Source organism: Shinella sp. 1A1 (assembly GCF_055379515.1).
This window is the reverse complement of sequence record NZ_AP039671.1, coordinates 1,996,218-2,105,926: the sequence shown is the minus strand read 5'-3', so window position 1 is coordinate 2,105,926 and position 109,709 is coordinate 1,996,218. Positions and strand designations below refer to the sequence as shown.

The window sequence follows — 109,709 nt, the reverse complement described above, 5'->3', positions numbered from 1 at the left end:
GCTTCGTCTCGAGCGCGCGCGGGCACATGTTGAAGGTCGCGGGGTCGATATCGACGAAATCGACATCCGCGCCGCAATAGAGCGCGCAGTTGGCCGAAGCCACGAAGGTGATCGGCGAGGTCCAGAGCAGATCGCCGGGGCCGAGCTCCAAGGCAAGACAGGCGATATGCAGGGCGGAGGTGGCGGAATTGACGGCCACGCCGAAGGCGGCGCCGCAATAGTCCGTCAGTGCCGTCTCGAACCGTTCGACCGCCGGGCCCTGCGTGAGGAAATCCGACTGGAGGGTTTCGATGACCGCGTCTATGTCGGCCTGCGATATGTCCTGGCGGCCGTAGGGTATCATCAGATCGCCCCGATCTTGGCCTGGTTGTCGCGGATCCACGCCTGAAGGGCCTCGATGCTCATCCATTCCCTGTTGTTGTCGGAGGTGTAGCTGAAGCCTTCGGGAACGCGCACGCCGTCCTTGATGCGCTCGCCGGTCGTGTGCCAGTTGTGGATTGCCGGCAGGATCTTGAAGTGCTCGGGATATTCGTAGGTGTAGTAGGCGTCTTCCTCGCTGATCATCTGCTCGTGCAGCTTTTCACCGGGACGGATGCCGACAATCTTGTGGCTGGCTTCGGGCGCGACTGCGCGGGCAAGATCCGAGACCTTCATCGACGGGATCTTCTTGACGTAGATTTCGCCGCCGGCCATGTCGTCGAAGGCGTGCCACACCAGTTCGACGCCCTGCTCCAGGCTGATCATGAAGCGGGTCATGCGATCGTCGGTGATCGGCAGTTCGCCCTTGTCGCGGATCGACAGGAAGAACGGGATCACCGAGCCGCGCGACCCCATGACATTGCCGTAGCGCACGACCGCGAAGCGCGTGTCATGGCCGCCGGCATAGGAATTACCGGCGACGAAGAGCTTGTCGGATGCAAGCTTGGTGGCGCCGTAGAGATTGACCGGGCTCGACGCCTTGTCGGTGGAAAGGGCGACCACGCGGCGGATCTTCCGGTCGATGCAGGCGTCGATCAGGTTCATCGCGCCGTTGATGTTCGTCTTGACGCATTCGAACGGGTTGTACTCGGCGGTCGGCACGATCTTGGTGGCAGCTGCGTGAACGACGAACTCGATGCCGTCCAGCGCCCGGTACAGCCGCTCCTTGTCCCGCACGTCGCCGATGAAGAAGCGCACGCGCGGATCGTTCTGGAACTTCTTGGCCATGTCCCACTGCTTCATCTCATCGCGGGAGTAGATGACGATACGCTTAGGATTGTACTTGGCGAGGGTCATCGGGACGAAGGCGTTTCCGAAGGAACCCGTGCCACCCGTTACGAGAATGGATTTGCCTTCAAGCATGATTACGCACCTGTCTTGGCCCTGCGGGCATTGTTCGATGGGTTTTCTATTGAGGTTTCATGACCGCAAGGTCAAGAACCTGTTTTGCCCAAGGCCGGAGAACGAAGTCCATTCAGCGGGCAACAGGCAACTCGGCCAGCATGAAATGCTCGATGGCCTCCGCGGCGTTCACCAAATTCGCATCGAGTTTGCCGAACTGTGTCAGAATCGCGTTGTCGGGGATATCCGATGTGCGATCGAGCGCTGCAATGAAGGCTTCCGCATCCTCGATGCCGGCGATCTGAGGAAGGTGGCTGAAGAGCGGTGTCTCCTCGGCGAAGACTGCCGCAGGTTTTCCTCGATACAGGCAATCCAGCACGGTGGTGGAAACCGGCGATATCATGCCGTCGACCACATCCAGTGCATCATGGATGGTGAAGCCTTTCATCGCGCCTTGATACTGATGAGAAAACAGGATGTTGGCGTGCTTTTTTCGTAGCTTCTGATCGTGCGAGCGGTGATTTCGGCGTACTTTTCCGCGGTGCGAACGAATGATGATTCCGAGATCAGGATGGCGGCTTAGAAGAGTGTCGATCATGTCGTAGAAATGATCGATATGATCCTTGTTGAAGCGGCCTAAACCCCAACGGAATGACTGGCACACCAGAAGACGCTTGTCGAAACGCCTCATCCATTCCGTAAGTTCGGTGGAAAAGGCTTTCTGCGGAAGGATGTGCTGTTTCGTGAAGCCGACAGGAACGACACGTTCGGCGGTTGCGTCCTCGAACAGTTGCCGGTTCTCTCCCAAGGTCTCCCAGAACAGGAGCAGGTCGGAGTAGTAGCGCATGGGCTCTGCTGTCCAGCGCGCATTGATGCCACGCTGATACGCGCCGTGCTGAAGAAAGATCGAGGGCTTGTTTACGCGCACGACATGCTTGCTGCGAAGCTTGCGCGTCGTCGTGTCCCAGAAGGGGTCGGCGATTCCCAATACTGCGTCGGCATTGCGCATCGGTTCGCCAAAGAGGAACTTCATGCGCAGCTTGGACGCAGCCACGGGATGATGCCCGTACTGGCGAAAGGTCGCTTCCAGCCGGGGTTCCTTGCGCAAGAGCTTGCTATAAATGATGGTCTGTACATCGATCTTGCCGCGCGCGGCGAGCACGGCAAGAACTGGATACAAACTTTCAAAATCGGGCATTCCATTGATATAGGTAAGCAGCACGGGCTTGCGCGCCATTCGGAATGTCTCCGCCTCGTCGACTAAAAGCGTTTCAACCCCAGCTGACGGCGAGGATTTCGTAGGCCTTGGAGCCGCCGGGGGCGTTGACTTCGATCGAGTCGCCGACTTCCTTGCCGATGAGGGCGCGGGCGATGGGGGAGGAGATCGAGATGCGGCCCTGCTTCACGTCGGCTTCCTGGTCGCCGACGATCTGGTAGATCTTTTCTTCCTCGGTGTCCTCGTCGACGAGCTTGACCCTGGCGCCGAACTTGATCTTGGAGCCGGACATCTTGGAAAGGTCGATGACCTCGGCGCGTGCGACGAAGTCTTCCAGCTCCGTGATGCGGCCTTCGTTGTGGCTCTGGGCTTCCTTGGCGGCGTGGTACTCGGCGTTTTCCGACAGGTCGCCATGGGCGCGGGCTTCGGCGATCGCCTCGATGATTCGCGGACGCTCTTCCTGCTGACGCCAGCGCAGCTCTTCCTGCAGCTTGACGAAACCGTCCTGAGTCATCGGTACCTTTTCAACCATTTTATTCCCGTCCTTCAGACCGCGCCGCCCGGCTTCCCAGCCATGCGGACGCAAAAGAAAACGGTCTCCGGAGAAGAATCCCCGGAACCGTCGGAAGCGTTTGAACGGCCCTTATAGCAGATTGCGCCCCGCGAAAGCCAGTTTTTTCGCCGCCGCTTCCGCGCTGCCCACAGCGGCCGGAACAATCGCCCGGTGCTGCCGTTAGCGCTCTATCGCGGGAGGCGTGCATGGCAATCGACGGGACGGTTCATCTGGAAGGCAGGATCAATGCGCACCGGCGCCTGTTGGTCGAACTCATCTCGGTTATCGCCGCCATGCCCGAGGCGCGCGACGCGCTCGTCGCCATGGCCCGCGACAGCGAAACGGTTCGCGACCACGAGGAGGATCCCGGCATCGAGCCGGATGCCGCCTTCGCCGCCCAGCAGATCGCCGACGATGAAATCCGCGCGATCCTGAAGGCCGCGATGGCGCGCCTCGAAACCAGATCATGAGGAACGGACGATGGGTGTGATCGAGAAGATTTCCGGCTATTTCAAGCAGCTTGCCGGCGAGGCATCCGGCAACCAGGCGATGCATGACGAAGGACGGCGGGAGGCGGCGGGCGTAAGTCACCCGGATGTCGAGGCAATGCACGCCGAACCGCGCACGCCCCCCGGTGCGGAAAGCGCCGCGCCGGCGGAGAGCGGGGTGGAGAGGGCCGTCCATGCGGATGCGGCGCCGCAGTTCGTGATCTCGCGGGCCGGCGCGAGCAATGACGGCGTTTCCAGTGCCAAGCCGCGGGTCATCACCGGCAGCGACGACGCCACGGCGCATCGCACGCCGCCCGGCATGGCGGAGCCGGCCCGTGACTGGTCGGCGGACTTCGACGAGACCGCGCCGCGGCGGGATACCGGCGCGCCGGCTGTCGACTATTCCGATATGGAGCAACTGAAGCTCTTCCGCCTCGTTCCCATAGCGGCGGCAGGCGACCAGAACTGGGACCTCGCGCCGAACCAGGGCGAGGTGGTGGTGCGCGCCCGCTCCAGCGGCGATGCGCGGGTCGTCGCGGCCGAGACGGAGCTCGATTATCTGGAGATCGACGCGTTGCCGGGCGACGGCAATTCCACGACCTCGTCCAGCGCCTTCCGCAGCGAGAAGCTCTACACGGTCATCGACGAGACGGACCCTGCCTATCCGGTCGAAGGGCCGCGCGGGGTCGTGGCCGGGAAGGTCCGTGTCGACAATATCCGACCCACCGAACTTTGAGGAGAGAGCGATGAGTCCGAGCCAGTCTGCCCGCACGGCAGAAAAGCAGCGCGACATCCAGGAAGAGGTGGCCAAGGCCGACCGCAAGGGCAGGAGCGAAAAGCCGGGCGCCATGCAGGCCGGTGCGCGGCCCTATCCCGCGCCGCCCTTTCCCGAGCAGCACCAACTGAAGCCCGGCAGGGAGGCCACGCTCGCTCCGCCGCCGATGTACGACGCTCCCTTCTACAAGGGTTCGGAAAAGCTCAAGGACAAGGTGGCGCTCATCACCGGCGGGGATTCCGGCATCGGCCGGGCGGTCGCCGTGCTCTTTGCGCGCGAGGGCGCGGATGTCGCCATCGTGCATCTTGCGGAAGGAAAGGATGCGCGGGAGACGATCGCGGCCGTGGAGGCGGAAGGCCGGCGCTGCATCGCCTTTGCCGGCGACGTCAAGGACAAGGCGTTCTGCGTGCAGACGGTGAAATGCGTGGTGCGGGACCTCGGGCGGCTCGATATCCTCGTGAACAATGCCGCCTTCCAGGTGCATACGAAGGATATCGCCGACCTTTCGGAAGAGCATTTCGACGAGACGCTGAAGACCAATCTCTACGGTTATTTCTTCATGGCGCAGGCTGCGGTGCCGCACATGAAGACGGGGTCGGCGATCGTCAATACCGGCTCGGTCACGGGGCTGGAGGGTTCGAAGGACCTCCTCGACTATTCGATGACCAAGGGCGGTATCCATGCCTTCACGCGCTCGCTCGCCGGCCAGCTCGTGCCGCGCGGCATCCGCGTCAATGCCGTGGCGCCGGGGCCGGTCTGGACGCCGCTGAATCCCTCCGACAAGGCGGCCGAGGACGTGGCGAAATTCGGCGCACAGACGCCGATGAAGCGGCCCGCCCAGCCGGAGGAGCTGGCACCCGCCTATGTCTTCCTCGCCTCGCCGCAATGCTCCAGCTACATCACGGGAGAAGTGCTCCCGATCATCGGCGGCTATTGAAAACGAAAAAAGCCGGGCAGATTGCCCGGCTTTCCGTTCCTCAGGAGATCGGCCTCAGAAATAGGCCTGAAGCGGACGTACTTCGAGCTGGCCCTGCTTGAGGGCCTTGATCGCCTGGGCGGCGGCTTCGGCGCCGGCCATGGTCGTGTAGTAGGGCACCTTCTGCATCAGGGCGGCGCGGCGCAGCGACTTCGAGTCCGAGATCGCCTTGCTGCTGTCCGTCGTGTTGATGACGAGGCTGACCTGGCGGTTGCGGATGGCGTCCTCCACATGCGGGCGGCCTTCCTGCACCTTGTTGACCTTGATCGCCTCGATGCCCTTTTCGGCGAGGAAGCGGGCCGTGCCGGAGGTGGCCATGACCTTGAAGCCGATATCGGTGAGGAGGCGCACGGCCGTCAGCACCCGCTCCTTGTCCTCGTCACGCACGGAAACGAAGACCGTGCCTTCGCGCGGCAGGTCGACGCCGGCGCCGAGCTGCGACTTGGCGAAGGCCAGTGCGAAGTCGGTGTCGAGGCCGATGACCTCGCCGGTCGAGCGCATTTCCGGGCCGAGCAGCGTATCGACGCCCGGGAAGCGGGCGAAGGGGAACACGGCTTCCTTGACGGCGATATGCTTGAGGTTGCGCGGGTCCGGCTTCTCGCCATAGGCGGCAATCGCCGCATCGAGGCCTTCGCCGGCCATGACGCGGGCGGCGATCTTGGCGATCGGCGCGCCGATGGTCTTGGCGACGAAGGGCACCGTGCGCGAGGCGCGCGGGTTGACTTCCAGCACGTAGATCGTGCCGTCCTTGATGGCGTATTGCACGTTCATCAGGCCGCCGACGTTCAGCGCCTTGGCGAGGGCCTTGGTCTGGCGTTCCAGTTCGTCGACGATCTCGCTGGAAAGCGTGTGGACCGGCAGCGAGCAGGCCGAGTCGCCCGAGTGAATGCCGGCTTCCTCGATATGCTCCATGATGCCGGAGACGAAGACGTCCTTGCCGTCGCAGAGCGCGTCCACGTCGACCTCGACCGCGTTCGACAGGTAGCTGTCGAAGAGCAGCGGGTTCTTGCCGAGCAGGGTGTTGATCTGGCCGGTCTTGTCGTTCGGGTAGCGCTGCTTGATGTCCTCGGGAACGAGTTCCGGCACCGTATCGAGCAGATAGGTCTGGAGCTGGCCTTCCGAATGGATGATCTGCATGGCGCGGCCGCCGAGCACGTAGGACGGGCGCACGACCAGCGGGAAGCCGATCTCGGCCGCGACGAGGCGGGCCTGTTCGACGGAATAGGCAATGCCGTTGTTCGGCTGGGCGAGGTCGAGCTTCTGGAGGAGCTTCTGGAAGCGGTCGCGGTCTTCCGCAAGGTCGATCATGTCGGGCGCGGTGCCGAGGATCGGGATGCCGTTCTTCTCCAGCGCTTCGGCGAGCTTCAGCGGGGTCTGGCCGCCGAACTGCACGATGACGCCGACGACTTCGCCGTTGGTCTGCTCGGCCTTCAGGATCTCGATGACGTCTTCTGCCGTCAGCGGCTCGAAATAGAGGCGGTCCGACGTGTCGTAGTCGGTCGAGACGGTTTCCGGGTTGCAGTTGACCATGATGGCTTCATAGCCGGCGTCCTTCAGAGCGAAGGCGGCATGGCAGCAGCAATAATCGAACTCGATGCCCTGACCGATGCGGTTCGGGCCGCCGCCGAGGATGACGACCTTCTTGCGATCCGAAATGCCGGCTTCCGAGCGCGTCGCGCCGGCAAAGGGCGTCTCGTAGGTCGAGTACATATAGGCGGTGGGCGAGGCGAATTCGGCGGCGCAGGTGTCGATGCGCTTGAAGACCGGGCGCACGTTCAGGCCGTTGCGCAGTTCCGCCACTTCCTTCGGGCGCTTGCCGGAGAGGGTGGCGAGGCGCGCGTCGGAGAAGCCCATGGCCTTCAGCATGCGCAGGTTCTCGGCATCCTGCGGCAAGCCGTGCTCGCGGATGCGGGCCTCCATGTCGACGATGGCCTTGAACTGTTCGAGGAACCACGGGTCGATCTTCGAGCCTTCGTGGACTTCCTCCGGCGTCAGGCCCATGCGCAGCGCCTGGGCGACCATGCGCAGGCGGTCCGGCGTCGGGGTGGAGATGGCGGCGCGGATGGCATTGTTGTCGTTGCCGTCGCCAAGGCCGGGAATCTCGATCTCGTCGAGGCCGGTGAGGCCCGTTTCGAGGCCGCGCAGGGCCTTCTGGAGCGATTCGGCGAAGGTGCGGCCGATGGCCATGACCTCGCCGACCGACTTCATGGCGGTGGTCAGCGTCGGCTCGGCGCCGGGGAACTTCTCGAAGGCGAAGCGCGGGATCTTCGTCACGACATAGTCGATGGACGGCTCGAAGGAGGCCGGGGTCGCGCCGCCGGTGATGTCGTTCTCCAGCTCGTCGAGCGTGTAGCCGATGGCGAGCTTGGCGGCGATCTTGGCGATGGGGAAGCCGGTGGCCTTCGATGCCAACGCGGAGGAGCGCGAGACACGCGGGTTCATCTCGATGACGACGAGGCGGCCGTTTTCCGGGTTGACGGCGAACTGCACGTTGGAGCCGCCGGTCTCGACGCCGATCTCGCGCAGCACCGCGATCGAGGCGTTGCGCATGATCTGGTATTCCTTGTCCGTCAGGGTCAAGGCCGGGGCGACGGTGATCGAGTCGCCCGTATGCACGCCCATCGGGTCGATGTTCTCGATGGAGCAGATGATGATGCAGTTGTCCGCCTTGTCGCGGACGACTTCCATCTCGTATTCCTTCCAGCCGAGGACGGATTCCTCGATGAGCACTTCCGTGGTCGGGGAGGCGTCGAGGCCGGAATTGACGATCTCGAAGAATTCCGAGCGGTTGTAGGCGATGCCGCCGCCGGTGCCGCCCAGCGTGAAGGACGGGCGGATGATGGCGGGTAGGCCGATGACGTCGAGCGCCTGCGCGCCGATGGCCATGGCGTGGCTCATGTAGCGCTGCTTGCGGTCGGTCTCGCCGAGGTTCCACTGGTTCTCCAGCTCGTCCAGCGCCTTGTCGAGCGCGTCGCCCGAAAGCTCGGCCTTCAGCTTGGCGCGCTCGGCCTCGTGGAGCTTGCGGTCCTTGTCCTTGATCTCGGTGGCGTTGGCCAGCATCGACTTCGGCGTTTCGAGGCCGATCTTGGCCATGGCCTCGCGGAAGAGCGCGCGGTCCTCGGCCTTGTCGATGGCTTCCGGCTTGGCGCCGATCATCTCGACATTATAGCGGTCGAGAACGCCCATGCGCTTGAGAGAGAGCGCGGTGTTGAGCGCGGTCTGGCCGCCCATGGTCGGCAGCAGCGCGTCCGGGCGCTCCTTGGCGATGATTTTCGCCACGACTTCCGGGGTGATCGGCTCGACGTAAGTCGCGTCGGCGAGGCCCGGATCGGTCATGATCGTCGCCGGGTTGGAGTTGACGAGGATGACGCGGTAGCCTTCCTCCTTCAGCGCCTTGCAGGCCTGGGTGCCGGAATAGTCGAATTCGCAGGCCTGACCGATGACGATCGGCCCCGCGCCGATGATGAGGATCGATTTCAAATCTTGGCGCTTGGGCATCTCTCTATCCGTTCTTCCGCGTGCGCGAAAAACCGGCCATGGTGATGGGTTCACCGGCCGGGCGCGCATCTATGGTCGTTCAAAGGCTAGAAGCGGCTTATAGGCAAAGGAAGGGGCGAGCGGAACCCCGAAAATCGCCGAATCGACAGGAAAAGTGCGGGGACTTTGCGCTGCCGATCCGGGGTGTCGAGGGCGTGGCGAGGATAGGGCCTATTCGCCAGCCAGAATGCCCGGCAATTCCTGCAGGATGCCGTCCCGCGCGCGCAGGCTGGTGCGCGGCTCCTGCTTCTTCTCGTCCTGCATCAGCCGGGCGAAGACGACGGTGCGGTCCTCACGGCGTGCCCAGCCGACATACCAGCCCCATGGACGGGCATAATCGAAATTGCCGTCGGTCTTTCGGGGATAGGCCATGCCCGTCTTGCCCTGCGCCCGCCAGCCGTCGGCGATGTCGCGTCCCTCGACGATCTCCATCGCCGCATCCATCGCCTCGGCGGAGACGGGCAGCTCATGGTTCACCAGCTTGCGCAGGAATTCCACCTGCTCGCGCGGGGAGATCTTCAGCGAGGAGGCGATCCAGGCGCGCTCGAGGCCATTGTCCTTGCCGGGATCGCCGGTCATGTCGGCATTGCCGTAGCCGAAGGCTTCCGCATAGTCGCGCAGCCGCTCGTAGCCGAGGAATTCGGTGATGCGCTGGGAATACCAGACGACGGAATATTCCAGCCAGCGCTTAGGCGTCGTCGGCTGGCGCCAGTTGTCGCCGCCCCAGTCAGGATAGCCCTTGATGAAGGGCAGCGCCGGCTCCTCGGCGTTTTCGAGGAAGCCGGAATCATAGCCCATCACCGCGAGCGGCACCTTGAAGGTGGAGGCGGGGGTGACGCGCGTCTTGCAGTCGCCCTTTTCCAGGATGATCTCGCCGTTTTCCGCATCAGCGACGATGCTACAAATAATGCGGGCCTCGGCGGGCATGGCGAAGCCGGCGGCCAGCAGGATGCCGGCCGCGAAGGGACGCAGGTCCATCACGTTTTCCTCTATTTCCGAATGACTTGTGCATCATGGATAGCAATGCTTTCATGGCCTGACAAAAGATGAATACTGGTCTTAGCCATTAGGAAAATTGGGGCATTGCCATGGTTCGGCCTTATCTTCCGCTGAACGCCTTCCGCGCCTTCGAGGCCTCCGCCCGCCATCTTTCCTTCACGCGCGCCGCCATCGAGCTGAATGTCACGCAGGCGGCCGTCAGCCATCAGGTGAAGAGCCTCGAGGAGCAGATGGGCGTCGTGCTGTTCAAGCGCCTGCCGCGCGGGCTGATGATCACGGCGGAAGGGGAAAGCCTCCTGCCGGTGCTGCGCGACAGCTTCGACCGCATGGCGGATGCGGTGGAGCGCTTTCGCGGCGGGCATGTGCGGGAGATATTGACGGTGGGCGCGGTCGGCACCTTCGCCGTCGGCTGGCTGCTGCCGCGCCTTGCCGGTTTCCGCGAGCGCCATCCCTTCGTGGAGGTGCGGCTTTCGACCAACAACAACCGTGTGGACCTTGCCGCCGAAGGGCTCGATTTCGCCATTCGCTTCGGGGCCGGCGCGTGGCACGGGACGGATGCCGTGCGCCTCTTCGATGCGCCGCTTTCCGTGCTCGCCATACCCGCCGTCGCGCGCGACCTCAACGAGCCCGCCGACCTGCTCGGGCTGACGCTGCTGCGCTCCTACCGGCGCGACGAGTGGACGCGCTGGTTCGAGGCCGCCGGGCTGCCGCGCACGCCGCCGCCGCAGAACGCCATCGTCTTCGACACCTCGCTCGCCATGATGGAGGCGGTGCTGCAGGGCGCGGGCGTCGGCCTTGCGCCGCCGCTGATGTTCTCGCGGCTCCTGGCCGCCGGGGCTGTCGTCCAGCCCTTCCGCACCAGCGTCGCGCTCGGCAGCTACTGGCTGACCCGCCTGCAATCGCGCAGCCTCACCCCCGCCATGTCCGCCTTCGCCGCGTGGCTGGCGGAAACGGTGGCGGAGGAGGGGCTGGCCTGAGCCCGGTCAGGTGAGGTTGCGGCGGCGCTCCAGCTCGGCGTCGGTCGGCGTTTCGAATTCGAAGGAGCCGCTGGCGACATCGCCGGCGCGGGCATAGCGGCTCATGACGATGCCGGTATCGCTGGTGCGCGAATCGATCAGCGTCAGGGCGCGCGGGAAGGAGGCGTCGCCGAAGAGCCGCTTGCCCTTGCCGAGGATGACCGGGAAGACGGAGACGTGGATCTCGTCGACGAGGTCGTTCTCGAACAGCGCTTTCAGGAATTCGGTGGAGCCCTGCGTCAGGAGGTCCGGCCCGTCGCCGTCCTTCAGCTTGCGCACGGCCGCGATGGTGTCCGGGCCGAGCACATGGCTGTTCTGCCATGTGGGTTTGAAATCCGGGTTGCGGGTCGCGACATATTTATCGATACGGTCGAAGAGCGGGCCGATCGGGTCGTCCTTGTCGACATAGGGCCAGTGGGCCGCGAAGATGTCGTAGGTCTTGCGGCCGAGCAGCAGGTCGAAGGGTTTTGCAAAAAGCTCGCCGATGAAGGCGCCCATCTTCTCGTCGAACATCGGGGCGGCCCAGCCGCCGAATTTGAAGCCGCCGATGGGGTCTTCGTCCGGCCCGCCCGGCGCCTGCATGACGCCGTCGAGGCTGGTGAATGCACCGACTATGATCTTTCGCATGAGACTTCTCCTGGCACGGTTGATTGACGGATACCTAGGGACGAACGGCGGGACGGCGAGCCGACAGGCGCTCGAAAAAAATCAGCCCCAGCGGGTGCGCACCGCCTCCGTCCGGCTGCGGCTCACCGGAATCTCACTGCCGTCCTTCAGGAGGATCGCCAGCTTGCCGTCGGAGCGCAGCAGCCTTTCGACATGCATATCGGCGACGAAATGCGAGCGGTGCACCTGCAAGCCCGGCGTGCCGCCGACTTCCTCCACGGCATCGGAAAAGCGCAGCAGGATCAGTTCCCGCCCGCGGCTGGTCGTCACCTCGGTATAGTGATCGGCGACGGTCATGTGCAGGATCGGGCCGCGGTTCTCCGGCCTGAGGCGGCGCAGCAGCGGCACATCTGCCCGTTCCTCCTCGCTCGGCGGGACGGAGGACAGCGCCTCAGCCTGCCGGCTGCTCATTGTCAGGTAGGTGAGGGCGCAGAAGAGGGCGGAGAGGAGGAGGCCGGTCGCGATGCTTGCGGCAAGGTCGGCGACCGTCGGCGTGCCGCCGAAGGTCGCGAGGCTGATCGCATTCGTCGCAAGCCCGACCGGCACGCCGGCGACCAGCGTGCCGAGCGCCATGCGGCGGCCAAGGCTCGGGATGCGGTCCCGCAGCAGCGTGTTGACGAGCACGATGGCGGTGACGGCTATGGCCCAGGCGACGGCGTGCAGCACGAGCCAGAAGCCGAGGCGGGGGATGGCGGCCAGCCGCTCCGCGGTGCCGTAGGGACCCGTCACCCAGAAGATCAGCACCACCGCGCCGAAGGTCGCCCAGAACCGCGGCGCGCGCAGGAAGACCTGCAGTTCACGAAGCGCGGATTGCAGCAAGGGGCGTTCCACGAAGTTTTCCGTCCGTTCGGGCCAAAGCGTTTGAAGCGGCCCGATCATTGGCGGAAGACGGGGCCGAATTCAACCGTCCCCGGAGCCCGCCATGACCTTCGAGCCGCTTGCCAACGCGCCCTTCGCCGTCCAGTTCCACGTCGCGACCGTGCTGCCGGCGGCCGTGCTCGGCGCCGTCCTCCTCGCCCGCCCGAAGGGCACGCCGGCTCATCGGCTGCTCGGAAAAGTCTGGCTTTTCCTGATGGTTGCGACGAGTTTCTCGACCTTCTTCATCCATGGAATCAACACATTCCACGGCTTCAGCCCGATCCATCTCCTCTCGCTCTATGTCATCCTCGCCAGCGTGCCGGCCGTGATGGCGGCGCGGCGCGGCAATATCCGCGCGCACCGCGCCCAGGTCGCCGGCATGTATTTCGGCGGCATCGTCGTCGCGGGTCTCTTCACCCTCGTTCCGCACCGGGTGATGGGGGCGATGATCTTCGACGGGACGTCTGGCCTTGCAAGCGGGCTTGCTGCCGCCGCCGTCAGTTTCCTGCTCGTCGCGGCGGGGGCGCTCGCGGTGCGCGAAGCCGGCTGGAGAGGGCTTCTCCGGCGGCGCTGAGGGGCCGCTTTTCGTTTTGCAAGGCGCCCCGGCAGGCCCTATAAGTCGTTGCTGAGGAACGAATTCATGCGATGAACGTTCGTCGGCAATTCAATGCGGGGAAATGCGCCATGGAATGGAAAGGTCGTCGCCAGTCGGGCAATATCGAGGACCAGCGCGGAGCCGGTCCCTCGATGGGAGGCAGCAATCCCTTCGGCCGGGGCGGCGGGTTCCGCATTCCGATGGGCGGTGGCGGCCGGTCCGGCGGCGGCATGAGCATCGGCACCATCATCTTCCTCGTCGTCATCTATTTCGTCTTCAAGGCGATGGGCATCGATCTCCTGCAGGTCATGGGCAATGGCGGGCAGGTCAGCATGCCGGGCTTCGAACAGACGGAGAGCGCCAGCAGCCGTTCCTCGCCGCAGGAGGAAGAGACCAAGGAATTCATGGCGACGGTGCTCGCCGAGACCGAAGACACCTGGAACGGCATCTTCAAGGCAGCCGGCGAGACATACGAGGAGCCCAAGATGGTGCTCTTCTCCGGCTCCGTCAAATCCGCCTGCGGCTTCGCCTCGGCGGCGTCCGGGCCGTTCTATTGCCCGGGCGACCACAAGGTCTATCTCGACATGAGCTTCTTCGACGAGCTCGCCAACAAGTTCGACGCGGCCGGTGACTTCGCCCAGGCCTATGTCGTGGCGCATGAGGTGGGCCACCACGTCCAGAACCTCACCGGCATCCTGCCGCGCTTCAACCAGCAGCGCCAGCGCATGAGCGAGGCGGAGGCGAACCAGATGTCCGTGCGCGTCGAGCTGCAGGCCGACTGCTATGCCGGCATCTGGGGCAAGTACACGCAGCAGAAGGGCCTTCTGGAAAGCGGCGACCTCGATGAGGCGCTGAACGCCGCCACCCAGATCGGCGACGACACGCTGCAGAAGCGCATGCAGGGCTATGTCGTGCCGGAAAGCTTCAACCACGGCACTTCCGAGCAGCGCCGCCGCTGGTTCAAGCGCGGCTTCGACAGCGGCCGTCTGGATGCCTGCAACACCTTCCAGGGTGAGCCCTGATATTACACGGACTTCTCTGAAAAGCCCTCCGGCTTGCCTGCCGGGGGGCTTTGCCTTTTCGGACCGAACGGGCCGTTATCATCGACGAATCCGATCATAAGCATCAAAACTTTTGAGATGTTCATGGATTGTTTCGCTGAAAGAAGTGAAATAGAACTCCCCGCCTGACATTTTTGCCCCCGGGGCGCCGTTCATTCTTTCGAGGTCACATCCATGATCGATGCCAGGTCTACCCGGCGCGGGCTCTTCCTCGTCTTCATGATCATGTTCCTCGACGTGATCGGCATCGCCATCATCATGCCGGTGCTGCCGACCTATCTGCGCGAGCTGACGGGCGACGACATCAGCCAGGCGGCCATCGACGGCGGCTGGCTGCTGCTCGTCTATGCCGGCATGCAGTTCCTGTTCGCGCCGCTCATCGGCAATCTCTCGGACCGTTTCGGCCGGCGGCCGGTGCTGCTGGCCTGCATCCTGACCTTCGCCATCGACAACCTCATCTGTGCGCTGGCGGCAAGCTACTGGATGCTCTTCGTCGGGCGGGTGCTGGCGGGCATCAGCGGCGCGAGCTTCAGCACGGCCGCCGCCTATATCGCGGACGTGTCGAACGACGAGACCCGCTCGAAGAATTTCGGGCTGATGGGCATCGCCTTCGGCACCGGCTTCGTCATCGGTCCGGTGATCGGCGGGCTTCTCGGCGAGTTCGGGCCGCGCATTCCCTTCTACGGCGCGGCCGCGCTCGCCTTCCTCAATTTCGTCGGCGCCTGGATGCTGCTGCCGGAGAGCCTGGCGGCGCACAATCGACGTTCCTTCGAGCTTGCCCGCGCCAATCCGCTCGGCGCGCTCATGCAGATGCGCAACTATCCCGGCGTGCTCTGGGTCGGCGTCGTCTTCCTCTGTTACGGGCTGGCGCATGCCGTCTATCCGGCGGTCTGGTCCTTCGTCGGTTCCTATCGCTACGGCTGGAGCGAGGGGCAGATCGGCCTGTCGCTCGGCATCTTCGGCATCGGCGGCGCGGTCGTCATGGGCTTCGTCCTGCCGCGCATCGTGCCGAAGCTCGGTGAGTACCGCACGGCCGTCCTCGGCCTCGTCTTCTCGGTCGTCGCGCTTTCCGGCTATGCCGCGGCGTGGCAGGGCTGGATGGTCTATGTCGTCATCGCCCTGACGGCGCTGGAGGCGCTGGCCGATCCGCCGCTGCGCTCCATCGCGTCCGCCCGCGTGCCGGCCTCGGCGCAGGGCGAGCTGCAAGGCGCGCTGACCAGCGTTTCCTCGATCACGACCATCATCGGACCGCTGATCTTCACGCAGGTCTTCAGCCATTTCACCGCCCCGTCCGCGCCCGTCGCCTTCGCCGGTGCGCCGTTCGCGGTGGCGGCGCTCGTCCTCCTTGCCGGTCTGGCGATCTTCCTCGTCAAGCTGAAAGGGGCCGGTGTCGGCCCGAGCGGGAATTTTGCCCCGGAAAGTGCTTGAAGCGCTTTCAAACGTGACATTTCGACGAAATTTTCGTCCGGAAACGGCCCCGGAGCGCCGTTTCCGCGCATTTTTGATGACGTCATCAAATCTATTCGATTGATCGCGACCGGAACTTGTGATCGGAAGCGAGGCGAAAGTGAGAACTATCATGCACATGGCAACGCATCGCGAGGACAACGGCTGGGGGCGGCATTTCCGGGCGACCCTGACGCTCGGCGTGCCGCTGATCGGCGCCCAGCTCGCCCAGCTCGGCATCCATACGACGGACGTGGTGATCCTCGGCCGGCTTGGCGCGGCGCATCTGGCGGCCATCGTGCTGTCCAGCCAGTTCTTCTTCACGATCTTCATGCTCGGCTCGGGCTTCGCCAATGCCGTCATGCCCATGGTGGCGCAGGCCTATGGTCGGGGCGACACGGTTTCCGTGCGCCGTTCGGTGCGCATGGGCATGTGGGTGGCGCTCTTCTATGCGGCGCTGATGATCCCGCTCTTCTACAATGCGGAAAACATCCTGCTCTTTGCCGGCCAGAAGCCGGAGGTCGCCGCGCTTGCCGGCAGCTACCTGAAGATCGCGCAATGGGGGCTCGGCCCGGCGCTGCTCTTCATGACGCTGCGCGGCCTCGTCAGCGCGCATGGGCGGGCGGGTATCGTGCTCTATGTCACGATCGTCATCCTCTCCGTCAACGCCTTCTTCGCCTATGCGCTGGTGCTCGGCCATTTCGGCTTTCCGGCCCTCGGCATGGAGGGGGCGGCCATCGTTTCCTTCGGCGTGAACGTGCTGAGCTTCGTGCTCATCACCGCCTATATCCAGGCCCAGCCGGACATGCGCCGCTACGAGCTTTTCGTGCGCTTCTGGCGGCCGGACTGGGGCGCTCTGCGCGAAGTCGTCTATCTCGGCCTGCCGATCGGCCTCACCATGCTGGCGGAAGTCAGCCTCTTCACCGGCGCCTCGCTGCTGATGGGCAATATCGGCACGCTGGAGCTTGCCGCGCACGGCATCGCACTCCAGCTCGCCTCCGTCGCCTTCATGGTTCCGCTCGGCCTTGCGCAGGCGGGCACGGTGCGCGTCGGCGTGGCGCACGGGCGCGGCGACCATCTCGGCGTCGTGCGCGCGGCCTGGGCGGTGCTCGTTATCGCGGCGACCATTGCCGTTGGTGGCGGCCTGCTCTTCGCGCTCATCCCGACGAAGCTCGCCTCGATCTTCCTCGACAAGGCGGGTACGGATTCGGCCGCGGTTCTCGCCATCGCCGGCCCCTTCGTGGTGGTCGCGGGCCTCTTCCAGCTCGTCGACGGCCTGCAGGCGATCGCCGCCGGCCTGCTGCGCGGCCTGAAGGACACGCGCATCCCGATGCTGCTGGCGCTGATCTCCTACTGGCCGGTCGGCTTCTTTGCCGCCTGGCTCTTCGCCTTCCCGGCGGGCTTCGGCGGCATCGGCATCTGGTTCGGCTTCCTTGCCGGCCTCTCCACCGCATCCATTCTGCTCAACCTGCGCTTCTACCGGCTGGTGAGGCAGAGGGGCGCCTGACGCCCGAGAGTGGCGATAAGAAAAGCCCGCCGGATCGCTCCGGCGGGCTTTTCACGTCGATGGTGGGCGGATTGCCTGCTTACGCGCGTTCCGGGATGGCTTCCTCGCCCTTCTTCTCGCGCACCAGGTTGATGAAGCGGCGGAAGAGGTAGTGGCTGTCCTGCGGGCCGGGGGAGGCTTCCGGGTGGTGCTGCACGGAGAAGACCGGCTTGCCGGTCAGGCGCAGGCCGCAATTCGTGCCGTCGAACAGGGAAACGTGGGTCTCCTCGACGCCTTCGGGCAGGGTTGAGGAGGCGACGGCGAAGCCATGGTTCATCGAGACGATCTCGACCTTGCCGGTCGTGTGGTCCTTCACCGGATGGTTCGCGCCGTGGTGGCCCTGGTGCATCTTCTCGGTCGTCGCGCCGACGGCAAGGCCGAGCATCTGGTGGCCGAGGCAGATGCCGAAGACCGGAATGCCCGTCTCGATCAGCGTCTTGATCACCGGCACGGCATATTCGCCGGTTGCCGCCGGGTCGCCCGGGCCGTTGGAAAGGAAGATGCCGTCCGGCTTCAGCGCCAGCACGTCGTCGGCGCTGGAGGTGGCCGGCATGACCGTGACCTTGCAGCCGAGGCCGGTGAAGAGGCGCAGGATGTTGCGCTTCACGCCGTAGTCGAGCGCGACGATGTGATACTTCACGTCGCCGTCGGCAAGGTCCTCGTAGCCTTCGTTCCACACCCACGGCTTCTGGCTCCAGCGCGAGGACTGGCCGGAGGAGGCGGGCTTGGCGAGGTCGAGGCCGACGAGGCCGCCCCAGGCCCTGGCTTCGGCCTTCAGCGTCTCGATGTCGAAGACGCCGTTCGGGTCGTGGGCGATCACCGCGTTCGGCGCGCCGTTCTCGCGGATCCAGGCGGTCAGCGCGCGGGTGTCGATGCCGGAAAGGCCGATGATGCCGCGGGCCTTCAGCCAGGCGTCGAGGTGCTTTGCGGCGCGGTAGTTCGACGGCTCGGTGATGTCGGCCTTGAAGATCGTGCCGACCGCGCCGTGGCGGGCGGCCGGCGTCAGGTCCTCGATGTCCTCGTCATTGGCGCCGACATTGCCGATATGCGGGAAGGTGAAGGTGACGATCTGGCCGAGATAGGAGGGGTCGGTCAGGATTTCCTGGTAGCCCGTCAGCGCTGTGTTGAAGCAGACTTCCGCGGTCACCTTGCCGGTGGCGCCGATGCCCTTGCCTTCGATCACGGTGCCATCGGCAAGGACGATGAGGGCGGTGGGCTTTTCAGTGGTCCATGCGGGGGTCGAGGTCATAGTCATCCCGTTTCCGGTGTCGGGCGCCGGCTTGAAAGCCGAGGGAACGGACACCATTTAAGGTCGCAGGCAAAGGCGCGCGGAAACCCGCGTTGGTTCGCCCTGATTGCCGATTTTCGTGCAGGTGCCGGAAAATAGACAAAGCAGGGGACGGGGTCAACCGTTGCCTGTGGATTGCGCGGAATTATAAAGCGTTTGAAATCAATCGCTTGCGTAATCCGTTTGCCGGCGGACCCTCCGCCGGTCTATGAGCATGCACAATCGAACGACGATAGAGGCCGAGCCGCGCATCCCGCGCCGGCAGCCTCCCATGGAGAAAATGATGCGCGATACCATCGCAAACGCCTTGAAGGATGCACTCAAGGCAAGAGACGCCTGCCGTGTTTCCACGCTGCGCCTGATCCAGGCCACGCTGAAGGATCGCGACATCGCCAACCGCGGCGCCGGCAAGGGGCCGGTGGAAAATGACGAGCTGCTGCAGATCCTCGCCAAGATGATCAAGCAGCGCGAGGAATCCGCCAAGATCTTTGCCGAAAACGGCCGTCCGGAACTTGCCGCCCAGGAGCGCGAGGAAATCACCGTGATCCAGGGCTTCATGCCCGAGCAGCTTTCCGACGAGAAGGTGAGGGAGCTGATTTCCGGCGTGATCGCCGAGATCGGCGCGCAGGGCCTGCGCGACATGGGCAAGGTCATGGCCGTGCTCAAGGAGCGCCACCCCGGCCAGATGGATTTCGCCAAGGCCTCCGGCGTGGTGAAGGACCTGCTGAAGTAAATTGCGGTCCTTGCGGTATCATGAAGGCGGCCGGTGGCCGCCTTTTTCGTTTCCGGTCGTGCAGCTTGCGGGAACCAAAAGGAAGGCGCACAGTTGAGCTCGCAGCAATAGGAGCGTGACGATGCGTCGTCGAACGTCACCGCCCGCCCCGGCGAAGTGCAAGTGATGCCGCCGGATTGTCTAGCGTCGAGGTTCCCGGTGGCCGTTCCACGAAACGGAGGCCGAACCCATGCGTGCGACGTTTCTTCTTTCCCTCGCAGCCATCGCCCTTGCCGGGCCGGTCCTCGCGCACGATGCGCCGAGCGGCTGGCAGTACGAGCAATATTGTTGCAATGGCAGCAACCACAATGGCGACTGCCAGATGATCCCGGCGACCGCCGTGCGCATCGTCCACGGGGACTATCAGGTGACGCTGGCGCCGGGCGACCATCGCCTCGCCACCCGCCGCCATATCTTTCTCCTGCCGCAGGGCACCGCCCGCCGCTCGCAGGATGGAGAATATCATCTCTGCCTCTACCCGACCGAGGATACGCCCCGCTGCTTCTACGCGCCCGACATGGGATTTTGAGCCTGAGCCTGTGAATTGCCGTGGCGCCGGGCGGTAATGCTGGCGGTGGGCCCCGCGCATGGTTATATGGACCTCGACCGAGGTATCCATGCGCTTTTCCAACGCCTTCCTAGACGAGATCCGCGACCGCGTCCCCATTTCGGACGTGATCGGCCGACGCGTGACCTGGGATCGCAGGAAGACCAATGTCTCGCGCGGGGACTATTGGGCCTGCTGCCCGTTCCATGGCGAGAAATCGCCGTCCTTCCACTGCGAGGACCGCAAGGGCCGCTACCATTGCTTCGGCTGCGGCGTCTCGGGCGATCACTTCCGCTTCCTCACCGATCTCGACGGCCTGTCCTTCCCTGAGGCGGTCCAGCAGATCGCCGATCTTGCGGGCGTCGCCATGCCCCAGCCGGACCCGCAGGCCGAGCAGCGCGAGAAGGAGCGCATGGGCCTCGTCGAGGTCATGGAGATGGCGACCCGCTTCTTCGAGGACCAGCTCCAGACGCCCGCCGGAGCGAAGGCGCGCGCCTATCTGCGCGACCGTGGGCTGACCGGCCGCACCATCGAGACCTTCCGCCTCGGCTATGCGCCGGAGAGCCGCAACGCGCTGAAGGAGTTTCTGGCGGGCAAGGGCGTGCCGAAGGAGGCGATCGAGGCCTGTGGCCTCGTCGTGCACGGGCCGGAAATCCCCGTCTCCTACGACCGGTTCCGCGACCGCATCATGTTCCCCATCCTCTCGGTGCGGGAAAAGGTCATCGCCTTCGGCGGCCGCGCCATGTCGCCGGACGCGCCGGCGAAATACCTCAATTCCAACGAGACGGAGCTCTTCCACAAGGGGAGCGTGCTCTACAACCATGCCCGCGCCCGGAAGGGGGCTCAAGGCGCTGACGGCGCCGGCACGATCATCGCCGTCGAAGGCTATATGGACGTGATCGCGCTCTACCAGGCGGGCATCGAGAACGCCGTCGCCCCGCTCGGCACGGCGCTTACCGAGAACCAGCTCGATCTGCTCTGGAAGATGACGCCGCAGCCGGTGCTCTGCTTCGACGGCGACGGGGCTGGCATCCGCGCGGCGAACCGGGCGGCCGATCTCGCGCTGCCCTTCATCAAGCCGGGCCGCACGGTGCGCTTCGCGCTGCTGCCCGACGGCAAGGACCCGGACGATCTCGTGCGCCACGAGGGCCGCGCACCCTTCGACAAGGTGCTGGCGAACGCCCGCCCGCTCGCCGACATGATCTGGAATCGCGAGGTCCAGGGCTCCACGCTGGACACGCCGGAAAGCCGCGCCGAGCTGGAATCGCGCCTGCGCCAGATCACCGCGGGCATCGCCGACGAGGACGTGCGCCGCCACTACCAGCAGGACATGCGCGAGCGGCTGAACGCCTTCTTCCGCCCCGCCCAGCGGCAGGGCGGCGGCAGCTTTTCCGGCAACCGGCAGGGCAGGGGCGGCGGTCGCGGTGGGCCGCAGGGCAATATGGTCCCCTCCGGCATTTCCGACCGGCTCGCACGCTCGGCGCTTGTGCGCGGCGCGCAGGAGTTGCCGGCCCTGCGCGAAAGCGTGCTGGCGCTCACCGTCGTCAACCATCCGGGCCTTCTCTTCAGCGACTATGACGAGATCGCCATCATCGAATACGAAAACCGCGACCTCCAGCGCCTCTGGTCGGCCCTCATCGGCATTGCCGGTTCCGTCGGCGCGCGGCTCGACCGCGCCCGGCTGGTCGAGGAGCTGGAAGCCGCCGGCTTCGACACCCTGCTCAAGGGCCTCGACCAGCAGATCCGCAACTCGCGCCTGTGGACCGCGACGGAAGACGCCGCGCCAGAGGATGCCCGCGAAGGCTATCTCCAGGCGCTCGCCCTCCATAAGCGCACCCGCGCGCTCCTCTGGCAGCGCCGTGAACTGGAACGCGAACTCGCCGTCTCGACGGATGAGGGCGACGACGAGCGCGTGCCGCAGATTCTGCGCGCGCTTCAGGAGGTGCAAATGGAGACCGTCCGGATGGAGAACCAGGAAGCCATCATCGAAGGCTTCGGCGTGCTCTCCGGCCGGGTGAAGGGGCCGGCGGGGAAGTAGGTATGAGAAGAATGCCGCAGGCCGCATCGACTGGCGCGCAGCGCCGTCACAGGCAAGCGGCCGCTATAGTCTTGTTGTTGGCGGTGGTGTTTGCTCTGTCAGGCTGGAGGCTGCTCGGCCTTTATAACTGGTCCTGGAATCAAAAACTCGAACTCAGGGTGATGACGCCCGATGGTGAAGTAAGCGGCAGTTCCGTGATGCGAGCCTCGTACGGCTTCCGGCCTGAATGGTGGGGGTGGGGTGATCGTGGGCGCAGCATTATTGGCCACTCCGGCGAAGCGGCGTTTGTCGAGGTTGCTCCGGGCAGGTATCTCTTCGCGATAATGAGCCAAAACGACCCCGAGATGGCCTATGAGACATTTATCGGGCCGATCACGACGTCGCGCGAGGAAAGGATCGAGGGATTCGATCGTCTCTATCGCATGCGGGAAACCCGCGCATTGCCGCGCGAACTCTATCCGACACTCGTGACTTTTCAGGATATCAACGATCCGGCAAGCGTCGAAAGAGTCAATCCAGATAATTTGGAGGCGAGTTTTGGGCCGGGATATGCGTTGTATGGTGTAAATATATCAATTACCGGAGATCCAGTAACCAAAAGAAAAATAAACAATGTTCTTTCTTGGATTGAACATTACTATGATCGTTTGCTTGATGGAAAAAGATTACAGTCTTTGAAACGGGACGCTCCTTTTGCAAATTCCCTAGCGTCCGGCTCCTTCAATACGGAGAGTGAATGATGGGAGTAAACAAGGGTTTTCTGGAAACACGCCAGCTAGTTTGCTGTACAAGAGAGCACCACTAGAATTTCGGGTCTCGATGCTGGCGGGCAGTGGTAGGAGAGTCCTTCGGATCGGCCCTTTCCGCTTGGCTTCGGCCTTCTAGCGTGGTCGCCACTATATCCCATGCGTCGTGAGTGCTCCCTTTTGGTCTGTACAGCTTTCTTGCAACCTACCCTTGAAATCCGAACAAAACAAGAACATTGTGCGTGAAGGCGAAAGTCGTCGGTCGGGTGGTTGCCGATGGTCCCGTGCTTGGCCAGAATGGAGGGAGAAAGTGCAGGTCATGATTCAGGCAAATCCCTCCGGTTCCTTCTCCGCCCTGTTCGATGCTGAGGTCGCCGATCCGCTCGACGTGCTCAAGCGCGTCTATGGCTACGACGCCTTCCGCGGCAAGCAGCAGGCGGTGGTGGAGCATGTGACGGCGGGGGGCGACGCCGTGGTGCTGTTTCCGACCGGGGCGGGCAAGTCGCTGTGCTTCCAGATTCCCGCGCTCTGCCGCCAGGGCGTCGGCATCGTCATCTCGCCGCTGATCGCGCTGATGCGCGACCAGGTGGAGGCGCTGAAGCAGCTCGGCGTGAAGGCGGCGGCGCTGAATTCCTCGCTGACGCGGGACGAGTTCTTCGCCGTGCGCGACGCCATGCGCAGCGGCGAACTCGACCTACTCTATGTGACGCCCGAGCGCATCGTTACGGATGGCTTTGCCGATCTCGTGGCGGAGGCCCGCATCGCGCTCTTCGCAATCGACGAGGCACATTGCGTCTCGCAATGGGGGCACGACTTCCGGCCGGAATACCGCACGCTCGGCCTGCTCGGCGAGCGCTATCCCGGCGTGCCGCGCATTGCGCTGACAGCGACGGCCGATCCGCATACGCGCGAGGACATCATCGAGCGCCTCGGGCTCGAGGATGCCGAGGTCTTCACCACCAGCTTCGACCGGCCGAACATCTCCTACGAGATCGCCGAGCGCGACCAGGCGCGCCAACAGCTCTTGCGTTTCCTGTCGCGCCACGAAGGAGAGAGCGGCATCGTCTATTGCCTGTCGCGCGCCAAGGTGGAGGACACGGCCGCGTGGCTGAACACGCAGGGCATTCGCGCGCTGCCTTACCATGCCGGGTTCGACCGGACGGTGCGCGATGCCAACCAGGATGCTTTTCTCAAGGAAGAAAACCTCTGCCTCGTCGCCACCGTCGCCTTCGGCATGGGTATCGACAAGCCGGATGTGCGCTACGTCGCCCATCTCGACCTGCCGGGCTCGGTGGAGGCCTATTACCAGGAGACCGGGCGCGCGGGACGCGACGGCCTGCCCTCCGAGGTCTGGATGGCCTATGGCATGGCCGACGTCGTGCAGCGGCGCAGGATGATCGACGAGGGCGGGGCGGCCGAGGAGGTGAAGCGCATCGAACGCGCCAAGCTGACGGCGCTGCTCGCCATCTGCGAGACGGCAAGCTGCCGGCGCAAGGCCATCCTCGCGCATTTCGGCGAGGCCCATCCCGGCCATTGCGGCCATTGCGACACCTGCCGCAATCCGGTCGAGACCTGGGACGGCACGGAGGCCGCGATCAAGGCGCTCGCGGCGGTCTATCGCACGGGCGAGCGCTTCGGCGCGGGGCACGTCATCGATGTGCTGATGGGCACGGCCAACGAGAAGACGGAGCGCTTCGGCCATACGGACATGCCGGTCTTCGGCGCGGGCAAGGATATCGCGCCGCGCATCTGGCAATCGATCTTCAGGCAATTGCTGGCCATGGGCCTCATCAGCGTCGACCATTCCGCCTATGGCGCGCTGAAGCTGGAGCCTGAGGCGCGCGCCGTCTTCCGCCACGAGCGGGAGGTGCTGTTCCGCAAGGACCGGCCGCAGGCCGGGCGCAAGGCGAGGGCGGGCGGCTCGCCCGCCGCCCGCGAGCGCGACAACCTTTCGGGTTCCGACCGGGAGCTCTTCGAACTGTTGCGGGCCGAGCGCCTTGCCATCGCCAAGGATCTCGACGTGCCGCCCTATGTCGTCTTCCCGGATACGACGCTGATCGCGCTTGCGCGGGAACGGCCGGCCGATCTCGAGGAGCTTCTCGACATTCCCGGCATCGGCGTTTCCAAGCGCGACCGCTTCGGCGAGGCTTTCCTCGCCGTCATCGAGGATTTTGCGGGCTAGTTTTTGCGGGGCCTGTCGGAACGTTCGGTCCCCCGTCGTCCTTGTTGATGGTCAGCAGGAGGACGTTTCGATGAAAGTCACGCAGCATCTCTGGTTCGAGAAGGACATGGAGGCCGCCATCGGTTTCTATGCCTCGCTCATTCCCGGCTCTTCCGTTCACTGGGTCACGCCTATCATGGCCGATACGCCGAGCGGGCCGGCCGGCAGCGTGAAGATCGCTAGCTTCACGCTCGGCGACCAGCGCTACATGGCCATCGAGGCCGGGCCGCTCGATCCCTTCAACCACAGCTTCTCCATCATGGTGGAATGCGAGACGCAGGGCGATCTCGACCGACTGTGGGACGCGCTGAAGGAGGGCGGCTCGGTGGAGCAGTGTGGCTGGCTGAAGGATCGCTGGGGCCTTTCCTGGCAGATCGCGCCGACGCGGCTCGGCGAATTGATGAGCGATCCCGATCCGGACAAGGTGCGCCGCGTCACTGCGGCGATGCTGAAGATGGTCAAGCTGGATATCGCACCGCTGGAGGCGGCTGCGGCGGGGTAGGTGGGGGCTTGCCCCTCATCCCGCTGCCGCGACCTTCTCCCCGCAGGCGGGGAGAAGGGAAGGATGCCGAGGTTTCCCGGGTCCGCCGGCGTGAGAGGATCGGGAGGGCGTGGCTGCCTGATCCTTTCGGCATCGACCAGTACACATCCATGCCCGCGGCAGGGCTGTCGCATATGGAATTCGGCATTGCCGCTCTTCCCTTCTCCCCTCGGGGAGAAGGTGACCCGAAGGATCGGATGAGGGGTATCTGGAATAAAGCCGTTGATTTTGCCTGCCTTCGGCATCCCCTTCATCCGCCTGCCGGCACCTTCTCCCCGCTGGGGAGAAGGGAGATGGGGAAACGGCTTCCCTTCAAAAATCGACAGCCCTCCCGCTTGCGGGGAATGAACTTGCCCCCGACGGTAATGATTGAGGAAACCGGTGCGTCATATCTCCTTCGCCCCGTTTACGGGGAGAAGGTGGCCGGCAGGCCGGATGAGGGGCTTCGTCTACATCCGCACCGTCATTCCGCCATCCACCACCAGCACATGGCCGTTGACGAAGGAGGCGGCGTCGCTGGCGAGGAAGAGGGCGGCGCCGGCGATCTCGTCGGGGCGCGCCCAGCGCTGCACGGGAATGCGCTGGCGCACGAAGGGCGTCAGCTCGTCGTTGGCGGCCATCGCGGCATTGGTTTCCGTCGCGAACCAGCCGGGCGCGATGGCGTTGCTGGTGATGCCGAAGGGGCCGTATTCCACCGCCATGCCGCGCATCAGGCCGGTGAGACCGTGCTTGGCGGCGGGATAGATGCCGTCGTTCGGCAGCGCGACATGGCCGTTGATCGAGGTGACCGAGATGAGGCGGCCATGGCCGTGACGCTTCATGATCGCGGCCGTATCGCGCGAAAGGCTGGCGGCGGCGGCGAGGTCGGTGAGGAGCAGCGCGTCGATGGCCGCATCCTCCATTTCGGAGAGCGGCCGGCGGTCGCGCGCGCCGACATTGTTGACCAGCACGTCCAGCCGCCCGTGCCGGCGCTCGATTTCGGCGAGCGTTTCGCGCTGGGCGTTGCGGTCGGCGATGTCGAAGGCGACGGCGGAGGCGCTGCCGCCCGCAGCAACGATTGCTTCCACCGCCTCGTCGAGCGTCGCGGCTGTCCGGCCCGTCAGCACGACATGCGCGCCGGCCTCGGCCAAGCCCTTCGCGATTTCGAAGCCGAGGCCGCGGCCGGCGCCGGTGACGAGGGCCACGCGGCCCTTCTGGGAAAACCTGTCCAATATCGTCATCGTCGCTTCCTTTCGTGGCGCCACCGGACAGAGGCGGGGCCTTCCTGTCAACCCCGGCTGGCGCGATGGCGGGGTTTGTCCTTTGCCGAAAAGGCGCTATGTCCGCGGCGGAAAGGATTTCGCCATGGCCCAGAACATCTACGACCAGCCCGCCTTCTTCGAGGGCTATTCCAGCCTTCCCCGCTCGGTCCACGGGCTTGCGGGCGCGGCGGAATGGGAATCGGTGCGCGCGCTGCTGCCCGATCTTGCGGGCCGCCGCGTCGTCGATCTCGGCTGCGGCTTCGGCTGGTTCGCGCGCCATGCCGCCGCGGAGGGGGCGAAAAGCGTGCTCGCCCTCGATCTTTCGGAAAACATGCTGGCGCGCGCGAAGGCGGAAACGCAATCGCCGGCCGTGCGCTACGAGATCGCCGATCTCGACCGGCTCGAATTGCCGAAGGACACCTTCGACTTCGCCTATTCCTCGCTCGCCTTCCATTATATCGCGGATTTCGACCGGCTGGTGCGCACGATCCATGCGGCGCTGGTGCCGGGTTCGTCCTTCGTCTTCACCATCGAGCACCCGCTCTACATGGCACCCTCGGCGCCGAACTGGGCAGAGGTCGATGGCCGCACGGTCTGGCCGGTGGATGGCTACCTTATCGAAGGCCCGCGCACGACGGACTGGCTCGCCAAGGGTGTCGTCAAGCATCACCGCACCCTCGGCACGACGCTGAATGCACTCATCGCCGCGGGGTTCGTCATCCGTCATGTCGAGGAGTGGAAGCCGAGCGAAGCGCAGCTTGCCGCGCATCCCGAATGGCAGGTGGAGCTCAATCGGCCGATGTTCCTGCTGATTGCCTGCGAGCGGCCCTGAAAACAGGGCGGCGGCCCTTTACGCCGGCTGCGGCTGCGCTAGAACTATGCCGTGGAGCCATTCGCCGGCGCTACGATAACAAGACAAGCCGGCGCTTATCGGAAGGGAAGCCGAGCCCATGACGCAACCGACCTTGCCGCTTAACGGAGCCTGCCGTTGCGGGCGGGTGAAAATCCGCATCAGCGCGCCGCCGCTCCTGACCATGGCCTGCCATTGCACCGGCTGCCAGCGCATGTCGGCCAGCGCCTATTCGCTGAGCGCGGCGATCCCCTCGGAGGGTTTTGCCGTCACGGCGGGCGAGCCGGTCGTCGCCGGCGCCAGCCGCGAGGCGGGGCATCACTTCTGTCCCGATTGCATGACCTGGATGTTCACGCGGCCGGCGGGCATGGATTTCTTCGTCAATGTCCGGCCGACCATGTTCGACGATACCGGCTGGTTCCAGCCCTTCATCGAAACCTATACCAGCGAGAAGCTCGCCTTCGCCGCGACCGGCGCCGTGCACAGCTACGAGAAATTTCCGCCGATGGAGGATTACGAGACGCTCGTCGCCGCCTATGCGGCGCGCGCGGCGTGAGCTGCCGCCCTTCGATCCGACCGTCCCTTCCAGCCGTGAGTGCGCGTCCATGACCTCTGCCTTTATCACCCATCTGCAATCCGAAATCGCCGGCCTCAAGTCCGCCGGTCTCTACAAGTCCGAGCGCGTCATCACCTCCAAGCAGGCGGGCGAGATCACTGTGACCTCGGGCGAGCGCGTGCTGAACTTCTGCGCCAACAACTATCTCGGCCTCGCCGACAACGAGGAACTGGCGGAGGCCGGCAAGAAGGCGCTCGACCGCTACGGCTACGGCATGGCCTCCGTGCGCTTCATCTGCGGCACGCAGGAGGAGCACAAGCAACTGGAGGCGCGCATCTCAGCCTTCCTCGGGCTGGAGGATACGATCCTCTATTCCTCCTGCTTCGATGCCAATGGCGGCCTGTTCGAGACGCTGCTTTCAGAGGAGGACGCCATCATCTCCGATGCGCTGAACCATGCCTCGATCATCGACGGCGTGCGGCTCTCCAAGGCGAAGCGCTTCCGCTATGCCAACAACGACATGGCGGCTCTAGAAGAGGAATTGAAGAAGGCGGAAGGCAGCCGCTTCAAGATGATCGCCACGGACGGCGTCTTCTCGATGGACGGCATCATCGCCAATCTCGAGGGGGTCTGCGACCTTGCGGAAAAGTACGGTGCGATGGTCATGGTGGACGACAGCCATGCGGTCGGCTTCGTCGGCAGGCACGGCCGGGGCTCGGCGGAGCATTGTGGCGTGGAAGGCCGGGTCGATATCATCACCGGCACGCTCGGCAAGGCGCTCGGTGGCGCTTCGGGCGGCTATACGTCGGGCAGGCGGGAAGTGGTCGAATGGCTGCGCCAGCGCTCGCGGCCCTATCTCTTCTCCAACACGCTCGCCCCGGTCATCGCGGCCGCCTCGCTGAAGGTCTTCGATCTCATCGACAATGGCGATGCGCTCAGGAAACGGCTCTGTGCCAATGCCGATCTCTTCCGCGCGGAGATGACGAAGCTCGGCTTCACGCTTGCGGGCGAGGGGCATCCGATCATCCCCGTCATGCTGGGCGATGCGAGCCTTGCGCAGGAGATGGCGAGCCGCATGCTGGAAAAGGGCGTCTATGTCATCGGCTTCTCCTTCCCCGTCGTGCCACGCGGGCAGGCGCGCATTCGCACCCAGATGTCGGCCGCGCACAGCGAGGCGGATGTTCGCAAGGCGATTGACGTCTTCGCCGAGGTCGGACGCGAACTGGGCGTCATTTGAACTACCTTCTGAATCCCTTGCGGAGATTTCGTCATGTCGAACATGATGCGTGCGCTGGTTAAAGCAAAGCCTGAAGTCGGCCTCTGGATGGAGACCGTGCCGGTGCCGGAGGTCGGCCCGAACGACGTGCTGATCCGGGTGAAGAAGTCCGCCATCTGCGGCACGGACGTGCATATCTGGAACTGGGACCACTGGGCGCAGAAGACCATTCCGGTGCCCATGGTCGTCGGCCATGAATTCGTCGGCGAGATCGCCGAGGTCGGCTCGGCGGTCACGAAGTATCATGTCGGGGAAAGGGTCTCGGGCGAGGGGCATATTGTCTGCGGCAAGTGCCGCAACTGCCGCGCCGGGCGCGGGCATCTCTGCCACTATACCAAAGGCGTCGGCGTCAACCGGCCGGGCTCCTTCGGGGAGTTCGTCTGCATTCCCGAGCACAATGTCGTGCCGATCCCGGACGACGTGCCGGACGAGGTGGCGGCGATCTTCGATCCGTTCGGCAATGCCGTGCACACGGCGCTTTCCTTCGATCTCGTCGGCGAGGACGTGCTCGTCACCGGGGCAGGCCCCATCGGCATCATGGGGGCGATGGTGGCCAAGCGCTCCGGTGCGCGCAAGGTCGTCATCACCGACATCAACCCCGTCCGTCTCGACCTCGCCCGCAAGGTCGGCATCGATCATGTGGTCGACGCCTCGAAGGAGGACCTCGCTACTGTCATGACGGAGATCGGCATGACGGAAGGCTTCGACGTCGGCCTCGAAATGTCGGGCGCCCCGCCGGCCTTCCGCTCGATGATCGACACGATGAACAATGGCGGCAAGATCGCCATTCTCGGCATCGCGCCGGACGGCTTCGGCATCGACTGGAACAAGGTGATCTTCAAGATGCTGACGCTGAAGGGCATCTACGGGCGCGAGATGTTCGAGACCTGGTACAAGATGATCGCCTTCGTGCAGGGCGGGCTCGACCTTTCGCCGATCATCACCCACCGCATCAAGATCGACGAGTTCCGGGACGGCTTCGAGGCGATGCGCTCGGGCAATTCCGGCAAGGTTGTCATGGACTGGTACTGATGCATGCCGCGCAAAAGTGTGTAGCGGTTTTGCGGCAACGGCATGCGTCTGAACAAAAGGAGGACTGCGTATGAAGTACGAGGGAAGCTGCCATTGCGGCAATGTCGCCTTCGAGGTGGAGGGCGAGTTCACCTCCGCGCTCGACTGCAACTGTTCCATGTGCCGGCGGCGCGGCGGGCTTCTGGCCTTCGTGCCGCGCGAGAACCTGCGGCTGACGGTGCCGGAGGAAAACGTCTCGACCTACACGTTCAACCGCCATGTCATCCAGCATCATTTCTGCGCCAGTTGCGGCATCGCGCCCTATGGCGAGGGGAGCGATCCGAAGGGCAACAGGATGGCGGCGGTGAACCTGCGCTGCATCCCCGCGGTCGATCTTGAAACATTGAGGATCGACAAGGTGGACGGGCGCTCGTTCTGAGGCGGGTGATTCGGTCGGGGGTGCCGGGCGCGTGCCCTTGTCTTTCCGGGATTTGCCCCTACATGAGGCTCAATCGCCCGGATCCGCCGACTTTCCTGTCCGCGAACCCGAATCGGAACCTTTTCCGGCTTTTTTACCGGAAAAGCTTGACGTAACCGAAAATTCTGGGAATCACCATGGTTGGCTGAGAAGGAATGGGTACGGCGGATCGGGAAGTCATGTCAATTATGTTGCTCAGGCAACATTCCCACGATCCCGCGGGCCGGGATGTGGTTAATCGGGATTTAATTGTCAATCCGTTAGGTCAGGGACGCTGATTCGCGTTTGCGCATGCCGAAGGGCGATCGGCTGCGGAACCCCGACCGCTTGGAAACTGATGCTCAGGAAAGCGACGAAATAATATGGCGACAAAGGTCAAAGAGAACGAGGAAGTCGAAAACGAACGCGAAGGCGCATCCGACGGCCCTCTTCTCGATCTTTCCGATGATGCCGTCAAGAAGATGATCAAGGCCGCCAAGAAGCGCGGCTATGTCACGATGGATGAGCTGAACTCCGTCCTGCCGTCCGAGGAAGTCACCTCGGAGCAGATCGAGGACACGATGGCCATGCTTTCGGACATGGGCATCAACGTCATCGAGGACGAGGACGCCGAAGAGGCGGCCCAGACCGACGACGAAGGCGGCGACGACGACAACGAGAGCGAAGGCGGGGAGCTTGCCGCTTCCGGCGGCACCGCGCTTGCGACCGCCAAGAAGAAGGAGCCGACGGACCGTACGGACGACCCGGTGCGCATGTATCTGCGCGAGATGGGCTCCGTCGAACTCCTGTCGCGCGAAGGCGAAATCGCCATCGCGAAGCGCATCGAAGCCGGCCGCGAGACGATGATCGCCGGCCTCTGTGAGAGCCCGCTGACGTTCCAGGCCATCATCATCTGGCGGGATGAACTCAACGAAGGCCAGACGCTGCTGCGCGAGATCATCGATCTCGAGACGACCTATTCCGGTCCCGAGGCGAAGGCTGCCCCGCAGTTCCAGAGCCCGGAAAAGATCGAGGCCGACCGCAAGGCGGCCGAGGAGAAGGAAAAGAACCGCAAGCCGCGGGCCGCCAACGACGACGACATCACCAATGTCGGCGGCGAAGGTCTGCCGCCGGAGGAAGAGGAAGAGGACGACGACGAGTCGAACCTCTCGCTCGCCGCCATGGAAGCGGAACTGCGCCCGCAGGTCATGGAAACGCTCGACACGATCGCCGAGACCTACAAGAAGCTGCGCAAGCTGCAGGACCAGCAGGTGGAAGCCCGCCTGCAGGCGACCGGTACGCTCTCGCCCGCCCAGGAGCGCCGCTACAAGGAGCTCAAGGACGAGCTGATCACGGCCGTCAAGTCGCTGTCGCTCAACCAGAACCGCGTCGACAGCCTCGTCGAGCAGCTCTACGACATCTCCAAGCGCCTGATGCAGAACGAGGGCCGCCTGCTGCGCCTTGCCGAAAGCTACGGCGTCAAGCGTGACTCGTTCCTCGAACAGTATTCCGGCGCGGAACTCGATCCGAACTGGATGAAGTCGATCGCCAATCTGGCCGCCCGCGGCTGGAAGGAGTTCGCCAAGAACGAGAACACGACGATCCGCGACATCCGTCAGGAGATCCAGAAGCTCGCCACGGAAACCGGCATTTCCATCGCCGAATTCCGCCGCATCGTCTCGATGGTGCAGAAGGGCGAGCGCGAGGCGCGTATCGCCAAGAAGGAGATGGTGGAAGCCAACCTCCGTCTCGTGATCTCGATCGCCAAGAAGTACACGAACCGCGGCCTCCAGTTCCTCGATCTCATCCAGGAAGGCAATATCGGCCTCATGAAGGCGGTCGACAAGTTCGAGTATCGCCGCGGCTACAAGTTCTCCACCTACGCGACGTGGTGGATCCGGCAGGCGATCACCCGCTCGATCGCCGACCAGGCCCGCACGATCCGCATCCCGGTGCACATGATCGAGACGATCAACAAGATCGTCCGTACCTCGCGCCAGATGCTGCACGAGATCGGCCGCGAGCCGACCCCGGAAGAACTGGCCGAAAAGCTCGCCATGCCGCTCGAGAAGGTCCGCAAGGTCCTGAAGATCGCCAAGGAGCCGATCTCGCTGGAAACGCCTGTCGGTGACGAAGAAGACAGCCACCTCGGCGATTTCATCGAGGACAAGAACGCGCTTCTGCCGATCGACGCCGCCATCCAGGCGAACCTGCGCGAGACGACGACCCGCGTGCTGGCCTCGCTGACGCCGCGCGAAGAGCGCGTCCTGCGCATGCGCTTCGGCATCGGCATGAACACGGACCACACGCTGGAAGAAGTCGGCCAGCAGTTCTCGGTGACCCGCGAACGTATCCGCCAGATCGAGGCGAAGGCGCTGCGCAAGCTCAAGCACCCGAGCCGCAGCCGCAAGCTGCGCTCGTTCCTCGACAGCTGAGGCGGCGAAGAAACCGAAAAGCCCCGCGACCGAGAGGTTGCGGGGCTTTTTGTTTGTGGGATGTGTCTGCCCCTCATCCGGCTGCCGCCACCTTCTCCCCGCAGGCGGGGAGAAGGGAAGGATGCCTGGGTTTCCTCAAACAAACACGGTCATGTGACTGGAAAAGGGTGCCGCATCTCCCTTCTCCCCGCTTGCGGGGAGAAGGTGGCGGCAGCCGGATGAGGGGCAATCCGCCCCCGCTACCTTACCACCCGCCGCAGCTCTGCAACTGCCGCGCATAGTTGCCGGCCATGGTCGACGCCCGCTTGGCGCCGGCCTTCGCCGTCGCGCTCCAGTTGCCGCGCTGGTAGCCGGTATGGCCGTGGTAATAGGCGATGTAGAGCCGGTACGTGTCGTTGAGCGCGATGCCGTTCCGGCGGTTGCTCTCCGTGTGATACCAGCCGATGAAGCGGATGGCGTCGCGGAAATCGGTGCGGCTCGCGGACCAGCGGCCCGTCTCGCGCTTGTAGCGCGCCCAGGTGCCGTCGAGCGCCTGCGAGAAGCCGAGCGCCGTCGACTGGCGCTTCCAGGGAATGAAGCCGAAGAGCTTGGTGCGCGGCGGGCGGGCGTTGTGCCGGAAACCGGACTCCGCATAGACCGTCGCCATCAGCACGGGGACGGGCACGCCATATTCGCGCTCTACACTATAGGCGGCTTTCCGCCAGTTATCGAAGTAGCCGTCGCGCTGCTCGAAGATGGCGCAGGCATTCTGCGTCTGTCTGGGGACGGACGCACATCCGGCGAGCAGCAGGAGGACGACGATCAATACGCAACGCATCGTGGATCCTCAAAATTTCCGGGTGTTTATAAATGGTAAATCTTAACAATCCGTTTTGATTCAATTGCGGTGTATCCTTATGCCGGGTGCGCCCAAACCGCCCGGCAAAGGTGCAATTGCATTATTTTGTTGCGCTTTTTGCCCTGCTGGCCTAATCAATCCACAGCACGCCGGGCCTTCGCGCACGATTGTTCCGGAGCGTGAAAGTACCCCGTCCTGCTATCGGACACGGCCTGCGCCGTCCGGGCGCAGAATGGCTTGCGACCGGGCCCCTTGGCGGCCCCAGTTGAGGAGAGAACCATGAAGAAGCAGATTTTCGCCGGAGCCTTCCTTGCGGCCTCCGTCGCCTTTGCGCCGCTTGCCCATGCCGATATCGTCATCGGCCTCATCGCCCCGCTCACCGGCCCCGTCGCCGCCTATGGCGACCAGGTGAAGAACGGCGCGGAAGCGGCCGTCGACCAGATCAACAAGAACGGCGGCATCCTCGGCGAAAAGGTCGTGCTGAAGCTGACGGACGATGCTGGCGAGCCCAAGCAGGGCGTTTCGGCCGCCAACCAGATCGTCGGCGAAGGCATTCATTTCGTCGTCGGCCCGGTCACCTCCGGCGTTGCCATCCCGGCTTCCGACGTGCTGGCCGAGAACGGCATCCTGATGGTCACCCCGACCGCGACCGCGCCGGACCTCACCGCGCGTGGCCTCACCAACGTGCTGCGCACCTGCGGCCGTGACGATCAGCAGGCCGAAGTCGCCGCCGCCTATGTGCTGGCCAAGATGAAGGACAAGAAGGTCGCCATCGTCCATGACAAGGGCGCCTACGGCAAGGGCCTGGCAGACGCCTTCAAGGCGGCGCTCAACAAGGGCGGCGTCAACGAGGTGCTCTACGATTCCATCACGCCCGGCGACAAGGACTTCAGCGCGCTGGTCACGCGCCTCAAGTCCGAGGGCGTCGAAGTCATCTACTTCGGCGGCTACCATCCGGAAGGCGGCCTGCTCGCCCGCCAGCTGAAGGACATGTCCGTCAGCGCCACGATCATCGGCGGCGAAGGCCTCTCCAACAGCGAATACTGGGCGATCGGCAACGACGCTTCGGCCGGCACGCTCTTCACCAACGCGTCCGACGCGCTGAAGAGCCCCGACTCGCAGGCGGCCGTCGCCGTTCTCAAGGAAAAGGGCGTCCCGCCGGAAGCCTTCACGCTCAATGCCTATGCCGCCGTCGAAGTTCTGAAGGCCGGCATCGAGAAGGCCGGCAGCGCTGAAGACCCGGTTGCCGTCGCCACGGCCCTGAAGTCCGGCGAAGCCATCCCGACCGCCATCGGCAAGCTGACCTACGGCGAGACCGGCGACCTCACCTCGCAGAGCTTCTCGCTCTTCAAGTGGGAAGACGGCAAGATCGTCGACGCCGAATAAGGTTGTCGTCATTCGAATGCGGACGCCGGGGTTTTGCCCCGGCGTTTTCGTTTTTGGGGGGGCTGCCCCTCATCCCGCTGCCGCGACCTTCTCCCAGCAAGCGGGGCGAAGGCGAATTCTGGGCCGGTTTCCTGCAAATCGGACCGATGAGGGAAGAATGCAACGGTCCTACATGTCTCTTCTCCCCGCTTGCGGGGAGAAGGTGCCAGCAGGCGGATGAGGGCCGTCCCCTTACCGCCCCGCCCGGAACTTCTCCTTCAGCCGCGCGATGTCCGCCGCGCTCCAGTCCGTCACGTCCGTCACCGCGATCCACGGGTCGATATAGTGCTCGCCCGCATAGACATGCCCGAGCCCCATGGGTGTCGTCGTCGCCATCGCCATGTCGAGCGTCAGTTGCAGGAAGGTGACGACGGGGTACCACTGGAAGTTCGGAGAGACGTCCGGTCCGCGCGGCACGGCCATCCAGGCGGGTTGCCGGTAGAAGGAATAGGGATCGTAGAAGACGATCGGATCGCTGGCATATTGCAGATAGACGATGCGCATCGGTCCCCAGTGGTCGCCCGCCTCGGGCAGGGCGTTGCGCTGGCTGGTGAAGCGCACATAGGAGCCGTCGCGGAAGCGCGGCAGCCAGGCGGGCGTGCCCGGATTGCGCTCGGCCGTCATCTTGCGCCAGATGCGGCTGGGGAAGGGCGGCCCGGCCCAGAGCGCGCCCTGGTAGGGATCGCCGATCACCTCGAAGAGTTCCGCCGACTGCTCGGAGGAGAGGGCGCCGAGGCTGAGGCCGTAGAGGTAGAGCTTCGGCCGATGCGCCTTCGGCAGGGCGGTCCAGTGCCCATAGACGGCGCGGAAGAGGGCGCGCGCCGCCTCCGCTCCGTAATCGGGCTCTGCCAGCAGCGAGAGCCAGCTTGCGAGATAGGAATACTGGATGGCGACGCTCGCGATATCGCCGTGATGCAGGTATTCGACCGTGTCGATGCCCTCGGGATCGACCCAGCCGGTGCCCGTCGGCATGACGATGAGAAGGGTCGAGCGTTCGAAACCGCCGACGCGGATAAGCTCGTCGAGCGCGATCTTCGCCCGCGCCTCCGCCGTTTCGGCGGCGTTGAGCCCGGCATAGACCCGCAGCGGCTCCATGGCCGGCTTGCCGGTGAAGGCGACGATGTCGGCGGATGACGGCCCGCTCGCCACGAAGGCCCGACCCATGCGGCCGAGCTCGTCCCAGCGCACCAGCGAGGCGGCACTGCCCGACTTCATGGGATCGGTCGGTTCCGCTGTGTCCGGCTCGATCACCTGGTCGAGATGCCGGAAGGAGGAATCGGCCGTGTGCAGCACGAAGCGCAGGAGAAGCCCGTCCGCCAGCGTCCAGAACAGCGTCGCGGCGAGCGCCGTGCCGATGACATAGGAAAGGCGGCGCGGGGCCGCGCGGCGCGATGTCCGGGCGAAGAGCCGGACCAGGAACGCGAAGAGCCGCCCGAGGCCGAACACCACGAGGAAGACGAGGAGCGCGATGAGGCCGACATAGAAGGGATGGGCGGTCTCGATCGGCGGCAGGTGCATCAGCGTGCGGATGGAGTTCTGCCACTCCGCCGTGCGCCAGAGGAAGACGAGCACGACGATGCCGGAAAGGCCGCCCGCCATAATCATGATCCACCGCCGGAGGCGGTCCTTCGGCTCCGGCAGTTCCAGCCAGAACCACAGCGCGGAAAAGAGCGCGCCAAGCCCGTAGCCGCAGGCCATGGCGATGCCCGAGAGCATGCCCTGGGTGAGGTAGGTGCGCGGCAGGAGACTCGGCGTCAGCGACGCGGCGAAGAAAAGCGTGCCCAGCACGAGGCCGGTGGCGGAGAGGGAAAGGACGACCCGCCAGAACCAATCCCGCACGACAATCTCCCTTCCGCTTCAACGCCTTCGGGGTGCAAACCTCGCATGGCGGCCGAAGCGGCGCAAGCTGCCGCAGGCCGCCGGTGAAATAACCTCCCCCTTGTCGGATCGCGGAACTGACACACGTCCTTGTCATGTCCCAACAAGGAGGAAGCGGACATGGCCTATGTTGACGGGTTTCTGCTGGCGGTGCCGAAGGCCAATCTGGAGGCCTACAAGGCGATGGCGCGCACGGCGGGCGCGGTTTGGAAGGAATACGGCGCGATAGACTATGTGGAATGTATCGGGGACGACGTTCCCTATGGCGAGCTCACCTCATTTCCCCGCGCCGTGCTGGCGAGCGACGACGAGGTCGTGATCTTTTCCTGGATCACCTATGAATCGCGCGCGCGCCGCGACGAGGTCCTCGCCAAGGTCATGGCCGATGCCCGCCTGCAGGGCGACGACTGGAAGGACGTCTTCGACGGCAAGCGGATGATCTATGGCGGTTTCGAGGCCTTCGTCGAGTTGTGAGCGACGGGCGGTTGCGCTATCACGCGGGCTACCGGAAGAAAGGACTTGCCATGAAGGACCTCTATTACGCGATCGTCGGCACCACGACCGACACCAATGCCGGCCTCGTGCGCTTCATGGGCGTCATCCTCGCCTTCATCGTGATCGCTGGCACGGTGTTCTGGGCGATCGGCTGAGGCGGGCGGCGCCGTGGCGCAGGCCGTCATCTCGGTTTCGACCCGCGGGCAGGGGCTCTACGAGTTCACCCGCGAGGCCGAGGCCTTCGTGCGCAAGGCAGGCATGGAAACGGGCCTGCTGACCGTCTTCGTCCGCCATACATCCTGCTCGCTGCTCATCCAGGAAAATGCCGACCCGGATGTACGGCGCGACCTCGATCAATTCTTCCGCCGCCTCGTGCCGCCGTCCGACGATCCCGCCATGGGCTGGATCGTGCATACGCTGGAAGGGCCGGACGACATGCCGGCCCATATCAAAGCGGCGCTGACGCAGGTTTCGATCGGCATTCCTGTCATGGCCGGCCGGCCGGCGCTCGGCACCTGGCAGGGCCTCTATCTCTTCGAGCATCGCGACCGGCCGCACCGGCGGGAGATCGTGCTGCATCTCGGCTCTTGACGGAACCCGTTCGCGCGATGGAACGTTTCCCTGCCGCTGGAAAGAGGAGACATCCATGGCTGACAGGGAAAGCATCAGGGATACGGTCGTCGAGGCGCTGAATGCCCGCGATTTCGCCGCGCTCGCCGGCAGGGTGGACGAGGACGTCGCCATTTCCGGCATCGGCGAGGGCAGCGACAATGGCCGTGAGGCATTGCGGGAGCGGCTTGCCCGGCATTTCGAAGCCTTCGACGAAAGTTATGGCGATGCGCTGACGATGAGCGACGCCTCGGGCAACACGATCGCCATCCGCCTGACGGCCCGCGGCAGGGCCGCCGGCGGGGTTGCCTATTCGAAGGAAAAGATCCTGCTTCTGGAACTGGAGGAGGGGCTCATCACGCGCTTTGCGCTCTTTTCCACCGCGGAAAGTTGAACGCAGGCTGAACGACGAATTCGGTCTGCGTTCAGATCAGCCGCCATATGGTTTCCCCAATCGCCGGACAGAACAATCCGGTCGGAACGAACAGGAGATCCTTCCATGACGACCATTTTCAAAAAGACGCTTCTTGCCGCGGTCCTTGGCCTCGGCGCGCTGACCGCCTCCGTTCCGGCCGCCTCCGCTGCGGGCCTGAGCGTCACGGTCGAGCCGGCCGGCTACCGCAACGGCTTCCTGCAGGTCCAGGACTATGACGGCGGCTGGGATCGCGAGGACTATCGCCGTGATCGCGGCGATCGCTGGGATCGCGACCGCCGCCCTGACCGCCGCCATGGCGACTGGGGTCGCCGCGGCCGTTGCTCGCCGGAGCTGGCGATTGCCAAGGCGCGTGATTTCGGCCTGCGCCGTGCCCGCATCGTCGACATGTCGCCGCGCCGCGTCGTGGTCGAAGGCTTCCGCCGCGGCGACTATCGCCGCATCATCTTCGCGAACGAGCGTGGTTGCCCGGCCATGTAACGCCAAGGAGCAGGCGGGCGACCGCCCGCAGGCTCGCGACGGAAACCGTCCATCTCGTCACCCCCGGCCGATGGACGGCTACCCTCCCGGTTCCGCCGGGAGGGTTTTTGCGTTGGCGTGCCGTGCCGGGGCCAAGGCTTCCCGCCGCAAATGAAAAAGGGCCGGTTTCCCGGCCCTTTCGCTTGTCTGCGTCCCGCCCGGCTTACTTGCCGAGCGCGAAGGTCACGTTGACCACGACGGAATAGCTGTTCTCGCCGGTCGCCATCGGCACGGAGCCGGCATAGTCCTTGGCGACGGCGCGCATCATCGGCATGGGCTCGGCGCGGTAGCTCGTTTCCGAGATTTCCAGTACGCGGCCGAGATCGACGCCGGCGGCGGCCGTCAGTTCCTTCGCCTTGGCGATGGCGTTTTCGACGGCCTTCTTGCGCGCGGCGCTGACGGCGGTGTCGGGCTTGTCGTTGGTGAAGCGGATGCCGCCGCCCTGGTTGGCGCCGAGCGTCACCGCCTTGTCGAGGATCTCGCCGAGCTTGGAGAGGTCGCGCACGCGCAGGGTCAGCGTGTTGGTGACCTGGAAGCCGGTCAGGACCGGCGGCGGGTTCTCGCCCGTGGAGCTCTGCGTGTACTGGTATTGCGGGTTGATCGCAAAGCCCGAGGTCTGCAGGTCGCGCTCCTCGATGCCGGCTTCCTTCAGCGCGGCGAGGATTTCGGCCATGGCCTTGTTGTTGGCGTCGAGCGCCTCGCGGGCGGTCTTGGCATCCTTGACGACACCGAGGTCGATCAGCGCCATGTCGGGAGCCATTTCGGACGAACCCTCGCCGGTGACGACGATGGTCGATTCGCGCGGTTTCGCGGCTTCCTCGGCCCGTGCGGCGGCCGGAACGGCAGCGGCCAGTGCGAGCGAGAGGGCGACGAGGCTGGCGCCGGTGCGGCGGCCCAAGCTTCCGTGGAACATGTTGGAATGTCTCCTGATGGTTGTGTCCCTTGCCGCGTTCTTCGCCCGTGATTGTGTAGAGAATACGGCAGCGCTTGTGAGAATGGCCGATTTCGTCTAGACGCTTTCCCACCGTCGGCTGCCATTGACCGACGGCCCCGGCCATCCGGCCGGAACGGGCCTGTAGCTCAATGGTTAGAGCCGGCGGCTCATAACCGCTTGGTTGGGGGTTCGAGTCCCTCCGGGCCCACCATTTTCCTTCATTATCAGCCGTTTGAATGCGGGTTTGCCGGCAAGGTGGTCTTCTTGCGCAATCCGACATGCCGCGTCGCTGTTTCGATTGCTTTCTGTTGAACAATCATAATAATGTTATTCAACAAGGTTGGAGTAGACGCCCGGAAGGTGTCTGTGGAGGAGGATGTCATGAAGCCCAGTCCGATTACGGCGGCTCCCGCGGATGCGGCGGCGCGCAAGGCGGTGAAGCCGGTGGTGTGTTATCCGGTGGAGAGCCTGCCGCGGCCGGATCTTTCGGCCTATCGCGCGCTGCGCGACGACCTGGTGCTGGTCGAGACCATCGTCGTTCCGCCGCGCGAGGCGGCGACGTGGTCGGTGCCGGCGGGGCATTTCTGCCGTATCGTCTGCAGCGAGGGGCCGCAGGTCGGCGACCTCAACCTCTTCAATGCCAATGATCTGAAGGAACGGCTCTATACCGGCAAGACGCGGGCGCTGAACGGCACCCATGTCGGGCTCGGCGACCAGCTCTTCTCCAACTTCCCCTATCTGCGCCCCATCGCCACCATCACCCACGACACGCTGGACTGGTACGGCTTCGACGAATTCGGCGGCGCGGTGCATGACGTGATCGGCACGCGCTGCGATCCCTATACGCACAATCTGCTCAGCCATGGCGGCCAGTACCACCATTGCTGCCATTCCAACCTGACGCGCGCCTTCGCGCAGAAGACCGGCATGGCGCCGCGCGAGGCGGAAGGCTACGTGCACGACGTGCTGAACGTCTTCATGTGCACCGGCTTTACGCGCGACACCGGGCAGTATTTCATGAAGGCAAGCCCGGTGCGGCCGGGCGACTATCTGGAATTCTTCGCGGAGATCGATCTTCTCGGCTGCATGTCGGCCTGCCCGGGCGGGGATTGCTCGTCGGAGCACTCCTCCGACACGGCGGCCTGCCATCCGATGGTGGTCGAGGTCTACAAGGCAAAGGGCCTGTCGAAGGGCTGGGCGCCGCCGCCGGTCAACGGCTACGACGGCACCCACGGTCTCTAGCGCGGATCTCGGCGCGGGCGGCGGACGGCGCGGACCATGCCGCCTTGCCCGTCGCCGCAGAAGAAGCGGTCCGCGCCGTCGGATTCCAGGCCCGACACGCCGATGCCCCTGGGCATGACGATCCTGTCGAGTACCGCGCCCGTCGCGGGATCGATGTGGCGTAGGTCGCTTTCGTCGCCCTCCCAGGTGCCGTGCCAGAGCTCGCCGTCCACCCAGGTGACGCCCGTCACCATGCGGTTGCTCCGGACGACGCGGATGACCGCGCCGGTTTCCGGGTCGATCTGGTGGATCTGCTTGCCGCGATATTCCCCGACCCACAGCGAGCCCTCCGCCCAAGTAAGGCCGGAATCGCCGCCGTTGCCGGGGGCGGGGATGGTCGCCAGCACCGCGCCGGAGGCCGGGTCGATCTTGTGGATCCTGTCCTCGGAAATCTGGAAGAGGTGGCGGCCGTCATAGGCGGTGCCGGCATGGGCGGCCATCTCGATGGCGCCCAGCATGCGGCCGTCCTCGGGGTCGATCGCCCTGATGGCGTCGCCGGCGGCGAACCAGACGGCCTTGCCGTCGAACGTGACGCCGCCGACCTGCTCCACGCCGGAATAGGGGCCGTATTCGCGGATGATCTCTGCCTCGGTCGTACTCATCGTGATCTCCTTCGGGTCTGTCGATGATCCCATCCTAGCTGCCGGGCAGCGGACCTGGGAGTAACAAGAGTGTCGAGAAAGCGCCCGGCGTCGGCGTCAGCCAGCGCTGGGCCCGCCCGCGGCCGACGGGCTCCACCTTGCCGGCGGCGGCCAGCTGCTCCAGCGCGCGCTGCACGGTGCGGGCGCTGGAGCCGAGCGCGATGGCGAGCGCCGAGCTCGACCACGCCTCGCCATCGGCAAAGAGCGCCAGCACGTCCGCATGGGGTTCGTCCCGCGGCGGGGCGAGCACGACGACGTCCCGGTTCTCGCGCGGGGTCAGCAGGAAGCCGGTCGGGGTGGCGGCGATATCCGCGAAGGGGGTGATCTCGGCGCGCAGGCGGCCCATTTCCACGCGCAAGCGGGCGCGATGCGACTCATCGGCGTGCCGAGCGCGGAAGGCGCGTAGCAGCAGGGCCTCCCGGCTCGCATCGTCGGGAAATGCCTCGGCGAGCGTGCGCAGTAGGGAAAAGAGGATGGGGCGTGTGGCGAGCGGGATGGCCGTCTCCCCGCAGCGGACCACATGGCGGCAGGCATCGACGACGAGCGCCTCCGTCGCGAACAGGGCTTCCACGGCATCGGGCAGGAGCGGGCGCGCCTCGCCCCCGGCGATGAGGCGGGCCGCGGGCTGGCGAAGCACCGCAGCGGCATCCTCGACCTCGCGGATGAGCGCAGGGATGCCGGCCTGCCGGGCGGCGTCGATGGCGCGGGAGAAGGCCTCGCGGGCGATGCCGACGCGCAGCCGCCGGAGCGCGATGCCGGCGGCGGCCAGTTCGTGCGTGGCGCGCAGCGGCGGGGGCAGGGCGGCGGCATCCCGCTTCGCCAGCAGGGCGGTGGCTTCGTCGAGCCGGCCGATCAGCAGCAGGCGGCGGATGGCGAGCGTTTCGGCATGGGCGGCGTTGAGGCGGTCGCCATGCGCCTGAAGCGTCGCGCCGGCGGCGGCAAGCGCCTTGACCGGCCAGGCGAGGTCGCGCGCGGCAAGGGCGACTTCCGCCTCGGCGACGATGCAGCGCGCCCGCGCCACGGCCTCGCGCGGGCCGAAGGCGCGGGCGGCGCTCTTCAACAGGGCCTTCGCCCGGTCGAGATCGCCGAGCTGGGCCATGGCGATGCCGCGGAGCGCCAGCGCGGGGGCATCGTCGCGCAGCGCCACGCGATTCAGTGCGGCGAGCGGATCGCCCCCGGCCAGTGCCCGCGCGGCGGCAATGATCATCGAGTCCATACGATTCCCGTCACATTTGTCACTCCCGCTGCGGGGTTGCCGGCGCCTAGTCTTGCCGTGTCGATCCGGAGGAAAGGCGTTTTGTCGGCCGGGTTCAAGCCCATCCGGCGGAAAATGCCGCCGCTAGGCACCTTGCGGACGGGCATCTTCGGCATCATCGTGAAATTCTTCGCGCGCGATGTCGGAAAAGCCCGCCGGCCGGCGTCTTTCGTCCGGGTGGACGAAACGATGCGGCGGGGCCATGCCCGCCGGTCGGTCCAGAAGGAGATGACCATGATCCATACGCATTATCGCTGGGTGATCGTCGCGGCGGGCGGCCTGCTCGGCTGCATCGCCATCGGCGCCATGTTCTCGCTGCCCGTCTTCCTGCTGCCGATCTCGAAGGATACCGGCTGGTCGGTGACGGGCGTTTCCACCGCCATGACCATCGGCTTCCTCGCCATGGCCTTCGCCAGCATGTTCTGGGGCGGGCTCTCCGACCGCTGGGGGCCGCGGCCCGTGGTGCTGACGGGCTCTGTGCTGCTGGCGGCCAGCCTTGCGGCGACGAGCGTCGCCACCTCGCTCGTCGCCTTCCAGTTCACCTTCGGGCTGGTCGTGGGGCTGGCGGCGGCCGCCGTCTTCGCGCCGATGATGGCCTGCGTCACCGGCTGGTTCGATACGCATCGCAGCCTTGCCGTCTCGCTGGTCTCGGCGGGCATGGGCATGGCGCCGATGACCATGTCGCCCTTCGCGGCCTGGCTCGTTTCCATGCATAGCTGGCGCACCTCCATGCAGATCATCGCTCTGGTCGTCGCCGTGGTGATGATCCCCGTCTCGCTTCTGATCCGCCGACCGCCGGCGCTGGAAGTGGAGGCCGGGGCACCCGCCTCAGACGCGCCGCAGGAGGGCATGACGACGGGTGAGGTGCTGCGCTCGCCGCAATTCATCATCCTGTGCCTGACGAACTTCTTCTGCTGCGCCACCCATTCCGGGCCGATCTTCCATACGGTGAGCTATGCCATCACCTGCGGCATCCCGATGATCGCGGCGGTGACGATCTACAGCGTCGAGGGGCTGGCCGGCCTTGGGGGGCGTGTCGTCTTCGGCCTTCTCGGCGACCGGTTCGGCGCCAAGCATGTCCTCGTCGCGGGGCTGTTCGCGCAGGCCTTCGGGGCGCTCGGCTATATCTTCACGGGCGGGCTTTTCTCGTTCTACCTCGTCGCCGGCATCTTCGGCTTCATCTATGCGGGCGTCATGCCGCTCTATGCGGTGATCGCGCGCGAAAACTTCCCGCTGCGCCTGATGGGGACGGTGATCGGCGGAACGGCCATGGCCGGCAGCCTCGGCATGGCGCTGGGGCCGGTCGCGGGCGGGATGATCTACGATACCTTCGCCAGCTACACCTGGCTCTATGTCGGCTCCTGGGGCATCGGCCTCGGCGCTTTCCTGATCGCCATGACGTTCCGGCCGGCGGCGAAGACGCGCGAGGCGCTGGCGGCGGCGTGAGCTGGAATGAAAAAACCGCCGCGGATGCGGCGGGTTCGACGGGCGAAAGGTTGTTCACGAGACTGCGCGCCTAGGCGGCGCCTGCGGGGTCGCCGATCGGCATGAGGGCGGGGTTGGTCGCCTGCTCGCGCCGGATCTCGCTTTCTTCGTTGTCCGGCTCGTCGTCCGCGGTCTTGCCGGCGTCGCGCAGCTTTTCGCGCGAGGGATCGGCATTCGTCTCACCGGCGGCGTCGCGGTCGTGGTCTGGGTCGTCCTTCGCCGGCATGTAGCCGCGGGGGCGGGTGGCTTCCGGGCCTTCCCAGCGGGGCGACTGGTTCGTGGTGCCGGGCGGGCCGGGTTGTGGTTTGTCGATCGTCATGATCGCCTCCTTCAGAAGTTCAGGAACTGCGCGGGGTTCCGGCGGGCGCGCATGAGAAGGTCGAGCTCCCTCTTGGAGGGGCCGAACTTGTCGAAGAGACGCTGGGCCTCCTCCCGCGTCAGCTCATAGGCCGCGCGGAACGATTCCACCGTATAGCGTTCTCCCGACAGCCTTCGATGGTCGGGAAAGAGCTTGGATTGGTCGGGCATCTGCAATCACGCCTAATCGTCATTGACGGTGAGGGAACCGGCAAGGGCGGCGATTGTTCCGTGGCGGAAATGGAAAGGTTGGGGAGGATCGGTTCCAGGCGCCGACGCTTCTTGCGGGTAATGCGCGAACAGAGACGGGGCCGGAGCATTCGCGCTTCCGACCCCGCTTCCGGGAGAAATCCGAGATAGGCCTCAAGGCCGCGCGCAACCGTATCCAGTGGACCAGTGGTCACAAGAGATGTCCGACGCCGATTGTATACGTCGCTGCCCGATCAATCCTATTTTCCAGCGGCCGCGCCGGCCACCGACAAGAGGCTTGCGACCGAAATTCCTGAAGGAAACGGCGCGGATACGTGATTGATGTCGATCATACATGGCTTCATGCCCATTGTACATGAGCAATTTGCTTGGATTGTCGACATGGTGAAGCGCGAAGTGTTGATGATATTATTTTTGCATTGTACACAATCATTGCGGTCTGAAGGATCGCGACGGAGTGGCGGCTGCTGGAGGGCGGCATGCCTTCTGCATCCAACAAACACCCATGGGAGGGGAAGCATGAAACAGGCACTTCTTTCGATTTGCGCCGCCGCGCTCGGTCTTGCGATCGCCGGCCAGGCCTCGGCCGCCGGCACGCTGGAAACCGTCAAGGCGCGCGGCAAGCTCATCTGCGGCGTTTCGCTGACGGTGCCGGGTTTTGCGGCACCCGACGACAAGGGCCGCATGCAGGGTTTTGACGTCGATATCTGCCGCTCGATCGCCGCGGCCGTCTTCGGCGATGGCGAAAAGGTCGATTTCGTCCCGACCAACATCAACACGCGCTTCCAGGCGCTGCAGTCCGGCGAGATCGACGTGCTTTCGCGCCAGACGACGCACACCTTCTCCCGCGACGCTTCGCTCGGCCTCGATTTCGGCCCGACGGTCTTCTATGACGGCCAGGGCCTGATGGTGCCGAAGTCGCTCGGCGTCACCAGCGCCAAGGAGCTGACGGAAGCCGCCATCTGCACCCTGCCGGGCACCACGACCGCGCAGAACATTTCCGACTTCTTCGCCGCCATCAAGGGCAAGTTCGAGCTCGTCGTCTTCGAAAGCCCGGACGAGAACCGCGCAGCCTTCTATTCCGGCCGCTGCGAGGCGATCACGTCCGACCGTTCGGACCTTGCCTCGATCCGCGCCGTCGCCAACAACCCGGACGACTACATCGTCCTGCCGGAAACGATCTCCAAGGAGCCGCTCGCGCCGGCCTTCCGCCAGAACGACTCCAACTGGGGCGATATCGTTTCCTGGTCCGTCTGGCTGCTGATGGCCGCCGAGGAAAAGGGCATCACCCAGGCGAATGTCGACGAGAAGCTGAAGAGCGAGGACCCGGACGTACAGCGCATGCTGGGCGCCACCGAGGAACTCGGCAAGATGCTCGGCCTCGACAACAAGTGGGGCTACAACATCATCAAGAGCGTCGGCAATTACGGCGAAGTCTTCGAGCGCAATGTGGGCGAGGGCACCAAGCTCGGCCTGACGCGCGGCCCGAACGCGCTCTGGAATGCCGGCGGCCTGATCTACTCGCCGCCGATCCGTTGATCGCTTCCTAGGGCGATCCTCCGGGGCGCGCGCATGGCGGTGCGTGCGTCCCCCTCTTTCCTGATATCGGCGGCGAGGTTTCATGGCTTTCCTGCATGACATGCGCTTTCGCGCCTATTTTTACCAGGCCGTCGCGATCGGCTTCGTGGCCCTCGTCGGCTGGACCCTGTTTTCCACGGCGAGCGCCAATCTCGCCAAGCAGAACATCGCGACGGGCTTCGACTTCCTGACGCGGCCGGCCGGCTTCGTCATCACCGAAGCGGCCATCGCCTTCGAACCCACCGACACGGTCGGCCGCGCCATCCTCGTCGGCATCGCCAATACGGTGAAGGTCTCGCTGCTCGCCGCAATCTTCGGCACCATGCTCGGCCTTGCCGTCGGTATCGCGCGCATGTCGCGAAACCCGCTGCTGGCGCGCCTCGCGCTCGTCTATGTCGAGCTTCTGCGCAACGTGCCGCTGCTGCTCTATCTCTTCCTCTGGTATTCGCTGATCATCCTCATCCTGCCACCGGTCAAGCAGGCGCTGAACCTCCTGCCGGGCGTCTATCTCTCCAATAGCGGTCTCGTCGTGCCGGCGGCGCTTGTCGAAAGCGGCGGCCTTGCGCTTCTCGCCTGCCTCGTCGGCGGCGCGGTCGCGGCCTTCGTCATCCGCAATGCCGCGACGAAGAGCCGTGTCGCAACCGGCCAGTCGAACCATGGTGGCCTCATCGCGCTTGCCGCGCTTGTCGGTCCTGCGCTGCTGCTCTGGCTTGCCGGCGGCGTCTCTATCGACTGGGATTTCCCGACGGCGGGAAAGTTCCGCCTGACGGGCGGGCTGCATGTGCGACCGGAATTCGTGGCGCTGCTCTTCGGCCTTGCGCTCAGCGTCTCTGCAAACGTCGCGGAAATCGTGCGCGCCGGCATCCAGGCGGTCAACAAGGGGCAGTGGGAGGCTTCCGCCGCGCTCGGGTTGCCGCGCGGCAAGACCATGCGGCTCGTCGTGCTGCCGCAGGCGCTGCGCATCATCATCCCGCCGCTCACCAATACCTATCTCACCGTCTTCAAGAACAGTTCGCTGGCCATCGCCATCGGCTACCCGGACCTCGTCACCGTCTCCAACATCGTGATGAACCAGACCGGGCAGGCCATGGAGACGATCGCGATCTTCATGGGCGTCTATCTTGCCCTCTCGATCGCCATCTCGCTTCTGATGAACTGGTACAATGCGCATGTCGCGCTGAAGGAGCGTTGATATGACCGACGTTCAGGCCCTCGTCCTCGCCCCACCGCAATCAGCCCCCGCCGCCGCGCGTGGTGGAAAGCTCTCCGCCTATTTCGGCACTCCCGGCAACACGCTGATCAGCGTCGTCTCTATCGCGGCCATCGTCTTCATCGCCAAGCTCGCCTTCGGCTGGCTGGTGATCGATGCGGTGTTTTCCGGCGACGGCGCTGTGTGCAAGGCGGCGAGCGGGGCCTGCTGGCCCTTCGTGGCGCAGAAGCTGCGCTACATGCTCTTCGGCTTCTATCCCTATGACGAGCAGTGGCGGCCGATGCTGGCGCTGCTCCTGCTCTTCGGCGCCTGCCTTTTCTCCATGATGCCGCGCTTCTGGAGCCGCAAGCTGCTCCTCGCCTGGATCGTCGTCATCCTGCCGGCGCTCTATATCCTGATGGCAGGCGGCGTCTTCGGCCTGACGCCGGTGCCGACGACGAGCTGGGGCGGCCTGCCGCTTTCCTTCACGCTCTCCTTCGTCGGGCTGACGCTCGCCTTGCCGCTCGGCATCGTGCTGGCGCTCGCCCGCGCTTCGAACCTGCCGGCGATCCGCGTGCTTGCGGTCGGCTTCATCGAGATCGTGCGCGGCGTGCCGCTGATCAGCATTCTCTTCATGGCGACGGTCATGCTGCCGCTCTTCATGCCCGAGGGCACGACCATCGACAAACTGCTGCGCGCGCAGGTGGCGATCATCCTCTTCGCCTCGGCCTATATCGCCGAGATCGTGCGCGGCGGCCTGCAGGACGTGCCGGCCGGGCAATATGAGGCGGGCAAGTCGCTCGGCCTGCACTACTGGCAGATCATGCGCAAGATCGTGCTGCCGCAGGCGCTGAAGAAGGTCATTCCGCCGATGGTCGGCCTCTTCATCGGCTTCTTCCAGGATACGACGCTCGTCACCATCGTCGGCCTCGTCGATTTCCTCGATACCGTCCGCTCCGCCATCCGCGATCCGGAATGGCAGGGCATCGCGGTGCTGGAAGGCTATCTCGTCGCCGCCGCCGTCTATTTCACCTTCAGTGCCCTGATGGGCGCCTACAGCCGCTTCCTCGAAGTGCATTTCAGGACGACCCATGCCTAACGTCACCGTCATCCGCAATGCCCGCACCGTCGTCGCCTATGACGAGGGGACCGGCGGCCACGCCTATATGCAGGACGTCGACGTCGCCTTCGACGAGACCGGCTTCGTCCATGTCGGCGGCCGCTATGACGGGCCTTTCGCGGCGGAAATTTCCGGGCGCGACCGCATGGTCCTGCCGGGCTTCGTCAACGTGCATTGCCATTCCGGCGAGGAGCCGATCTCCAAGAGCTTCTTCGAGGATCAGGGAACCGCCGCCCTCTGGGGGCAGGCGATGTACGAATATTCGACGCTTATCGAGATCAGCGACGACGCGGTGAAGGCCGCGCTCACCGTCATGCTCGGCGACCTCCTGCGCAGCGGCGTCACCACCTTCGTCGATATCGCCGGCCCGCATGAATGCTGGCTGCCGACATTGGCTGAAAGCGGTGCGCGCGCCTATGTCGCCCCCGGCTTCCGTGAAGCGCAGTGGCATGTGGAAGACAGCCACCGCCTCGATTTCCGTTGGGATTCCGTCCGTGGCCGCGAGGCCTTCGCCCGTGCGCTCGAAACCGTCGATGCGGCTGAGGCCCATCCTTCCGGCCGCCTCGGCGGCATCGTCGCCCCGGCGCAGGTCGAGACCTGCTCGCCCGAACTGCTGCAGGAAGCGGCGGAGGCCGCGCGCAGCCGCAAGGTGCCGATCACCATCCACGCTGCCCAGACCATGGCCGAGCACGAGGAGCTGCTGCGCCGCCATGGTCTCACCGCCGTGCACTATCTCGAAAAGCTCGGTGTCCTCGGTCCGGATCTCATCCTCGGCCATTGCATCTTCATCGACAGCCACCGCTGGACGCGCCAGCGCACCGCGGACGATCTCGGCCGCCTTGCGGCAAGCGGCACCAGCGTCGCCCATTGCCCCGTCACCTTCGCGCGTAGCGGCATGATCCTGCAATCGGTCGGCCGGTATCGTCGCGACGGGGTCAACGTGGCGCTCGGCACGGACAGCTATCCCTTCAACATGCTGGAAGAGATGCGCACCGCGCTGATCAACGCCCGCATCGCCGCCGGCACGGTCTTCGACGTCTCGACCGCCGATATTCTCGACGTCGCGACGCTGGCTGGCGCGAAAGCCCTCGGCCGCAGCGATATCGGCCGAATCGCGAAGGGCGCGAAGGCGGATTTCTCGATTGTCGACCTGAAACACCCCGGCATGCAGCCGGTCTATGACCCGCTGCGCAACCTGCTGCATTGCGCCGCCGAGCGCGCGGTCGCGGCCGTCTATGTCGATGGCGCCTGCGTCATGGAAAACGACCGGCCGACGCTTGTCGATTATGACGGCGCTCTTGCGGAATTGCAGGCGGTGCAGGATTTCGCGGTGCGCCATTTCCAGGCGAACGACCCGCGCGGCCGATCCGCCGCCGCGCTCGCGCCGCTTTCTCTGCCGGTGCTGCCGCATCCGTGATGCTGCGGATCGCCAAGGGGGGAGGGAAGTCCTATGATGATCCTCCCGAACCCTGACCTGGCCGCACCGCGCATGCATCGACGACTGATCTTTCTCCGCTCCTCAGCCGCTTTTGCCGGCGGCTGGCTGTTGTTGCTGGCGGCTTTCGGCGTCTATTCCGCGACGAGCCATTGGCAGGCCTTTGAACAGGAAGTCTCGGAAAGCGGCCGTGCCTTGCAGCGGGCCATCTCCCAGCGCGTCGCCCAGCACGATGCGCACCTGACCAGCCTCAGCGCCCTCGGCCTCGCGCAGGCGCAGCCATCGGAAGATTTCGACCTCGTCGCCAAGTCGATCCTGCGCTTCTACCCTCGCATCGTCGCCATCGACCTCGTACGTCTTCCGTCAGGCACGTCGCCCGACGTCGTCAGTTCGGCGACATCAGGCGATGGCTCGACCGTCGATCCCGCGCAGGTCTCCCGGGCCGTGGAAATGCTCACCCCCGGCAAGGCGGCCTATGGCGCGGATGCCAAGCCCGGCCATTACCGGGTGATGAAGCGCATGAACGAGACGATGGCCGTCAGCCTTGATATCGATGGCGCAAAGCTGGTCGAGGGCGAGGAACTGCCGCGCTGGGCGACGCTGCGCCTCTCGACGGCCGAGGGGCCGCTGCTGGAAACCGGTGCTAGGCAGCCCGACGCCGCAGGTTTTCTTGCCCGCACGGTCAGTTTTGACGCGTCGATCGCCAGCGCCACCCAGCCGCTGCGGCTTTCCCTGCAGCGCCATGTCACGCTCGCGCAACTCTTGCCGCCGCTGCCCTTCGCGCTTTTCGCCGCCCTCTCGCTTGCGGGCCTCGTGCTGGTGCGCTCGCTGCTGAAGCACCGGCAGGATGCTGCATTGGCGCGGGAGGCGGCGGAGGCCGCGTCCCAGCGCGAGGCGCTGCGCCAGCACGAGACGAAGCTCGCCCATGCGCTGCGCATCAACAGCATGGGCGAGATGGCCTCCGGCATCGCCCATGAACTCACCCAGCCGCTGACGGCGCTACTCAGCCAGAGCCAGGCCGGCAGGCGCATCGCCGCTGCGAACGGCCTGACGGATACGCCCATCGACACCGTGCTTGCCGCCAATGTGCTGCAGGCCAAGCGCGCCGCCGATATCCTCGTGCGCCTGCGCGCCTATGTCGGCAAGAGCGCGCTGGAAGCCGGCGTGCACGATCTCGGCCGCCATGTCGCCGATATCGTCGCCCTCTCGCGCATCGACCTCGACCGGCGCGGCATTACGCTCGATATCGAGATACCGGAGGTCCCGGCGCTGGCGCGGATCGATCCCGTGGAGATCGAGCAGGTCATCCACAACCTTATCCGCAACGCCGCCGATGCCGTCGAGCAGGCGGGCAGGGCGGATGGCCGGGTGCTGGTCGCGCTGAAGCCGGCGGGAGCAAGCTACGAGATCACCGTCTCGGATAACGGCACCGGCATCCCGCCGGATATCCTGCCGCGCCTCTTCGAACCGTTCTTCTCCAGCAAGCCTGACGGCATGGGCCTCGGGCTCAGCCTTTGCGAAAGCATCGTCGAGCGCTTCGACGGCAGCATTTCGGCCGGAAACGGGGCGACGGGCGGTGCGATCTTCACCGTGCGCCTGCCGGCGGCACAGGATATGCAGAAACGAGAGGAAGCAGCGGAATGACGATGGCGCCGGTCTATCTGGTCGATGACGACGAGGGGGTGCGCAGCGCCCTGTCGCTTCTGCTCGGCACCTACGGCGTCCGCATCGAGACGTTCGGCGACCCCACCGCCTTTCTCGCCCGCGCGCCGAAATTGAAGCCGGGCGTGCTGCTGCTCGACCTGCGCATGCCCGCCATCACCGGCCTGCAACTGCACGAAAAGCTCGCCGCCATCGGCTGCGACTGGCCCACCATCATCTGCACCGGCCATGGCGACGTGCATGCCTGCCGCCGCGCTTTCAAGGCGGGCGTCGTCGATTTCCTCACCAAGCCCATCGACGAGCAGGTGCTGATCGAGGCCCTGCAACAGGCCTCCGGCGCGCTGGACGTGCATGCGGAGAAGGCGGAAGCGGTGAAGCTGGTGGCGCAGCTTACCGATCGCGAGCGCGAGGTGCTGGACATGGTCGGGCGCGGCTGGTCGACGAAGGAGATTGCCGACAGCCTGCAACTCTCACCCCGCACGGTCGATACGCACCGCGCCAACATCGCCCAGAAGCTCGGCACGACCTCGGTCGCCGAGTTCGCGCGCCTCGCGCTGATCGGGCAGGCTCCGTAGTCCTACGGACCCCGCTCCGTCCGTCCACCGATACCGCAAGACGCGGAAATCTCCGAAAAGAGGGTCGTTGCCGCCGATGAGACCGGGCGGCCCCAGATGGAGATCAACATGAAGAAGTTCGTTGCTACCGCCTTCGCCGCTCTCGCCTTCGCCGGCGCCGCCAATGCCGACGTGCTCACCGAGCGCAACATGCCGCTCGACATCGCCGTCGAAGCCGCTCAGGCTGCCGTCAATGCCTGCGCCGCCAAGAAGTTCAACGTGACGGCCGCCGTCCTCGACCGCGCCGGCATCACCCGCGCCGTGCTGCGCGCAGACCGCGCCGGCCCGCATACCGTCGACAGCGCGATCCGCAAGGCTTTCACCGCCGCTTCCATGCGCACGCCGACCCAGAAGATCGCCGAGAATGTCGGCAAGAACCCGGCTGCCGCGCAACTCGTTTCCATCGAGGGCTTCCTCGTCCTCGCCGGCGGCGTTCCGGTGAAGGCGGGTGAGGAAACCATCGGCGCCATCGGCGTCGGCGGCGCGCCGAGCGGCGATATCGACGACGAATGCGCCCGCGCCGGCATCGAGGCCGTCAGCGCCAAGCTGAAGTAAGGATTGCGCGTTCCATGATCGACCCCGGCGCCGGAAGGCGCCGGGGTCTTTCTGTTTGAAGCTCCTCCAACGGAGGAGGGTGGGGCGCCGGGGTTTGTCCTTTGCCGGGAAAGGCATAGACTGCCCGAAATCACGGGGAGAATGCCGCATGCGCCCAACGATTCCCGTTCTTGCCGCCTGCCTGCTTCTTGCCGCGGCCTCGCAGTCCGCTGCGCGGGACGGCGCCTATGTCGCTTGCGACAATGGCCTGCGCTGCTTCAAGGCGCCATGCCCTTCCACGGCGGTGCGCGATCTTGCGACCGGCAAGCTGTGGAAGGGGACGTTTCCCGATATCGGCAGGCTTTCGGCGAGCGATCAGCAGCGTATCCGCGAGACGGATGCGCTCTACTATGGCCGTCTCGTGCTGCGCGGCCATATCGTGCGGCAGGCAAAGGGCCCTTCCGTGCTCGTCGTGACCGGCATCGAGCGGAAGGCGAGGCCGGCGGAGCGCCGGCACTGCCCGGAGGGATAGGGGCGACCTGCAAACGGCGCCTTTTTGCGCTTCCGGTGGATAGACCTAATCGCGATCCGGCGCGCCGAGCGGGAAGAACTTCCGGTAGGGCCTGCCTTCATCGACCGCACGGGCGAAGGCGGGGCGTTCGAGCAGCCGCCGGCGATAGGCGTGCACGTTGCGAAAGCCCGGATCGATGGCATGGGTCCAGTCGGCGTAGAAGAGGAAGGGGCCGGCGCCGCAATCGGCGAGCGTGAAGGCCTTGCCCGCGGCCCATTCTCGGCCTTCCATGTGCCGGTCGAGCCAGGCATAGGCGCGCTCCAGCATCCGCCGCGCCTCCTCGACGCCGTAGGGGTCGCGGTTCGGCTCGGAGCGGATGGCGTCGAAGACGATCTTCTGCTGCGGCGTCGAGATGTAATTGTCGAAGAAGCGGTCGAGCATGCGCACCTCGATCGCCGCGTCAGGATCGTCCGGGATGAGCTTCACGGCCCCCGGATAGCGCAGTCCCAGATATTCGATGACGATGGTCGCCTCGACGATCGTGCGGTCGCCGTCGACGAGGATGGGGAACCGCTTGATCGGCCAGCGCGCCTCGAAATCGGCAAGCGTTTCCGGCTGGGCATGGTCGAGCATGCGATACTCGAAATCCGTGCCGTTTTCATAAAGCGCCGTCAGCGCCTTCTGGCAGTAGCTTGAAAAGGGATGGGCATAGAGAACCGGCTTCATGGCAACCTCCCGTTTGCCATGCCTTTGTCGCAAATCCGATTGCACTTTGCAATCGGATTTTCAAGGCGCAGCAGTTTCCCGACCTCGGGCGGGACCTGCATGGTTCCGGACCGTCAGTCGCTCCGCCAAGCGAAAGCCCTCTGCAGGTCTTCGCTGTGCGATCTTGCGAACTGGGTCTGGGCGAGCGGGATGGCCAGGACCAAAAAGACCAGGGCGCCGACGAACAACGCGCCGGGATAAAGCAGTCTGGGTTTCACGTATCACCTCGCATTCCAGCACCGGTTTATCCGGTGAAAAGCTGACATCGGGCTGAACGCGGCCGGATCGTTCAGGCGGCTGTCAGCTTGGCGGGGCAGGGGGAAACAAAAATGGCGGACCGTGCGCGGCCTTGCCCGATTTGACGTGAAAGGACCATTCATGCGCGAAGGAACCGGCCGCTTCTCCCTCTGGCGGCCCGAACTTGGCAGCGTTACCGTCAGCATCCTGACGGCGCTTTATCTTCTGGCGCTCACGAACTGGAGCTTCTGGTCGAAGGGCTGGTCCTATCTTGAGGGCCGTCCCACCACCTTCGCGTCCATCGCCCTTGGGGTCGCCTGCCTTTACATCGCGCTCTGCGTCGCCGTGTCGCTGAAATATGTGATGAAGCCGCTCTTCATCGCGCTCATCCTCGCAAGCGCCGCGGGCGCCTGGTTCATGGACCGCTTCGGCGTCGTCATCGACATCGAGATGATCCGCAACGCGGCAGAGACGAACAGCGCGGAAGCCGGCCATCTCATCACGCCCGGCTTCGTCATCCACATGCTGGCCTATGGCGTGTTGCCCTCGCTCCTTCTGATCTGGGTGAAGGTCCGCCACCGCACCTTCTTCGGCAAGGTGCGAGGCAACCTTGCCGTCATCGTGCCGGCGCTTGTCGTCGCGCTCGTCGCGGGGCTCTCTCACGCCCGCGTCTATGCCGCCGCCGTCAGGGCGCATCACGACTGGTTCGAGACGCTCAATCCCATCGTGCCGCTCGTTACCGCCGTCCAGTTCGCGGCCGGCCAGTCCGGCGACCTGAATGTGGTGGCCGCGCCGCTCGGCGAGGATGCACGTGTCAGCGACGCGCCGCTTGGCCAGCGCAAGCCGCGCCTCATGATCGTCGTTGCCGGCGAGACCGCACGCGCCGACAATTTCTCGCTCGGCGGCTATGAGCGCGATACCAATCCCGAACTGGCCAGGAAGGATATCCTCTACTTCCCCGACACGACGAGCTGCGGCACGGCGACCGCCGTCTCGCTGCCCTGCATGTTCTCCGTCTATACCCGCTCCGACTACACACACCGCAAGGGGCTCGCGACGCAGAACCTGCTCGACGTGCTCTCCCATGCCGGCGTCGATGTCGAATGGTGGGACAACAATACCGGCGACAAGGAAATCGCCAAGCGCGTGAAGGAGCAGTCGCTGATCAAGAACGGCAATCCGGCCTATTGCTCGGGCGGCGAGTGCCAGGATCAGGTGCTGATCGATGCGCTGGACGGCTGGATCGGCTCGGTGAACCGGGACACGGTGCTGGTGCTGCACCAGATCGGCAGCCACGGTCCGGCCTATTACCAGCGCTATCCCGAGGCGTTCCGCCACTTCCAGCCGGAATGCCGCAGCGCCGAGTTCTCCGACTGCACGAAGGAGGAGATCGTCAACGCCTATGACAATACGATCGCCTATACCGACCACATCCTTGCAAGCGTGATCGACCGGCTGCAGAAGCAGGAGGACCGCCTCGACGTCTCCATGCTCTACATGTCCGACCATGGCGAATCGCTTGGAGAGCTGGGCCTCTACCTGCACGGCGCGCCCTACATGATCGCGCCGAGCCATCAGACCCATGTGCCCTTCGTGCTCTGGCTCGGCAAGGACGAGAAGGCGGCCTATTCCGCTGCCTGCCTCGAAGGCAAGACCAGGGAGCCGCAATCGCACGACAACCTCTTCCACACCGTGCTCGGCATGATGCGGATCGATACCACGGTGCGCGATCCGTCCCTCGACATCGTCTCCGGCTGCCGCGAGGGTGCTACGTCCTGAACGATGGGCATGGCAAGACGGCTCCTGCCCATGTATCGTCCGGATTCGGAAGGCGGCGGCGGTCAATGCGCCGCCGCGATGCGGAGTGCCGGGCGATTGAGAGTTCTGCTGATCGAGGACGACGCCGTTCTGGGCGAGGCGGTGCGTGATTATGTGGCCGGGCTCGGTCATGCCGTCGACTGGATGCAGACGCTGGACGACGGCCGCACGGCGACTGACACGGTTGCCTACGACCTCATTCTGCTCGACCTGCGCCTGCCGGACGGCAGCGGGATTTCGCTGCTGACGGACCTGCGCCGGGCCGGTGCCATCACGCCCGTCATCATCCTCACCGCACACGACCAGATCTCCGACCGCATCGAGGGGCTGAACAGCGGGGCGGACGATTATCTCGTCAAGCCCTTCAACCTCGGCGAGCTCAATGCGCGCATGCTTGCCGTCGCCCGGCGTTATGCCGGCACGGCCGTTCCCTTGGTGGAGGCCGGGCCGCTGACGATCCAGCTTGCCGATCGCCGGGTGCTGCGCGAGGGCGAGCCGGTCGATCTTTCCAGCCGGGAATGGGCGGTGCTGGCGCGGCTTGCCGCCCGGCCCGACGCCATCGTCTCCAAGGGGCAGATCGAGGAGGCGCTCTATGCCTTCGGCTCGGAAATCGAAAGCAACACGGTGGAGGTCTATGTGAGCCGGCTGCGCAAGAAGCTCGGCAAGGGCTGCGTGGAGACCCTGCGCGGCATCGGCTACAGGCTCGGCCGATGAGAGGCGGGCCGATGAGAGGGGGAAGGAGCCTTGCCGGCCAGCTCATGCTGTGGATCACGGCGACGATCACGCTGCTCTGGCTCGTCGCCGTCGGCTTCGGCGCCTTCGTCATGCATGACGAGTTCGGCGAGATTTTCGACAGCGCCCTGCAGGAGACCGCCGAGCGCCTCGTGCCGCTGGTGGTCGATGACCTGAGGCATCGCGACGAGCCGAACGCCCCGTTGCGCATCGAGGCGACGCGCGGCCCTTCCGAGGAGGAGTACCTGACCTATCAGGTGCGCGACGAGACGGGCAGGGTGCTGCTGCATTCGCACACCGCGCCCGTCGATCCCTTCGGCGCGCCGCTCAAGGTGGGATTCTGGGAAGGGCGCAAGGGCCGCATCTACACGGCTGCGACACTGGACGAGACGATCTTCGTGCAGGTGCAGGATTCGGCGAAGGAGCGGCGGGAGGCGACGCGGGAAGGTTCGCTCGCCCTGCTCCTGCCCGTGCTGCTCATCGTTCCCCTCACCATCACGGCCGTCTGGTTCATCGTGCGCCGTGTTCTGGCGCCGGTCGAAACGTTGCGCGCGGCGATCGGCGAGAAGGATGGCGGCAATCTCGCCGCCATCGAAGCGGTGGGTCTGCCGCAGGAGCTGCGGCCGATCCTCCGCTCGGTCAATCTCCTGCTTGCCCGCCTGCGCGCGGTCCTTGCGGCCGAGCGCGAATTCACCTCCAACAGCGCCCATGAGCTGCGCACGCCGATCGCCGGCGCGCTGGCGCAGACGCAACTCCTTCTTTCCGAGCTGACTGACGTGCCGGAACGCGCGCGCGCCCAGCAGATCGAAGCCTCGCTGCAGAAGTTGACCAAGCTTACGGAAAAGCTGCTGCAGCTCGCCCGCGCCGAGGCGGGCATCGGCATGACGGAAAACACCTTCGACGTCGCCGATGTCGCCCGCGTCGTCGTCACCGATTTCCAGCGCGCCTCGGCCGATGCCGGGCGCATCCGCCTCGCAAGCGACCTTGCCGGTCCGGTCCTGCACGAGGGCGAGGCGGACGCTTTCGCCATCGTGCTGCGCAATCTCATCGAAAATGCGCTGCTGCACGGGCGGGCCGATGCGCCGGTCGACATCCACCTCACCAGGGCGGGCGATGTGCGCATCCGCAACGGCGCCCCACGCATGAGCGATGAGGAGCTTGCCGCCGTGCGCAAGCGCTTTGCCCGTGGCAGGACCCTTGCGGCCGGTTCCGGCCTCGGCCTGTCCATCGCCGAGCGGCTCCTGGGGCAGATGCAGGCGAGCCTCGTCCTGACCTCGCCCATCCCCGGCATGCCCGACGGCTTCCAGGCCGAGATCGTGTTTCCCACACGGAGCTGAGGGGGGGGCGGCAGCAGGCCTGACCCATTTCCGGACAGCCCGGTTTTCCGGTGTTTCCCGCTTGCAACAGTCGGGCGGTTCCGGCTATTTTTTTGTATTAGCATGTGAGAAAGTTGTGGCTTTATGCCCAATATTGTGGTTTTATGTGGTCATAATCAAAAACTGGTGGGGAACATGGGTCGCAAACCGGAGGAATATGCGCGGCTTCTGGCCAGCGCACTTTGCAAGTTGCATGCAGCAGAATCTCGCGGCGGGTCGCCGCTTCTTTCAGAAAACAGCGTTCGCGTAATCAGCCAGACCATAGCCGCGGCGATGGACGAGGCACGGAATGTCCACATCCATGATGAGCTGACGGCGATGAACGAGCGCCGCGAGCGTGTCCTGCTTCACTCCTGATCGTAAGCTTATGGCGCGGGTTTGTACTGCGTATTGCGCCAATGACATGTCATGATCACGGAGCTGCCGCCCGAAGCCGCGTATTCTGGCTTCGGGCGGTCTATTCATGTCCTGAGGTGACTTTCCCGGTGCGGGGCGATAGGTCCTCATAAGGCCTGTGGCATCGATTCTGAGGAGGAACCCGACATGACGCAATGGGGCAGCACCGGCAAGGGCAGGATCGCACTCGTGACGGGCGGCGGAACAGGCATCGGCCTTGCAATCGCGCGCGCCCTCAGCGCCGAAGACTATGCCGTCGTCATTACCGGGCGCCGGCTTGCCGTGCTGGAAACGGCGGCGGGGGAGATCGCTGCGGCGACGGGCAATCCCGTGCGGGGCATCGCCTGCGATGTCGGCGATCCCTTGCAGGTGGCGGCCGTCTTTGCCGAGGTGAAGCAGGAATTCGGCCGGCTCGACGTTCTCGTCAACAATGCCGGCTCCAATGTCTCGCCGGCATTGCTGGAGGACATTCCCTTCGAGGAATGGTCGAGCATCCTCGCCGCGAACCTCACCGGCGCGTTTCTCTGCACCCAGCAGGCCTTCCGCATCATGAAGGACCAGAGCCCGCGCGGCGGGCGCATCATCAACAACGGCTCGATTTCCGCGACCGCGCCGCGCCCCAATTCCGCGCCCTATACCGCGACGAAGCACGCCATCACCGGCCTCACCAAGTCGACCGCGCTCGACGGGCGCAAATACGATATCGCCTGCGGCCAGATCGACATCGGCAACGCGGCGACCGACATGACCTCCCGCATGAATGCCGGCGTGCTGCAGGCCAACGGCGAAATCGCCTCCGAGCCGACCATGTCGGTCAGCCACGTCGCCGACGCGGTCGTCTACATGGCCAGCCTGCCGCTCGACGCCAACGTGCTGACCATGACGGTGATGGCGACCAACATGCCTTTCGTCGGGCGGGGGTAGGGCGCGTATCGGTCCGGGCCCGGCGGTGGCGCGCGTTTCAGGATTACTGCGACAGGATTGTTGAAATCCAGGGGTGAGCGGTGCAGTCCGTGAGCCCGCGATAGAGGATGCCCTCCCACCCGAAGGCGCTGGCGGCCTGCACCACCGCCTCCGAATCGTCGAAGAAGAGGGGCGGTTCGTCCTGGGGCCCGAGGATTTCCGCGGCGCGCTCGAAGAAGGCGCGCGTGGGCTTCAGCGCGCCGAACCGGGCCGCGTGAAACATATCGTCGAACAGGTTCTCGAAGCCGTGCCTGTTCCAGAGATGGAACGCGCGCAGGTGTTCCTGGTTGGTCGCGACATAGAGGCGGGCGCGTCCCGTCCGCCGGAGGCGACGGACGACATCCAGCAATTGCCGGTTCAGGTGACTGTCGCGATCCAGCCAGTAGCTGGCGACGACGAAGGGTGAGCCAAGAAAGCCCAGTTGCGGAAGGACCTCTTCGAGGGCCGAAAGCAGCGCCTTGCGGCCCGTCAGGACCTCTCTCTCGAAGGCCTGCTTGATGAAGAGATCGCGGAATGCCGCCGGATCGATGCCGAGATCGGCAAGCAGGTGCTCGTCCCATCGGCGGCGGCGCTCCGTCTGCCCCGTATAGCCATGGACGAGGACGCCATCCACATCGAAGAGCACCGATCTCAAGACAATCCCCTTTCAGCTTGATGGACTAACGTCGCGGCTCGCCGCCTGCGGCATAGACCGTCTTCTGCTGGAACTTGAAGACATGGCCGCAGCGGCAGCGGATCATGTGCTTGTCGGGATATTTCGAGGGCCGTTCGGTGAGGAAGCCGCGCGGCAGGGAATCGACGGTGAAATCCGGGTGAGCGCGGGTCGGCATGTCGTCCTCGGAGACTTCCGCATAGCCGGCATTGCCGCACATGGCGCATTCCAGTTTGCGCGAATAGCGGTCGCGGGCGGCCATGGGGAGCTCCTTCGTCGGTTAGGGTTCGCCGTTAATAGGCATCGGTCCGGCCGGTTTCAAGGATTCGATGCGGCCAGCAAAGCCTGAAGGGCGGTGATGATGCGGCGGTGCTGGTGGGCGTGGCGGGTGCGCACGTTGACGGCGGCGTAGACCGGCTGGGCGATTGGCTCGGCGCCTTCCACCCGGCTTGCCGCGCCGGCCTGCACCAGCCGCGCGGCGTCGGCCGCCGTCACGAAGGCCGAGCCGCCGAGCTTCTGCATCAGCGCGAGGATGGCTGTCGTCTCGCCGCTGGCGATGGGGGCGGTGGAAAGGCCGGGATAGGCCTGCCGGTGCAGCCGGTCGAAGGCGGGGGAGTAGACGGCCTGGATATAGTCCTCCGGCCTGACGTCCTCGATGCGGCTTACCCGGTTGCTCACCATGTCGTAGCGTACTTCGCCGATGCGCTCGTAATGGAGGTCCGGCAGGTAATGCGGCGTGAAGAGGATGGCGAGGTCGAGGTCGCCGGCCCCGAGGTCGCGGTTCATCTGGTTGGAATAGTCTACCTCCAGATAGATCGACGTCGCCGGCAGCTCCGTCCGCACCGCCGCCAGCCAGTCGCCGGCATAATGGGCGGCAAGGTCGTGCTGAAGGCCGAGGCGCATGGAGCGCTCATAGGCGCCCGCCGTTTCCACCGCCCGTGCCGCCTCGTGCCACTGGTGCTGCAGGGCCTTGGCATGGTCGAGGAAGCGCAGGCCTGCGGCGGTCGGCTGGGTGCCGCCCTTGTTGCGCGCGAAGAGCTTTCGGGCGAACAGCGCCTCCAGCGCGTTGATGCGATGCGTGACCGTCGATTGCGTGATGTTCAGCCGCTCCGCCGTGCGGTTGAAATTGCGCGTTTCCATCAGGTCGAGGAATGTCTCAATCAGGGCAATCTGCATGAACGCGCCGTATTTTCTCAATGTTTGACAATAGTCTAATCGGCATCCTCGATTAATAAAGCGAAATCCTCCGCTTGTCCCCCGGCGCTTTGGTTGCCACAAATCCCCGTCGAATAAGGGGATCGAGAATGTCCGCACTGCCAAGCCATGCCCGGGTCGTCATCATCGGTGGAGGCGCTGTCGGCGCATCCGCCCTCTATCATCTGGCGAAAGCCGGATGGACCGATTGCGTGCTGCTCGAGAAGAACGAGCTGACCGCCGGCTCGACATGGCATGCCGCCGGCAACGTGCCGACCTTCTCCTCCTCCTGGTCGATCATGAACATGCAGCGCTATTCCGCCTCGCTCTACCGGGAGCTTGGAGAGCTGGTCGACTACCCCATGAACTACCACGTCACCGGCTCGATCCGCCTCGGCCATTCGAAGGAACGGTTGCAGGAGTTCAAGCGCGTCGTCGGCATGGGTCGCTACCAGGGTATGGACCTCGACATCCTGACGCCCGACGAGATGCGCGGCAGGTATCCGTTCCTCGAAACGCACGACCTCGCCGGCGCGCTTTACGACCCCAATGACGGCGACATCGACCCCGCGCAGCTCACGCAGGCGCTTGCCAAGGGCGCGCGCGACATGGGCGCGAAGATCTTCCGCTTCTGTCCCGCCACCGGCGCGCGGCGCGAGGGGGAGGAATGGGTGATCTCCACGCCGCAGGGCGAAATCCGCTGCGAGAAGGTGGTCAACGCCGCCGGCTACTATGCCCGCGAGGTGGGAAAATGGTTCGGCCGCGACGTGCCGATGATGGTGATGAGCCATCAGTACATTCTCTTCGAGGAAATCCCCGAGCTTGCCGCATGGTCGAGGGAGGCCGGGCACAAGCTGCCGCTGCTGCGCGACGTGGACTCGTCCTATTATCTCCGTCAGGAGAAGACGGGCATGAATCTCGGCCCCTATGAGCGGAACTGCAAGGCGCATTGGGTGACGCCTGACGATCCGATGCCGGACGATTTCTCCTTCCAGCTCTTCCCCGACGATCTCGACCGCCTCGAATGGTATCTCAACGACGCCGTCGAGCGCGTGCCGATCCTCGGAACGGCGGGCCTGTCGCGCATGATCAACGGCCCCATCCCCTATGCGCCCGACGGCAACCCGCTGATCGGCCCGATGCCGGGCGTGCCGAATGCCTTCGAGGCCTGCGTCTTCACCTTCGGCATCTGCCAGGCGGGCGGGGCCGGCAAGGTGCTGGCGGAATGGGTCACGGAAGGCGAGACGGAGTGGGACATGTGGTCCTGCGATCCGCGCCGCTACACCAGCTTTGCCGCCGACAAGGACTATTGCATCGCCAAGGGCATGGAAATCTACGGCCACGAATATGCGATGCACTTCCCCAAGCACGCATGGCCGGCCGGGCGTGACCGGAAGCTCTCGCCGATCCACGACCGCATCAAGGCGCTCGGCGGCCAGTTCAAGCCCTATAACGGCTGGGAGCGCGCCAACTGGTACGCCAGGCCCGGCGACGATCTTTCGGAAGAATCCACCCAGACCTGGAACCGCGAGGGGCCGTGGCGCCCGCGCATCGAGGAGGAGTGCCGCGCCGTCACCGAGGCCGCCGGCATCCTCGACCTTCCCGGCTTCTCCCGCTTCCGCGTGAAGGGGGAGGGCGCGACGGCGTGGCTCTCCTCGCTCATCACCGGCAAGATGCCGAAGCCCGGCCGCATCGGCCTTGCCTATTTCTCCGACGACAAGGGCCGGATCGTCACGGAAATGTCCGTCATGATGCTGGACGAGGACTTCTTCTTCCTCATCACCGCCGCGACCGCCCAGTGGCACGATTTCGAATGGCTGACGAAGCATCTGCCTGATACTGCCGCCTTCACCATCGACGACGTGACGGACAATTTTTCGTGCCAGATCCTTTCCGGCCCGAATTCCCGCGCCATCCTCGCCGATGTGTCCGATGCCGACCTTTCCAAGGGCTGGCTGACGCACCAGAGCTGCCAGATCGCCGGCCGCTGGTGCCAGCTCGTGCGCGTTTCCTTCGCCGGCGAACTCGGCTGGGAAATCCACACGAAGATCGAGGACACCGCTACCATCTTCGATGCCGTCTGGGCGGCGGGGCAGACGCATGGCCTGAAACCCTTCGGCATGGAGGCGCTCGACAGCCTGCGCATTGAGAAGGGCTACCGCGCGTGGAAGGGCGACCTTTCGACCGACTACACGATCCTGCAGGGCGGCCTCGACCGTTTCGTCGACTGGACCAAGCCCGACTTCAAGGGCAAGCCGGCGCTGGAGCGCGAGAAGCAGCAGGGCGTCACCAAGCGCTTCGTGACGCTGACGGTGGAAGCTGGCGAATGCGACGCGCCCTACATGTCGACGCTCTGGCATGGCGGCAAGGTCGTCGGCGAGACGACCTCCGGCAACTGGGGCTACCGCATCGGCAAATCCATCGCGCTCGGCATGTTGCGCGCCGACCTTACCGTGCCTGGCACGGAAATCGAGGTGGAAATCTACGGCGACCGCTTCAAGGCGACCGTCCAACCGGACGGCCCGCTCTTCGACCCCAACAATGAAAGACTGCGCGCATGACGAAGCCCATTCCCTCCAAGGCGAGAGCCGTCATCATCGGCGGCGGCGTCTCCGGCTGCTCGGTCGCCTATCACCTCGCCAAGCTCGGCTGGACGGATGTGGTGCTGCTGGAGCGCAAGCAGCTCACGTCGGGCACGACATGGCACGCCGCCGGCCTCATCGGCCAGCTTCGCGCCTCGCAGAACATGACGCGCCTCGCCAAATATTCCGCCGACCTCTACGTGAAGCTGGAGGCGGAGACCGGCATCGGCACCGGCATGCGCCAGTGCGGCTCGATGACCGTGGCGCTCACCGAGGAGCGCAAGGAGGAGATCTACCGCCAGGCCTCGCTCGCCCGCGCCTTCGATATCGACGTGCGCGAGATCAGCGTGGACGAAGTGAAGGGGCTCTATCCGCATCTCAACACGGCGGATGTGAAGGCCGCCGTGCACCTGCCGCTCGACGGCCAGTGCGACCCCGCCAATATTGCGATGGCCTTGGCGAAGGGCGCGCGGCAGAACGGCGCGACGGTCATCGAGAATGTCAAGGTGACGTCGGTGCTGACGAAGGACGGCCGCGTGACGGGCGTTGCCTGCGAGCAGAACGGCGAGACCTTCACCATAGAGACCGACAATGTCGTCAACGCCGCCGGCATGTGGGGGCGCACGCTTGCCGACATGTCGGGCGTCACGCTGCCGCTGCATGCCTGCGAGCACTTCTACATCGTCACCGAGCCGATCCCGAACCTCCAGCGCCTGCCGGTGCTGCGCGTGCCGGACGAGTGCACCTATTACAAGGAGGACGCCGGCAAGATGCTGATCGGCGCCTTCGAGCTGAAGGCCAAACCCTGGGGCATGGACGGCATTTCGGAAGATTTCTGCTTCGACCAGTTGCCGGAGGATTTCGACCACTTTCAGCCGATCCTCGAAAACGCCATCAACCGCATGCCGATGCTGGAGACCGCCGGCATTCACACCTTCTTTAACGGCCCCGAGAGCTTCACGCCCGACGACCGCTACTATCTCGGCGAGGCTCCGCAGCTGAAGGGCTACTGGGTCGCCGCCGGCTACAATTCCATCGGCATCGTTTCCTCCGGCGGCGCGGGCATGGCGCTCGCCCAGTGGATGAACGACGGCGAGCCGCCCTTCGACCTGTGGGAGGTCGATATCCGCCGCGCCCAGCCATTCCAGCGGAACCGCGCCTATCTCAAGGATCGCGTCTCCGAAACGCTCGGCCTGCTCTATGCCGACCACTTCCCCTATCGCCAGATGGCGACGGCGCGCGGCGTGCGGCGCTCGCCGCTGCACGAGCACCTGAAGGCGCGCGGCGCGGTCTTCGGCGAGGTGGCCGGCTGGGAGCGCGCCAACTGGTTCGCGAAGGAAGGGCAGGAGCGGGAATACCGCTATTCGTGGAAGCGGCAGAACTGGTTCGAGAACCAGCGCGAGGAGCATCTTGCCGTCCGTAACGGCGTCGGCCTCTTCGACATGACCTCCTTCGGCAAGATTCGCGTGGAAGGCCGCGATGCGCTGGCTTTCCTGCAAAAACTCTGCGCCAACCAGATGGACGTCGCCCCCGGCAAGATCGTCTACACCCAGATGCTCAATGCCCGCGGCGGCATCGAGAGTGACCTGACGGTGACGCGCCTTTCGGAAACCGCCTTCTTCCTCGTCGTGCCCGGCGCGACGCTCCAGCGCGACCTCGCCTGGCTGCGCAAGCATCTTGCCGACGAGTTCGTCGTCATCACCGATGTCACGGCGGCCGAAAGCGTGCTCTGCGTCATGGGGCCGAAGGCACGCGACCTCATGCAGAAGGTCAGCCCCAACGACTTCTCCAACGCGAACCATCCCTTCGCGACGGCCCGGGAGATCGAGATCGGCATGGGCCTCGCCCGCGCGCACCGCGTCACCTATGTCGGCGAGCTTGGCTGGGAGCTTTACGTTTCCACCGACCAGACCGCCCATGTCTTCGAGGCGCTGGAGGCGGCCGGGGCCGATGTCGGCCTGAAGCTCTGCGGCCTGCACACGCTCGACAGCTGCCGTATCGAAAAGGCCTACCGCCATTTCGGCCACGACATCACCGACGAGGATCACGTTCTGGAAGCCGGCCTCGGCTTTGCCGTGCGCACGAAGAAGGGCGAGTTCATCGGCCGCGATGCGGTTCTGCGCAAGCAGGAGGAGGGGCTGAAGCGCCGCATGGTGCAGTTCCGCCTCACCGATCCCGAACCGCTGCTCTTCCACAACGAGGCGCTGGTGCGCGACGGGAAAATCGTCTCCACCGTGACCTCGGGCAATTATGGCCATGCCCTTGGCGGGGCCATCGGCATGGGCTACGTTCCCTCGGAAGGCGAAAGCGAGGCGGATATCCTCGCCTCGCAATACGAGATCGAGATCGCCGGCGTGCGGGTGAAAGCGGAAGCCTCGCTCGCGCCGATGTACGATCCGAAAGCCGAGAGGGTGCGCGCCTGATGAACCTTGCCGAACGCCATCAACGGTTCCACGACCTGCACCAGTCGGGCTGCTTCGTCATCCCGAACCCGTGGGACATGGGCTCTGCCCGCATGATGGCGGCGGCCGGGTCCGTCGCGCTCGCCACCACCTCGGCCGGCTTCGCCTTCACGCTCGGCCGGCCCGACATGGGGCGGGTGACGCGCGAGGAATCGCTGAAACACGCCGAGGACATCGTCCGCGCCACGCCGCTCCCCGTTTCGGGCGATTTCGAGAACGGCTTTGCCGATGCGCCTGACGATGTCGCCGAAACGATCCGCCTTGCGGCCGAAGTCGGCCTTTCCGGCTGCTCCATCGAAGACACGCAGATGGTGGACGGCAACCCGGCCTATGCCTTCGGCCTCGCTGTCGAGCGCATCCGCGCCGCTGCCGACGCCGCCCGCTCGCTCGGCCGGCCCTTCCTCCTCTGCGCCCGCGCCGACGGCGTGATGAACGGCGTCTACGATCTCGACGAAGCCATCCGCCGCATCCAGGCCTTCGAAAAGGCCGGGGCGGACCTGCTCTATGTCCCGGTGCCGCCGGGCGTCGAGGAGTTGAAGCGCGTGCTCGCCTCCGTTTCGAAGCCCGTTAACGCGCTTGCCGCCGGGCCGCTGCGCCAGCTCACGGTGCCGCAGTTCGCGGAACTCGGCGTGCGCCGCATCTCGCTCGGCTCGACGATCGCCCGCGTCACCCACGCCGCCATCGCCGAGCAGATGGACGCCATCCTCAAGGACGGCAGCTTCGCGAAACTCTCAGCGGCCATCTCCGGCGACACCGTCAACCGCATGCTGACGGCCGGTGCCGGCGAAACGGACTGAGATCACCCGCCGCGACGGTCGAAATGCGTGCGCAGCGAGACATGCGTCTGCACCGTCGCGATGCCCGGCGTCGTGGCGATCTGGCGGCGCACCGTGTCCAGTTCGGCGTTGGACGCGCATTCCACCAGCAGCATCAGGTCCGTCGGGCCGGCCAGCGACCAGCAGGTCACGACATTGGGAATGCCTGTCAGATGCGGCACGACATGGTCGCAGTTGCGTCCCTGCTGGAAGCCGATCGCGATCAGCGCTTCCACGCCCGGCCGCTCCCGGTCGATGCCGAGCTTGACCGTGTAGCCGGCGATCACCCCCTTTGCTTCCAGCCGCCGGATGCGCTCATGCACCGCGCTTCGCGACAACCCGGCATGGCGGGCAAGCTCCACAAGGCTCTGGCGGGCATCGGCCCGGAGCGCGGCAAGCAGCAGCCTGTCCTTCTCGTCCAGTTCGCTCATCCGGAAATTCTCCTTTTGGCCGGATGATTGTCCGGCTTTCCGTCACCTTGCTGCGCGAAGCCGGACGGAAAAGCAACTATTTGTCGGTCGTCACCCCAAGGAGAGACCGATGCCGACCATTCCGCACAATGCCGTCCTGATCCCCATCGACATGCAGCGCGCCTTCGACGACGCGCCCTGGCCACGCCGCTGGAACGACAGGCTGGACGAAAACGGCCTTGCCCTGCTCGCTGCCTGGCGCGGGGCCGGCCGGCCGATCATCCATGTCCGTCATGACAGCGTCGAGCCGAATTCCACGTTGCGTCCGGGAGCGCCCGGCAATGCGCACCGTCCCGGCTTCGAGCCGCAGGCCGGCGAACCGCTGGTCACGAAGGGTGTCAACGCCGCCTTCATCGGCACGGATCTCGATCTGCGCCTGCGTCGTCTCGGCATCGATACGGTCGTGCTGTTCGGCATTTCCACGGATATGTGCGTTTCGACCAGCGTACGCGTCGGGGCGAACATGGGCTACCGGGTCATCCTTATCGAAGATGCCTGCGACTGCTTCGACATGCCGGACGGCGAGGGCGGCACGATCCCGGCGCGGGATATCCACCGCGCCCATGTCGCGACGCTCCGGCACGAATTCGCGACCGTTCTGCGGACGGCCGACGTGCTCGATCCTGCCTCCGCCGCGGCGTGAAGCCTTACCGGGCGACCCGCACGTCCCTGACGCCGAAGTCGAATTCCGGCGTCGTGACGGGGGTGAGGTCGAGGCCGGGGAAGACGGCGAAGGTGCTGAAGGTCTGGCTTTCGCCCGGCAGCACGCGCAGCACGATCAGGGCGCTGTCGCGGCCCGCCTCGCGGCAGGCGCCGTTCGGGCAATCGGAGAGCACCACGTCGAGCCGGAAGGATTGCAGCGGCGCAGCGCCCTTGTTCGTGAGGCGGCCGGTGACGCGGTAGCTCGTCTTGGTCTGGCCGACGCTCGCCTGCATTTCGGAGAGGGAAACGTCGTCGGCGGTAAGCGCCGCTGCCGTGCTGCCGGGTGTCGCGGGATCGCTCGACGGCGCCCGCTCGTCGACGAACCAGACGAGAAGCGCGCCGGCAAGGCCGATGGCGACCACGATGGTCAGAACGGGTTCAACCCAGCTTTGGAAGCGCCGGAAGCGCAATGCGAGATACAGAATGGCCGCTGCCGCGACCGCAAATGCCCAGATCATCCCCGTCCTCCTGGGACTGGTATAGCCTGCGCGACGGGCGGCCGGAAGGGTATTCGGCTTCAAATCGCCTTGAACGGTCTCAGACCACGGCGCTGCCGGCCATCAGGGCAAGAACCAGGAAAATCAGGAAGATGACGAGCGCGATCACGAAGAGGACCTTCGCGATGGTGGCCGTCGCGGCCGATACGCCGGAAAAGCCAAGGAAGCCGGCGATCAGTGAGATGACGAGGAAAATCAAGGCCCATTTCAGCATGGCGGTGCCTCCTGTTTGATGGAAGGCAAGACGCGTGAAGGGCAAGAAAGTTCCGGGGCGCTGAAGACGCCCCGGCAGGTGGCCGCGCGCGAGGGCGGCGGGGAGGATCAGCCGTGGTTGATCATGACGTGGCGGACGGCGGTGTAGTCCTCCAGCGCGTAGATCGACATATCCTTGCCGTAGCCCGACTGCTTGACGCCGCCATGGGGCATTTCGGTCGTCAGCATGAAATGGGTGTTGATCCAGGTGCAGCCGTATTGCAGGCGGGAGGCCGCCTTCATCGCCTTGCCGATATCCTTCGTCCAGACGGAGGAGGCGAGGCCGTAGTCGCTGTCGTTGGCCCAGCCGATGGCCTGCTCGGCATCGGAGAAGCGGGTGACGGAGACGACCGGGCCGAAGACCTCGCGGCGCACGATCTCGTCGTCCTGCGTCGCGCCGGCCACGACCGTCGGCTGGAAGAAGTAGCCGTCGTCGCTGCCGGGGCGCCCGCCCGCGGTGATCTCGATATGCTTCACCTCGGCGGCGCGCTCGACGAAGCTCGCCACCCGGTCGCGCTGGCGCTTGGAGATCAGCGGGCCGATCTCGTTCTGGGTGTCGTCAGGGTTGTTGTACTTGATGGTCGAGACGGCGGCGGAGAGGTCGGCGACCAGCTTCTCGTAGATGCCGTCCTGCGCATAGATGCGGCAGGCGGCGGTGCAGTCCTGGCCGGCATTGTAGTAGCCGAAGGCGCGGATACCGGAGACGACGGCTTCGAGGTCGGCGTCGTCGAAGACGACGACCGGGGCCTTGCCGCCGAGTTCCAGATGCGTGCGCTTGACGGTCTTGGCGGCGGCCGCCAGCACCTTCTTGCCGGTAGCGACGTCGCCGGTGATGGAGACCATGTTGATCTTCGGATGGTTGATCAGCGCGTTGCCTACCGTCTCGCCGCGACCGAGCACGATGTTGACGACGCCTTCCGGCAGGATGTCGGCCAAGAGCTTGGCCATCTTCAGCGCCGTCAGCGGCGTCTGCTCGGAGGGCTTGAAGACGACGGTGTTGCCGCCCGCAATGGCGGGGGCGAGCTTCCAGGCCATCATCATCAGCGGGTAATTCCACGGCGCGATGGAGCCGACGATGCCGACCGGGTCGCGGCGCACCATGGAGGTGAAGCCGGGCAGATATTCGGCAGCGACGGGCGCATGCAGCGAGCGGATCGCACCGGCGAAGAAGCGCCAGCAGTCGACGATGGCGGGCAGCTCGTCGTTGCGGGCCGCGTTGATCGGCTTGCCGCAGTTGAGGGATTCGAGCGCGGCGAAGGCGTCGGCGTCCTTCTCGATGGCGTCGGCGATGCGCAGGAGATAGCCGGAGCGTTCGGCGGGCGTCGTGGTCGCCCAGGAGACGAAGGCCTTTTCGGCAGCGTCGACGGCGGCGTCGATCTGTGCGTGGGAAGCCTCGGGCAGATCGACGATCTTGCCGCCGGTCTTCGGGTTCAGGATGTGCTCTTCCGCCTCGGTGCCGGCCTCGAAGCGCGAGCCGATCAGCATCTGGGTGTCCATGATGTTCTCCCTTGTCGTTTGGTTCATTTGCCGCCGCCGGCGACCTGGTCGCCGTCGCGGGTGAGGTAGTAGGCGCCGAGGATCGGCAGGAAGGTGACGAGCACGACCACCATGGCGACGACGTTCGTCACCGGCCGCTGGCGGGGGCGCACGAGTTCCTCGAGCATCCAGATCGGCAGGGTGGATTGCTGGCCGGCGGTGAAGGTGGTCACGATCACCTCGTCGAAGGACAGCGCGAAGGCGAGCATGCCGCCGGCGAGCAGCGCCGTGCCGATATTCGGCAGGATCACGTGGCGGAACGTCTGGAAGCTGTCGGCGCCGAGGTCCATCGAGGCTTCGATCAGCGAGCCGGAGATGCGGCGGAAACGGGCGACGGCATTGTTGTAGACGACCACGACGCAGAAGGTCGCGTGGCCGAGCACGATGGTCCAGAAGGAGAAGGGGATCTCCGCGAAGGAGAAGGCGGAGCGCAGCGCGATGCCGGTGATGATGCCGGGAAGCGCGATGGGCAGGATCACCAGCAGCGAGACTGTCTCTCGGCCGAAGAACCGTGTACGGGAGACGGCGGCGGCGCAGAGCGTGCCGAGCACCAGCGCGACGGCCGTCGAGATCGACGCGACGCGGACGGAAAGCCCCATCGCCTCCCAGACATCAGGCCGGTTCCAGGCGACGGCGAACCATTGCAGCGTATAGCCCGGCGGCGGGAACTGGTAGCTCTTCTCCTCCGTGGTGAAGGCATAGAGGAAGATGAGCAGGATCGGCAGGTGCAGGAAGGCAAGGCCGGCGCCGGCGGCAATCTTCAGGCCGAGCGGGGCGGAGGTGTTCTTGTCAGAGCGCATCGAAGGCTCCCTGTCGCTTGGCCATCCAGAGATAGAGGCCCATGATGACGATCGGCACGACGGAGAAGGCGGCGGCCAGCGGGATGTTGCCGGCCGTGCCCTGCTGGGCATAGACCGCCTGGCCGATGAACAGCCGCGACGAGCCGATGATCTGCGGAATGATGTAGTCGCCCAGCGTCAGCGAGAAGGTGAAGATGGAGCCGGCGATGATGCCGGGCAGCGCCAGCGGAAACAGCACGTAGCGGAAGGTCTGGCCGGGATTGCCGCCGAGATCGGCGGACGCCTCGATCAGGTTGCCCGGCACGCGCTCCAGCGAGGCCTGGATCGGCAGGATCATGAAGGGCATCCAGACATAGATGAAGACGATGAAGGTGCCGGTATAGCTGATCGAGAGCGAGGAACCGCCGACGACCGGCAAGGAAAGCCATGCATCGAGCAGCCACAGCAGATGCAGCTTGGCGAGAAACCAGGTGAGGATGCCTTCCTTGGCGAGGATCAGCTTCCAGGCATAGATTTTCACGAGGTAGCTCGACCACAGCGGCAGCATGACGCCGAGATAGAAGATGACCTTCCATTTTCCCTTGGCGTAGCGCGCCGCATAGTAGGCGATGGGGAAGGCGATGATCGCTGACGCTATCGTCACCAGCGCGGCCATCAGCACGGTGCGCAGGATGATGTCGAAGTTCGAGGGTATGAGGAGCTGCTTGTAGGTGGCGAGCGTGAACTCGTAATTGATCAGCCCCGAAAAATCGTCGATCGAGAAGAAGCTCTGCAAAAGCAGCGCGAAGAGCGAGCCGAGATAGATGACGCCGAGCCAGAGCAGCGGCGGCGTCAGCATCAGGAGCAGCAGGATGCCCGGATTGCGCCAGAAGAAATCCGAGAGCCGCCCGAAGGCGCCCTGCCGGCGCGCGAGGATGGAGGTGTCGGTGACGGTGCTCATTGGGCGCCGTCCATGGTGTGCAGGTCCTGCGGCAGGAAGGAGAGGGTGACGGTCTCGCCCTCTGCGGGTACCGCGATGGAAGCCGGCAGCATGGCGGCGACGCGCGCGCCGTTCGCCTCCACCGTGACGCGGTTCGCCGCGCCGAGGAAGCTTGCGGCCGTCACGCGGCCGGTGAACTGCTTGCGGCCCGGTGCCTCTCCGAGCGCGATGTCCTCGGGGCGCAGGCTGGCATAGTGCCTGCCATAGCCGAGGCCGTCCACGAAGTCCGGCGGAAGCACGTTGGAGGAGCCGACGAAATCGGCGACGAAGCGCGTCTGCGGCCGCTTGTAGACCTCTTCCGGCGTGCCGAGCTGCTGGATCTTGCCGTCGCTGAAGACGGCGATCCGGTCGGCCATCGACAGCGCCTCGCCCTGGTCGTGCGTGACGAAGACGAAGGTGATGCCGAGGGATTTCTGCAGCGATTTCAGCTCTTCCTGCATCTGCTCGCGCAGCTTGAGGTCGAGCGCGCCGAGCGGTTCGTCGAGGAGGAGCACGCGGGGGCGGTTGACGAGGGCGCGGGCGAGCGCAACGCGCTGGCGCTGGCCGCCGGAGAGCTGGCCGGGCCGGCGTGTGCCGTAGCCGGGCAGCTTCACCATGGCGAGCGCCTCTTCCGCCGCCTTCAGCCGCTCGGCCTTGCCGACGCCCTTGACCATCAGCCCGTAGGCGACGTTTTCGAGGATCGAGAGATGCGGGAAGAGGGCGTAGTCCTGGAACACCGTGTTGACGTTGCGCCGGTAGGGCGGCACGCCCTCGGCCGTCTCGCCGAAGATCTCGATATGGCCCGAGGTCGGCTGCTCGAAGCCGGCCATCAGGCGCAGGCAGGTCGTCTTGCCGGAGCCGGACGGGCCGAGCATGGCGAAGAATTCGCCCTCGGCAATGGCGAGATCCACGCTGTCGACGGCGCGCACGGCGCCGAAGTGGCGGGATACTTGCTGGAACAGGACGGCGGTCATGGGGGCTCCCGGTGTTTTGTGTTCCGCCCCTCATCCGCCTGCCGGCACCTTCTCCCCGCAGGCGGGGAGAAGGAGGCACGAAGAGGCGTTTTCCGCTGCGGCCTTCTGCCGTCGAAGCGAAACCTGTCGTGGGGCACGTTCCCTCTCCCCGTTCACGGGGAGAGGGTTAGGGTGAGGGGGCTGTTCTCAGCGACCGCCGATGACGCCGATATAGTCGGAGACCCAGCGGTGATAGGGCACGCACTCGCCCTGGCTTTCGCACTTCGTCGTCGGTGTGCGCCAGAAGGCGATCTTGTCGAAGTTGTCGTAGCCATTGGTCGAGCAGCCTTCGTCGGTCAGCAGCGCATTGCCCTTGCAGGCAGCCGGAACGGAGGGAACCGCGCCGAACCAGGCGGCCGCGTCACCCTGCACCTTGGCCGAAAGCGAATGCTCCATCCACATATAGGCGCAGTTGGGATGCTGGCTTTCGGCATGCAGCATGGTGGTGTCGGCCCAGCCGGTCACGCCCTCTTCCGGGAAGGTCGAGGCGATCGGCTGGCCTTCCGATTTCATCAGGTTGACCTGGAACGGCCAGGAGCCCGAGGCGACGACGCCTTCGTTCTTGAAATCGTCGATCTGGATCATCGCGTCGTGCCAATAGCGGCCGACGAGCGTGCGCTGGACGCGCAGCAGGTCGAGCGCGGCCTTGTACTGGTCTTCGTTGAGTTCGTAGGGGCTCTTGATACCGAGTTCCGGCTTGTGCGCCATCAGGTACTGGGCAGCGTCTGCGATGTGGATCGGGCCGTCATAGGCCTGCACGCGGCCCTTGTTGGACTTGCCGTCCGGCAGCGTCATTTCCTCGAAGACGACCTTCCAGCTCTTCGGCGCCTCGCCCTTGAAGGCTTCGGTGTTGTACATCAGGACGTTCGGCCCCCAGAGATAGGGCGTGCCGTAGTGGACGCCGTTCACCGTGTACCAGGGCGCGTTCTGCAGGCGCTCGTCGAGGGTCTTCCAACTGGGGATGAGGTCGATGTTGATCGGCTGGACGCGCTTGCCCGCGACGAGGCGGAGCGAGGCGTCGCCCGAGGCGGTGACGAGGTCGAAACCGCCCTCATTCATCAGCGCGACCATTTCGTCGGAGGTCGCGGCGGTCTTCACCGTCACCTTGCAGCTCGTCTTCTTCTCGAAGTCGGTGACCCAGTCATAGGCCTTGTCCGTCTCGCCGCGCTCGATATAGCCGGCCCAGGCGACGATGGAGACTTCTCCCTCGCCGGGGCCAAGCGCCTTCAGCGGCTCCTGGGCGATGGCGGCGGTGGCGAAGGCGAGCGAAAGGGTAAGCGCGGTGCAGGAATGCAGAAGTCGCTTCATGACAGTCTCCCGGTTTGATCCGCTTTGAGCGGTATTGTTCCCGAAAGGAAAGGTGCCGTGATTTCGCCGCTTTCGCAAATTCATTAATCAGAATGCCGGTATCGGAAATTCCGAATGGTGAAGCTAAGTGTCGTTCCGTGGCGCAAATCCCGCATGACGGCCGGCAAGGAGCCAGTATAGGGAACCCGTGGCGCAACCGGCTATGGCTGCGGCGAGGAGGCGGGACGGCTGAAGCCACAGGAACAGCAGGCAGGTAACGAAAATCCCGGCCACCGCCCAGAGGAGAAGGTAGGCCCATCGATTTCTTATTACTCGCCATTCGAAGACGGAAAGAATGGCCAACAGCGGGACCGTGCCGGTGACGATATAGCCCGGTGCGCGAAGCACCGCCCCCCAGAGCAAGGCAGAGTAAAAAGGTAGCTCACCACGTTGGGGCTGCAGCGTCCAGGAGAGATTCGGCAGTGCGTTCAGGAACTCGAACAGGGCGCTGAAAACAACGATGCAAAGGACCGTAGTCATCGTGATGGTTATCAACCGGACAAATATTCTCATCAGTCGTCTCGTGGTGCCGGATCAGTAACAAGCTCAATCTCCGGCTTACTCAGCATTCCTTGATATACTTTTACGTTAGCGCCCGCGCCCGCTCCGCAACGCTTCCGCCAGCCCCACGAAATCGCGCGCCGCCTGCGACAGGCCGGAGCCCTTGCGCCAGACCATGCCGATCTGCACCACCGGCAGCGCACCGGAGACGTCGCGGCTTTCGATGCGGTCGCCTTCCAGCGACCAGGGGCGGTAGACGAGGTCGGGCAGCAGCGCGATGCCCGCGCCTGTCGCCACGAGGCTGCGCACCGCTTCTACCGAGCGGGTGCGGAAGGCGACATGGGGGCGCGCGCCGAGGGCGCTCAGCAGCTTGCCGGTATTTTCCTCGATTTCGTCCACCGTCAGCATGATCAGCGGCTCCTTCGCGATGTCGCTGACGGAGATGATGTCGGCCGAGACGAGCGAATGGCCGATGGGCAGCCACAGCCGATAGGGCGAGGTCTCGATGATCTCCGCCTGCAGCGCCATGCGGTCGCGCAGGTTCGAGATGACCATGACGGCGACGTCCAGTTCCCCGCCGACCAGCAGGTGCTCCAGATAGGAGCCGTTGTCCTCGATGGCGCTGACATCGATGCCAGGGAAGGCGCGGCGGTAGCGCGAGAGCAGGTCCGACAGCACGTAACCGGCGACAAGCGAGGTGACGCCGAGATTGAGCTGGCCCTTTTCCGGCGCCCGGTTGTCGGAGAAAGAGCGGCGGGCGTCCGAGACATTGGCAAGGATCTTCGTCGCATGCCGCAGGAACTGGTGGCCGTTATGCGTCGTCGTCAGCCCGCGCGGATGGCGCTCGAAAAGCTCGACGCCGAGATCCGATTCGAGCTCCTTGATCGCCTCGGTGATCGAGGATTGCGAGATCGACAGGTTCTGCGCCGCCCGCGTCACGGATCCCTGTTCCGCGACGGCGACGAAATACTGCAATTGCCGGAAAGTGAAAGCCATGGCGGCACTTAATAGGACGGACGGCGGAGAGGCAAGGCGAATGGCTGCGGATGAAATGCCGCCGAGAGTTCCCCGCCCGCCATTTCCGCGATAAGCTCGCAGGCAGGAGACGAGGCCTGGAGGAGAGGATATGCCGCCGTTCGAGATGATGCTTGCCTTTTTCGTGACGACGGCGGTCTTCGCCTATATGCCCGGCCCGGCGATGCTCTATGCGGCGGCGCAGACGATTGCGCGCGGCCGCCGCTCCGGCCTGATGGCAAGCCTCGGCATCCACCTCGGCGGCTATGCGCATGTGATCGCCGCCGCCGCGGGCCTCACGGCGCTGTTCCATGCCGTGCCCGCGCTCTATCTGGCGGTCAAGCTGCTCGGCGCGCTCTACCTCGTCTGGCTCGGGGTCCGCATGTTCCGCGCCAAGGCCGAGCCGATGGGCGATCTCGGGGGCGCGCTTCCGGCGGAGCTGGCGCGCAAGAACGGCTGGCGCGCCTTCGTCGAAAGCATTTCCGTGGAGGTGCTGAACCCCAAGACGGCGATCTTCTTCCTCGCCTTCCTGCCGCAATTCGTCGATCCCGCCGCGGCCCTGCCGGTCTGGGCGCAGCTTCTTGTTCTCGGCACCATCGTCAACCTCATGTTCACCTCGGCCGATATCGTCTGCGTGTTCCTGGCCGGCGTCATCGCGAGCCGCGTGAAGGGCTCGGCGCGGATGCAGAAGGCCATGCAGCGCGTCGGTGGCACGATCCTCGTCGGGCTCGGCCTCAATCTCGCCTTCCAGAAGACCTGAGCGCCAGCGGAACCCAGCCATGACCGATCGTCCCGTGCCGACCGAGGCGGGCATTCTCGCCTTCCACAAACGTTGCGAGGATTTTTATCCCGCTGACGCCGTCGATGCCGACATCATCCAGCAGCGCGCCTGGTACGATGCGCTCTGCGCCGCCTTCGACGCACCACCGCCGGCCGGCATGGTCAAGCGCGACGGGCTGGTGGCCGAGCGCATTCCGGTGCGCCGCTATCGCCCCGCGCAGGTGGCGAGCGAAACACGGCTCCTCTACATCCACGGCGGCGGCTTCGTCGTCGGCTCGCTGGAGAGCCACGACGCCATCTGTGCGGAGCTTTCCGAGGCAGCCGGGGCGGAACTCGTCTCGGTCGACTACCGCCTCTCGCCGGAACACGTCTGGCCCGCCGCCTTCGACGATTGCTGGGCGGTACTCGTCGAACTTCTGCTGGAAAGCCGTCCGGTCGTCGTGATCGGCGACAGCGCCGGCGGAAATCTCGCGGCCGGCCTCGTGCTGAAGGCGCGCGACGTGGGGCTGAAGGGCATAGCCGGTCAGGCCTTGATCTATCCCGGTCTTGGCGGCGATCTCGCGTCCGGTTCCTATGTGGAAATGGCCGAGGCGCCGGGCCTCTCTACCGCCGACGTCGCCTATTATCGCGAAGTCTACGCGGCGCCGGGGGATGCGGCACATGCCTTCCCATTGCGGGCGGAAAACCTTGCCGGCCTGCCGCCGGCCTTCATCAGCGGGGCCTTTTTCGATCCGCTGCGTGACGATGCCCGTGCCTATGCCGCGCGGCTGGTCCTTGCCGGCGTGCCGGTGGAATATCGTGAGGAAAAGCAGATGATCCATGCCTGGCTGCGGGCCCGCTTCATGAGCGAGGGCGCAAGGGCCGGCTTTGCGGCGCTTTGCGATGCCGTGCGCCGGATGGCCAATCCATGAGCGGCGTTACCGATCTCGACGTGCTGCTGGCGACCATGGAGCCGGCGCTGGTGGCGGGCAGCTTCGTCTATGCGAGCGTGCCGGCCAGCGATATCGCGGCCCATCTTGCGCGTGGGCCGATCGGCCTTTTCCGGGAGGAGGAGGGCATCACGCTGATCCTGCCGGCTGACGCCGCCGAAGGGCTTTCCGCCAGTGGGCCGATGCGCATGATCACCCTCACGGTGCATTCCTCACTGGAGGCAGTGGGGCTGACGGCTGCCTTTGCCACAGCTTTGACGAAGGCGGGCATCAGCGCCAATGTGGTTGCCGCCTTCCATCACGACCATATATTCGTGCCGGAGCGGGACGCCGAACGGGCGCTCGAAACGCTGCGGGCGCTGTCCCGCGCGGCGCGTGAAAAGGGAGAAACCAGATGAAATTCCAGCATTTTTCGGCCGTAATCCTGACCCTCGGCATCGCGGTGGCCGCGCCGTCCGTCTCTCTTGCCGACGATGCCCCGGCGCCCATTCCGGCTTGCGCCATGTCCGGCTCCAAGAGCGTCTTCATCGGCGGCGCCCCGGCACTGCGCCTTTCCGACGTGGTGAACTGCCCGCCGGAACTCTACGAGATCGTGCCGAGCGTGATGATCGAAGGCCAGCCCATGGTGAAGTTCCGCAGCGGCGTCGGCGAGAAGGGCAATTGCACGGCGCGGGGCGAAGAGACGGTGAGTGTCGAGGGGGAATCGGCGAGCCGGCTCGGGGATGTGACCTGCACGCAGAATTGAGCGAGGGGCGCGTGCCCTGCGCCGGCCGTCGTGTTTGAGGCGTTGCCCCTCACCCTAACCCTCTCCCCGCAGGCGGGGAGAGGGGACTTGCCCCACGCAACGCCGGAGATGCGGGAAAGCGCGCGGCATATCTCCTTCGCCCGCAGCCACGGAGAAGGTGGCCGGCAGGCCGGATGAGGGGCTACGCTGCTGCAAAACGGGCGGCCGAAGCCGCCCGCCTTCCATCAATTCCCGGCACTTTCCATGCGCCGGGTCGTCAGTACCCGCTCCAGCCAGCCGATCTCCATTTCCGGAACGGATTTCAGCAGCAGGTCCGTGTAGTCGTCGAAGGGCGGTGAAAGCACCTTCGATTTCGGGCCGAAGCGCACGAGGCGTCCCCGGTGCATCACGGCCACGCTGTCGGCGATCGCGCGCACGATGGCGATGTCGTGGGTGATGAACATGTAGGAGACATGCGTTTCCTCCTGCAGCTTCAGAAGAAGCTTCAGGATGCCCTCGGCCACCAGCGGGTCGAGCGCGGAGGTCGGCTCGTCGCAGAGGATGAGTTCGGGCTTGGCCGCCAAGGCGCGGGCGATGGCGACGCGCTGCTTCTGGCCGCCGGAGAGCTCGGCCGGGTAGCGGTCGGCGAAGCGGCCGCCCATCTCGATCTGGTCCAGCAGCTCCTTGACCCGCTCCGTCTTCTCCCGGCCGCGCAGGCCGTAATAAAAGGTGAGGGGGCGGCCGATGATGTCGCGCACCGTCTGGCGCGGGTTCATCGCGGTGTCGGCCATCTGGTAGATCATCTGGATGCGGCGCAGCTCGTCGTTCGACCGGCCCTTCAGCGCCTTCGGCAAGGGCTTGCCGTCGAAGCTGATCGTGCCCTCCTGCGGGGGCAGGAGGCCGGTGATGACGCGGGCGAGGGTGGATTTGCCCGAGCCGGATTCGCCCACCACCGCCAGCGTCTGGCCCTTCGGCAGATGCAGGGAAACGTCCTGCAGCACCTTGAAGCCGTTGGAGTAGCCGGCCGTGACGTTCTCCACTTTCAGGAGCGTGTCCGTCTGGTCGGGCGCTTCGTCCCGACCAGTGCCGCGCACGTTGACGAGGGCGCGAGTATAGTCCTGCGTCGGTTCTTCGATGATCTGTTTTACCGAGCCGTATTCCACCATCTTGCCGTGCCGGAGCACGAGGATGTCGTCCGTGATCTGCGCCACGACGGCAAGGTCGTGGGTGATGTAGAGCGCGGCCGTATGAGTCTCCTCGATGGCGTGCTTGATGGCGGCGAGCACGTCGATCTGCGTCGTCACGTCGAGCGCGGTGGTCGGCTCGTCGAAGATGATCAGCTCGGGGTTGGGGCAGAGCGCCATGGCGGTCATGGCGCGCTGCAGCTGGCCGCCGGAGACCTGGTGCGGATAACGCTGGCCGAAGGTGTCCGGGTTCGGCAGGCCGAGCACCTTGAAGAGGTAGAGCGCGCGCTTTTCCGCGTCCGCCCGGCTCATGATGCCGTGTTTCAGCGAGGCCTCGATCACCTGCTCGCCGAGACGGTGGGCGGGGTTGAAGGCCGCGGCCGCCGATTGCGCGACGTAGCAGACCTTGCTGCCGCGCACCTTGCGGATGCCCGACGGCGAGAGTTTCAGGAGGTCCTCGCCGTTGAGCTTCACTTCGCCGCCGGTGATGCGCACCCCGCCGCGCCCATAGGCGAGCGCGGTGAGGCCGATGGTGGACTTGCCGGCGCCGGATTCGCCGATGAGGCCGAGCACCTTGCCCTTCTGCACGTCGAAGTTCACGTCTTCGACGAGCGTCACGGTCTTCGGCGGCTCGCCAGGCGGGTAGCTCGTCGCCTCGATCTTGAGATTGCGGACGGAAAGAAGATCAGGCATCGCCGCGTCCCCCCTTCAGGCTCGAGGTGCGTTTCATCAGCCAGTCGACGACGAGGTTGACGCAGATGGCCAGCCCAGCGATCGCGCCGCCCGGAATGAGGGCGGCCGAGATGCCGAAGATGATGCCGTCCTTGTTGTCCTTCACCATGCCGCCCCAGTCGGCAGCCGGCGGCTGGATGCCGAGGCCGAGGAAGGAGAGGGTGGAGAGGAACAGAATCGAGAAGGCGAAGCGCAGGCCGAACTCGGCGAGCAGCGGCGAGAGCGTGTTGGGCAGGATTTCCCGGAAGATGATCCAGCCCGTGCGTTCGCCGCGCAGCCTCGCGGCCTCCACGAATTCCATGACCGCCACGTCGAGCGCGACGGCGCGGCCGATGCGGTAGACGCGCGTCGAGTCGAGGATCGCCATGACGAGGATGAGGATCCAGAGCTGCTGCGGCAGCACGGCCAGCACGACGAGGGCGAAGATCAGCGTCGGGATCGCCATCATCAGGTCGTTGAAGCGCGAGAAGACCTGGTCGATGAACCCGCCCGTCACCGCCGCCGTGAAGGACAGCAGCATGCCGAGCGAGAACGAGAGCACGGTTGCCGCCAGCGCCACGAAGATCGTGGTGCGGGCGCCGAAGATCAGCCGCGAGAAGAGGTCGCGGCCGAGATTGTCCGTGCCGAGCAGGTAGTCGCCGCCCATCGGCTGCCAGACGGAGCCGACGATCTCGCTTTCGCCATGCGGTGCGATGAAGGGGGCGAAGATGGCGCAGAAGAGGGCAAGGGCAATGCCCAGAATGCCGATCCACGCGCTGACGGGAATGGTGGAAAGTCTCATCGCGGATGCCTCAATCTGGGGTTCGCGACGATCGCTAGGATATCGGCGAACATGTTGAGGAAGATGTAGAAGGCGGCGAAGATCAGGCCGCAGGCCTGCACGACGGGCATGTCGCGCACCGTCACGGCGTCGACCATGTATTGGCCCATGCCGGGATAGACGAAGACCACTTCCACGACGACGACGCCCACCACGAGATAGGCGAGGTTGAGCGCGATGACGTTGATGACCGGGGCCACGGCGTTCGGCGCCGCATGCCTGGCGATGATCCGGATGCCGCTGAGGCCCTTGAGTTCCGCCGTCTCGACATAGGCCGACGACATGACGTTGAGGATCGCGGCCCGCGTCATGCGCATCATGTGGGCGAGCACGACGAGGACGAGGGTGGCGGTCGGAAGCGCGATAGCCGACAGCCGCTGGCCGAGCGTCATCGTGTCGTAGACCGTCGCGGGGAAGGTCGCGACGCCCATCTGCACGGCGAAGAACAGGATCAGCAGGTAGCCCACGAAGAACTCGGGAAGCGAGATCGCCGCAAGCGAGATGACGTTGATGATCTTGTCCGGCAGGCGGTTGCGGTACTGCACCGCGAGCATGCCGAGGCCGACGGCGAGAGGCACCGATATGATCGCCGCGAAGAAGGCGAGGAACAGCGAATTGCCGAGGCGCTTGCCGATCTGCTCGCTGACCGATTGCTTCGAGGCCCAGGACTTGCCGAAGTCACCCTGGACGGCGCCGCCGAGCCACTTGAAGTAGCGGGTGGTCGCCGGCTGGTCGAGGCCGAGGTCCTTGCGGATGTTCTCCACCGCCTGCGGCGTTGCCGACTGGCCGAGATAGGTCGTCGCGAAGTCGCCGGGCAGGGCTTCCACGCCGCCGAAGATCATCAGCGACACGGCGAAGAGCAAGGCCACGCTGAGCGCGAGGCGTTGCAGGATGAGCGCAGCCAGCGGGCTGCGTTTGCTGAGTTTTGCCCAGGTCGAAGGCGTAGCTTCGATGGCTGGGGTTCCGGTGGACGCAACCGATCCGGCAACGCCGGCCGACTGCGGGACTTCGCCCGCAGCCGCCGTCGCTGTCAGCTCCGGACCGTGCGCCGGTCCGTTGCCGGTCATCAGGCGTCGAGCCAGACGCGGGTTGCGACATAGCCGTTCGACATGTCGTTGCCGATATCGTGGACATAGCCCTTCACGTTCTTGCCGCAGGCGTTCACGAAGTCGTTGAACATCGGCAGGATCAGGCCGCCCTCGTCACGCACCATCATGGCCATGGTGCGGTACATGTCCTTGCGCTTGGCCTCGTCGAGTTCCGAACGGGCTTCCAGCAGCATCTTGTCGAAGTCCGGGCGCTGGAAGCGGGTGTCGTTCCAGTCCGCCGTCGAGAGATAGGCGGTGGAATACATCTGGTCCTGCGTTGGGCGACCGCCCCAGTAGGAAGTGGAGAAGGGCTGGACGTTCCAGACGTTCGACCAGTAGCCGTCGCCCGGCTCGCGCTTCACCTCGATCTCGATGCCGGCCTTCTTGGCGCTCTCCTGGTAGAGGACGGCAGCGTCGACCGCGCCCGGGAAGGCGACGTCGGAGGTGCGCAGCAGCACCGAGCCGCTATGGCCCGACTTCTTGTAGTGGAAGGCGGCCTTGTCCGGGTCGTAGGCGCGCTGCTCGATGCCTTCCGGGAAGAGGGCATAGGTCTCGTTGATCGGGAAGTCGTTGCCGATCTTGCCGTAGCCGCCAAGCACCTTCTCCAGCATCGTCTCGCGGTCCATGGCGTATTTCAGCGCCATGCGCAGGTCGTTGTTGTCGAACGGCGCGGTGTTGCAATGCATGATGAAGACATAGTGGCCGCGGCCGGAGGTGGAGAGGATTTCCACGGTCGGCGCGCGCTTGAGGAGATCGACGGTCTTCGGGTCGACGCGGTTGATATAGTGCACCTGGCCGGAGGAGAGCGCGGCGATGCGGGCGGTCGCATCGTTCATCGCGATCATCTCGATCGTATCGACGAAGCCGCGATCCTGGCGCCAGTCGTCCTTGTTGCGCTCGAAGGTAGCACGAACGCCGGCCTCGAAGCTCGTCACCTTGTAGGGGCCGGTGCCGATCTGGGCATTCGGATCGTCGAGGCCGCCATTCGGCTGGATGACGAGGTGGTAGTCGGTGAGCAGCAGCGGCAGGTCGGCGTTGCCTTCGGTCAGCACCAGCACGAGCTTGTCGCCGTCGGTCTTGATTTCCTTGATCGATTTCATGACGCCGAGCGCGCCCGATTCCGACTTCTCGTCGGTGTGGCGCTGCAGGGTCTTGACGACGTCGTCGACGGTCAGTTCCTTGCCGTCATGGAATTTCACGCCCTTGCGAATGTTGAAGGTCCAGGTCGCTGCGTCGGCGGAGGGCTCCCAGGATTCGGCGAGCGCCGGGACGGGCTTGCCGGTGAGCGGCTCGGATTCGACGAGCATGTCGCCCCAGTTGCGGCCGACGACGAACATGAACTGCGAGAGCGCCTTTGCCGGATCCTTGGAATCCGTGGCGGCTGCGCCTTCGAGGCCGAGCTTGAGGTTGCCGCCGCGCTTGGGCTCCTGGGCCTTTGCGGCGGTGTCGAATAGGGTGCCGGCGGCGGCGAGCGTGATGCCGAAGGCAGCGGCGCGGCCCATGAACTCGCGGCGGTTCATCTTGCCGAGCGTGACCTGGCCGGTGAGGTATTTGGTGTAATCAGTCATTCCCCTGTTCCCTTTCGCTGGCCCTTTTGCGGGCATTTGTCGTTGTGATTGGCAGAATTTCTGTTTTTCGCCTGTAAGGCAACCTTGCGGCCGGTTTTTATGCCGGCGCGGGATCATTCTTCTCCCTGATCTCCTTTCTTTTTCGAGCCGGCCAAGCCGCCTATCGCCCCTTCCAGACGGGATCGCGCTTCTCCGCGAAGGCGCGCGCGCCCTCGAGCTGATCCTCGCTGGAATAGAGAATATCGACCGTGCGGAACTGCCGCTTGGTGATCTTGTTCATGGTTCCCTGGAAGGTGTCGCCCTCGGCCGCGCGCACCACTTCCTTGATGGCGGCGTAGACGAGCGGCGGGCCGCTTTCGAGCAGGCGCGCCAGCTCCCAGGCGCGGTCCATGAGCTTGTCGGCGGGCAGGATCTCGTTGACGAAGCCCCAGCGGTGCGCCTCCTGAACGTCCAGCCAGCGGCCGGTGAGCAGCATGTCCATGGCGATATGATAGGGAATGCGCTTCGGCAGCTTGATCGAGGCGGCATCGGCCACCGTGCCGGAGCGGATTTCCGGCAGGGCGAAGGTCGCGTGCTCGGCGGCGAGGATGAGGTCGGTCGACAGCGCGATCTCGAAGCCGCCGCCGCAGCAGATACCGTTGATGGCTGATATGATCGGCTTGTTGAGGTCGCGCAGTTCCTGCATGCCGCCGAAACCGCCGACGCCATAGTCGCCGTCCACGGCATCACCTGCCGCCGCGGCTTTCAGGTCCCATCCCGGACAGAAGAATTTCTCCCCCGCGCCGGTGATGATGGCGACGCGCAAGGTATCGTCGTCGCGGAATTCCCGGAAGACCTCGCCCATGATGCGGCTGGTCGCAAGGTCGATGGCGTTCGCCTTGGGGCGATCGATCGTGACTTCGAGGATGCCGCCTTCGCGGCGCTGGCGTATCGGTCCGGTCATGATTGTTTCCTCAGACGGATCAGTGCATCGGCCGCCACGACACCCTCGCCGGCGGGGAGCACCATTATGGGATTAACGTCCAGTTCTTCGATTATTGAAGCGTTTGAAACGACATAGGATGCCGCTGATGCGACGGTGGCGACAAGGGCGTCGATATCGCCCTTCGGCGCGCCGCGATAGCCGTTCAGCAGCTTGGCGATCTTGAGGCCGGAGATCGCCTCGCGGATCGTCTTCTCGTCGGTCGGCAGGGTCAAAATCGCCGAATCTTCAAGCAGTTCGACGAGGATGCCGCCCGCGCCGATGGTCAGCACCGGACCGGCGACAGGATCGCGCATCGCGCCGACGATGAGTTCGGCGACCGGTTTGCCCACCATCTTTTCCACGAGGAAGCCCGAGGCGACGCCGGCCATGGCCTTTGCCGCATCGAGCACCGCTTCGCGACCGGCGAGGTTGAGCTTGACCGCGCCGGCTTCGGTCTTGTGCGCGACGCCGAGGCCCTTGAGCACGACGGGGAAGCCGAGTGTTTCGGCTGCCTGCGCGGCGGCTTCCGCCGTTTCGGCGGTGAGGCCCTTTGGGACGGGAAGGCCATGGGCGGCGAGCGCCTGCTTGGCCTCGTGCTCGGTGAGTGTGATCGCCTCGCCTTCGCTTGTCGCGGCCTTGAGCAGCGGGGCGGCAAGCGGCTTCGACCAGGCTTCGCCGATGCCGGCGGCGGCATCGGCGGCGGCAAGCGCCTCCTCGATGCCGTAGAAGGGCACGACGCCGTTTCGCACCAGCATTTCGGCTGTTGCTTCCGGCAGGTTTTCGCCCATGCTGGCGACGATGCCGGCATTTTCGCCCGTCGCCCGCGCGGCGTCGATCAGGGCCTCGCAGGTGGTGGTCCAGTCGGCGGCGTCGCAGCGGTCGAGGCGGGGGAAATCGAGCACGACGAGGTTCAGCGCGTAGCCGCCCTGCATCATGGTGGTGAAGGCGGCGGTCTGCTTCTCGCGGTTGCCCCAGACGAAGGTGTGGTAGTCGAGCGGGTTGGAGATCGTCACCATCTGGCCGAGCGTTTCGCGCAGCGGCTGGCGCTGCTCCGGCTTCAGGTCGCGATAGACGACCTTCCGCTTCACACCGGCATCCGCCATCAGCGAGGCCTCGCCGCCCGAGCAGGACATGGAGGAGATATCATGGCTCGAAAGCGGGCCGGCGACATGCAGCAGCTTCAGGGTTTCGAGCAGTTCCGGCAGCGTCTCGACGCGGCCGATGCCGAGGCGGGCGAGCAGCGCCGAGGAGACGGCGTCGTTGCCGGCGAGCGAGGCGGTGTGCGAGACGGTGGCGAGCTGTGCCTGTTCCGACTTGCCGACCTTCAGCGTGACGACCGGCTTCTTCAGTTCGCGGGCGCGAAGGCCCAGGCGCTCCAGCGAAGTGAGGCTGTCAAAGCCCTCGATATGGAGGCCGACGGCGGTGACGCGCGGGTCTTCGAGGACTGCGTAGGCGAGATCGGCAAGGCCGGTCTGCGCCTGGTTGCCGGCGGTCAGGATATAGGCGAGCGGCAGGCCGCGCTGCTGCATCGAGACGTTGCAGGCTATGTTGGAGGACTGCGTGAGGACGGCGACGCCCTTTTCGATACGCAGCATGCCGTGCTGGTCGGGCCAGAGCAGGGCGCCATCCAGCATGTTGATGAAGCCGTAGCAGTTGGGGCCGAGGATCGGCATGTCGCCGGCGGCCTCCACCAGCGCCTTCTGCAGGTCATCGCCGTCGGCAAGCTCGCTGACGGCTTCGCGGAAGCCGGAGGCGTAGCAGACCGCGCCGCCTGCGCCGCGTGCGGCAAGGTCGCGGATGATGCCGATGGTGAGCTCGCGGTTGACGCCGACGAAGGAGGCATCCGGTGCGCCAGGCAGATCGGCGACCGAGCGGTAGCATTTGCGGCCGAGGATTTCGTCTTCGCGCGGGTGCACCGGCCAGATGTCGCCGGAAAAGCCCATCTTGTCGCATTGATAGATGACCCGCCGGGCTTCCTTGCCGCCGAAGACGGCGATGGATTTCGGGCGGATGAGGCGGTCGAGGGAGCGGGTCATGCGGGGGCCTTTCCGCATGCCGCTTTGCCCCTCATCCGCCCTGCCGGGCACCTTCTCCCCGTCGGGACGGGGAGAAGGGGATATGCCGATCCGGTTTCCCTTGCCAGGACCGTGCGTTGGGCAAGTCCCCTCTCCCCGCCTGCGGGGAGAGGGTTAGGGTGAGGGGCAGCTGCGCGCATCACCATCCTCACGCCCCCAGCGGCCGGAGCAGGTCGCGGCTGATGATGTGCCGCTGGATTTCCGAGGTGCCGTCCCAGATACGCTCGACGCGGGCGTCGCGCCAGAAGCGCGCAAGCGGCAGGTCGTCCATCAGGCCCATGCCGCCGAAGATCTGGATCGCCTCGTCGGTGACGCGGGCGAGCATTTCCGTGGCGTAGACCTTGGCCGAAGCGATCTCGCGGTTCGACGGCAGGCCCTGATCGAGCCGCCAGGCGGCCGATAGCGTCAGGAGGTCGGCGGCGTCGATCTCGGTGATCATGTCGGCGAGCTTGAAGGAAACGCCCTGGTTGGCGCCGATCGGCTTTCCGAACTGCTTGCGCTCGGCCGCGTAGTTGAGGGCATAGTCGAAGGCGCGGCGGGCGCGGCCGACGGAGGTGGCGGCGACGGTGAGGCGCGTCGCGTAGAGCCAGTCGTTGGCGATGTCGAAGCCCTTGTGCACTTCGCCGAGGATTTGGGCGGAGGGCAGGCGGCATTCGTCGAAGTTGAGGATGCAGTTCTTGTAGCCGCGATGGGAGACGGAATTGTAGCCCTCGCGGATCTCGAAGCCCGGCGTGCCGCGGTCGACGAGGAAGCAGGTGATCAGCTTCTTCTTGCCGCGCGGGGTGTCCTCCTCGCCCGTCGCGATGAAGACGATGACGAAATCGGCGATGTTGGCGTGGCTGATGAAATGCTTGGTGCCGTTGACGACCCAGTCGTCGCCGTCCTGCCTCGCGAAGCACTTCATGCCGCGCACGTCCGAGCCGGCGTCCGGCTCGGTCATGGCGAGAGCATCGAATTTCTCGCCGCTGACGGCGGGCAACAGATAGCGTTCGCGCTGCTCGTCGTTGCAGGCCATCAGGATGCCGGAGGGGCGGCCGAAGAAGACCGTCAGCGCCATCGAGCCGCGGCCAAGCTCGCGCTCGACCAGCGTGAAGGACGTGTGGTCGAGACCCGCGCCGCCGACCTCTTCCGGCATGTTGCAGCCGAAGAAACCGATCTCCTTGCACTTGCGGGCGATTTCCTGGCCGAGTTCCGGCGGCACATGGCCGGTGCGCTCGACCTCGTTTTCATGCGGATAGATTTCCGTTTCGACGAAGGCGCGGACCGTGTCCACGATCATCTGCTGTTCGTCGGTGAGTGCGAAATTCATTGAAAGTCCTCCCGGTATTTCTTTTGCGGGAGGCGCCATCTTTGGCTACCCCCCTCTGCCCTGCCGGGCATCTCCCCCACAAGGGGGGAGATTGGATCGTGGCACCGCCTTACCCCCAGCCGATCTCCCCCCTTGTGGGGGAGATGCCCGGCAGGGCAGAGGGGGGTGGAGGCTTGCGCCCTACTTGTTCCTCTGTCCGACGCTGCGCCCCGCCCCCTCCGGCACCGCCAGCTTCGCATGGGCCTCGGCAATCGGCGCGATCTTCGCCAGCACCTCGGCGGGCGCGTCGGCGCTCTTGCCGGCCTTCGAGTCCACATGGACCATCATCTGCTCGGCGGTCGCGATGACGTCGCCGGTGGCGGCGTCGTGGATGCGGGTGAAGAAGTGCAGCCGCTTCCTGTCCGAGGAGAGGAGCTGGAGCGTCGTGTAGAGCGCCTGGCCGAGCTTGCCTTCGCCGAGATGGCGGATGTGGGTTTCCACCGTGTAGTAGCTCTGGCCGGCCTCGACATAGGCGAAGTCGACGCCGATGAGGCGGAGCAGTGCGTCGGACGTGTCGCCGAAGAGCTGGAGATAGCGATGCTCCGTCATGTGGCCGTTGTAATCGACCCAGGCGGCGTTGACCTTGGTGTCGACGAGGCGCAGCGGTTCGCTCGAGGAGACCTCGACCTTCGCCTTGCCGGCCTTGGCCCACAGGTGCGCCTCGAATTCGGCGAGCAGCTTGCCCGAACCCCAGCCGCGGCCTTCGTCGCCGGCCTTCAGCGCATGCATGATGCCGACGAGGTTCTGGTCGCGGATGCGTTCCAGTTCGCGGATGCCGCGCGCGCCGGACTGGGCGTCGGACTGGTTGGCGATCTTTTCCACCAGTTCGTCGTTGAGATCGACGACGTCGGTGAGCTTCGTCCAGGGCCAGGAGAGGCAGGGGCCGAACTGGGCGAGGAAGTGGCGCATGCCCGCTTCCCCGCCGGCAATGCGGTAGGTCTCGAACATGCCCATCTGCGCCCAGCGCATGCCGAAGGAATAGCGGATCACGTCGTCCAGCGTTTCCGTGTCGCAGATGTCGTCCTTGATCAGCCAGAGGCCTTCGCGCCAGACGGCTTCGAGCAGGCGGTCGCCGACGAAGGCTTCGATCTCCTTGTTGATGATCACGCCCTTCATGCCGATGGGGGCGAGCTTGGCCTTGGCGTCTTCGAGCACGGCGCGCGACGTCTTCTGGCCGCCGACGAGCTCGGCGAGCGGCAGCAGGTAGACGGGGTTGTAGGGGTGCGCGACGAACAGGCGCTCGGGGTGCTTCATGTCGCGCTGCAGATCGGTCGGCATGAGGCCGGAGGTGGAGGAGCCGATCAGGGCGTCGGGCTTTGCGGCCGCGTCGATCTGGGTGAGGACGCCGCGCTTCAGTTCGAGGCGCTCGGGCACGCTTTCCTGAATCCAGTCAGCGTCTTCGACCGCTTCCTGAATGCTCTTGCAGAAGGTGACCTTGCCCTTCGGCGGCAGGGGGGCCATCGTGAGCATGCCATAGGCGCGCTCGGCATTGGCCATGACTTCGCCGATGATGCGCTCGGCTTCCGGATGCGGGTCGAAGACCTTCACGTCGATGCCGGCCAGCGCGAAGCGTGCGATCCATGCCCCGCCGATGACGCCGCCGCCGACGCAGGCTGCCTTGTTGATGGTGGTGCTCATGCGTTCCCTCAATTCGTTATTGTGTGCGGGTGTCGCTGCCCCTCATCCGGCTGCCGCCACCTACTCCCCGCAGGCGGGGAGTAGGGATATGCCGCGCCGGTTTCCTTCATTTCCAAGCCTGCGCTTGGCGGGCTCCCTCTCCCCGTTCACGGGGAGAGGGTTAGGGGTGAGGGGCAACCCCAAATCGTCAGCCGCGCGGCGCGCGCTTCGTCAGCTTCAGCTTCTCGCGCACTTCGGCCGGGCCGATGACGCGGGCGCCCATGCTCTCGATGATGTTGACGGCCTTGTCGACGAGCTGCGCATTGGTGGCGAGCTGGCCCTTGGCGACATAGAGGTTGTCTTCCAGGCCGACGCGGACATTGCCGCCGGCAAGCACGGAAGCGGCCGGATAGGCCATGGCGTTGCGGCCGATGGAGAAGGCCGAGAAGGTCCAGTTGGACGGCACGTTGTTGACCATCGCCATGAAGGTGTTGAGGTCGTCGGGCGCGCCCCACGGAATGCCCATGCAGAGCTGGATGAGCACCGGGTCCTCGATGATGCCTTCCTCGACGAGCTGCTTGGCGAACCAGAGATGGCCGGTATCGAAAGCTTCGATCTCCGGGCGGACGCCGAGATCGGTCATCATCTTGCCCATGGCGCGCAGCATGGACGGCGTGTTGGTCATCACGTAGTCGCCGAGCGAGAAGTTCATCGTGCCGCAATCGAGCGTGCAGATTTCCGGCAGACATTCGGCGACGTGGGAAACGCGCTCGGTGGCGCCGGCCATGTCGGTGCCGTTGGGGTTCAGCGGCAGGGGCTGCTCGGTGTTGCCGAAGATCATGTCGCCGCCCATGCCGGCGGTAAGGTTGAGCACGACGTCGACCTCGGCGTCGCGGATACGTTCGGTCACTTCGCGGTAGAGATCGTTTCGGCGGCTCGGCGCGCCGGTTTCCGGGTCGCGCACGTGGCAATGCACGACGGCAGCGCCGGCCCTGGCGGCCTCGATGGCCGATTCGGCGATCTGTTTGGGCGAGCGCGGAACGTGAGGGGATTTGCCGGCGGTGTCGCCGGAGCCGGTGACGGCGCAGGTGATGAAGACGTCGCGGTTCATGGCAAGAGGCATTGTCGTTCTCCCAGTATTCTCGTTGCGGACATTACGAGCCAAGAGAAGGCGCAATGCTTTCACTTTTCGGATCCATCCTTGACAATTCGAGAGATGAGCGGCCAAGCTTCCGCCATGCTCGATCCCTCATCCGATACGCTCGACATCGACATCCTGGTGCTGCCCGAGACGAACCTCATCCTCGTCGCCTCGGTCATCGAGCCGTTGCGCGCCGCCAACCGCATCTCGGGGCAGGCGCTTTACCGCTGGCGCATCTTCTCGCCGGACGGTGAGCCGGTGGAGACGCGCAGCCGCATTCCCGTGCCCGTCGACGGGCCGTTCCGGCCGGAGCGGGAGACGGCGCCGCTCTTCGTGCTGTCGAGCTACCAATGGCAGATGAGTGCGACATCCCTGTTGCGCCGCCAGCTCTCGCAGACGGCGCGCCACCGCACGGCGATGGCCGGCATCGAATCGGGAAGCTGGCTGCTCGCCGAGGCAAGCCTGCTCGACGGCCATTCGGTGACGATCCACTGGGAGGACATGGAGGAATTCGCCTCGCGCTATCCGCAGATCGCGGTGATGCGCGAGCGCTATGTCATCGACGGCAAGCGCGTCACCACCGGCGGTTCGCTGCCGACGCTCGAATTGATGCTGGAGATCATCCGCCGCCGGCAGGGCTATTCGCTGGCGCTGGAGGTCTCGCGGCAGTTCATCTACGAGCACGAGCGCACCGGCGGCCTGTTGCAGGTGCCGGCGCTCGGCAACATGCGTGTCGCCGACCAGCGCGTCAGCCAGGCGGTGCGGCTGATGGAGGAGACGATGGATGCGCCATTGACGCTGGCAAAGCTTGCTAAACGCGTGGGCATCAGTGCGCGGCACCTGCAGGACCTGTTCCAAGAATCGATGGGCGTCGCGCCGCACCAGCACTATCTCGCGCTGCGCCTCAATGCCGCCCGGCGCAAGGTGATCGAGACCAAGACGGAATTCGCCGACATCGCCGCGCTCACCGGCTTCAACTCCTCCTCTGCCTTCTCCCGCAGCTATCGCGCGCACTACCACGAAAGCCCGACGGAGACCCGGCGGCGGCTGCGGGCCGGCGCGAAGGGATGAAGACGCGGACCCAGAGCAATTCCAGCAAAAGTGCGAAGCGGTTTTGCGTCCGGGATTGCGCAAAATAAAGGGTTGGAGCGTTTTCGCGATTCGAGGAAAAGCGGAAATGCCCTAAGTGCCTGAAATGTCACGGTCGGCCGTAAAGATTGTATTTAACATTTCGCGGTAATCTTCCGTTAGTAATTCCGTCCGTGTGTCGAAAGGGCGGGGCTTCGGTTTGTTTTGCGTGCGAGTGCCAATGCGTCTTTCGGTCCTGACAGCGATCCTCCTCGGCTGCGCCTCCCTGGCCGGCTGCGCATCGAGTGCGACCCCGGAAACGGTGCTGGCGGTCAAGCCTTCGCGCGAGACCACGAGCTCCGTCGTCAAGGGCGGCGGGCCGGTGCCGGAAGTGGCCGTCGGCCAGAGCAGGGTGAAGGCCGACGACGCGGAGGAAATGCTCGCCTGGGCAGGGCCGATCCCGGAAACCCACGTCTTCGAGACGGTGACGAAACAGTCCGCCATTCCCTCCGAGCGTCCGGCCGATTCCGCGACGATGACCGAAATGCCGACCCGGCGCCTCGGCAAGCGCTCGCGCGTCTACAGCCAGCAGTTCCGCGATGCCCATCCGATCAATTTCGGCAAGCGCGCGCCGCGGCACTATCAGGTGCATGGCGTCGACGTCTCGCGCTGGCAGGGCGATATCGACTGGATGCGGCTGCGCACGCAGGGCGCCAACTTCGCCTTCATCAAGGCGACCGACGGCGGCGACCATCTCGATCCGATGTTCCAGAAGAACTGGCGCCAGGCCAAGGAAGCCGGCATCCGGCGCGGGGCCTATCACTTCTTCTACTGGTGCCGGGTCGCAAGCTCGCAGGCCGAGTGGTTCATCCGCAACGTGCCGAAGGATCCGGATGCGCTGCCGCCGGTGATCGATGCCGAATACAACGGCGATTCCGCCTGCAAGAAGCGCCTGTCGCGCGCGAAATATGTCGAGAAGATCCGCGTCTTCGCCGAAATGCTGGAACGGCACTACGGCAAGCGGCCGATCATCTATACCGCGCCGGACTTCTACGAGGACAATCTGTCTGGCGAATTGAAGGACTATCACTTCTGGCTGCGCTCGGTCGCCGCGCATCCGTCGCAGCGCTATCCGAACCGCCGCTGGCTGTTCTGGCAATATTCCGGCTCGGGCCTGTCGCATGGCGTGACGGGCAGGATCGACCTCAACGTCTTCTCCGGCAGCGAGAACGACTGGCACAACTGGCTCGCGGGCCAGTCCACCTGAACGGGACGATCTATTTCCGCTTCTGCGGATAGATCGTCTCGCCGTTCTTCAGCATCTCCACGAATGTCTCGATCTTGCGCCTGCGCGCGGCTTCCGTCTTCAGATTGTGGACGCGGAAGGCGAGGGCGAAGCGGTTCTGCTCGGTGAGCCTGCCGAGCATTTCGGCGGCGGCCGGTTCGGCGTCGATGGCGGCCTTGAGGTCCGGCGGGATCTTCAGGTTCTTGCCGCTGCCATAGGCCCTGTCCCAGCGCCCATCGGCTTTTGCGGCCTCCACATGCTTCAGGCCATGTTCCGTCATGCGGCCATCCGCGATCAGCCGGCCGACCGTATCGACGTTCTTCCTGCTCCAGACGCTCTTGCGGCCGCGCGGGCTGTAGCGCTGGAAGAAGCTCTTGTCGTCCAGCCCCTTGCGGATGCCGTCGATCCAGCCCCAGCAGAGCACGACCTCGATCGCCTCTTCCGGGTTGATGGATTGAAGGCCGGAGGCGCGCTTGTGAATCCGGATCCAGACTTCCGGCGCCTTGTCGTGGTTGTCCGAGAGCCAGCGGCAGAAGCTTTCCGGGTCGGGAAATTCGCGGACATGGGCGGGGTCGATTTCCACAGGCGCCATCGTTTTCTGCCCTCCCGGCATGGTCCAGCGTGGCCGCTTTGCATCTGTCCGCGACTATGCGGGGCGGATGCCGAAGATGTGATGCTCCCGCTTCTTGCCAGCCCCTTCCTGCTTTGGCTAGCCATCGGCTCCAACACGTTTTCATTGGAGTCGATATAGAGAATGCCTACGGTGTGCACTTTGTCGCGCAGAGCCTTCTTCCTGGGCGCCGCCGCGACGCTCGCAGGATGCGCAACCACGGAAACCTCGACCAGGGCCGTCCCGCTTCCCCAGAAGGTCAGCTATCCGATCGTGCCGGCAACGGACGAGGAGCTGGCGGCGCGCTATGCCGCCGTCGAGGATGGCGGCCACCTCATCCCGGCGATCCCTTACAAGGAGATCGATCCGAAATATTACCGCCAGCGCGTCAAGGACCCGACCGGCGAGCCCGCAGGCACGGTGGTGGTCGATACGGCCACGCGCTTCCTCTATGTCGTAGAACCGGGCGGCACGGCGATGCGCTACGGCGTCGGCATCGGCCGCGACGGCTTTGCCTGGGAAGGCGAGGGTGTCATCCAGTGGCGCCAGCCCTGGCCGCGCTGGAAGGTGCCGGACGACATGATCAAGCGCCAGCCGAGCCTTGCCCGCTATTCCGTCGAGAATGGCGGCATGGACCCGGGCGTCAAGAACCCGCTCGGCGCTCGCGCGCTCTACATCTTCCAGAACGGCAAGGACACGCTCTACCGCCTGCACGGCTCGCCGGAATGGAGGTCCATCGGCAAGGCGACCTCTTCGGGCTGCGTGCGGCTGGTCAACCAGGATGTGCTCGATCTCTACAAGCGCGTGCCCTACCACGCGCGCATCGTCGTGCATCAGGGCGGGCTGGGGTCCGTCTGAGCAAGTCCAGCAAAAGCGTGAGGCGGTTTTGCGTCCGGAATTGCGCTGAGCAGAGCTAGACGACGGTCTCGCCGCCGTCCACCACGAGGATCTGGCCGGTCATGTAGCTTGACCGGTCGGAGACGAGGAAGAGGATCGGTTCGGCGATCTCCTCGACATTCGCCCAGCGGCCCATGGGCACCTTTTCCCTGATATAGTCCTCGATGGCCCCGCGCCCGCCCATCTGGTCGATGAAGGGGGCGTTGAAGGGCGTGTCGACCCAGCCGGGGCAGAGCGCGTTGACGCGGATGCCGTGGCGGGCATAGTCGCCGGCCATCTGCTTCGTCATGGCAATGACGGCATGCTTGGTCGTCGTATAGGCGATCATCTCGCGGTCGTAGAGCACGCCCGAGGAGGAGGAGGTGTTGAGGATGACGCCTTTTCCCTGCGCCCTCATGGCCGGCATGACGAGGCGGGCGGCCATGAGATGGGCGCGCACATTGAGGTTCCAGGAAAGATCCAGCCCATCGAGCGCGACGCTTTCGAGATCGCCGGCAACCTGCGCGCCCGCATGGTTGTGCAGGATGTCGATGCGGCCGTGACGCGAGAGCACGCCGGCAATCGCCATCTTCAGTTCCACGTCGTCGGTGACGTCGAGGATGACGGCCTCGGCCGTGCCGCCCTCGCTGCGGATAAGATCGACCGTCTCGCCGGCCCGCGTCTCGTCGCGGTCGGCGACGCAGACGGTCGCGCCCTCGCGCGCCATGATGCGCGCGCCGGCCCGGCCGATGCCGGAGCCGGCCCCGGTGACGATGGCGACGCGGTTCTTCAGGATCATCTGTTATTCTCCGGCAGGCGATTTCGTTTTCTTCTCCCGCATGAGGAGGCGGGCGACGAGGATGAGGAAGAGCGAGGCGACCAGCACCATCGTCGCGATGGCGTTGACCTCCGGCGTCACGCCACGGCGGATCGAGGCGAAGACGTAGATCGGCAGCGTCGTCTTGGAGCCCGCGACGAAGAAGGCCACGATGAAATCGTCGAAGGAGAAGGTGAAGGCGAGCAGGAAGCCGGCCAGCACCGAAGGCAGGATCTGCGGCAGGACGATATCGCGGAAAGTGGTGAAAGGCGTGGCGTAGAGATCGGCCGAGGCCTCGACGATGTCGCGCCCGAGCGTGGCGATGCGCGCCTTCACGATCATCGTCACGAGCGCCATGGTGAAGAGGCCGTGCGCGGCGATGATCGAGCCGTAGCCGAGGCCGAGCTGCGGCGGTTTCTCGCCCGGCCAGAGCGAGGCGATGGCCGGATTGACGACGCCGAAGACCGCGACGAGCGCGACGAGCGTCGCGATGCCGATGACGACGCCCGGCACGACGATGGCGGCGGCGAGCAGGCCGTCGAAGAGGGCGCGGGTGCGCGCGCCGAGGCGTTCCAGGCCAAGGGCGGCCATGGTGCCGAAGACGGCGGCGAGCGTGGCGCTGGTAAACGCGATGATCAGGCTGTTTTGCAGTGCCGCGACGAGGAACGGATTGGCGAGCGCCTTGCCGTACCATTGCGTCGAGAAGCCGGTGAACTCGCTGGCATTGCGCCCCGCATTGAAGGAGAACAGCACGACCAGCGCGATAGGCGCGTAGAGGAACAGGTAGACGGAGGTTATCAGCGCGCGCATCAGACGAGGTCCACCTGTCTCGTGCCGGAGATTTTCCAGGCGATGCGCATGGCGACCATCAGCACCACGACCACGATGGCGACCAGCGTGACGGCGATGGCCGAGCCGAAGGGCCAGTTGCGCGATTGCAGGAAGAGGTCGACCAGCGCATTGCCGATGAAGAAGACCTTGCCGCCGCCCAGAAGCTGCGGAATGAGATATTCGCCGAGCAGCAGGATCGTGACGAGCGCGACGCCCGTCATGACGCCCGGCAGCGAGAGCGGCAGGGTGACGGAGAAGAAGGTCGAGACGGGTTTCGCGCCGAGATCGGCCGAAGCCTCCAGCAGCCGGCGGTCGAGCTTTTCGAGGCTGACATAGATCGGCATGATCATCAGCGGCAGGTAGCCGTAGACGATGCCGAGCAGCACGGCGCCGGGCGTGTTGAGCAGGCGCACGTTCTCGATGCCGATCATGTCGAGGAGGTTCGGGATGCCGCGCGAGCCGAGGATGTACATCCAGGCATAGGTGCGCACCAGAAGGCTCGTCCAGAACGGTACGACGACCAGCGAGACCAGCAGCAGCCGATGGCGCGAGCTTGCCTTGACGGCGAGGTAATAGGCGGTCGGATAGGCGACCAGCAGGCAGAGGAAGGCGCCGACCGGCGCCAGCATCAGGGTGTTCCAGTAGGCGGCGGAACGGGCCGGCAGGTTGGCATATTGCGCGAAGGTGAAGGCCGCCTGGTAACCGCCCGCCGGTCCGCGCTCGCCGACGGAAAAGACCACCATGGCGATGAAGGGCAGCACCAGGAAGACGAACAGCCAGAGGGAGGCCGGCGCCAGCAGCGCCGTCGTCACCAGCCGTCTTTTCGCCGTCGTCGTCAGGGGCATTGCATCGATCCTGTTGCGAATTGCGAGGGTCGCCCCTCATCCGGCCTGCCGGCCACCTTCTCCCCGCGGGGCGGGGAGAAGGAAAAACATTGCGGCATACTCCCTCTGATCTCCCCCCTTGTGGGGGAGATGTCGGCGAAGCCGACAGAGGGGGGTAGCAACGGCGCAGCCAGGACGACGATCCGGCGGGGGCAGGTGGGTGCCACACCCCCCTCTGCCCTGCCGGGCATCTCCCCCACAAGGGGGGAGATCGGCAGGTCGGAACGGCTTCCCGTGCTTTGTTACGCCGACTTGAACCGCGCCATCAGTTCTGCGCGCGCCGGGTCGGTGAGCGTCACGGCGGCGCCGAATTCCAGCGGGGTCAGCGCGGCTTCGTCCGGATAGACGATCTTGTTGCCGGTGATCTCGGCCGGCAGCAGGGCGATGACGCGGCTGTCGGTGGTGGGCGCGCCGTTGGCGATGTGCTCCTTCACCGCATGCTGCGGGTCCATCAGGTAGTTGAGCAGCGCATAGCCGGCCGGCTTGTTGGCGGCGGCCTTCGGCACGGCGTAGAAGTCGGACCAGATCTCGCCGCCGTCGGAGCCGAGCGTGAAGTGGATTTCCGGGATGTCGCGGTTGAGCTGCGCGCCGTCGTTGGTCCAGCACATGGTCATCCAGGCGTCGGTGGCGCGCATGGAGGGCTGGTAGTCGCTGTTGATGGCGTAGAGGTGCGGCTTGACCTTGATCAGCAGCTCCTCGGCCTTGGCAAGCTCTTCGGGCTTGACCGAGTTGAAGGAGAAGCCGAGCGAGACGAGGGCGTTGCCGATGGTGGTGAGCTGGTAGTCGTGTACCATGGCGCGGCCGTCCGCCTCGGTCATGGCGATCTCGAAGAATTCCTTCCAGCTCGTGACCTTGGACTTCACCTTGTCGGAATTGACGGCGATGCCGGTCGTGCCCCAGTTCTTCGGCAGCGCATAGACCTTGCCGTCGACCGTGCCCTCATTGGTGAAACGTACATTCTGGGTCTTCTGGTCGAAGTTCGGCACCTTGGAAAGATCGAGCGGGTCGATCAGGCCGAGGCCGGCATAGGTGGAGATCGTGTAGTTCGTGGGCACGAACAGGTCCCAGCCGGTGCCGCCGGCCTGCAGCTTTGCCAGCATCTCCTCGTTCGAGCCGAAGACGTTGACCTCGACGGCGACGCCCGTCTCGGCGGTGAAGGCCTCGAAGGTCGCGGGGTCGTGATAGTTCGGCCAGGTGGCGATGGACATGGCCGAGCCGAGGTCTTCCTGCTGCGCGTAGGCGGCCGAATTGAAGAGGCCGGGCTGGCGGGCGAGCACGGCGGCGGCAAGGCCGAGGCCGGTGACGCCGAGGAAGTGGCGGCGCGTGACGGAGCCGCGCTTCAGGCGCATGAATTCTTCCGTCAGCTCATGGGCGCTGATCGGGGCATTGTCTCTGAACCATTTCGACATCACACTGTTCCCTTGTGTTTGGGCCTGTTTCCCCTCAGGCCGGAAAGATATGCGCTGTGCCGGGATCGAAGCTGATTGCGACCCGTTCGCCCGGCGCGACGAGGTCGTTTTCCGACTGGTTATGGCGTTCGGCGGTGACGAGGAGGTCGCCCAGCCCGTCGATGGCGATGGAGTATTCGGCAGCCGAGCCGAGGAAGATGCGATGGGTGACGGTGCCCTCCAGCGTCGTCGCGCCCTCTGCGCCGCGCGCAAGGCGGATCGCCTCCGGGCGGAGCGCCACGGTGACGGCGCCCGGCTGAAGATCGACGCGCGGGGCGGGCAGGGCCGTGCCGTTGCCGAGGCGGATGGTGCCGCCGGCCTCCAGCGTGCCGTCGAAACGGTTGGTCTTGCCGACGAAATCGGCGACGAAGAGATCGGCCGGGCGGTCGTAGACCTCCTGGGGCGTCGCGAGCTGGCGGATGCGGCCGGCGCTCATGACGCAAACGAGGTCGCTCATCGACAGCGCCTCCTCCTGGTCATGGGTGACGAGAACGAAGGTGATGCCGAGGTCGCGCTGGAGCGTCTGGAGCTCGATCTGCATGGCGGTGCGCAGCTTCTTGTCGAGCGCCGCCAGCGGCTCGTCGAGGAGAAGTACGGAGGGCTTGTTGACGAGGGCGCGGGCGAGCGCCACGCGCTGCTGCTGGCCGCCGGACATTTCATGGATGCGGCGCCTGGCGAAGCCGGAAAGCCGTACCATTTCCAGCGCCTCGCCGACGCGGCGGGATATCTCCTCGGCCTGCAGCCGCGGGCGAAGCTGCTTCAGGCCGTAGGCGACGTTCTTCTCCACGTCGAAATGCGGGAAGAGCGCATATTGCTGGAACACCATGTTGACCGGGCGGCGATAGGCCGGCACGCCGTTGGCGACATTGCCGGCGATCAGCACCTCGCCCTCGCTCGGCTGCTCGAAGCCGCCGATCATGCGAAGGCAGGTCGTCTTGCCGCAGCCGGACGGGCCGAGCAACGCGACGAAGGCGCCCTTCGGCACGGAAAGGTTTATGTCGGAGACCGCGGTCACCGCGCCATAGCGCTTGGTCACCGACCGGAACTCGATGTCGTTCGTGGAGGCGGATGTCACGTCTGTTCCCTGCGGTTGTTGCGTTGAAGCGATCTTCATGCCGCTTTAGCCACCGTCGGGAAGGATGCTAGTCAGCCGCCGGTGGGCGGTATATACCCCGAGAGAGGTATTTTATCCGTAAACCGGCTATGGAAGGAGTATATCCCGGCGCGGCGAGAAACGCGCGCCGCAAGGGGATCGGGGGAGCATCAGCGCCATGCGGGTCGATTTCACGGCACTCTTCCGCACGCTCGCCGACTGGACGGACGCGGCGGAACGCTCCGACGGGCAGGCGGGCGACGCGCTGCTGGCGATGACGCGGGCGCTCGTGCGCTTCGATGACATGGTCATCTTCGCCTATCGCGACAAGGCCCGGCCGATCGACCTCTTCAGCACCTTCGATGCGGACGATTACCATGTCTTCGTGACGCTTTATCAGGTGGGTCCGTACCTGCTCGATCCGTTCTACCACACGGCGCGGGCGGGCCGGGCCGGCGTCTTCCGCATGCGGGAGCTCGCGCCGGACCGTTTCTTTTCCAGCGAATATTACCGCACCTACTACTCGCAGACGCGGCTTGCCGAGGAACTGGGCTTCTTCGTGCCGGTAGGCGACGGCGTCACGGTGGTCGTCTCGCTAATGCGGCGCGAGAAGACGGGGGTCTTCCCGGCCGCCGAATTCGCGCTGCTGGCGGATGCCGAACCCTTCGTCGCCGCCTTCGTGCGCCAGGCCTGGAGCGGCCTTGCGGAACGCTTCGCGCTTGCGGGGCAGGGGCGCGGGCGGCGCAGCGAGCCGGTGAGCGCGGCGGACAAGGTCTGGCGCAAGCTCAACCTCACCGACCGCGAGGCCTCGATCATCGAGCTGGTGCTGCAAGGGCATTCGTCGGAATCGATCGGGCTCAAGCTGAATATTTCGACGGGGACGGTGAAGGTCCACCGGCGGAACGTCTACCGCAAGCTGGGGATCTCGTCGCAGATCCAGTTGCTATCGATCTATCTGAAGAATTTGCAGGCTTAGACGCAGGAGAGGGGACGGAAAAGCCCGGCATCGCTGCCGGGCTTCTGGAGTCTTTTCAACGATTTATCGTTTCGCCTTCACGAGCCGATTCCGGTTCTTGAGAAACCGATTCAGGAAACCGCCGCCAGCGCCACCTGCGCCCGTGCGTCGAGGATCTGGCGGGCGGCGTGGGCGGCTTCCTTGCCCTTGATGACGAAGTGGTCGCGGAAGAAGGCGATATGGGCTTCCGATTCCTGGAAGTTGTGCGGCGTCAGCACGGCCGAGAGCACCGGAACGTTCGTATCGAGGCCGACGCGCACGATGGCGTCGACCACAGTGCCGGCGACGAAATCGTGGCGGTAGATGCCGCCGTCGACGACGAGGGCGACGCCGAGGATGGCCGAGTAGCGGCCGGTCTTCGCGAGGAGCTGGGCGTGCAGCGGGATTTCGAGGGCGCCCGGCACGTCGATCACGTCGACGTCTTCGGCACGCCCGCCGAGGGCCTGCCATTCGGCGATGAAGGATGTGACCGCCTGGTCGACGATGCCGGCGTGCCAGCGGGCACGGATGACGGCGATGCGGGCGGAGGGGGTGGCATTGGCATTCATATGTCTTGGCCTTTCAAGGGTTGAGCCATTTTTCAACGGGTCCCTTGGGCGAACACGCACGAGGCCGGCCCATCGCGGAACGGGCCTCCTGCTTGCTCTCTTCCATCCGGACTGTGACCGTCGGCTCCGGCATCGCACCGGATCTGCTGACCCTTCCTTGCGGAAGGCGCTCGCGGGCTCCCGGATCGCTCCGGATACCGCCGGTGGGGAGTTTCGCCCCGCCCTGAGAACGATGGGAGATTAAACGGCAATCGCCCGCAGATCAAATCCGCGGGCGACGCAAAAAACACGATTCACGACAGATTTTTCCACGCCTTCGGTAAGGCGTGGAATGGACGTTCAGTCGTGGATGACCAGCAGGTCGCCGGCGGTGAAGCGCAGCGTCACCGTTTCGCCGACGGCCGGCGGCACGAGGCCGGGGCTGTTGAACATGTCGAAGGAGATGACGCTGCCGCCGACCTTCATGCGGGTGCGGATGACGGAGCCGAGGAAATTGGACGAGACGACCTCGCCGGAAAGCGCCGTGTCGCCCTTGGCGTCGGGGGCGATGGAGCCGGCCTCGGGGCGCAGCGCCAGCGAGACCGTGTCGCCGGCCTTGGCGTTGCCGAGGGGCTCGCGGAGCGTCACGCCCTGGTCGCCGATGGTGACGCGGTTCGCGGCCGCGTCCACCACCTTGGCCTCGATGAGGTTGAGCGTGCCGACGAAGCCGGCGACGAAGCGGGTGGAGGGGTGGTTGTAGATTTCGGCCGGGGTGCCGATCTGGTCGGCCTTGCCGGCGTTCATGACGACGATGCGGTCGGAGATCGACAGCGCCTCTTCCTGATCGTGCGTGACGAAGACCGTGGTGATGCCGAGCTGCTGCTGGATCATGCGGATTTCCTCGCGCAGCGATACGCGGATCTTGGCGTCGAGGGCCGAGAGCGGTTCGTCGAGGAGGAGGACCTGGGGCTTCGGGGCGAGCGCGCGGGCGAGCGCCACGCGCTGCTGCTGGCCGCCGGACATCTGGTAGGGGTAGCGGTCGGCGAGATGGTCGAGCTTGATGAGGCCGAGCATCTCCTTGACGCGGGCGTCGATCTCGGCCTTCGGCCGGCCGGCGACCTTGAGGCCGAAGGCGACGTTTTCCGCGACGTTCATGTTCGGGAAGAGCGCATAGGCCTGGAACACCATGCCGATGTTGCGCTGGTTCGGACGAAGGTTCGCCTGACTCTTGCCGTTGATCGTTATCGTGCCGCCCGAGGGCGTCTCGAAGCCGGCGATCATGCGCAGGATGGTGGTCTTGCCGCAGCCGGACGGGCCGAGGAAGGAGATGAACTCGCCCTTCTCGATGGCCATGTTGAAGTCCTTGACGACCTGCACCGGGCCGAAGGACTTCTGGATGCTGGAGAGTGTGAGGAAACTCATGGGAAATCCTTAGACGGGGCTTTGCGCGCCCTTCTGGAAGCGCGAGACGAGCTGGATCAGGCCGAGGCAGCCCCAGGTGATGGCGAAGGCGATCACGGCGAGCGCGGCCGGCTCATAGGCCCGGTTGGCGCCGAGAAGCTGCATGTAGGGGCCGAAGGCGGGACGGTTGAGGAGGGCGGCCATGGTGAACTCGCCGATGACGATGGCGAAGGTCAGGAAGGCGCCCGACAGGACCGCGACGAGCACGTTCGGCAGGATGATGCGCGTGAGGATCGTCGTCCAGCCGGCGCCCAGACTCTGGGCTGCCTCCGTCAGCGTGGTGATGTCGATGGAGCGCAGGCCCGTATCCACCGCGCGGTACATGTAGGGCAGCGACAGCGTGGCATAGCCGAACATCAGGAGGATGTTGGTGCCGGTGATCGAGCCCGTCAGCGGCAGCCAGCTCGAGGTGTTGTAGAGCCGGATATAGCCGAAGACGATGACGATGGCCGGGATGACCAGCGGCAGCAGCGTGACGAACTCGACATAGGGCCGGAGGCCCGGCAGCTTGAGGCGCACCCAGTAGGCCGTCGGCACGACGAGGAGCACGCCGAAGGCGATGGTGAACAGCGCCATCACGACGGAATAGGTGAAGGTCTCCTGGAAGCGCGGATCGCCGAGCACGACCGCATAGGCATCGAAGGAATAGACCCCGCGGCGCATCTTCAGCGAGAAGTTCGTCATGCCGAGGAGCGGCAGGATGAAGTAGAGCAGCCCTATGATGAGGGCGCCCCAGGCCCAGAACTTCTTCATTTCAGCCACCTTTCGCTGCGCGCGCGCAGCCAGATGTAGATCGTGTTGGCGATGCCGGTGACGACGATCATGCCGAAGGCCAGCGCATAGCCGAGATGGGGATTGCCGAGCACGTCGCCGCGGATCTGCGCGAAGAGCAGGATCGGCACGATGGAGAGCGAGGAGCCGGTGAGCGCGATGGCGGTCGCGACGGCGCCGAAGGCGTTGGCGAAGAGCAGCGCGAGCGTGCCGAGGAAGGAGGGCAGCAGGATCGGGAAGGCCACCATGCGCCAGTATTGTGCGTTGGTCGCGCCGAGGATCTGCGCCGCCTCGCGCCATTCGCGCTTGAGGCCGTCGAGCGCGGGCGTGATGATGAGGATCATCAGCGGGATCTGGAAGAACAGGTAGGTGACCGTCAGTCCCCAGAAGGAAAGGATGTTGAAGCCGAGCGCGCGCAGGTCGATGCCGAGCTGGGTTTTCAGGAACACCGTGACGAGGCCGACCGGGCCGAGGGTCGCCAGGAAGGCGAAGGCGAGCGGCACGCCGGCGAAATTGGAGGCGACGCCCGAGAAGGTCAGCAGCGGGCCGCGGATCCATTTCGGCAGGCCGCCGAGCACCACGGCGGCGGCGACCGAAAAGCCGATCAGGCAGCCGAGCAGGGCGGAGGCGATGGAGATCTTGATGGAGATCCAGTAGGCCGACATGATCGACGTCGTGAACAGCCCGCGGATATTGTCCAGCGTGAAGCCGCCGTCCGGCGTCTGGAAAGCGCCGATCACGATGCGCATCGTGGGCATGATCAGGAACAGCAGGACGAAGATCGCAAAGGGCGCCGCGCCGAGCCAGTGCAGCGGAAGGCGCAGCGGCGCCTTCGTCGACTGTTTCGCGGCAGAGCTGTCTGAAGACATTTGGTTAGCCTCGTGGGATTGCCGTCTTGGCATACCGCGGTCGCCGCCCCGGCCGGAAGGCCGGGGCGGCGGGGATGTGGTTTACTGGACGTTCGCGCCGACCACGCTGTCCCAGGCGCCGGTCACGGCGGCCTGGTTGGCGTCGACTTCCTCGAGCGTCGGGAAGTAGGCCTTCTCGTAGGCAGCGGCCGGCGGCAGCGCGTCGATCAGGTCCTGCGGAACCTTGCCGGCCTTGACCATGGCGTTGAAGCGAACCGGATGGCAATAGCCCTTCAGCCAGCCGACCTGGCCTTCGTCGGAATAGAGATGCTCCATCCACAGCTTGGCGGCATTCGGATGCGGCGCGTAGGCCGAGATGCCCTGCACGTAGACGCCGGCGAGAACGCCCGTTTCCGGAACGACGACCTCGGTCGGCGGGTTGCCGTTGAGGGTCTTGGCCCAGCTCAGCGCGTTATAGTCCCAGGCGACGACGATCGGGGTCGAGCCCTGGGCGAGCGTGCCGGACTTGCCGATGACCGGAACGAAGTTGCCAGCCTTGTTCATCTCGGCGAAATAGGCAAGGCCTGCTTCGCCGGCTTCCTTGCCGGCCTTCGCGCCCTTGCCGAGGCCGGCGGCGAGAACGCCGAGGATGGCCTGGTTGGAAGCGCGCGGGTCGCCGGCAAGCGCCACCTGGCCGGAATATTCAGGCTTCAGGAGGTCGGCCCAGTCCTTCGGCGAATTGGTGACGATGTCCTTGTTCACGAAGAAGGACATCACGCCGTAATAGTCGCCGTACCAGTAGCCTTCGGCGTCCTTGACGTTGTCCGGGATCTCGTCCCAGGTGGAAACCTTGTAGGGCTGGAGCAGGCCTTCCGCCTTGGCGGAGGGGCCGAAGGCGAGGCCGACGTCGATCACGTCGGGCGACTGCGGGCCCTTGTTGTCCTTGTTGGCCTTGATGGCCTCGATCTCGTCGGCCGAGCCGGCATCCGGGTTCAGTTCGTTGACCTGGATTTCCGGATACTTGGCCTTGAAGGCAGCGATGACGTCGCCGTAGCCGCACCAGTCGTGCGGAAGGGCGACCGTGGTCAGCATGCCTTCCTTCTTGGCGGCTTCGATGAGTTCCGCGCTCGGCTCTGCGAAGGCGAGCGTGGAGGAGGCGACCACCAGGGCGGTGGAAAGCGAAAGCAGGCGTCTCGTCTGTGACATCACGGGTGTTCTCCTTTTGTGTGTCAGGCGGCGAAGGGTGATTACTTGCGGCAGATGAAGCTTACGTGACAGTTTAGTCCCGTTTTTTCCCATATGGATTCAAGGCTTGGCGGTAACCTCCGGCCGGGGCTTGCGAAAGAGCCGGCTGGCCTCGAAAAGGCCCTCCAGCGTCTTCATGCGGTCGCTGGTCTCCTCCCATCCCGAGCTCTGGACGGCCTCGATCAGCGCCTCGACGATGAACAGCGTCACGACGGACGAATCCCAGGCCGACGGCGCCTCGATATGGACGCGGAAGACCTTCGCCGCGACCTTGGCGACGGGCGAGGCCCAGGGGTCGGTGAAGAGCACGATCTCCACGCCGCGCTCGCGGGCGACGCGCCCGAGCGTCTCCATCTCCTGCTCGTAGCGGCGGATGTCGAAGATCACCAGCACGTCGCCGGCCTTCATGTTGAGTACGTAATGCGGCCAGGAGGCGGGATTGGAGGCGATCTGCGTGACGTTCGGGCGGATGACCTGAAGATGGGTGAAGAGATAGTCCGCGAGCGCCTTCGTGATGCGTCCGCCGATGATGTAGATGCTGCGCTGGCGGTCGGCGAGCAGGGCGCTCGCGCCGTCGAATTCGGCGGTCTCCACATGCGCCAGTGTCTGGCGCATGTTGGTCATGATCGCGTCGGCGAAGCGGTTGAGGATATGCGTGCCCGGCGCGTTCGCGGCCCAGCGGTCGTGCTTGGTGATCGGGCTGGAGAGCGTGGTCTCCAGCTCGTGGTGCAGGCGCGCCTGGAAATCGGGAAAGCCGCGGAAGCCGAGCTTCTGCACCATGCGCGCGACCGTCGGCGTCGACACGCCGGCGTTTTCCGCGACCGTCGTGATGCTGCCGAGGCCGGAGACGGGGTAATTGTCGAGCAGTGATGCGGCAAGCTGCTTTTCGGCACGCGTCAGCGTATCGAAATGAGCATGGATCACATCCGACACCGTCATGGATGCTGTGTTGGGCGTCAAGTTTATTCCCCTGCGCTCCGGTCTGGTGCCGGAGTTTGGAAAATTAAACATCGCTGTCACAATTGGAGTCAAATGATTTTTTGAAGAGATTTTTTCAATGTGCGGTTGACAGCGGCAAAATGGTGAAGAATTCTCTTCATCAACGATAAAGGCCGGTCGAGGGGATCAGGCTCATGGGAATTCTGAGTGTGGAGGAGGGCGATCCTGTCGCCCTGGAGAATGCCGTTGCCCGCGGTCCGGTCATCCTGGTCTGCGAGCACGCATCGCGCGTCTTGCCGAAGTCTCTCGGCACGCTGGGCCTTTCCGAAGAGGCGCTGGCCAGTCACATCGCCTGGGATCCGGGGGCGCTCGCCGTCTCGCGCCTGATGGCCGAAAGCCTCGATGCGACACTGCTCTTCCAGCGCTTCTCCCGTCTCGTCTACGATTGCAACCGCCCGCCGGAATCGCCTGCCGCCATGCCGGAAAAGAGCGAGGTGTTCGACGTGCCGGGCAATGCCGGGCTCGACCGGGCGGCGCGCGATGCGCGCACCGAGGCGCTTTATCTGCCTTTCCGCGAAAAGCTCTCCGGCCTCGTGAAGGCGCGGATCGCCGAGGGCCGGCCGCCGGTCATCGTGACCATGCACAGCTTCACGCCCATCTATTTCGGTGCGCCGCGCGCCGTCGAGATCGGCATCCTGCACGACACCGACGCGCGCCTCGCCGATGCCATGCTGGAGGCTGCGGCGGCCGACGGACGCTATGACGCCCGCCGCAACGAGCCCTACGGGCCGGATGACGGCGTGACGCATACCTTGAGGGAGCACGGCCTTTCCAACGGCCTTGCCAATGTCATGATCGAGGTCCGCAACGACCTCATCCGAGACGAAGCCGGCCAGAGGGTCGTGGCCGGCTATCTGACGGGACTGCTCGCCAAGAGCCTTCCCGCAATCAATCAATAACCGGCCCGGGGAAATGCCGTGGAAACGGAAATGAACACGAACTGGAGAGGCCAAGCGGATGCTTGCGTTGATTTATCGGAGGTCCGGCCCGGCTGATGCCGCCGCTGCCAAGGGAGGCAACGGTCATGCCTGATTTCATCAAGAGCTATGTACGTTTCGTCGACACGTTCAACCGGCGTGTCGGTATTTTTGCGATGTATCTGATTTTCGCGATGTTCGCGATCCTGCTTTATTCATCCGTCTCGAAGGCCTTCCATCTGCCGGCCAACTGGACGCTGGAATCCGCCCAGTTCACCATGGCGGCCTACTATATGCTGGGCGGCGCCTTCGCGATGCAGACGGGTGACCATGTCCGCATGGACCTGTTCTACAGCCAGTGGTCGGTGCGCCGGCGCGCAGCCTTCGATTCGGTCACGGCCATCGCGCTGATCGTCTTCCTCGGCTTCATGCTGTTCGGCGGCATCGCCAGCACGACCTATGCCATCCAGTTCAAGGAAAAGAGCTTTTCTGCCTGGGCGCCCTATATGGCGCCGATCAAGATCGTGATGACCTTCGGCGTCGTGATGATGCTCGCGCAGGCCATCTCCTCGCTCTTCAAGGATATCGCCGAGTTGCGGGGAAGGCCCATCGCATGAGCTATGAATTCATCGCAATCACGATGTTCGCTGGCATGATGGTGCTGCTGCTCACCGGGCAGCGCGTCTTTGCCGTCATCGGCTTCGTCGGCGTCGTCGCGGCCTTCCTGCTATGGGGTACGGGCGGCTCGGAAATGGGCTTCGCCTCCGCCATGAAGCTCGTCAAATGGTACCCGATGCTGACGGTGCCGATGTTCGTCTTCATGGGCTACATGCTCTCGGAATCGGGCATCGCGGAAGACCTCTACAAGGCGTTCCACGTCTGGATGGGGCCGATCAACGGCGGCCTCGCGCTCGGCACGATCGGCCTC

107 protein-coding genes, 1 tRNA gene, 1 pseudogene and 1 riboswitch (2 of these 110 cut by a window edge) are annotated in these 109,709 nt (G+C 65.2%); of the genes and pseudogenes, 57 read left to right on the top strand and 52 right to left on the bottom strand.

What is annotated here, in order from left to right:
- From pseC to greA, 4 genes are all read right to left on the bottom strand, one after another.
- Positions 1-343 carry the 5' portion of a UDP-4-amino-4,6-dideoxy-N-acetyl-beta-L-altrosamine transaminase gene (gene pseC, locus ACZ48C_RS10425; RefSeq protein ID WP_464781058.1) on the bottom strand. 821 nt of this gene lie to the left of the window's left edge, so the window shows 343 of its 1,164 coding nt (coding positions 1-343); the start codon lies at positions 341-343; its stop codon lies off the left edge, out of view.
- Positions 343-1,341 (bottom strand): UDP-N-acetylglucosamine 4,6-dehydratase (inverting), encoded by a 999-nt coding sequence (pseB, locus tag ACZ48C_RS10420; protein ID WP_464781057.1) that lies wholly within the window; start codon positions 1,339-1,341, stop codon positions 343-345. Before pseB ends, pseC begins: the two co-directional genes overlap by 1 nt.
- Before the next feature lie 112 nt (positions 1,342-1,453).
- Positions 1,454-2,557, bottom strand: a complete 1,104-nt coding sequence (locus ACZ48C_RS10415) for a glycosyltransferase family protein (RefSeq protein ID WP_424548826.1) — start codon at positions 2,555-2,557, stop codon at positions 1,454-1,456.
- A 34-nt stretch (positions 2,558-2,591) separates the two neighbouring features.
- The gene (greA, locus tag ACZ48C_RS10410; RefSeq protein WP_424548825.1) at positions 2,592-3,068 is read right to left on the bottom strand and encodes a transcription elongation factor GreA; all 477 of its coding nucleotides are present in this window, start codon (positions 3,066-3,068) and stop codon (positions 2,592-2,594) included.
- A 227-nt stretch (positions 3,069-3,295) separates the two neighbouring features.
- On the opposite strand from greA, the gene ACZ48C_RS10405 reads away from it, so the two are divergent.
- From ACZ48C_RS10405 to ACZ48C_RS10395, 3 genes are all read left to right on the top strand, one after another.
- A complete protein-coding gene (locus ACZ48C_RS10405) occupies positions 3,296-3,559 on the top strand; it encodes a hypothetical protein (protein WP_318909565.1) in 264 nt (87 codons plus the stop codon).
- A gap of 427 nt (positions 3,560-3,986) precedes the next feature.
- On the top strand, positions 3,987-4,313 hold the full coding sequence (locus ACZ48C_RS10400) for a hypothetical protein (protein WP_464782804.1): 327 nt from the start codon (positions 3,987-3,989) through the stop codon (positions 4,311-4,313).
- A gap of 10 nt (positions 4,314-4,323) precedes the next feature.
- Positions 4,324-5,289: an SDR family oxidoreductase gene (locus ACZ48C_RS10395; protein WP_464781056.1), complete on the top strand. Its 966-nt coding sequence runs from the start codon at positions 4,324-4,326 to the stop codon at positions 5,287-5,289.
- 54 nt (positions 5,290-5,343) lie between these two features.
- Here the strand turns inward: ACZ48C_RS10395 and carB are convergent, their stop codons facing one another.
- Both carB and blaOXA read right to left on the bottom strand, forming a co-directional pair.
- The gene (carB, locus tag ACZ48C_RS10390) at positions 5,344-8,826 is read right to left on the bottom strand and encodes a carbamoyl-phosphate synthase large subunit (RefSeq protein WP_464781055.1); all 3,483 of its coding nucleotides are present in this window, start codon (positions 8,824-8,826) and stop codon (positions 5,344-5,346) included.
- 210 nt (positions 8,827-9,036) lie between these two features.
- The gene (gene blaOXA, locus ACZ48C_RS10385) at positions 9,037-9,843 is read right to left on the bottom strand and encodes a class D beta-lactamase (protein ID WP_464781054.1); all 807 of its coding nucleotides are present in this window, start codon (positions 9,841-9,843) and stop codon (positions 9,037-9,039) included.
- 110 nt (positions 9,844-9,953) lie between these two features.
- On the opposite strand from blaOXA, the gene ACZ48C_RS10380 reads away from it, so the two are divergent.
- Positions 9,954-10,841, top strand: a complete 888-nt coding sequence (locus tag ACZ48C_RS10380; RefSeq protein WP_464781053.1) for a LysR family transcriptional regulator — start codon at positions 9,954-9,956, stop codon at positions 10,839-10,841.
- 6 nt (positions 10,842-10,847) lie between these two features.
- Here ACZ48C_RS10380 and ACZ48C_RS10375 read toward each other — a convergent pair whose 3' ends face one another.
- Together ACZ48C_RS10375 and ACZ48C_RS10370 are read right to left on the bottom strand one after the other, a co-directional pair.
- The gene (locus ACZ48C_RS10375) at positions 10,848-11,507 is read right to left on the bottom strand and encodes a dihydrofolate reductase family protein (protein WP_464781052.1); all 660 of its coding nucleotides are present in this window, start codon (positions 11,505-11,507) and stop codon (positions 10,848-10,850) included.
- 81 nt (positions 11,508-11,588) lie between these two features.
- Entirely contained in the window at positions 11,589-12,425 is an 837-nt protein-coding gene (locus ACZ48C_RS10370; protein ID WP_464781051.1) for a LytTR family DNA-binding domain-containing protein, read from the bottom strand.
- Positions 12,426-12,468: 43 nt separating this feature from the next.
- Between ACZ48C_RS10370 and ACZ48C_RS10365 the strand changes: the two genes are divergently transcribed.
- The 4 genes from ACZ48C_RS10365 to ACZ48C_RS10350 all read left to right on the top strand — a co-directional run bounded on the left by ACZ48C_RS10365 (position 12,469) and on the right by ACZ48C_RS10350 (position 17,013).
- Positions 12,469-12,978, top strand: coding sequence for a DUF2306 domain-containing protein (locus ACZ48C_RS10365; protein ID WP_464781050.1), 510 nt, complete (start codon positions 12,469-12,471; stop codon positions 12,976-12,978).
- A 110-nt stretch (positions 12,979-13,088) separates the two neighbouring features.
- Positions 13,089-14,021, top strand: coding sequence for a KPN_02809 family neutral zinc metallopeptidase (ypfJ, locus tag ACZ48C_RS10360; protein WP_318909553.1), 933 nt, complete (start codon positions 13,089-13,091; stop codon positions 14,019-14,021).
- Positions 14,022-14,234: 213 nt separating this feature from the next.
- Positions 14,235-15,488, top strand: a complete 1,254-nt coding sequence (locus ACZ48C_RS10355; protein WP_464781049.1) for a TCR/Tet family MFS transporter — start codon at positions 14,235-14,237, stop codon at positions 15,486-15,488.
- Between the two features lie 151 nt (positions 15,489-15,639).
- A complete protein-coding gene (locus ACZ48C_RS10350) occupies positions 15,640-17,013 on the top strand; it encodes an MATE family efflux transporter (protein ID WP_464781048.1) in 1,374 nt (457 codons plus the stop codon).
- A 79-nt stretch (positions 17,014-17,092) separates the two neighbouring features.
- Here the strand turns inward: ACZ48C_RS10350 and carA are convergent, their stop codons facing one another.
- On the bottom strand, positions 17,093-18,301 hold the full coding sequence (carA, locus tag ACZ48C_RS10345) for a glutamine-hydrolyzing carbamoyl-phosphate synthase small subunit (protein WP_464781047.1): 1,209 nt from the start codon (positions 18,299-18,301) through the stop codon (positions 17,093-17,095).
- Between the two features lie 322 nt (positions 18,302-18,623).
- On the opposite strand from carA, the gene ACZ48C_RS10340 reads away from it, so the two are divergent.
- The 6 genes from ACZ48C_RS10340 to ACZ48C_RS10315 all read left to right on the top strand — a co-directional run bounded on the left by ACZ48C_RS10340 (position 18,624) and on the right by ACZ48C_RS10315 (position 25,166).
- Complete coding sequence (locus ACZ48C_RS10340) at positions 18,624-19,073, top strand: GatB/YqeY domain-containing protein (protein ID WP_318912434.1); 450 nt, start codon at positions 18,624-18,626, stop codon at positions 19,071-19,073.
- Positions 19,074-19,302: 229 nt separating this feature from the next.
- Positions 19,303-19,641 (top strand): hypothetical protein, encoded by a 339-nt coding sequence (locus ACZ48C_RS10335; protein ID WP_464781046.1) that lies wholly within the window; start codon positions 19,303-19,305, stop codon positions 19,639-19,641.
- Positions 19,642-19,729: 88 nt separating this feature from the next.
- Positions 19,730-21,697 (top strand): DNA primase, encoded by a 1,968-nt coding sequence (dnaG, locus tag ACZ48C_RS10330; RefSeq protein ID WP_464781045.1) that lies wholly within the window; start codon positions 19,730-19,732, stop codon positions 21,695-21,697.
- A gap of 11 nt (positions 21,698-21,708) precedes the next feature.
- Positions 21,709-22,437 (top strand): hypothetical protein, encoded by a 729-nt coding sequence (locus tag ACZ48C_RS10325; RefSeq protein ID WP_464781044.1) that lies wholly within the window; start codon positions 21,709-21,711, stop codon positions 22,435-22,437.
- A 325-nt stretch (positions 22,438-22,762) separates the two neighbouring features.
- Positions 22,763-24,625, top strand: coding sequence for a DNA helicase RecQ (gene recQ / locus ACZ48C_RS10320; RefSeq protein ID WP_464781043.1), 1,863 nt, complete (start codon positions 22,763-22,765; stop codon positions 24,623-24,625).
- A gap of 70 nt (positions 24,626-24,695) precedes the next feature.
- Positions 24,696-25,166, top strand: coding sequence for a VOC family protein (locus tag ACZ48C_RS10315; RefSeq protein WP_464781042.1), 471 nt, complete (start codon positions 24,696-24,698; stop codon positions 25,164-25,166).
- A gap of 488 nt (positions 25,167-25,654) precedes the next feature.
- Here the strand turns inward: ACZ48C_RS10315 and ACZ48C_RS10310 are convergent, their stop codons facing one another.
- On the bottom strand, positions 25,655-26,425 hold the full coding sequence (locus tag ACZ48C_RS10310) for an SDR family oxidoreductase (protein ID WP_464781041.1): 771 nt from the start codon (positions 26,423-26,425) through the stop codon (positions 25,655-25,657).
- Between the two features lie 124 nt (positions 26,426-26,549).
- Between ACZ48C_RS10310 and ACZ48C_RS10305 the strand changes: the two genes are divergently transcribed.
- The 6 genes from ACZ48C_RS10305 to rpoD all read left to right on the top strand — a co-directional run bounded on the left by ACZ48C_RS10305 (position 26,550) and on the right by rpoD (position 33,031).
- A complete protein-coding gene (locus ACZ48C_RS10305; RefSeq protein ID WP_464781040.1) occupies positions 26,550-27,278 on the top strand; it encodes a class I SAM-dependent methyltransferase in 729 nt (242 codons plus the stop codon).
- Positions 27,279-27,396: 118 nt separating this feature from the next.
- On the top strand, positions 27,397-27,852 hold the full coding sequence (locus ACZ48C_RS10300; RefSeq protein ID WP_464781039.1) for a GFA family protein: 456 nt from the start codon (positions 27,397-27,399) through the stop codon (positions 27,850-27,852).
- 49 nt (positions 27,853-27,901) lie between these two features.
- Positions 27,902-29,089, top strand: a complete 1,188-nt coding sequence (locus tag ACZ48C_RS10295) for a glycine C-acetyltransferase (RefSeq protein ID WP_464781038.1) — start codon at positions 27,902-27,904, stop codon at positions 29,087-29,089.
- A gap of 33 nt (positions 29,090-29,122) precedes the next feature.
- A complete protein-coding gene (tdh, locus tag ACZ48C_RS10290; RefSeq protein WP_119257070.1) occupies positions 29,123-30,160 on the top strand; it encodes an L-threonine 3-dehydrogenase in 1,038 nt (345 codons plus the stop codon).
- 70 nt (positions 30,161-30,230) lie between these two features.
- Complete coding sequence (locus ACZ48C_RS10285) at positions 30,231-30,578, top strand: GFA family protein (protein ID WP_119257071.1); 348 nt, start codon at positions 30,231-30,233, stop codon at positions 30,576-30,578.
- A 401-nt stretch (positions 30,579-30,979) separates the two neighbouring features.
- A complete protein-coding gene (rpoD, locus tag ACZ48C_RS10280; RefSeq protein ID WP_464781037.1) occupies positions 30,980-33,031 on the top strand; it encodes an RNA polymerase sigma factor RpoD in 2,052 nt (683 codons plus the stop codon).
- Between the two features lie 244 nt (positions 33,032-33,275).
- Here rpoD and ACZ48C_RS10275 read toward each other — a convergent pair whose 3' ends face one another.
- The gene (locus ACZ48C_RS10275; protein WP_119257074.1) at positions 33,276-33,848 is read right to left on the bottom strand and encodes a transglycosylase SLT domain-containing protein; all 573 of its coding nucleotides are present in this window, start codon (positions 33,846-33,848) and stop codon (positions 33,276-33,278) included.
- A 300-nt stretch (positions 33,849-34,148) separates the two neighbouring features.
- On the opposite strand from ACZ48C_RS10275, the gene ACZ48C_RS10270 reads away from it, so the two are divergent.
- Positions 34,149-35,255, top strand: coding sequence for an ABC transporter substrate-binding protein (locus ACZ48C_RS10270; protein WP_119257075.1), 1,107 nt, complete (start codon positions 34,149-34,151; stop codon positions 35,253-35,255).
- Positions 35,256-35,486: 231 nt separating this feature from the next.
- Here ACZ48C_RS10270 and ACZ48C_RS10265 read toward each other — a convergent pair whose 3' ends face one another.
- Positions 35,487-37,133, bottom strand: a complete 1,647-nt coding sequence (locus ACZ48C_RS10265; protein WP_464781036.1) for an alpha/beta hydrolase — start codon at positions 37,131-37,133, stop codon at positions 35,487-35,489.
- 159 nt (positions 37,134-37,292) lie between these two features.
- On the opposite strand from ACZ48C_RS10265, the gene ACZ48C_RS10260 reads away from it, so the two are divergent.
- The 5 genes from ACZ48C_RS10260 to ACZ48C_RS10240 all read left to right on the top strand — a co-directional run bounded on the left by ACZ48C_RS10260 (position 37,293) and on the right by ACZ48C_RS10240 (position 39,189).
- Positions 37,293-37,646, top strand: coding sequence for a DUF1428 domain-containing protein (locus ACZ48C_RS10260; protein ID WP_119257077.1), 354 nt, complete (start codon positions 37,293-37,295; stop codon positions 37,644-37,646).
- Between the two features lie 50 nt (positions 37,647-37,696).
- Complete coding sequence (locus ACZ48C_RS10255; protein ID WP_281048102.1) at positions 37,697-37,822, top strand: hypothetical protein; 126 nt, start codon at positions 37,697-37,699, stop codon at positions 37,820-37,822.
- Between the two features lie 13 nt (positions 37,823-37,835).
- Positions 37,836-38,258, top strand: a complete 423-nt coding sequence (locus ACZ48C_RS10250; RefSeq protein ID WP_464781035.1) for a secondary thiamine-phosphate synthase enzyme YjbQ — start codon at positions 37,836-37,838, stop codon at positions 38,256-38,258.
- A 55-nt stretch (positions 38,259-38,313) separates the two neighbouring features.
- Complete coding sequence (locus tag ACZ48C_RS10245; protein ID WP_464781034.1) at positions 38,314-38,670, top strand: nuclear transport factor 2 family protein; 357 nt, start codon at positions 38,314-38,316, stop codon at positions 38,668-38,670.
- Between the two features lie 105 nt (positions 38,671-38,775).
- Positions 38,776-39,189: a hypothetical protein gene (locus ACZ48C_RS10240; RefSeq protein WP_464781033.1), complete on the top strand. Its 414-nt coding sequence runs from the start codon at positions 38,776-38,778 to the stop codon at positions 39,187-39,189.
- 202 nt (positions 39,190-39,391) lie between these two features.
- Here the strand turns inward: ACZ48C_RS10240 and ACZ48C_RS10235 are convergent, their stop codons facing one another.
- Positions 39,392-40,141, bottom strand: coding sequence for an SIMPL domain-containing protein (locus ACZ48C_RS10235; protein WP_119257081.1), 750 nt, complete (start codon positions 40,139-40,141; stop codon positions 39,392-39,394).
- A 156-nt stretch (positions 40,142-40,297) separates the two neighbouring features.
- On the opposite strand from ACZ48C_RS10235, the gene ACZ48C_RS10230 reads away from it, so the two are divergent.
- Together ACZ48C_RS10230 and ACZ48C_RS10225 are read left to right on the top strand one after the other, a co-directional pair.
- Positions 40,298-40,373 (top strand) — tRNA-Ile (locus tag ACZ48C_RS10230).
- A gap of 170 nt (positions 40,374-40,543) precedes the next feature.
- Positions 40,544-41,404: an urea carboxylase-associated family protein gene (locus tag ACZ48C_RS10225; protein ID WP_464781032.1), complete on the top strand. Its 861-nt coding sequence runs from the start codon at positions 40,544-40,546 to the stop codon at positions 41,402-41,404.
- On the opposite strand, the gene ACZ48C_RS10220 is transcribed toward ACZ48C_RS10225, so the two are convergent.
- A complete protein-coding gene (locus ACZ48C_RS10220) occupies positions 41,401-42,045 on the bottom strand; it encodes a Vgb family protein (RefSeq protein ID WP_424548803.1) in 645 nt (214 codons plus the stop codon). The genes ACZ48C_RS10225 and ACZ48C_RS10220 overlap by 4 nt on opposite strands.
- 34 nt (positions 42,046-42,079) lie before the next feature.
- Entirely contained in the window at positions 42,080-43,300 is a 1,221-nt protein-coding gene (locus tag ACZ48C_RS10215; protein ID WP_464781031.1) for a helix-turn-helix domain-containing protein, read from the bottom strand.
- Positions 43,301-43,573: 273 nt separating this feature from the next.
- On the opposite strand from ACZ48C_RS10215, the gene ACZ48C_RS10210 reads away from it, so the two are divergent.
- Positions 43,574-44,785, top strand: a complete 1,212-nt coding sequence (locus ACZ48C_RS10210; protein WP_464781030.1) for an MFS transporter — start codon at positions 43,574-43,576, stop codon at positions 44,783-44,785.
- Positions 44,786-44,954: 169 nt separating this feature from the next.
- On the opposite strand, the pseudogene ACZ48C_RS10205 reads toward ACZ48C_RS10210, so the two are convergent.
- Positions 44,955-45,143, bottom strand: a pseudogene (locus ACZ48C_RS10205) (hypothetical protein); the annotation flags it as partial.
- 11 nt (positions 45,144-45,154) lie between these two features.
- A complete protein-coding gene (locus tag ACZ48C_RS10200) occupies positions 45,155-45,352 on the bottom strand; it encodes a hypothetical protein (RefSeq protein ID WP_119257101.1) in 198 nt (65 codons plus the stop codon).
- Positions 45,353-45,910: 558 nt separating this feature from the next.
- Here ACZ48C_RS10200 and ACZ48C_RS10195 point away from each other — a divergent pair.
- From ACZ48C_RS10195 to ACZ48C_RS10160, 8 genes are all read left to right on the top strand, one after another.
- Entirely contained in the window at positions 45,911-46,930 is a 1,020-nt protein-coding gene (locus tag ACZ48C_RS10195; protein WP_119257102.1) for an amino acid ABC transporter substrate-binding protein, read from the top strand.
- 82 nt (positions 46,931-47,012) lie between these two features.
- Positions 47,013-48,161: an amino acid ABC transporter permease gene (locus ACZ48C_RS10190; protein ID WP_464781029.1), complete on the top strand. Its 1,149-nt coding sequence runs from the start codon at positions 47,013-47,015 to the stop codon at positions 48,159-48,161.
- Position 48,162: 1 nt separating this feature from the next.
- Entirely contained in the window at positions 48,163-49,257 is a 1,095-nt protein-coding gene (locus tag ACZ48C_RS10185) for an amino acid ABC transporter permease (RefSeq protein WP_464781028.1), read from the top strand.
- Complete coding sequence (locus ACZ48C_RS10180; RefSeq protein WP_464781027.1) at positions 49,250-50,695, top strand: amidohydrolase family protein; 1,446 nt, start codon at positions 49,250-49,252, stop codon at positions 50,693-50,695. The genes ACZ48C_RS10185 and ACZ48C_RS10180 overlap by 8 nt, the downstream gene beginning before the upstream one ends.
- A 129-nt stretch (positions 50,696-50,824) precedes the next feature.
- Complete coding sequence (locus tag ACZ48C_RS10175) at positions 50,825-52,357, top strand: sensor histidine kinase (RefSeq protein ID WP_464781026.1); 1,533 nt, start codon at positions 50,825-50,827, stop codon at positions 52,355-52,357.
- Entirely contained in the window at positions 52,354-52,950 is a 597-nt protein-coding gene (locus tag ACZ48C_RS10170; RefSeq protein WP_119257107.1) for a response regulator transcription factor, read from the top strand. Before ACZ48C_RS10175 ends, ACZ48C_RS10170 begins: the two co-directional genes overlap by 4 nt.
- 108 nt (positions 52,951-53,058) lie before the next feature.
- A complete protein-coding gene (locus tag ACZ48C_RS10165) occupies positions 53,059-53,544 on the top strand; it encodes a GlcG/HbpS family heme-binding protein (protein ID WP_119257188.1) in 486 nt (161 codons plus the stop codon).
- 148 nt (positions 53,545-53,692) lie between these two features.
- Entirely contained in the window at positions 53,693-54,055 is a 363-nt protein-coding gene (locus ACZ48C_RS10160) for a hypothetical protein (protein ID WP_464781025.1), read from the top strand.
- A gap of 45 nt (positions 54,056-54,100) precedes the next feature.
- Here the strand turns inward: ACZ48C_RS10160 and ACZ48C_RS10155 are convergent, their stop codons facing one another.
- Positions 54,101-54,760: a glutathione S-transferase family protein gene (locus ACZ48C_RS10155; protein ID WP_464781024.1), complete on the bottom strand. Its 660-nt coding sequence runs from the start codon at positions 54,758-54,760 to the stop codon at positions 54,101-54,103.
- 417 nt (positions 54,761-55,177) lie between these two features.
- On the opposite strand from ACZ48C_RS10155, the gene ACZ48C_RS10150 reads away from it, so the two are divergent.
- The 5 genes from ACZ48C_RS10150 (at position 55,178) to ACZ48C_RS10130 (ending at position 60,282) form a co-directional block, all read left to right on the top strand.
- On the top strand, positions 55,178-56,815 hold the full coding sequence (locus ACZ48C_RS10150; RefSeq protein WP_464781023.1) for a phosphoethanolamine transferase: 1,638 nt from the start codon (positions 55,178-55,180) through the stop codon (positions 56,813-56,815).
- 96 nt (positions 56,816-56,911) lie between these two features.
- Positions 56,912-57,568 (top strand): response regulator transcription factor, encoded by a 657-nt coding sequence (locus ACZ48C_RS10145; RefSeq protein ID WP_464781022.1) that lies wholly within the window; start codon positions 56,912-56,914, stop codon positions 57,566-57,568.
- 11 nt (positions 57,569-57,579) lie between these two features.
- Positions 57,580-58,923 carry a sensor histidine kinase gene (locus ACZ48C_RS10140; protein ID WP_464781021.1) on the top strand — a complete coding sequence of 448 codons (1,344 nt, stop codon included), beginning with the start codon at positions 57,580-57,582 and terminating at the stop codon, positions 58,921-58,923.
- A gap of 123 nt (positions 58,924-59,046) precedes the next feature.
- Positions 59,047-59,319, top strand: a complete 273-nt coding sequence (locus tag ACZ48C_RS10135) for a hypothetical protein (RefSeq protein ID WP_464781020.1) — start codon at positions 59,047-59,049, stop codon at positions 59,317-59,319.
- Between the two features lie 186 nt (positions 59,320-59,505).
- Positions 59,506-60,282, top strand: coding sequence for an SDR family oxidoreductase (locus ACZ48C_RS10130; protein WP_464781019.1), 777 nt, complete (start codon positions 59,506-59,508; stop codon positions 60,280-60,282).
- A gap of 43 nt (positions 60,283-60,325) precedes the next feature.
- Here the strand turns inward: ACZ48C_RS10130 and ACZ48C_RS10125 are convergent, their stop codons facing one another.
- From ACZ48C_RS10125 to ACZ48C_RS10115, 3 genes are read right to left on the bottom strand one after another with little or no spacing between them, the layout of a single operon-like run.
- A complete protein-coding gene (locus ACZ48C_RS10125; protein ID WP_464782803.1) occupies positions 60,326-60,946 on the bottom strand; it encodes an HAD-IA family hydrolase in 621 nt (206 codons plus the stop codon).
- A gap of 34 nt (positions 60,947-60,980) precedes the next feature.
- Positions 60,981-61,235, bottom strand: coding sequence for a hypothetical protein (locus tag ACZ48C_RS10120; protein ID WP_119257115.1), 255 nt, complete (start codon positions 61,233-61,235; stop codon positions 60,981-60,983).
- A 56-nt stretch (positions 61,236-61,291) separates the two neighbouring features.
- Positions 61,292-62,149, bottom strand: coding sequence for a LysR family transcriptional regulator (locus tag ACZ48C_RS10115; protein WP_464781018.1), 858 nt, complete (start codon positions 62,147-62,149; stop codon positions 61,292-61,294).
- Positions 62,150-62,277: 128 nt separating this feature from the next.
- Here ACZ48C_RS10115 and ACZ48C_RS10110 point away from each other — a divergent pair, with 128 nt between their 5' ends.
- From ACZ48C_RS10110 to ACZ48C_RS10100, 3 genes are read left to right on the top strand one after another with little or no spacing between them, the layout of a single operon-like run.
- Entirely contained in the window at positions 62,278-64,728 is a 2,451-nt protein-coding gene (locus ACZ48C_RS10110; RefSeq protein WP_464781017.1) for a GcvT family protein, read from the top strand.
- Positions 64,725-67,172 (top strand): GcvT family protein, encoded by a 2,448-nt coding sequence (locus ACZ48C_RS10105; protein ID WP_464781016.1) that lies wholly within the window; start codon positions 64,725-64,727, stop codon positions 67,170-67,172. The genes ACZ48C_RS10110 and ACZ48C_RS10105 overlap by 4 nt, the downstream gene beginning before the upstream one ends.
- On the top strand, positions 67,172-68,008 hold the full coding sequence (locus tag ACZ48C_RS10100) for an isocitrate lyase/PEP mutase family protein (protein ID WP_464781015.1): 837 nt from the start codon (positions 67,172-67,174) through the stop codon (positions 68,006-68,008). Before ACZ48C_RS10105 ends, ACZ48C_RS10100 begins: the two co-directional genes overlap by 1 nt.
- A gap of 2 nt (positions 68,009-68,010) precedes the next feature.
- Here the strand turns inward: ACZ48C_RS10100 and ACZ48C_RS10095 are convergent, their stop codons facing one another.
- Positions 68,011-68,457, bottom strand: coding sequence for an Lrp/AsnC family transcriptional regulator (locus ACZ48C_RS10095; protein WP_464781014.1), 447 nt, complete (start codon positions 68,455-68,457; stop codon positions 68,011-68,013).
- A gap of 109 nt (positions 68,458-68,566) precedes the next feature.
- On the opposite strand from ACZ48C_RS10095, the gene ACZ48C_RS10090 reads away from it, so the two are divergent.
- Positions 68,567-69,139 carry a cysteine hydrolase family protein gene (locus tag ACZ48C_RS10090; protein WP_464781013.1) on the top strand — a complete coding sequence of 191 codons (573 nt, stop codon included), beginning with the start codon at positions 68,567-68,569 and terminating at the stop codon, positions 69,137-69,139.
- Between the two features lie 4 nt (positions 69,140-69,143).
- Here the strand turns inward: ACZ48C_RS10090 and ACZ48C_RS10085 are convergent, their stop codons facing one another.
- The 9 genes from ACZ48C_RS10085 to ACZ48C_RS10045 all read right to left on the bottom strand — a co-directional run bounded on the left by ACZ48C_RS10085 (position 69,144) and on the right by ACZ48C_RS10045 (position 77,098).
- A complete protein-coding gene (locus tag ACZ48C_RS10085) occupies positions 69,144-69,656 on the bottom strand; it encodes a hypothetical protein (RefSeq protein ID WP_464781012.1) in 513 nt (170 codons plus the stop codon).
- Positions 69,657-69,735: 79 nt separating this feature from the next.
- A complete protein-coding gene (locus ACZ48C_RS10080) occupies positions 69,736-69,909 on the bottom strand; it encodes a DUF1328 domain-containing protein (RefSeq protein ID WP_119257121.1) in 174 nt (57 codons plus the stop codon).
- Positions 69,910-70,016: 107 nt separating this feature from the next.
- Complete coding sequence (locus ACZ48C_RS10075; protein WP_464781011.1) at positions 70,017-71,444, bottom strand: gamma-aminobutyraldehyde dehydrogenase; 1,428 nt, start codon at positions 71,442-71,444, stop codon at positions 70,017-70,019.
- A 23-nt stretch (positions 71,445-71,467) separates the two neighbouring features.
- Entirely contained in the window at positions 71,468-72,283 is an 816-nt protein-coding gene (locus ACZ48C_RS10070) for an ABC transporter permease (protein ID WP_464781010.1), read from the bottom strand.
- Positions 72,273-73,223, bottom strand: a complete 951-nt coding sequence (locus tag ACZ48C_RS10065; RefSeq protein ID WP_464781009.1) for an ABC transporter permease — start codon at positions 73,221-73,223, stop codon at positions 72,273-72,275. The genes ACZ48C_RS10070 and ACZ48C_RS10065 overlap by 11 nt, the downstream gene beginning before the upstream one ends.
- Positions 73,220-74,215, bottom strand: a complete 996-nt coding sequence (locus tag ACZ48C_RS10060) for an ABC transporter ATP-binding protein (RefSeq protein ID WP_424547618.1) — start codon at positions 74,213-74,215, stop codon at positions 73,220-73,222. The genes ACZ48C_RS10065 and ACZ48C_RS10060 overlap by 4 nt, the downstream gene beginning before the upstream one ends.
- A 186-nt stretch (positions 74,216-74,401) precedes the next feature.
- On the bottom strand, positions 74,402-75,562 hold the full coding sequence (locus ACZ48C_RS10055; protein WP_119257126.1) for an ABC transporter substrate-binding protein: 1,161 nt from the start codon (positions 75,560-75,562) through the stop codon (positions 74,402-74,404).
- A 123-nt stretch (positions 75,563-75,685) separates the two neighbouring features.
- On the bottom strand, positions 75,686-76,114 hold the full coding sequence (locus tag ACZ48C_RS10050; protein WP_464781008.1) for a hypothetical protein: 429 nt from the start codon (positions 76,112-76,114) through the stop codon (positions 75,686-75,688).
- A 75-nt stretch (positions 76,115-76,189) separates the two neighbouring features.
- Positions 76,190-77,098 (bottom strand): LysR family transcriptional regulator, encoded by a 909-nt coding sequence (locus ACZ48C_RS10045; protein WP_464781007.1) that lies wholly within the window; start codon positions 77,096-77,098, stop codon positions 76,190-76,192.
- Between the two features lie 130 nt (positions 77,099-77,228).
- Between ACZ48C_RS10045 and ACZ48C_RS10040 the strand changes: the two genes are divergently transcribed.
- The 4 genes from ACZ48C_RS10040 to ACZ48C_RS10025 are packed head-to-tail and all read left to right on the top strand — an operon-like array spanning position 77,229 to position 79,570.
- Positions 77,229-77,876, top strand: a complete 648-nt coding sequence (locus tag ACZ48C_RS10040) for a LysE family translocator (protein WP_454635778.1) — start codon at positions 77,229-77,231, stop codon at positions 77,874-77,876.
- A gap of 19 nt (positions 77,877-77,895) precedes the next feature.
- Complete coding sequence (locus ACZ48C_RS10035) at positions 77,896-78,807, top strand: alpha/beta hydrolase (RefSeq protein ID WP_464781006.1); 912 nt, start codon at positions 77,896-77,898, stop codon at positions 78,805-78,807.
- Positions 78,804-79,223 (top strand): ACT domain-containing protein, encoded by a 420-nt coding sequence (locus ACZ48C_RS10030; RefSeq protein WP_464781005.1) that lies wholly within the window; start codon positions 78,804-78,806, stop codon positions 79,221-79,223. The genes ACZ48C_RS10035 and ACZ48C_RS10030 overlap by 4 nt, the downstream gene beginning before the upstream one ends.
- The gene (locus ACZ48C_RS10025; protein ID WP_464781004.1) at positions 79,220-79,570 is read left to right on the top strand and encodes a PAAR domain-containing protein; all 351 of its coding nucleotides are present in this window, start codon (positions 79,220-79,222) and stop codon (positions 79,568-79,570) included. Before ACZ48C_RS10030 ends, ACZ48C_RS10025 begins: the two co-directional genes overlap by 4 nt.
- A 224-nt stretch (positions 79,571-79,794) precedes the next feature.
- On the opposite strand, the gene ACZ48C_RS10020 is transcribed toward ACZ48C_RS10025, so the two are convergent.
- The 9 genes from ACZ48C_RS10020 to bcoG all read right to left on the bottom strand — a co-directional run bounded on the left by ACZ48C_RS10020 (position 79,795) and on the right by bcoG (position 92,068).
- A complete protein-coding gene (locus ACZ48C_RS10020; protein ID WP_464781003.1) occupies positions 79,795-81,426 on the bottom strand; it encodes an ABC transporter ATP-binding protein in 1,632 nt (543 codons plus the stop codon).
- Entirely contained in the window at positions 81,419-82,246 is an 828-nt protein-coding gene (locus tag ACZ48C_RS10015; protein ID WP_424547625.1) for an ABC transporter permease, read from the bottom strand. The genes ACZ48C_RS10020 and ACZ48C_RS10015 overlap by 8 nt, the downstream gene beginning before the upstream one ends.
- Positions 82,243-83,352, bottom strand: coding sequence for an ABC transporter permease (locus ACZ48C_RS10010; protein ID WP_464781002.1), 1,110 nt, complete (start codon positions 83,350-83,352; stop codon positions 82,243-82,245). Before ACZ48C_RS10010 ends, ACZ48C_RS10015 begins: the two co-directional genes overlap by 4 nt.
- The gene (locus ACZ48C_RS10005) at positions 83,352-84,941 is read right to left on the bottom strand and encodes an ABC transporter substrate-binding protein (protein ID WP_318909449.1); all 1,590 of its coding nucleotides are present in this window, start codon (positions 84,939-84,941) and stop codon (positions 83,352-83,354) included. Before ACZ48C_RS10005 ends, ACZ48C_RS10010 begins: the two co-directional genes overlap by 1 nt.
- A 160-nt stretch (positions 84,942-85,101) precedes the next feature.
- A complete protein-coding gene (locus ACZ48C_RS10000) occupies positions 85,102-85,884 on the bottom strand; it encodes a carnitinyl-CoA dehydratase (protein ID WP_464781001.1) in 783 nt (260 codons plus the stop codon).
- Positions 85,881-87,941 carry an acetate--CoA ligase family protein gene (locus tag ACZ48C_RS09995; protein ID WP_464781000.1) on the bottom strand — a complete coding sequence of 687 codons (2,061 nt, stop codon included), beginning with the start codon at positions 87,939-87,941 and terminating at the stop codon, positions 85,881-85,883. Before ACZ48C_RS09995 ends, ACZ48C_RS10000 begins: the two co-directional genes overlap by 4 nt.
- Before the next feature lie 187 nt (positions 87,942-88,128).
- Positions 88,129-89,289 (bottom strand): acyl-CoA dehydrogenase family protein, encoded by a 1,161-nt coding sequence (locus ACZ48C_RS09990; protein WP_464780999.1) that lies wholly within the window; start codon positions 89,287-89,289, stop codon positions 88,129-88,131.
- A 180-nt stretch (positions 89,290-89,469) separates the two neighbouring features.
- A complete protein-coding gene (locus ACZ48C_RS09985; RefSeq protein ID WP_464780998.1) occupies positions 89,470-90,966 on the bottom strand; it encodes a carnitine 3-dehydrogenase in 1,497 nt (498 codons plus the stop codon).
- A gap of 187 nt (positions 90,967-91,153) precedes the next feature.
- Positions 91,154-92,068, bottom strand: a complete 915-nt coding sequence (bcoG, locus tag ACZ48C_RS09980) for a 3-dehydrocarnitine:acetyl-CoA trimethylamine transferase BcoG (RefSeq protein WP_119257140.1) — start codon at positions 92,066-92,068, stop codon at positions 91,154-91,156.
- Between the two features lie 93 nt (positions 92,069-92,161).
- On the opposite strand from bcoG, the gene ACZ48C_RS09975 reads away from it, so the two are divergent.
- Positions 92,162-93,157, top strand: coding sequence for a GlxA family transcriptional regulator (locus ACZ48C_RS09975; protein WP_464780997.1), 996 nt, complete (start codon positions 92,162-92,164; stop codon positions 93,155-93,157).
- Between the two features lie 238 nt (positions 93,158-93,395).
- The gene (locus tag ACZ48C_RS09970) at positions 93,396-94,421 is read left to right on the top strand and encodes a glycoside hydrolase family 25 protein (protein WP_464780996.1); all 1,026 of its coding nucleotides are present in this window, start codon (positions 93,396-93,398) and stop codon (positions 94,419-94,421) included.
- 10 nt (positions 94,422-94,431) lie between these two features.
- Here the strand turns inward: ACZ48C_RS09970 and ACZ48C_RS09965 are convergent, their stop codons facing one another.
- A complete protein-coding gene (locus tag ACZ48C_RS09965; RefSeq protein ID WP_464780995.1) occupies positions 94,432-95,031 on the bottom strand; it encodes a YdeI/OmpD-associated family protein in 600 nt (199 codons plus the stop codon).
- Between the two features lie 162 nt (positions 95,032-95,193).
- Between ACZ48C_RS09965 and ACZ48C_RS09960 the strand changes: the two genes are divergently transcribed.
- A complete protein-coding gene (locus ACZ48C_RS09960; protein WP_424546598.1) occupies positions 95,194-95,907 on the top strand; it encodes a L,D-transpeptidase in 714 nt (237 codons plus the stop codon).
- A gap of 55 nt (positions 95,908-95,962) precedes the next feature.
- On the opposite strand, the gene ACZ48C_RS09955 is transcribed toward ACZ48C_RS09960, so the two are convergent.
- The 5 genes from ACZ48C_RS09955 to ACZ48C_RS09935 all read right to left on the bottom strand — a co-directional run bounded on the left by ACZ48C_RS09955 (position 95,963) and on the right by ACZ48C_RS09935 (position 100,980).
- Complete coding sequence (locus ACZ48C_RS09955; RefSeq protein WP_464780994.1) at positions 95,963-96,724, bottom strand: SDR family NAD(P)-dependent oxidoreductase; 762 nt, start codon at positions 96,722-96,724, stop codon at positions 95,963-95,965.
- Between the two features lie 3 nt (positions 96,725-96,727).
- Positions 96,728-97,552: an ABC transporter permease gene (locus tag ACZ48C_RS09950; RefSeq protein WP_119257146.1), complete on the bottom strand. Its 825-nt coding sequence runs from the start codon at positions 97,550-97,552 to the stop codon at positions 96,728-96,730.
- Entirely contained in the window at positions 97,552-98,418 is an 867-nt protein-coding gene (locus ACZ48C_RS09945; protein ID WP_464780993.1) for an ABC transporter permease, read from the bottom strand. Before ACZ48C_RS09945 ends, ACZ48C_RS09950 begins: the two co-directional genes overlap by 1 nt.
- Before the next feature lie 281 nt (positions 98,419-98,699).
- The gene (locus tag ACZ48C_RS09940) at positions 98,700-99,866 is read right to left on the bottom strand and encodes a polyamine ABC transporter substrate-binding protein (RefSeq protein WP_119257148.1); all 1,167 of its coding nucleotides are present in this window, start codon (positions 99,864-99,866) and stop codon (positions 98,700-98,702) included.
- A 34-nt stretch (positions 99,867-99,900) separates the two neighbouring features.
- Positions 99,901-100,980: an ABC transporter ATP-binding protein gene (locus ACZ48C_RS09935; RefSeq protein WP_464780992.1), complete on the bottom strand. Its 1,080-nt coding sequence runs from the start codon at positions 100,978-100,980 to the stop codon at positions 99,901-99,903.
- Between the two features lie 292 nt (positions 100,981-101,272).
- On the opposite strand from ACZ48C_RS09935, the gene ACZ48C_RS09930 reads away from it, so the two are divergent.
- Complete coding sequence (locus tag ACZ48C_RS09930) at positions 101,273-101,974, top strand: helix-turn-helix transcriptional regulator (protein ID WP_464782802.1); 702 nt, start codon at positions 101,273-101,275, stop codon at positions 101,972-101,974.
- A 110-nt stretch (positions 101,975-102,084) separates the two neighbouring features.
- On the opposite strand, the gene ACZ48C_RS09925 is transcribed toward ACZ48C_RS09930, so the two are convergent.
- The 6 genes from ACZ48C_RS09925 to ACZ48C_RS09900 form a co-directional block, all read right to left on the bottom strand.
- Positions 102,085-102,561, bottom strand: a complete 477-nt coding sequence (locus ACZ48C_RS09925) for a 6,7-dimethyl-8-ribityllumazine synthase (protein ID WP_464780991.1) — start codon at positions 102,559-102,561, stop codon at positions 102,085-102,087.
- A 90-nt stretch (positions 102,562-102,651) separates the two neighbouring features.
- A riboswitch (FMN riboswitch) is annotated at positions 102,652-102,796 on the bottom strand.
- Positions 102,797-102,900: 104 nt separating this feature from the next.
- On the bottom strand, positions 102,901-103,962 hold the full coding sequence (locus ACZ48C_RS09920) for an ABC transporter ATP-binding protein (RefSeq protein WP_119257152.1): 1,062 nt from the start codon (positions 103,960-103,962) through the stop codon (positions 102,901-102,903).
- 9 nt (positions 103,963-103,971) lie between these two features.
- On the bottom strand, positions 103,972-104,754 hold the full coding sequence (locus ACZ48C_RS09915) for an ABC transporter permease (protein ID WP_318909430.1): 783 nt from the start codon (positions 104,752-104,754) through the stop codon (positions 103,972-103,974).
- Positions 104,751-105,641 carry an ABC transporter permease gene (locus ACZ48C_RS09910; protein ID WP_119257154.1) on the bottom strand — a complete coding sequence of 297 codons (891 nt, stop codon included), beginning with the start codon at positions 105,639-105,641 and terminating at the stop codon, positions 104,751-104,753. The genes ACZ48C_RS09915 and ACZ48C_RS09910 overlap by 4 nt, the downstream gene beginning before the upstream one ends.
- A gap of 81 nt (positions 105,642-105,722) precedes the next feature.
- A complete protein-coding gene (locus tag ACZ48C_RS09905; RefSeq protein WP_464780990.1) occupies positions 105,723-106,829 on the bottom strand; it encodes an ABC transporter substrate-binding protein in 1,107 nt (368 codons plus the stop codon).
- Positions 106,830-106,925: 96 nt separating this feature from the next.
- Positions 106,926-107,804, bottom strand: a complete 879-nt coding sequence (locus ACZ48C_RS09900; protein WP_205536209.1) for a MurR/RpiR family transcriptional regulator — start codon at positions 107,802-107,804, stop codon at positions 106,926-106,928.
- A 194-nt stretch (positions 107,805-107,998) separates the two neighbouring features.
- On the opposite strand from ACZ48C_RS09900, the gene ACZ48C_RS09895 reads away from it, so the two are divergent.
- The 3 genes from ACZ48C_RS09895 to ACZ48C_RS09885 all read left to right on the top strand — a co-directional run.
- Entirely contained in the window at positions 107,999-108,763 is a 765-nt protein-coding gene (locus ACZ48C_RS09895; RefSeq protein WP_464780989.1) for an N-formylglutamate amidohydrolase, read from the top strand.
- Positions 108,764-108,888: 125 nt separating this feature from the next.
- Complete coding sequence (locus ACZ48C_RS09890; protein WP_119257190.1) at positions 108,889-109,398, top strand: TRAP transporter small permease subunit; 510 nt, start codon at positions 108,889-108,891, stop codon at positions 109,396-109,398.
- On the top strand, positions 109,395-109,709 hold the 5' end (the start) of the coding sequence (locus tag ACZ48C_RS09885; protein WP_119257158.1) for a TRAP transporter large permease. It continues 1,014 nt past the right edge of the window; the window shows 315 of its 1,329 coding nt (coding positions 1-315); its start codon is at positions 109,395-109,397; its stop codon lies off the right edge, out of view. The genes ACZ48C_RS09890 and ACZ48C_RS09885 overlap by 4 nt, the downstream gene beginning before the upstream one ends.

What these genes read in the sequence shown, in the direction of transcription:
- pseB (WP_464781057.1), bottom strand. Translation starts at nt 1,341, where the DNA reads ATGCTTGAAGGCAAATCCATTCTCGTAACGGGTGGCACGGGTTCCTTC.
- ACZ48C_RS10415 (WP_424548826.1), bottom strand. Translation starts at nt 2,557, where the DNA reads ATGGCGCGCAAGCCCGTGCTGCTTACCTATATCAATGGAATGCCCGAT.
- greA (WP_424548825.1), bottom strand. Translation starts at nt 3,068, where the DNA reads ATGGTTGAAAAGGTACCGATGACTCAGGACGGTTTCGTCAAGCTGCAG.
- ACZ48C_RS10405 (WP_318909565.1), top strand. Translation starts at nt 3,296, where the DNA reads ATGGCAATCGACGGGACGGTTCATCTGGAAGGCAGGATCAATGCGCAC.
- ACZ48C_RS10400 (WP_464782804.1), top strand. Translation starts at nt 3,987, where the DNA reads ATGGAGCAACTGAAGCTCTTCCGCCTCGTTCCCATAGCGGCGGCAGGC.
- ACZ48C_RS10395 (WP_464781056.1), top strand. Translation starts at nt 4,324, where the DNA reads ATGAGTCCGAGCCAGTCTGCCCGCACGGCAGAAAAGCAGCGCGACATC.
- carB (WP_464781055.1), bottom strand. Translation starts at nt 8,826, where the DNA reads ATGCCCAAGCGCCAAGATTTGAAATCGATCCTCATCATCGGCGCGGGG.
- blaOXA (WP_464781054.1), bottom strand. Translation starts at nt 9,843, where the DNA reads ATGGACCTGCGTCCCTTCGCGGCCGGCATCCTGCTGGCCGCCGGCTTC.
- ACZ48C_RS10380 (WP_464781053.1), top strand. Translation starts at nt 9,954, where the DNA reads ATGGTTCGGCCTTATCTTCCGCTGAACGCCTTCCGCGCCTTCGAGGCC.
- ACZ48C_RS10375 (WP_464781052.1), bottom strand. Translation starts at nt 11,507, where the DNA reads ATGCGAAAGATCATAGTCGGTGCATTCACCAGCCTCGACGGCGTCATG.
- ACZ48C_RS10370 (WP_464781051.1), bottom strand. Translation starts at nt 12,425, where the DNA reads ATGATCGGGCCGCTTCAAACGCTTTGGCCCGAACGGACGGAAAACTTC.
- ACZ48C_RS10365 (WP_464781050.1), top strand. Translation starts at nt 12,469, where the DNA reads ATGACCTTCGAGCCGCTTGCCAACGCGCCCTTCGCCGTCCAGTTCCAC.
- ypfJ (WP_318909553.1), top strand. Translation starts at nt 13,089, where the DNA reads ATGGAATGGAAAGGTCGTCGCCAGTCGGGCAATATCGAGGACCAGCGC.
- ACZ48C_RS10355 (WP_464781049.1), top strand. Translation starts at nt 14,235, where the DNA reads ATGATCGATGCCAGGTCTACCCGGCGCGGGCTCTTCCTCGTCTTCATG.
- ACZ48C_RS10350 (WP_464781048.1), top strand. Translation starts at nt 15,640, where the DNA reads ATGCACATGGCAACGCATCGCGAGGACAACGGCTGGGGGCGGCATTTC.
- carA (WP_464781047.1), bottom strand. Translation starts at nt 18,301, where the DNA reads ATGACCTCGACCCCCGCATGGACCACTGAAAAGCCCACCGCCCTCATC.
- ACZ48C_RS10340 (WP_318912434.1), top strand. Translation starts at nt 18,624, where the DNA reads ATGCGCGATACCATCGCAAACGCCTTGAAGGATGCACTCAAGGCAAGA.
- ACZ48C_RS10335 (WP_464781046.1), top strand. Translation starts at nt 19,303, where the DNA reads ATGCGTGCGACGTTTCTTCTTTCCCTCGCAGCCATCGCCCTTGCCGGG.
- dnaG (WP_464781045.1), top strand. Translation starts at nt 19,730, where the DNA reads ATGCGCTTTTCCAACGCCTTCCTAGACGAGATCCGCGACCGCGTCCCC.
- ACZ48C_RS10325 (WP_464781044.1), top strand. Translation starts at nt 21,709, where the DNA reads ATGCCGCAGGCCGCATCGACTGGCGCGCAGCGCCGTCACAGGCAAGCG.
- recQ (WP_464781043.1), top strand. Translation starts at nt 22,763, where the DNA reads ATGATTCAGGCAAATCCCTCCGGTTCCTTCTCCGCCCTGTTCGATGCT.
- ACZ48C_RS10315 (WP_464781042.1), top strand. Translation starts at nt 24,696, where the DNA reads ATGAAAGTCACGCAGCATCTCTGGTTCGAGAAGGACATGGAGGCCGCC.
- ACZ48C_RS10310 (WP_464781041.1), bottom strand. Translation starts at nt 26,425, where the DNA reads ATGACGATATTGGACAGGTTTTCCCAGAAGGGCCGCGTGGCCCTCGTC.
- ACZ48C_RS10305 (WP_464781040.1), top strand. Translation starts at nt 26,550, where the DNA reads ATGGCCCAGAACATCTACGACCAGCCCGCCTTCTTCGAGGGCTATTCC.
- ACZ48C_RS10300 (WP_464781039.1), top strand. Translation starts at nt 27,397, where the DNA reads ATGACGCAACCGACCTTGCCGCTTAACGGAGCCTGCCGTTGCGGGCGG.
- ACZ48C_RS10295 (WP_464781038.1), top strand. Translation starts at nt 27,902, where the DNA reads ATGACCTCTGCCTTTATCACCCATCTGCAATCCGAAATCGCCGGCCTC.
- tdh (WP_119257070.1), top strand. Translation starts at nt 29,123, where the DNA reads ATGTCGAACATGATGCGTGCGCTGGTTAAAGCAAAGCCTGAAGTCGGC.
- ACZ48C_RS10285 (WP_119257071.1), top strand. Translation starts at nt 30,231, where the DNA reads ATGAAGTACGAGGGAAGCTGCCATTGCGGCAATGTCGCCTTCGAGGTG.
- rpoD (WP_464781037.1), top strand. Translation starts at nt 30,980, where the DNA reads ATGGCGACAAAGGTCAAAGAGAACGAGGAAGTCGAAAACGAACGCGAA.
- ACZ48C_RS10275 (WP_119257074.1), bottom strand. Translation starts at nt 33,848, where the DNA reads ATGCGTTGCGTATTGATCGTCGTCCTCCTGCTGCTCGCCGGATGTGCG.
- ACZ48C_RS10270 (WP_119257075.1), top strand. Translation starts at nt 34,149, where the DNA reads ATGAAGAAGCAGATTTTCGCCGGAGCCTTCCTTGCGGCCTCCGTCGCC.
- ACZ48C_RS10260 (WP_119257077.1), top strand. Translation starts at nt 37,293, where the DNA reads ATGGCCTATGTTGACGGGTTTCTGCTGGCGGTGCCGAAGGCCAATCTG.
- ACZ48C_RS10255 (WP_281048102.1), top strand. Translation starts at nt 37,697, where the DNA reads ATGAAGGACCTCTATTACGCGATCGTCGGCACCACGACCGACACCAAT.
- ACZ48C_RS10245 (WP_464781034.1), top strand. Translation starts at nt 38,314, where the DNA reads ATGGCTGACAGGGAAAGCATCAGGGATACGGTCGTCGAGGCGCTGAAT.
- ACZ48C_RS10240 (WP_464781033.1), top strand. Translation starts at nt 38,776, where the DNA reads ATGACGACCATTTTCAAAAAGACGCTTCTTGCCGCGGTCCTTGGCCTC.
- ACZ48C_RS10235 (WP_119257081.1), bottom strand. Translation starts at nt 40,141, where the DNA reads ATGTTCCACGGAAGCTTGGGCCGCCGCACCGGCGCCAGCCTCGTCGCC.
- ACZ48C_RS10225 (WP_464781032.1), top strand. Translation starts at nt 40,544, where the DNA reads ATGAAGCCCAGTCCGATTACGGCGGCTCCCGCGGATGCGGCGGCGCGC.
- ACZ48C_RS10220 (WP_424548803.1), bottom strand. Translation starts at nt 42,045, where the DNA reads ATGAGTACGACCGAGGCAGAGATCATCCGCGAATACGGCCCCTATTCC.
- ACZ48C_RS10215 (WP_464781031.1), bottom strand. Translation starts at nt 43,300, where the DNA reads ATGGACTCGATGATCATTGCCGCCGCGCGGGCACTGGCCGGGGGCGAT.
- ACZ48C_RS10210 (WP_464781030.1), top strand. Translation starts at nt 43,574, where the DNA reads ATGATCCATACGCATTATCGCTGGGTGATCGTCGCGGCGGGCGGCCTG.
- ACZ48C_RS10200 (WP_119257101.1), bottom strand. Translation starts at nt 45,352, where the DNA reads ATGCCCGACCAATCCAAGCTCTTTCCCGACCATCGAAGGCTGTCGGGA.
- ACZ48C_RS10195 (WP_119257102.1), top strand. Translation starts at nt 45,911, where the DNA reads ATGAAACAGGCACTTCTTTCGATTTGCGCCGCCGCGCTCGGTCTTGCG.
- ACZ48C_RS10190 (WP_464781029.1), top strand. Translation starts at nt 47,013, where the DNA reads ATGGCTTTCCTGCATGACATGCGCTTTCGCGCCTATTTTTACCAGGCC.
- ACZ48C_RS10185 (WP_464781028.1), top strand. Translation starts at nt 48,163, where the DNA reads ATGACCGACGTTCAGGCCCTCGTCCTCGCCCCACCGCAATCAGCCCCC.
- ACZ48C_RS10180 (WP_464781027.1), top strand. Translation starts at nt 49,250, where the DNA reads ATGCCTAACGTCACCGTCATCCGCAATGCCCGCACCGTCGTCGCCTAT.
- ACZ48C_RS10170 (WP_119257107.1), top strand. Translation starts at nt 52,354, where the DNA reads ATGACGATGGCGCCGGTCTATCTGGTCGATGACGACGAGGGGGTGCGC.
- ACZ48C_RS10165 (WP_119257188.1), top strand. Translation starts at nt 53,059, where the DNA reads ATGAAGAAGTTCGTTGCTACCGCCTTCGCCGCTCTCGCCTTCGCCGGC.
- ACZ48C_RS10160 (WP_464781025.1), top strand. Translation starts at nt 53,693, where the DNA reads ATGCGCCCAACGATTCCCGTTCTTGCCGCCTGCCTGCTTCTTGCCGCG.
- ACZ48C_RS10155 (WP_464781024.1), bottom strand. Translation starts at nt 54,760, where the DNA reads ATGAAGCCGGTTCTCTATGCCCATCCCTTTTCAAGCTACTGCCAGAAG.
- ACZ48C_RS10150 (WP_464781023.1), top strand. Translation starts at nt 55,178, where the DNA reads ATGCGCGAAGGAACCGGCCGCTTCTCCCTCTGGCGGCCCGAACTTGGC.
- ACZ48C_RS10140 (WP_464781021.1), top strand. Translation starts at nt 57,580, where the DNA reads ATGAGAGGGGGAAGGAGCCTTGCCGGCCAGCTCATGCTGTGGATCACG.
- ACZ48C_RS10135 (WP_464781020.1), top strand. Translation starts at nt 59,047, where the DNA reads ATGCCCAATATTGTGGTTTTATGTGGTCATAATCAAAAACTGGTGGGG.
- ACZ48C_RS10130 (WP_464781019.1), top strand. Translation starts at nt 59,506, where the DNA reads ATGACGCAATGGGGCAGCACCGGCAAGGGCAGGATCGCACTCGTGACG.
- ACZ48C_RS10120 (WP_119257115.1), bottom strand. Translation starts at nt 61,235, where the DNA reads ATGGCCGCCCGCGACCGCTATTCGCGCAAACTGGAATGCGCCATGTGC.
- ACZ48C_RS10115 (WP_464781018.1), bottom strand. Translation starts at nt 62,149, where the DNA reads ATGCAGATTGCCCTGATTGAGACATTCCTCGACCTGATGGAAACGCGC.
- ACZ48C_RS10110 (WP_464781017.1), top strand. Translation starts at nt 62,278, where the DNA reads ATGTCCGCACTGCCAAGCCATGCCCGGGTCGTCATCATCGGTGGAGGC.
- ACZ48C_RS10105 (WP_464781016.1), top strand. Translation starts at nt 64,725, where the DNA reads ATGACGAAGCCCATTCCCTCCAAGGCGAGAGCCGTCATCATCGGCGGC.
- ACZ48C_RS10100 (WP_464781015.1), top strand. Translation starts at nt 67,172, where the DNA reads ATGAACCTTGCCGAACGCCATCAACGGTTCCACGACCTGCACCAGTCG.
- ACZ48C_RS10095 (WP_464781014.1), bottom strand. Translation starts at nt 68,457, where the DNA reads ATGAGCGAACTGGACGAGAAGGACAGGCTGCTGCTTGCCGCGCTCCGG.
- ACZ48C_RS10090 (WP_464781013.1), top strand. Translation starts at nt 68,567, where the DNA reads ATGCCGACCATTCCGCACAATGCCGTCCTGATCCCCATCGACATGCAG.
- ACZ48C_RS10085 (WP_464781012.1), bottom strand. Translation starts at nt 69,656, where the DNA reads ATGATCTGGGCATTTGCGGTCGCGGCAGCGGCCATTCTGTATCTCGCA.
- ACZ48C_RS10080 (WP_119257121.1), bottom strand. Translation starts at nt 69,909, where the DNA reads ATGCTGAAATGGGCCTTGATTTTCCTCGTCATCTCACTGATCGCCGGC.
- ACZ48C_RS10075 (WP_464781011.1), bottom strand. Translation starts at nt 71,444, where the DNA reads ATGGACACCCAGATGCTGATCGGCTCGCGCTTCGAGGCCGGCACCGAG.
- ACZ48C_RS10070 (WP_464781010.1), bottom strand. Translation starts at nt 72,283, where the DNA reads ATGCGCTCTGACAAGAACACCTCCGCCCCGCTCGGCCTGAAGATTGCC.
- ACZ48C_RS10065 (WP_464781009.1), bottom strand. Translation starts at nt 73,223, where the DNA reads ATGAGCACCGTCACCGACACCTCCATCCTCGCGCGCCGGCAGGGCGCC.
- ACZ48C_RS10060 (WP_424547618.1), bottom strand. Translation starts at nt 74,215, where the DNA reads ATGACCGCCGTCCTGTTCCAGCAAGTATCCCGCCACTTCGGCGCCGTG.
- ACZ48C_RS10055 (WP_119257126.1), bottom strand. Translation starts at nt 75,562, where the DNA reads ATGAAGCGACTTCTGCATTCCTGCACCGCGCTTACCCTTTCGCTCGCC.
- ACZ48C_RS10050 (WP_464781008.1), bottom strand. Translation starts at nt 76,114, where the DNA reads ATGAGAATATTTGTCCGGTTGATAACCATCACGATGACTACGGTCCTT.
- ACZ48C_RS10045 (WP_464781007.1), bottom strand. Translation starts at nt 77,098, where the DNA reads ATGGCTTTCACTTTCCGGCAATTGCAGTATTTCGTCGCCGTCGCGGAA.
- ACZ48C_RS10040 (WP_454635778.1), top strand. Translation starts at nt 77,229, where the DNA reads ATGCCGCCGTTCGAGATGATGCTTGCCTTTTTCGTGACGACGGCGGTC.
- ACZ48C_RS10035 (WP_464781006.1), top strand. Translation starts at nt 77,896, where the DNA reads ATGACCGATCGTCCCGTGCCGACCGAGGCGGGCATTCTCGCCTTCCAC.
- ACZ48C_RS10030 (WP_464781005.1), top strand. Translation starts at nt 78,804, where the DNA reads ATGAGCGGCGTTACCGATCTCGACGTGCTGCTGGCGACCATGGAGCCG.
- ACZ48C_RS10025 (WP_464781004.1), top strand. Translation starts at nt 79,220, where the DNA reads ATGAAATTCCAGCATTTTTCGGCCGTAATCCTGACCCTCGGCATCGCG.
- ACZ48C_RS10020 (WP_464781003.1), bottom strand. Translation starts at nt 81,426, where the DNA reads ATGCCTGATCTTCTTTCCGTCCGCAATCTCAAGATCGAGGCGACGAGC.
- ACZ48C_RS10015 (WP_424547625.1), bottom strand. Translation starts at nt 82,246, where the DNA reads ATGAGACTTTCCACCATTCCCGTCAGCGCGTGGATCGGCATTCTGGGC.
- ACZ48C_RS10010 (WP_464781002.1), bottom strand. Translation starts at nt 83,352, where the DNA reads ATGACCGGCAACGGACCGGCGCACGGTCCGGAGCTGACAGCGACGGCG.
- ACZ48C_RS10005 (WP_318909449.1), bottom strand. Translation starts at nt 84,941, where the DNA reads ATGACTGATTACACCAAATACCTCACCGGCCAGGTCACGCTCGGCAAG.
- ACZ48C_RS10000 (WP_464781001.1), bottom strand. Translation starts at nt 85,884, where the DNA reads ATGACCGGACCGATACGCCAGCGCCGCGAAGGCGGCATCCTCGAAGTC.
- ACZ48C_RS09995 (WP_464781000.1), bottom strand. Translation starts at nt 87,941, where the DNA reads ATGACCCGCTCCCTCGACCGCCTCATCCGCCCGAAATCCATCGCCGTC.
- ACZ48C_RS09990 (WP_464780999.1), bottom strand. Translation starts at nt 89,289, where the DNA reads ATGAATTTCGCACTCACCGACGAACAGCAGATGATCGTGGACACGGTC.
- ACZ48C_RS09985 (WP_464780998.1), bottom strand. Translation starts at nt 90,966, where the DNA reads ATGAGCACCACCATCAACAAGGCAGCCTGCGTCGGCGGCGGCGTCATC.
- bcoG (WP_119257140.1), bottom strand. Translation starts at nt 92,068, where the DNA reads ATGCCTCTTGCCATGAACCGCGACGTCTTCATCACCTGCGCCGTCACC.
- ACZ48C_RS09975 (WP_464780997.1), top strand. Translation starts at nt 92,162, where the DNA reads ATGAGCGGCCAAGCTTCCGCCATGCTCGATCCCTCATCCGATACGCTC.
- ACZ48C_RS09970 (WP_464780996.1), top strand. Translation starts at nt 93,396, where the DNA reads ATGCGTCTTTCGGTCCTGACAGCGATCCTCCTCGGCTGCGCCTCCCTG.
- ACZ48C_RS09965 (WP_464780995.1), bottom strand. Translation starts at nt 95,031, where the DNA reads ATGGCGCCTGTGGAAATCGACCCCGCCCATGTCCGCGAATTTCCCGAC.
- ACZ48C_RS09960 (WP_424546598.1), top strand. Translation starts at nt 95,194, where the DNA reads ATGCCTACGGTGTGCACTTTGTCGCGCAGAGCCTTCTTCCTGGGCGCC.
- ACZ48C_RS09955 (WP_464780994.1), bottom strand. Translation starts at nt 96,724, where the DNA reads ATGATCCTGAAGAACCGCGTCGCCATCGTCACCGGGGCCGGCTCCGGC.
- ACZ48C_RS09950 (WP_119257146.1), bottom strand. Translation starts at nt 97,552, where the DNA reads ATGCGCGCGCTGATAACCTCCGTCTACCTGTTCCTCTACGCGCCTATC.
- ACZ48C_RS09945 (WP_464780993.1), bottom strand. Translation starts at nt 98,418, where the DNA reads ATGCCCCTGACGACGACGGCGAAAAGACGGCTGGTGACGACGGCGCTG.
- ACZ48C_RS09940 (WP_119257148.1), bottom strand. Translation starts at nt 99,866, where the DNA reads ATGTCGAAATGGTTCAGAGACAATGCCCCGATCAGCGCCCATGAGCTG.
- ACZ48C_RS09930 (WP_464782802.1), top strand. Translation starts at nt 101,273, where the DNA reads ATGACGCGGGCGCTCGTGCGCTTCGATGACATGGTCATCTTCGCCTAT.
- ACZ48C_RS09925 (WP_464780991.1), bottom strand. Translation starts at nt 102,561, where the DNA reads ATGAATGCCAATGCCACCCCCTCCGCCCGCATCGCCGTCATCCGTGCC.
- ACZ48C_RS09920 (WP_119257152.1), bottom strand. Translation starts at nt 103,962, where the DNA reads ATGAGTTTCCTCACACTCTCCAGCATCCAGAAGTCCTTCGGCCCGGTG.
- ACZ48C_RS09915 (WP_318909430.1), bottom strand. Translation starts at nt 104,754, where the DNA reads ATGAAGAAGTTCTGGGCCTGGGGCGCCCTCATCATAGGGCTGCTCTAC.
- ACZ48C_RS09910 (WP_119257154.1), bottom strand. Translation starts at nt 105,641, where the DNA reads ATGTCTTCAGACAGCTCTGCCGCGAAACAGTCGACGAAGGCGCCGCTG.
- ACZ48C_RS09900 (WP_205536209.1), bottom strand. Translation starts at nt 107,804, where the DNA reads ATGACGGTGTCGGATGTGATCCATGCTCATTTCGATACGCTGACGCGT.
- ACZ48C_RS09895 (WP_464780989.1), top strand. Translation starts at nt 107,999, where the DNA reads ATGGGAATTCTGAGTGTGGAGGAGGGCGATCCTGTCGCCCTGGAGAAT.
- ACZ48C_RS09890 (WP_119257190.1), top strand. Translation starts at nt 108,889, where the DNA reads ATGCCTGATTTCATCAAGAGCTATGTACGTTTCGTCGACACGTTCAAC.